This window comes from Agromyces mediolanus (assembly GCF_014648575.1).
Lineage (GTDB): Bacteria > Actinomycetota > Actinomycetes > Actinomycetales > Microbacteriaceae > Agromyces > Agromyces mediolanus.
Map to the genome: position 1 here is coordinate 1313421 of NZ_BMRJ01000001.1, position 84111 is coordinate 1397531.

General features: G+C 72.5%; 65 protein-coding genes, 2 tRNA genes and 1 pseudogene. 54 read left to right on the forward strand and 14 right to left on the reverse strand.

What is annotated here, in order from left to right; genetic code table 11:
• Positions 1-31: 31 nt before the first annotated feature.
• Positions 32-5011 (forward strand): IPT/TIG domain-containing protein, encoded by a 4980-nt coding sequence (locus IEY71_RS06285; protein ID WP_229781545.1) that lies wholly within the window; start codon positions 32-34, stop codon positions 5009-5011.
• Positions 5012-5125: 114 nt separating this feature from the next.
• Here the strand turns inward: IEY71_RS06285 and IEY71_RS06290 are convergent, their stop codons facing one another.
• The gene (locus IEY71_RS06290; protein WP_189084397.1) at positions 5126-5497 is read right to left on the reverse strand and encodes a TraR/DksA family transcriptional regulator; all 372 of its coding nucleotides are present in this window, start codon (positions 5495-5497) and stop codon (positions 5126-5128) included.
• 110 nt (positions 5498-5607) lie between these two features.
• Here IEY71_RS06290 and IEY71_RS06295 point away from each other — a divergent pair, with 110 nt between their 5' ends.
• The 9 genes from IEY71_RS06295 to IEY71_RS06335 all read left to right on the forward strand — a co-directional run bounded on the left by IEY71_RS06295 (position 5608) and on the right by IEY71_RS06335 (position 16892).
• Entirely contained in the window at positions 5608-8016 is a 2409-nt protein-coding gene (locus IEY71_RS06295) for a DNA polymerase III subunit gamma and tau (protein WP_189084398.1), read from the forward strand.
• A gap of 3 nt (positions 8017-8019) precedes the next feature.
• Positions 8020-8616, forward strand: coding sequence for a recombination mediator RecR (gene recR, locus IEY71_RS06300; RefSeq protein WP_189084399.1), 597 nt, complete (start codon positions 8020-8022; stop codon positions 8614-8616).
• A 108-nt stretch (positions 8617-8724) separates the two neighbouring features.
• Positions 8725-9117, forward strand: coding sequence for a nuclear transport factor 2 family protein (locus tag IEY71_RS06305; protein ID WP_229781546.1), 393 nt, complete (start codon positions 8725-8727; stop codon positions 9115-9117).
• Positions 9118-9255: 138 nt separating this feature from the next.
• Entirely contained in the window at positions 9256-10530 is a 1275-nt protein-coding gene (locus IEY71_RS06310) for an aspartate kinase (protein ID WP_189084400.1), read from the forward strand.
• A 166-nt stretch (positions 10531-10696) separates the two neighbouring features.
• On the forward strand, positions 10697-11752 hold the full coding sequence (locus IEY71_RS06315; protein WP_189084401.1) for an aspartate-semialdehyde dehydrogenase: 1056 nt from the start codon (positions 10697-10699) through the stop codon (positions 11750-11752).
• A gap of 200 nt (positions 11753-11952) precedes the next feature.
• Positions 11953-13218 carry an ABC transporter substrate-binding protein gene (locus IEY71_RS06320; protein ID WP_229781547.1) on the forward strand — a complete coding sequence of 422 codons (1266 nt, stop codon included), beginning with the start codon at positions 11953-11955 and terminating at the stop codon, positions 13216-13218.
• Position 13219: 1 nt separating this feature from the next.
• Entirely contained in the window at positions 13220-14188 is a 969-nt protein-coding gene (locus IEY71_RS06325) for a carbohydrate ABC transporter permease (RefSeq protein ID WP_229781548.1), read from the forward strand.
• On the forward strand, positions 14185-15126 hold the full coding sequence (locus tag IEY71_RS06330; protein WP_189084403.1) for a carbohydrate ABC transporter permease: 942 nt from the start codon (positions 14185-14187) through the stop codon (positions 15124-15126). The genes IEY71_RS06325 and IEY71_RS06330 overlap by 4 nt, the downstream gene beginning before the upstream one ends.
• Positions 15123-16892, forward strand: coding sequence for an amylo-alpha-1,6-glucosidase (locus IEY71_RS06335; protein WP_189084404.1), 1770 nt, complete (start codon positions 15123-15125; stop codon positions 16890-16892). Before IEY71_RS06330 ends, IEY71_RS06335 begins: the two co-directional genes overlap by 4 nt.
• A 48-nt stretch (positions 16893-16940) precedes the next feature.
• Here the strand turns inward: IEY71_RS06335 and IEY71_RS06340 are convergent, their stop codons facing one another.
• Positions 16941-17597: a GntR family transcriptional regulator gene (locus tag IEY71_RS06340; RefSeq protein ID WP_189084405.1), complete on the reverse strand. Its 657-nt coding sequence runs from the start codon at positions 17595-17597 to the stop codon at positions 16941-16943.
• A gap of 177 nt (positions 17598-17774) precedes the next feature.
• Between IEY71_RS06340 and IEY71_RS06345 the strand changes: the two genes are divergently transcribed.
• Genes IEY71_RS06345 through IEY71_RS06375 form a run of 7 tightly spaced genes read left to right on the forward strand, consistent with a single transcriptional unit; the run spans position 17775 to position 27661 of the window.
• On the forward strand, positions 17775-19847 hold the full coding sequence (locus tag IEY71_RS06345) for a beta-galactosidase (RefSeq protein ID WP_189084406.1): 2073 nt from the start codon (positions 17775-17777) through the stop codon (positions 19845-19847).
• An 8-nt stretch (positions 19848-19855) separates the two neighbouring features.
• Entirely contained in the window at positions 19856-21268 is a 1413-nt protein-coding gene (gene gcvPA, locus IEY71_RS06350) for an aminomethyl-transferring glycine dehydrogenase subunit GcvPA (protein WP_189084407.1), read from the forward strand.
• A complete protein-coding gene (gene gcvPB, locus IEY71_RS06355) occupies positions 21265-22893 on the forward strand; it encodes an aminomethyl-transferring glycine dehydrogenase subunit GcvPB (RefSeq protein ID WP_189084408.1) in 1629 nt (542 codons plus the stop codon). The genes gcvPA and gcvPB overlap by 4 nt, the downstream gene beginning before the upstream one ends.
• A 2-nt stretch (positions 22894-22895) precedes the next feature.
• Positions 22896-24077 carry an ATP-NAD kinase family protein gene (locus IEY71_RS06360; RefSeq protein WP_229781549.1) on the forward strand — a complete coding sequence of 394 codons (1182 nt, stop codon included), beginning with the start codon at positions 22896-22898 and terminating at the stop codon, positions 24075-24077.
• Positions 24067-24825: an SDR family NAD(P)-dependent oxidoreductase gene (locus IEY71_RS06365; RefSeq protein WP_189084409.1), complete on the forward strand. Its 759-nt coding sequence runs from the start codon at positions 24067-24069 to the stop codon at positions 24823-24825. The genes IEY71_RS06360 and IEY71_RS06365 overlap by 11 nt, the downstream gene beginning before the upstream one ends.
• 53 nt (positions 24826-24878) lie before the next feature.
• Entirely contained in the window at positions 24879-26519 is a 1641-nt protein-coding gene (locus IEY71_RS06370) for a sensor histidine kinase (protein WP_189084410.1), read from the forward strand.
• Entirely contained in the window at positions 26516-27661 is a 1146-nt protein-coding gene (locus IEY71_RS06375) for a nucleotidyl cyclase domain-containing protein (RefSeq protein WP_189084411.1), read from the forward strand. The genes IEY71_RS06370 and IEY71_RS06375 overlap by 4 nt, the downstream gene beginning before the upstream one ends.
• On the opposite strand, the gene IEY71_RS06380 is transcribed toward IEY71_RS06375, so the two are convergent.
• Complete coding sequence (locus tag IEY71_RS06380) at positions 27658-28317, reverse strand: hypothetical protein (protein ID WP_229781550.1); 660 nt, start codon at positions 28315-28317, stop codon at positions 27658-27660. The genes IEY71_RS06375 and IEY71_RS06380 overlap by 4 nt on opposite strands.
• A gap of 154 nt (positions 28318-28471) precedes the next feature.
• Between IEY71_RS06380 and IEY71_RS06385 the strand changes: the two genes are divergently transcribed.
• Positions 28472-29959 carry a glycosyltransferase family 2 protein gene (locus IEY71_RS06385; RefSeq protein ID WP_189084412.1) on the forward strand — a complete coding sequence of 496 codons (1488 nt, stop codon included), beginning with the start codon at positions 28472-28474 and terminating at the stop codon, positions 29957-29959.
• 99 nt (positions 29960-30058) lie between these two features.
• Here the strand turns inward: IEY71_RS06385 and IEY71_RS06390 are convergent, their stop codons facing one another.
• Both IEY71_RS06390 and IEY71_RS06395 read right to left on the reverse strand, forming a co-directional pair.
• Entirely contained in the window at positions 30059-31003 is a 945-nt protein-coding gene (locus tag IEY71_RS06390) for a response regulator transcription factor (protein ID WP_189084413.1), read from the reverse strand.
• 88 nt (positions 31004-31091) lie between these two features.
• A complete protein-coding gene (locus tag IEY71_RS06395) occupies positions 31092-32066 on the reverse strand; it encodes a glycoside hydrolase family 6 protein (RefSeq protein ID WP_189084414.1) in 975 nt (324 codons plus the stop codon).
• A gap of 227 nt (positions 32067-32293) precedes the next feature.
• Between IEY71_RS06395 and IEY71_RS06400 the strand changes: the two genes are divergently transcribed.
• The 16 genes from IEY71_RS06400 (at position 32294) to IEY71_RS06475 (ending at position 52001) form a co-directional block, all read left to right on the forward strand.
• A complete protein-coding gene (locus IEY71_RS06400) occupies positions 32294-33958 on the forward strand; it encodes an ABC transporter substrate-binding protein (protein ID WP_189084415.1) in 1665 nt (554 codons plus the stop codon).
• A gap of 48 nt (positions 33959-34006) precedes the next feature.
• Positions 34007-35011, forward strand: a complete 1005-nt coding sequence (locus IEY71_RS06405; RefSeq protein ID WP_189084416.1) for an ABC transporter permease — start codon at positions 34007-34009, stop codon at positions 35009-35011.
• A complete protein-coding gene (locus IEY71_RS06410; RefSeq protein ID WP_189084417.1) occupies positions 35004-36122 on the forward strand; it encodes an ABC transporter permease in 1119 nt (372 codons plus the stop codon). Before IEY71_RS06405 ends, IEY71_RS06410 begins: the two co-directional genes overlap by 8 nt.
• On the forward strand, positions 36119-37036 hold the full coding sequence (locus IEY71_RS06415; protein WP_189084418.1) for an ABC transporter ATP-binding protein: 918 nt from the start codon (positions 36119-36121) through the stop codon (positions 37034-37036). Before IEY71_RS06410 ends, IEY71_RS06415 begins: the two co-directional genes overlap by 4 nt.
• Positions 37033-37890, forward strand: a complete 858-nt coding sequence (locus IEY71_RS06420; protein ID WP_189084419.1) for an ABC transporter ATP-binding protein — start codon at positions 37033-37035, stop codon at positions 37888-37890. Before IEY71_RS06415 ends, IEY71_RS06420 begins: the two co-directional genes overlap by 4 nt.
• A gap of 62 nt (positions 37891-37952) precedes the next feature.
• Complete coding sequence (locus IEY71_RS06425; RefSeq protein WP_189084420.1) at positions 37953-39107, forward strand: ROK family transcriptional regulator; 1155 nt, start codon at positions 37953-37955, stop codon at positions 39105-39107.
• Positions 39108-39220: 113 nt separating this feature from the next.
• On the forward strand, positions 39221-40477 hold the full coding sequence (locus IEY71_RS06430) for a family 4 glycosyl hydrolase (RefSeq protein ID WP_189084421.1): 1257 nt from the start codon (positions 39221-39223) through the stop codon (positions 40475-40477).
• On the forward strand, positions 40474-41499 hold the full coding sequence (locus IEY71_RS06435) for an N-acetylglucosamine kinase (protein WP_229781551.1): 1026 nt from the start codon (positions 40474-40476) through the stop codon (positions 41497-41499). The genes IEY71_RS06430 and IEY71_RS06435 overlap by 4 nt, the downstream gene beginning before the upstream one ends.
• Positions 41500-41569: 70 nt before the next feature.
• The gene (locus IEY71_RS06440; protein WP_189084422.1) at positions 41570-43054 is read left to right on the forward strand and encodes a malate:quinone oxidoreductase; all 1485 of its coding nucleotides are present in this window, start codon (positions 41570-41572) and stop codon (positions 43052-43054) included.
• Between the two features lie 328 nt (positions 43055-43382).
• Entirely contained in the window at positions 43383-45068 is a 1686-nt protein-coding gene (locus IEY71_RS18530; RefSeq protein ID WP_268243556.1) for an ABC-F family ATP-binding cassette domain-containing protein, read from the forward strand.
• Positions 45069-45164: 96 nt separating this feature from the next.
• A complete protein-coding gene (locus tag IEY71_RS06450; RefSeq protein ID WP_189084424.1) occupies positions 45165-46319 on the forward strand; it encodes an Rv2578c family radical SAM protein in 1155 nt (384 codons plus the stop codon).
• A 97-nt stretch (positions 46320-46416) separates the two neighbouring features.
• Positions 46417-47796: a sensor histidine kinase gene (locus tag IEY71_RS06455; protein ID WP_189084425.1), complete on the forward strand. Its 1380-nt coding sequence runs from the start codon at positions 46417-46419 to the stop codon at positions 47794-47796.
• Entirely contained in the window at positions 47793-48956 is a 1164-nt protein-coding gene (locus IEY71_RS06460; protein WP_189084426.1) for a hypothetical protein, read from the forward strand. The genes IEY71_RS06455 and IEY71_RS06460 overlap by 4 nt, the downstream gene beginning before the upstream one ends.
• 57 nt (positions 48957-49013) lie before the next feature.
• A complete protein-coding gene (locus IEY71_RS06465) occupies positions 49014-49661 on the forward strand; it encodes a thymidine kinase (RefSeq protein ID WP_189084427.1) in 648 nt (215 codons plus the stop codon).
• 83 nt (positions 49662-49744) lie between these two features.
• Positions 49745-50596 (forward strand): universal stress protein, encoded by an 852-nt coding sequence (locus IEY71_RS06470; protein ID WP_189084428.1) that lies wholly within the window; start codon positions 49745-49747, stop codon positions 50594-50596.
• Between the two features lie 82 nt (positions 50597-50678).
• A complete protein-coding gene (locus IEY71_RS06475; protein ID WP_189084429.1) occupies positions 50679-52001 on the forward strand; it encodes a UDP-glucose dehydrogenase family protein in 1323 nt (440 codons plus the stop codon).
• A 55-nt stretch (positions 52002-52056) separates the two neighbouring features.
• Here the strand turns inward: IEY71_RS06475 and IEY71_RS06480 are convergent.
• From IEY71_RS06480 to IEY71_RS06490, 3 genes are all read right to left on the reverse strand, one after another.
• Positions 52057-52133: transfer RNA gene (locus IEY71_RS06480), tRNA-Pro, on the reverse strand.
• 100 nt (positions 52134-52233) lie between these two features.
• Positions 52234-53208, reverse strand: a complete 975-nt coding sequence (locus IEY71_RS06485) for a metallophosphoesterase (RefSeq protein ID WP_189084430.1) — start codon at positions 53206-53208, stop codon at positions 52234-52236.
• The gene (locus IEY71_RS06490; protein WP_189084431.1) at positions 53205-55799 is read right to left on the reverse strand and encodes a transglycosylase domain-containing protein; all 2595 of its coding nucleotides are present in this window, start codon (positions 55797-55799) and stop codon (positions 53205-53207) included. The genes IEY71_RS06485 and IEY71_RS06490 overlap by 4 nt, the downstream gene beginning before the upstream one ends.
• A gap of 159 nt (positions 55800-55958) precedes the next feature.
• Here IEY71_RS06490 and sp36 point away from each other — a divergent pair, with 159 nt between their 5' ends.
• Positions 55959-56186 carry a Sp36 family protein gene (sp36, locus tag IEY71_RS06495; RefSeq protein ID WP_189084432.1) on the forward strand — a complete coding sequence of 76 codons (228 nt, stop codon included), beginning with the start codon at positions 55959-55961 and terminating at the stop codon, positions 56184-56186.
• A gap of 2 nt (positions 56187-56188) precedes the next feature.
• The gene (locus tag IEY71_RS06500; protein WP_189084433.1) at positions 56189-56656 is read left to right on the forward strand and encodes a RidA family protein; all 468 of its coding nucleotides are present in this window, start codon (positions 56189-56191) and stop codon (positions 56654-56656) included.
• Between the two features lie 80 nt (positions 56657-56736).
• Here the strand turns inward: IEY71_RS06500 and acs are convergent, their stop codons facing one another.
• On the reverse strand, positions 56737-58692 hold the full coding sequence (acs, locus tag IEY71_RS06505) for an acetate--CoA ligase (protein ID WP_189084434.1): 1956 nt from the start codon (positions 58690-58692) through the stop codon (positions 56737-56739).
• A 496-nt stretch (positions 58693-59188) separates the two neighbouring features.
• Between acs and IEY71_RS06510 the strand changes: the two genes are divergently transcribed.
• From IEY71_RS06510 to speB, 13 genes are all read left to right on the forward strand, one after another.
• The gene (locus tag IEY71_RS06510; protein WP_189084435.1) at positions 59189-60310 is read left to right on the forward strand and encodes a TadA family conjugal transfer-associated ATPase; all 1122 of its coding nucleotides are present in this window, start codon (positions 59189-59191) and stop codon (positions 60308-60310) included.
• Positions 60307-61332, forward strand: coding sequence for a type II secretion system F family protein (locus tag IEY71_RS06515; RefSeq protein WP_229781552.1), 1026 nt, complete (start codon positions 60307-60309; stop codon positions 61330-61332). Before IEY71_RS06510 ends, IEY71_RS06515 begins: the two co-directional genes overlap by 4 nt.
• 134 nt (positions 61333-61466) lie before the next feature.
• A complete protein-coding gene (locus IEY71_RS06520) occupies positions 61467-61661 on the forward strand; it encodes a DUF4244 domain-containing protein (RefSeq protein WP_229781639.1) in 195 nt (64 codons plus the stop codon).
• 22 nt (positions 61662-61683) lie between these two features.
• Positions 61684-61995, forward strand: coding sequence for a TadE family type IV pilus minor pilin (locus IEY71_RS06525; RefSeq protein ID WP_229781553.1), 312 nt, complete (start codon positions 61684-61686; stop codon positions 61993-61995).
• On the forward strand, positions 61995-62570 hold the full coding sequence (locus tag IEY71_RS18345) for an Rv3654c family TadE-like protein (protein WP_229781554.1): 576 nt from the start codon (positions 61995-61997) through the stop codon (positions 62568-62570). The genes IEY71_RS06525 and IEY71_RS18345 overlap by 1 nt, the downstream gene beginning before the upstream one ends.
• Positions 62571-62756: 186 nt before the next feature.
• Positions 62757-65555: a type I DNA topoisomerase gene (gene topA / locus IEY71_RS06535; protein WP_189085105.1), complete on the forward strand. Its 2799-nt coding sequence runs from the start codon at positions 62757-62759 to the stop codon at positions 65553-65555.
• Entirely contained in the window at positions 65552-66172 is a 621-nt protein-coding gene (gene tmk, locus IEY71_RS06540) for a dTMP kinase (RefSeq protein ID WP_189084437.1), read from the forward strand. Before topA ends, tmk begins: the two co-directional genes overlap by 4 nt.
• Before the next feature lie 62 nt (positions 66173-66234).
• The gene (locus IEY71_RS06545) at positions 66235-67443 is read left to right on the forward strand and encodes a DNA polymerase III subunit delta' (protein ID WP_189084438.1); all 1209 of its coding nucleotides are present in this window, start codon (positions 66235-66237) and stop codon (positions 67441-67443) included.
• Positions 67440-69005 (forward strand): alpha/beta hydrolase, encoded by a 1566-nt coding sequence (locus IEY71_RS06550; protein ID WP_189084439.1) that lies wholly within the window; start codon positions 67440-67442, stop codon positions 69003-69005. The genes IEY71_RS06545 and IEY71_RS06550 overlap by 4 nt, the downstream gene beginning before the upstream one ends.
• Positions 69006-69158: 153 nt before the next feature.
• Positions 69159-69234, forward strand: a tRNA-Thr gene (locus IEY71_RS06555).
• Between the two features lie 212 nt (positions 69235-69446).
• Positions 69447-70745 (forward strand): MFS transporter, encoded by a 1299-nt coding sequence (locus tag IEY71_RS06560; RefSeq protein WP_189084440.1) that lies wholly within the window; start codon positions 69447-69449, stop codon positions 70743-70745.
• Positions 70742-72412, forward strand: coding sequence for an amidohydrolase (locus IEY71_RS06565; RefSeq protein ID WP_189084441.1), 1671 nt, complete (start codon positions 70742-70744; stop codon positions 72410-72412). The genes IEY71_RS06560 and IEY71_RS06565 overlap by 4 nt, the downstream gene beginning before the upstream one ends.
• Positions 72409-73371 carry an agmatinase gene (gene speB, locus IEY71_RS06570; RefSeq protein WP_189084442.1) on the forward strand — a complete coding sequence of 321 codons (963 nt, stop codon included), beginning with the start codon at positions 72409-72411 and terminating at the stop codon, positions 73369-73371. The genes IEY71_RS06565 and speB overlap by 4 nt, the downstream gene beginning before the upstream one ends.
• On the opposite strand, the gene IEY71_RS06575 is transcribed toward speB, so the two are convergent.
• A complete protein-coding gene (locus IEY71_RS06575; RefSeq protein WP_189084443.1) occupies positions 73358-74887 on the reverse strand; it encodes a PucR family transcriptional regulator in 1530 nt (509 codons plus the stop codon). The two genes, speB and IEY71_RS06575, sit on opposite strands and share 14 nt — an antisense overlap.
• Positions 74888-75077: 190 nt before the next feature.
• Between IEY71_RS06575 and IEY71_RS06580 the strand changes: the two genes are divergently transcribed.
• From IEY71_RS06580 to IEY71_RS06600, 5 genes are all read left to right on the forward strand, one after another.
• Positions 75078-76064, forward strand: coding sequence for a Gfo/Idh/MocA family protein (locus IEY71_RS06580; RefSeq protein WP_189084444.1), 987 nt, complete (start codon positions 75078-75080; stop codon positions 76062-76064).
• An 84-nt stretch (positions 76065-76148) separates the two neighbouring features.
• On the forward strand, positions 76149-77630 hold the full coding sequence (gene dacB, locus IEY71_RS06585) for a D-alanyl-D-alanine carboxypeptidase/D-alanyl-D-alanine endopeptidase (protein WP_229781555.1): 1482 nt from the start codon (positions 76149-76151) through the stop codon (positions 77628-77630).
• 73 nt (positions 77631-77703) lie between these two features.
• Complete coding sequence (locus IEY71_RS06590; protein ID WP_189084445.1) at positions 77704-78288, forward strand: isochorismatase family protein; 585 nt, start codon at positions 77704-77706, stop codon at positions 78286-78288.
• Between the two features lie 28 nt (positions 78289-78316).
• Complete coding sequence (locus IEY71_RS06595) at positions 78317-79153, forward strand: alpha/beta fold hydrolase (protein ID WP_229781556.1); 837 nt, start codon at positions 78317-78319, stop codon at positions 79151-79153.
• Positions 79154-79265: 112 nt separating this feature from the next.
• Positions 79266-80318 (forward strand): hypothetical protein, encoded by a 1053-nt coding sequence (locus IEY71_RS06600; RefSeq protein ID WP_189084446.1) that lies wholly within the window; start codon positions 79266-79268, stop codon positions 80316-80318.
• 103 nt (positions 80319-80421) lie between these two features.
• Here the strand turns inward: IEY71_RS06600 and hpaD are convergent, their stop codons facing one another.
• From hpaD to IEY71_RS18350, 4 genes and pseudogenes are all read right to left on the reverse strand, one after another.
• On the reverse strand, positions 80422-81564 hold the full coding sequence (gene hpaD / locus IEY71_RS06605; RefSeq protein WP_189084447.1) for a 3,4-dihydroxyphenylacetate 2,3-dioxygenase: 1143 nt from the start codon (positions 81562-81564) through the stop codon (positions 80422-80424).
• 42 nt (positions 81565-81606) lie between these two features.
• The gene (gene hpaE, locus IEY71_RS06610; protein ID WP_189084448.1) at positions 81607-83142 is read right to left on the reverse strand and encodes a 5-carboxymethyl-2-hydroxymuconate semialdehyde dehydrogenase; all 1536 of its coding nucleotides are present in this window, start codon (positions 83140-83142) and stop codon (positions 81607-81609) included.
• A gap of 58 nt (positions 83143-83200) precedes the next feature.
• Positions 83201-83869 carry a GntR family transcriptional regulator gene (locus IEY71_RS06615; protein ID WP_189084449.1) on the reverse strand — a complete coding sequence of 223 codons (669 nt, stop codon included), beginning with the start codon at positions 83867-83869 and terminating at the stop codon, positions 83201-83203.
• Positions 83866-84111, reverse strand: a pseudogene (locus tag IEY71_RS18350) (fumarylacetoacetate hydrolase family protein); the annotation flags it as partial. The pseudogene IEY71_RS18350 and the gene IEY71_RS06615, both read right to left, overlap by 4 nt.

Sequence of the window (84111 nt, forward strand, 5' to 3'; positions counted from 1 at the left end):
AGTCGATCTCATCGGGAACGGGCTGGTGCAGGTGCCGTTGCTGACCGACGGGACCGGGCCTGGCCTGTTGAACCTCGGCGAGATCGGGGTCGTCAACAGCTACGCCGGCACCGCGTCCACGACGGACTCGGTCGCCGCGAGCGGCGCGGTCGCCGACGACGGCACGATCTCCGTGTCCGAGGACGCCGACCCCGCCGACTTCGGCAACGCGACGGTGAACCTCACCGATCTGCTCGACCAGCTCGGCGTCGCCGCCGTCACCGATCAGCTCATCGACGAGGCATCCCTGGAAGTCGGCGCCCTCGCCACCCGCGCCGCGAAGAACGGCGGCACCGGGATAACGGGCGACTACCGCGTCACCGACCTGAAGCTGAACCTCTCAAGCCCCGCGGTCGCGGGCCTCGCGACCCAACTCCGGGACACGCTGAACACGGCGACCACCGAACTCACCAGCGACCTCGAAGCGCTCGCCGGGCCCGGCGGCGCCGTGCAGGGCGTGGTCGACGCGATCGCCGACATCCAACTCCTCGGCGTCGCGAACGTGAGTCTCGGCGACGCCACGATCGCCGTGACCCCACCGAACCTGAGCCAGCTCGTGGACCAGCTCCTCGGCGGACCCAACGCGATCCTCTACAGCGACGACGGCGCCATCAGCGTGAACCTCACCGACGGCACCATCTCGGTCGACCTCGCCGAACTCGTCAACCCCGGCGGGCCGAACCTGAACGGGCTGCCCCCGAACACCAGCGTGCTCACCCCCGAAGTCATCGGGATGATCACCGACGGCGTCAACCAAGCCCTCGGCAAACTCGTCGGACACCTCACCGGCGGCCTCGACGCGCTGCTCGAATCGACCCAGATCTCGCTCAACGTCGGGCTCAGCGTCGTCGCCCTGCCCGCTCTCGGCGGCCTGCAGCTCGTGAACGCGCCGATCATCATCAACGGCACGCTCACGCAGTTCCTGAACGGCACCGCCACCGCCGACCTGTCCCAGCTGCAGCTGCTGCCGGGCGTGCCCACCTGCCTCGGCGTCGAGGTCGGCGGGATCTGCACGGGCGTCGACATCAACACGCTGCTCGCCTCCGTGCTCACCACCGTGACGAACACGATCGTGCCGACCATCCTCGCCGGGGTGGTCGCCCCGATCCAGACGCTGCTCACCAGCACGAGCGGCGAGATCACGACGGCGCTCAACGGGGTCGTCGACGCGGTGCTCACGCTCCTCGAGCCCGCCCTCGACGGGCTGCTCGCCAACCTCGTGGTCATCCGCATCAACGAGCAACCCACCGAAGCGCCGCTGAACGAGGCCGGCGGCGACCTCGGACCGGGCTCGTTCACCGTCCGCGCGCTCAGCGTCACGCTCCTGCCGAATGTCGCGAACACCGATCTGGCCAAGCTCGACCTCGCCTCCTCGACCGTGCTCGCCGCGGCGCTGCCGCCGGTCATCACGACGCTCTCGCCCAACCAGGGGCCCGAGGGTGGCGGCACGCTCGTGACGATCACGGGCACCGACCTCGCCGACGCCAGTCAGGTCACCGTGGACGGCGCGTCGGTGCCGTTCACCCAGGTGAGCGGCACCCAGGTGACGTTCACCACCGCGGCGCACGCGCCCGGCCCGGTGAACGTGACGGTGACGACGCCGGGCGGCACGAGCAATGCGCTGCCGTTCACGTTCATCCCGGCACCGAAGATCACCTCCCTCGCACCCGATTCCGGTCCCACGGCCGGAGGCACGCCCGTGACGATCACGGGCACCGACCTCGGGGGCGCCACCGACGTGTCGGTGGACGGAGCATCCGTCGCCTTCAGCCAGGTGAGCGGCACCGAGGTGACGTTCACGACCGCGCCGCACCCGGCCGGGCCGGTGGACGTGACGATCACGACCCCGGGCGGTACGAGCGCCCCGATGACGTTCACCTACGTGCCGGCACCGACGATCACCTCGCTCGCGCCGAACCAGGGCCCGACCGCCGGCGGCACGCCCGTGACGATCACGGGCACCGACCTCGGGGATGCCAGTGCGGTGTCGGTGGACGGAGCATCCGTCGCCTTCACCCAGGTCAGCGGCACGCAGGTGACCTTCACGACCGCGCCGCACGCGGCCGGGCCGGTGGACGTGACGATCACGACCCCGGGCGGCACGAGCGCCCCGATGACGTTCACCTACGTCCCGGCGCCCGTGATCACGACGCTGACCCCGGACGAGGGGCCGGCTTCGGGTGGGACGCCGGTCACGATCGACGGCACGGACCTCGCCGGAGCGACCGCGGTCACGGTCGACGGCGACTCGGTGCCCTTCACACAGGTGAGCGGCACGCAGTTGAGCTTCACGACGCCGCCGCACGCGGTCGGTCCGGTCGACGTGACCGTCACCACCCCGGGCGGCACGAGCGGCCCGCTCACCTTCACCTACCTGCCCGCGCCCCTCCTCACCGAGCTCGACCCGGATGCCGGGCCGAGCGCCGGCGGCACGCCGGTCACGATCACCGGCAGTTTCCTCGGGGATGCCAGTGAAGTTACGGTCGACGGCGTCTCGGTGGCGTTCACCGGGGTGAGCTCGAGCGAGATCACGATCGTGACCCCGCCGCACGCCGCCGGTCCGGTCGAGGTCGTCGTGACGACGCCGATGGGCGTCAGCAACCCGCTCACGTTCACCTACTACGACGTGCCCGTGATCGCCTCGCTCACGCCCTCCGCCGGGCCGACGTCGGGGCTCACGCTCGTCACGGTCGACGGCACGAACCTCGCCGGTGCGACGGGACTCACGGTGGACGGGGCCTCGGTGCCGTTCACCCAGGTGAGCGGCACGCAGCTCACCTTCCTCACCCCGGCGCACGCCGCGGGCCAGGTCGACGTGATCGTGACGACACCGGGCGGCGCGAGCAATCCGATGCCGTACACCTACGTGCCGGCGCCGGTGCTCACCGCGCTCGACCCCGACGAGGGGCCGACAGCGGGCGGCACGGTGGTGACGATCACGGGCACGGACCTCGCGGGCACGACGGAGGTCACGGTCGACGGCGCATCGCTGCCCTTCACGCAGGTGAGCGGCACCGAGGTGAGCTTCACGACCGAGCCGCACGCGGCCGGAGCCGTGAACGTCGTCGTCACCACCATTGGCGGGCCGAGCAACGCGCTGCCCTTCACCTTCATCCCTGCGCCGGCGATCACCTCGCTGGCTCCGGACGAGGGGCCGACGACGGGCGGCACGCTCGTGACCATCACGGGCACCGACCTCGCCGGCGCCACCGAGGTCTCGGTCGACGGCGCCTCGGTGGCCTTCAGCCAGCTGAGCGGCACGCAGGTGACGTTCACCACGGCGGCGCACGCCGCCGGCCCAGTGGATGTGACCGTCACGACCGCGGGCGGTGAGAGCGCGCCGATGACGTTCACCTTCGTGCCGGCGCCGGTGATCACCTCGCTGGCTCCGGACGAGGGGCCGACGGCGGGCGGCACGCTCGTCACGATCACCGGCACGGACCTCGCGGGAGCGAGCGAGGTGTCGGTGGAGGGGACGTCCGTGGACTTCACCCAGGTGAGCGGTACCGAGGTGACGTTCACGACCGAGCCGCACGCGGCCGGGACGGTGAGCGTCACGATCACGACGGCGGGCGGGGAGAGCGACGGGATGCCGTTCACCTTCGTGCCCGCGCCGGCGATCACCTCGCTCGCGCCCGACCACGGCCCGACGACCGGCGGGACGCCGGTGACCATCACGGGCACCGAGCTCGCGGGGGCGACCGAGGTCGCCGTCGACGGGGCATCCCTGCCCTTCACCCAGGTGAGCGGCACCGAGGTGACCTTCACGACGGCCGCGCACGCCGCGGGGCCCGCCGACGTCACGATCACGACGGCCGGCGGCGAGAGCGCGCCGATGACGTTCACCTTCATCCCGCCGCTCGGCCTCGCGGCGCTCAGCCCCGACCACGGGCCGGAGACCGGCGGGACCACGGTGACGATCTCGGGAGCGGGCCTCGACTCCACGACCGGGGTGACGGTCGACGGCGAGTCGGTGCCGTTCACGATCGAGGACGACGGCACGGTGACCTTCGTCACCCCGCCGCACGCCCCCGGGCTGGTGGAGGTCGTGGTGACCAACCCGCTCGGCTCCGAGTCGCTGCCGTTCACCTACAACCCGGTCACGACGGTCGACGAGGTCGACCCGCCGAGCGGACCGGAGGCGGGTGGCACCGAGGTGACGATCACCGGCTCCTGCTTCACCGGCGCGACGGACGTGCAGTTCGGCGGGACCTCCGCCACGAGCTTCACCGTGGTGAGCGACACCGAGATCACGGCCGTGGTGCCCGCGGGCACCGGCGTCGTCGACGTCACCGTCCTCGGCATCGGGGACTGCGGCACCGGCACCCTGCCCGACGGCTACAGCTACCTGCCGCCGGTCAACGCCGCGGCGCTCACCCCGGACCACGGTCCGGCGAGCGGCGGCACGGCGGTGCAGGTGACGGGCACCGGCCTGGGTGGCACGACCGAGCTGCTGCTCGACGGCACGGCGGTGCCGTTCACCCAGGTGAGCGACAGCCGGGTCGACTTCGTGACCCCGCCGCACGCGGTCGGTCCCGTCGAGGTGACGGTCACCGCGGCCGGCGGCACGAGCGAGCCGCTGACGTACACCTACACGCCGGCGGGCATCGACACGGTGACGCCGCCGAGCGGACCGTCGACCGGCGGCACCGAGGTGACGATCAGCGGGCAGTGCTTCACGGGCGCGACCGCGGTGAAGTTCGGCTCCAAGAACGCGAGCTCGTTCAGGATGGTCGACGATCGCACGATCGTCGCCGTCGCCCCGGCCGGGACCGGCGTCGTCGACGTCACCGTGGTCGGCAGCGCCGACTGCGGCACGGCGACGCTCGCGAAGGCGTACACGTACCGATCGGGTGCGATGGCCTCCACCGGGTTCGACGCCGCCCCCGCGGTGCTCGGCGGGGTGGCGGCGCTGATCGCCGGATTCGGTGCGCTCCTGATGGCGCTCCGAGGCAAGCGGCGCCGCGCCTAGCAGGAGCGGGATCGGGGGTCGGTGCCGCGGCGCCGGCCCCCGCTCTCATGCGCCGGGTGCCGGGTGCCGGGTGCCGGGTGTGCCGGGTGCCGGCCGCGGTCGGCGGGTCGGCCGTCAGCCGGCGAGGCGGGCGCAGTCGATGCAGAGCGTCGCCGTGGGGCGCGCCTCGAGGCGCGCGACCGAGATCGGCTTGCCGCAGTTCGTGCACACCCCGTAGCTGCCGTCGGCCAGCCGGGCGAGCGCGCGGTCGACCTCGGCGAGCTCGAGCTCGGCGTCGGCCAGGACCGCCGTGCGCTGCGACCACTCCTGCGTCATGGTCGGGCCCTCCGGGTCGTGCTCGTCGTCGGCCGAGGCATCCGACCGGGCGCTGCGCACCTCGGCGATGCCCTCCCGATGCTCCGCGAGGCGTGCTTCGGCCTCGGCCCGTTCGGCCCGGAGCGCCTCCTCGAACTTCGCCATCCGGGAGTCGCTGAAGTGCCTGGTCATCGTCGCCCCTCTCCGCCGGTCCGGCGATGGCATCCGGCGTCCTGGCATGGTACGCCCGCCGGATGCCTCGATGCGGGAGGCGTGTCGGCGGGGGTGGCTACGATTGTGTGGTGGTCACCGCCCTCTATCGCCGCTACCGGCCCGAGACCTTCGCCGAGATGATCGGCCAATCGCAGGTCACCGAGCCGTTGATGACGGCGCTGCGCACCGACCGGGTGAACCACGCCTACCTCTTCAGCGGCCCGCGCGGCTGCGGCAAGACGACGTCGGCCCGAATCCTCGCCCGCTGCCTGAACTGCGCCGAAGGCCCGACCGACTCACCGTGCGGGGTCTGCCCGAGCTGCGTCGAGCTCGCCCGCGGCGGCGGCGGTTCCCTCGATGTGGTCGAGATCGACGCGGCCAGCCACGGCGGCGTCGACGATGCGCGCGACCTGCGCGAACGCGCCATCTTCGCCCCGGCGCGCGACCGCTTCAAGATCTTCATCATCGACGAGGCGCACATGGTGACCTCCGGCGGCTTCAACGCGCTGCTGAAGATCGTCGAAGAGCCGCCCGAGCACGTGAAGTTCGTCTTCGCGACGACCGAGCCCGAGAAGGTGCTCGGCACCATCCGCTCACGCACGCATCACTACCCGTTCCGCCTCGTGCCGCCCGCGCCCATGCTCGAGTACGTGCAGCAGCTCTGCGCCGAAGAGGGCATTCAGGTCGAGCCCGGCGTGCTCGCCCTCGTCGTGCGGGCCGGCGGCGGTTCGCCGCGCGACACCCTCTCGCTCCTCGACCAGCTCATCGCCGGCTCCGAGGGCTCGACCATCGACTACGAGCGCGCCGTCGCGCTGCTCGGCTACACGCACGGCGCGCTGCTCGACGAGGTCATCGACGCGATCGGTGCCCGCGACTCCGCCGGCGCGTTCGCCGCCGCCGACCGGGTTGTCCAGACGGGGCAAGACCCGCGGCGCTTCGTTGAAGACCTGCTCGAACGCCTGCGCGATCTCATCGTGGTCGCGGCGTCGTCGCCCGAGGCCGCCGCCGCGGTGCTCCGCGGGGTGCCCGACGACGAGCTCGCGCGCATGGCGGTGCAGGCTCGTGCCTTCGGCCCGGCCGAACTCTCGCGCGTCGCCGACCTCGTCAACCAGACGCTCACCGAGATGACCGGGGCCACTTCGCCCAGGCTGCACCTCGAGCTCATGCTCGCCCGGGTGCTCGTGCCGCCGGCGGCGAGCGGCGCCGCGCCTGCCGGGCCCGCGGCCCCCGTGCCGGCTGCCGCGGTTCGGCAGGCCGCCGCTTCTGCCACTCCGGCTCCTGCCACTCCGGCTCCTGCCACTCCTGCTCCGGCCACTCCGGCTCCTGCCACCCCGGCTCCTGCAGCCGCTTCCGCTGCAGCGCCGAAGCCCGAGCCGGTTGCGGAGCCCGTTCCGCGCGCCAGCTCCTCGCCCGCACCGGCGAGCTCCGAGCCGTCGGCCGCGGCCGAAACCCCTGCTGCCGTGCCGGCCGCGGCACCCGTGGCGTCGGCACCCGCACCGAAGCCGAGCGGCCCGATCTCGCTGCCGCAGTTCCGCGACGCGTGGCCCGAGGTGCTGTCCGTGCTGCAGAGCCGCAAACGCACCGCGTGGATGGTCGCCTTCACCGCGAAGGTGCGCGACTACCGCGACGGCGACGTGCTCGTGCTCTCGTTCCCGAGCGTGCAAGACGTCGAGGGCTTCCGCGGCGGCCCGCCCGGGCAGAGCGTCGCCGAGCTGCTCCGCGAGGCCATCGAGCACGTGCTCGGCGTCCGCGTGAAGTACATCGCGAAGCCCGAGGCCGCGTTCGCGGGCGAACCGGCGCCGGCCGAGCCCGCGGCGGCTCCGGCGGCAGGCGGCCGGACCGACCCGGCCGACGGCGCACGGCAGCCGGCCTCGTCCTCGCTGTCCGCGACGTCCACGACCGTCGCCGCTCCCGTGCCGAAGTCGGCCGCGCGTCCGGCGTCCCCGGTCGACGCCGCAGCAGCGCCAGTCGACTCGGGTCCCGTCGACTCGTGGGCGACGGTGGCGATCCCGCGTGAAGAGCCCGCGGCCGCCGAGCCCGCGCCGATCGGCGCCGTCGCCGCGTCGCTCCCGCCCGCCCCCGCCGCGCGACCGGCCGCAGCACCGGCGTCGACGCGCGACGACGAGCCCCCGGCCCCCGACGACGCCGACGCGCCGCCGGAAGACCACGAGCCGCCGTTCGATCCGGGCCCCGAGCCCGAGCTCGACGCGACGCCGGTGCGCGAGGCATCCGCACCGAGCGAGGCGGCTCCGCAGCGCGCGGCGACCCAGCCGGCGGCCGCGTCGAGCGCTCCCGCGCAGCGGGCCGCCGAAGCACCGCGCGCACCCGCCGCCCAGCGGCCGGCTGCCGCGCAGCGCGGCAGCCGTGCGGGCGGTTCATCGGGCGGCTTCCAGCGCTACGGCGAGGCCGTCGTCCGCGAGGTGCTCGGGGCGACCTTCCTCGAAGAGGTCGAGGCGCCGCCGCCCCCCGGGCGCGGCGGCTACGGGGAGCGTGGCTAGCCCGTGTACGAAGGCATCGTCCAGGAGCTGATCGACGAGCTCGGCCGCCTGCCCGGCATCGGGCCGAAGTCGGCGCAGCGCATCGCGTTCCACATCGTGCAGACCGAGCACTTCGACGTCACCCGGCTCGCCGAGGTGCTGCTCGAAGTGCGCGACAAGGTGCGCTTCTGCGACATCTGCGGCAATGTGTCCGAGCAGGCCACGTGCTCGATCTGCCGCGATCCGCGGCGCGACCCCAGCCTGATCTGCATCGTCGAAGAGGCCAAGGACGTCGTCGCGATCGAGCGCACCCGGGAGTTCCGCGGGCTGTACCACGTGCTCGGCGGCGCGATCAGCCCGATCGACGGCATCGGCCCAGATGAGCTGCGCATCCGGCAGCTCATGCAGCGGCTCGCCGACGGCACCGTGCGCGAGGTCATCATCGCGACCGACCCGAACCTCGAGGGCGAGGCGACTGCGACCTACCTCAGCCGCCTGCTCACGACGCTCGAGATCCGGGTCACGCGGCTCGCCTCCGGGCTCCCCGTCGGCGGCGACCTGGAGTACGCCGACGAGGTCACCCTGGGCCGCGCCTTCGAGGGTCGCCGCGTCGTCGGCTGACCCGCGTCGGGGCACCGCGCATCCCCGCCAAGTGGTTGACGCCGTCGCGCTTCCGGCGTAGGAACGTCCGCGGAGCGGGCGCGGCGCCCGCGCGGAGGGGGACGAGACATGAGCGGGCACGCGCCAGGAGAGCGGACGGCGCCGAGCGAGCGGCTGGCGGACTGGATGGCGGGCTACCTGCGTGCGTGGCGCGGCAACGAGGCGGCCGATATCGGCGCGCTGTTCAGCGACGACGCGGTGTACCTGACGGCGCCCGACGCGGAACCGAGGCGCGGACGCGAGGCGATCGTCGCGGGCTGGCTCGAGGACGCCGACGCGCCGGGGGAGTGGTCGTTCGACTGGTGGGTGCTGCACGAAGGGCCCGACATCGCGTTCGTGCAGGGGCGCACCGAGTACCCCGCGGAGCGCGACTACCTGAACCTCTGGATCATCCGATTCGCCGACGACGGACGGGCCGAGGCGTTCACCGAGTGGTACCTGGCGCGCCCCCACGAGGCCTGACCCCGCGCCGCGCGGCGCCGAGGGCCCGCCGTCCGGCGGCAGTGTCACATGGCGATCGGGGAATGCCGCCAGCCGTATGATGAAGACTCCGACGACGGGCCCGTCGGCCCGCGCGCGCCCAGAACCCCGGGAGGCCACGTGAGCTTGATCGTGCAGAAGTTCGGCGGATCGTCCGTCGCCGACGCCGAGAGCATCAAGCGGGTCGCGAAGCGCATCGTCGAGACGCGCAAGGCGGGCAACGACGTGGTCGTCGCCGTCTCCGCCATGGGCGACAGCACCGACGAACTGCTCGACCTCGCGAACGAGGTCACGCCGATCCAGGCGCCCCGCGAGCTCGACATGCTCCTCTCGGCGGGCGAGCGCATCTCGATGGCGCTCCTCGCGATGGCCATCAAGAGCATGGGCCACGACGCGCGCAGCTTCACCGGCAGCCAGGCCGGCATGATCACGGATGCCACGCACGGCGCGGCGCGCATCGTCGACGTGACCCCGGTGCGCCTGCGCGAGGCCCTCGACGACGGGGCGATCGTCATCGTCGCCGGCTTCCAGGGCTTCAGCCGCGAGTCGCGCGACATCACGACGCTCGGCCGCGGCGGCAGCGACACCACCGCGGTCGCCCTCGCCGCCGCGCTCGAGGCCGACGTCTGCGAGATCTACACCGACGTCGACGGCGTCTTCACGGCCGACCCCCGCGTCGTGAAGCGGGCGCACAAGCTCGGCCGGGTCACGAGCGAGGAGATGCTCGAACTCGCCGCCTCCGGCGCCAAGGTGCTGCACATCCGCGCCGTCGAGTACGCGCGCCGCCACGGCGTGACCCTGCACGTGCGCTCGTCGTTCAACAACACCGAGGGGACCGTCGTCTACGATCCCTCGCGCGCCCCCGAAGGAGCCGAAGTGGAAGAATCCGTCATCGCCGGCGTCGCCGTCGACCTCTCCGAGGCCAAGATCACGGTCGTCGGGGTTCCCGACAAGCCGGGCGTCGCCGCCAAGATCTTCAAGATCGTCGCCGCCACGAACGCGAACGTCGACGTCATCGTGCAGAACGTCTCGGCTGCCGCGACCGGCAAGACCGACATCTCCTTCACGCTGCCGAAGGCCGACGGCGAGAAGGCGCTCACCGCGCTCGCCGGTGCGCAGGAGGCGATCGGCTTCGGCTCGCTGCAGTACGACGACCAGATCGGCAAGCTCTCGATCGTCGGCAACGCCATGCGCAACGCCTCCGGCGTCTCGGCGAAGCTCTTCGAGGCCCTCTACGAGGCCGGCATCAACATCGAGATGATCTCGACCTCCGAGATCCGCATCTCCGTCGTCACCCGCGCCGACAGCGTCAACCAGGCCGCCATCGCCGTGCACACGGCGTTCGGCCTCGACGCCGCCGAGGACGCCGTCGTGCACGCCGGCACCGGTCGCTGAGCTCAGGCGACGGCTCGGATGCCGCGGCGCAGCGCCGGGGCATCCAGCCGAAGCATCCGGCCGGAATGCGTGACGTTCCTGCCAATCCCGCCGGTGATCACGGATTTCCGGCCGGCACCCGCCCCGCGTCGGGCACACTTGAAGAGCCACGAGTAAGAGGGACAACATGAGCAACGGTGTGAACATCGGCGTCGTCGGCGCCACCGGTCAGGTCGGCGCGGTCGTGCGCCGCCTGCTCGAGGAGCGGGACTTCCCGGTCGCGAGCATCCGCTTCTTCGCCTCCGCCCGCTCGGCGGGAACGACCCTGCCGTTCAAGGGCGAGCAGATCGTCGTCGAGGACGCCTCGACCGCGGACCCCACGGGCCTCGACCTCGCGATCTTCTCCGCGGGCGCCACGCTCTCGAAGGCCCAGGCGCCGCGCTTCGCCGCGGCCGGCGTCACCGTGATCGACAACTCGAGCGGCTGGCGGATGGACCCCGACGTGCCACTCGTCGTGAGCGAGGTGAACCCGCACGCCATCGACGAGGCGCGCAAGGGCATCATCGCGAACCCGAACTGCACGACGATGGCCGCGATGCCCGTGCTCAAGGTGCTGCACGAGGAGGCCGGCCTCGAGCGGCTCATGATCTCGACCTACCAGGCGGTCTCCGGCGCGGGGCTCGCCGGCGGCGAGGAGCTGCTCGAGCAGGCCCGCGCGGTCGTCACGCAGGACGCGATCGGCCTCGTGCACGGCGGCGACGCGGTGCGCTTCCCCGAGCCGGCGAAGTTCCCCCGCCCGATCGCCTTCGACGTGATCCCGCTCGCCGGCTCGATCGTCGACGACGGCGACAACGAGACCGACGAGGAGAAGAAGCTGCGCAACGAGAGCCGCAAGATCCTCGAGCTGCCGGGCCTCCGCGTCGCGGGCACCTGCGTTCGCGTGCCGGTCTTCACCGGGCACTCGCTCTCGATCCACGCGGAGTTCGCGAACGAGCTCACCCCTGAGCGGGCCACCGAGCTGCTCGCCGCCGCGCCCGGCGTCGAGCTCAGCGATGTGCCGACGCCCCTCCAGGCCGCCGGCAGCGACCCGAGCTACGTGGGCCGCATCCGCGCCGACCAGTCCGCGCCCGAGGGCAAGGGCCTCGTGCTCTTCGTCTCGAACGACAACCTGCGCAAGGGTGCGGCGCTGAACGCCGTGCAGATCGCCGAGCTCGTCGCCGCGAAGCTGCCCGCCGCCGTCTGAGCCGCGCTCTCCGAACGCCCCGAGGCCACTGGCCCCGGGGCGTTCGTGTGTCCGGGGAGCGACGACCCTTGACGCGGCTGAGTTTTGTATACAGAATACTGAGGTAGCAGTTCCCCCGACCGGCGCCCGTCGCCGGCTCCTCCTGCAATGACGAAAGAGGTAGCGGAATGGCCCGCGCGAACTCGAAGATGAGGCGGCTGTTGGCGATCGGCGCAGCGAGCGCCCTCGCCATCGGCCTGGCAGCGTGCAGCGGCGGGGGAGGTGCAAAGGACGCGAACACCGTCGTGTGGTCGACCTGGGGAACCGCCGAGGAGCTCACCCGGTACCAGGACTTCAACACGGAGTTCATGAAGCGCCACCCCGACATCACGGTCAAGCTCCAGCCGGTCGCGAGCTACGAGGAGTACCACTCGAAGCTCCTCGCCCAGCTCGCGAGCAACACGGCCCCCGACGTCTTCTACGTCGGCGACGACAAGATGGGGCAGTTCGTCGACTCCGGCCGGCTCATGCCGCTGAAGGAGCTGATGGAGTCGAAGGACAGCCAGACGAAGCCCGACGACTTCTTCCCCGGCCTCTTCGGCGCGGCCGAGCAGGACGGCGAGTACTACGGCGCCCCGAACGACTCGAACCCCGACGTGCTCTGGTACGACAAGACCGCGCTCGCCGCGGCCGGCATCACCGAGGACCCGGCGACGCTCGCCGAGCAGGGCGAGTGGACGACCGACAAGTACCTCGAGATGAACGCCAAGCTCAAGGACGCGGGCCTCACCGGCTCGATGTTCTGGAACTACTGGGCGACGCACTGGAGCTGGCTCTCCTCCCAGGGGCTGCCCGCGCCGTACGACGAGTCGGGCGCCTTCACCGCGAACAGCGACCCGGCGAGCGTGGCCGCCATCGACGAGCTCGGCGCGCAGTTCCAGGACGGCACCTTCGTCGTGGCCGACACCCTGCCCGACGGCGCCGGCGCCGACAGCGTCTTCGTGACCCACAAGGCCGGCTTCTTCGTGCAGGGCCGCTACACGATCGGCACCGTGCAGACCGCCGGCGAGCCCGACGCGTACGACATCGTGCGCTGGCCGACCCCGGACGGCGAGGCCGCGCCGACCGGCGTCGCCGTGTCGTTCCTCGCGATCAACGGCAAGACGAAGGCGAAGGACGCCGCGTTCACCTTCTGGACCGAGTTCCTCTCGGCCGAGGGGCAGACGTTCCGCCTCGAGGGCGGCGGCAACGCCGTGCCGTCGATCAAGGGCGCCGACGATGTGGTGCTCGACGGCGGCTACCCGGCGCACGCCCAGACGTTCCTCGACCTGCGCGACATCGGCTTCACCAACTACGCCGCCGAGGCGCGCGTGCCCGGCCTCTCGACGGGCATCAGCGACGAGTTCCTGAAGCTCTACCAGGGCAAGGCCGACGCGCAGCAGACGCTCGACGCGGCCGCAGCCCTCGCGGAGAAGTCGGGGAAGTAGCGTGAGCGACCTCGCCACCGGCGAGCGGATGCCGCAGGCAGCGCCTGCGGCATCCGCCCCGCCCCCGACCCCCAGGAGGGAATCGGCCTGGCGCCGCCGCGACCGGCGCTGGGGCTACCTCTTCATCGGTCCGCAGCTTCTCGGCATGACGGTCTTCGTCGTGCTGCCGTTCGCCGCGAGTCTCGTGCTCGCCTTGGCGAGCTGGGACGGCCTGAGCGAGCTCAGCTGGGTCGGCTTCGAGAACTTCACCGCCCAGTTCCAGGACGAGCTCCTCTGGCGCTCGATCGTGAACACGCTGATCATCGCGGTCGTGACGGTGCCGATCGGCCTCGGGCTCGCGGTCGTCATCGCGGTCGCGCTCGAGCGGCTGAAGACCCGCACCCTCTACCTCGTGCTGTTCTTCGCCCCGGTCGTCACCTCGACGGTCGCGGTGGCGATGATCTGGCAGCAGATGTTCCGCGCCGACGGCGTGCTCTCCACGACGATCGCGAACGTCTTCGGCATCGACCCGCCGGACTGGCTGGGCGACCCGAAGCTCGCGCTCCTCGCCGTCTGCATCGTGACGATCTGGTCCTCGCTCGGCCTGAACGTCGTCATCTTCCTCGCCGGGCTGCAGAACATCTCGCCCTCGGTGATCGAGGCGGCCCGCATCGACGGCGCCGGCGCGTGGCGGCTGTTCCGCAGCATCCGGCTCCCGCTGCTCTCGCCGATCGTGTTCTTCTCCTCGGTCGTCGCGTTCATCTCCTCGCTGCAGACCTTCGACACGGTGTACGTGCTGGTCTCGAACGCGGGACCGGACAACGCGACCCGCACGATCGTGTACCACATCTACGATCTCGGCTTCGGCAAGTTCCAGATCGGCCCGTCGAGCGCCGCGAGCGTGATCCTGCTCCTGCTGACCCTCGTCATCACGGCGATCCAGTTCGGGGCCCAGAAGAAGTTCGTGCACTACGAGGACGACGCCGCATGAGTCTCACGAACCCCAGCCTCGTCGACGGCACCCAGCTGCCGCCGACCGACTCGACCATCGCGATCAGTGCCCCGGGCTACCGGCCCCGCGCGCCCCGCACCGGCAAGGGCAAGCGGCGGCTCAGCCAGACGCTGCTGCACGCGCTGCTCGTCGTCGGCGGGCTCGCGATGGTGTTCCCGTTCCTCTGGATGCTGCTCACCTCGTTCAAGACGCTGCCGCAGCTGCTGAAGGACCCGCTGTCGGTGCTGCCGCAGCCGTGGACCCTCGACAACTATGCCGACGCGTGGAACGCGGTGCCGTTCGGTCAGGCGTACCTCAACAGCCTCTACATCGCGGCGCTCGTGGTCGCGGGGACCCTGCTCACGGCGTCGATGGCGGGCTACGCCTTCGCCCGGATCCGCTTCCGCGGGGCGAAGGTGCTCTTCATCCTGTTCCTCGCGACGCAGATGATCCCGAAGCAGGTGACGCTGATCCCGTTCTACCTGCTGATGACGCAGCTCGGCTGGGTCGATTCGCACCTGGCGCTGATCGTGCCGGGGCTCCTCGCGAACCCCTTCGCGGTGTTCCTCATGCGGCAGTTCGTGCTGTCGCTGCCGAAGGAGCTCGAGGAGGCCGCGATCGTCGACGGCGCCGGCCGCTGGCGGATCTTCTGGAGCATCATCCTGCCGAACCTGAAGCCCGGGCTCGCGGCGCTCAGCATCATCGTGGCGCTCGACGTGTGGAACGCCTTCCTGTTCCCGCTCGTACTACTGAACACGCCCGACCTCTTCACGGTGCCGCTGCTGCTCTCGGCGTTCCAGGGGCAGTTCGGCTCGATCAACTACGGCCTGGTCATGGCGGCCAGCGCGATCTCGACGATCCCGATGCTCATCGTGTTCGTGATCGGGCAGCGCCGCATCCTGAATAGTATGGCCGCTTCCGGGCTGGGGGGACGATGACCGCACGGCCGGATGCCGCGGCCCTGGCCGGCCTCGCCGGCGACCACCTCGACCTGGCGCGGGCGCCATTCACGCTGCCGCGCTCGCGGGTGCTCGTGTTCCGGGCCGACCGCGAGGACGCCGCGGAGCTGCTCGGCGAGGGCGGGGTGCCCGCGCCGGCGACCGCGCTGCGGGTGCACACCTCGGAGTACGAGCGCGGACTGGACGAGTGCCGCGTGCTCGACGAGCTGCGGGTGCTGGATGCCTCGGGCGAACCGGTGCCCGTGACCCGGGTGCTGCCGCACGCGATCGAGTTCGGCGGGGGCGCGGCCGTGCTCGGCTTCGCTGGACCGTCGGCGCTCACCGTAGGGGCCGTGGGCGGCGGGCCGTGGTCCGTCGAGTGGCTGCGGCCCGACGGCGCGCGCGAGCGGCGCGGGCTCGAGGGCCCGGGCGACGCGGTCCGACTGACGGTCGGCGCGGACCGCGGCGTGCTCGCCGAGGCATCCGTCGCGCACGCCGCCGCGCTCGCGGAGAGCGAGACGGTCTGGCTCGACTGGTTCGCGAAGTGCCCCGTCGTGCGCCCCGATCTGCAATCGATGGCGGCGTTCTGCTGGTGGGTGCTCGGCGCGAACGTGGTCGAGCTGCCCGCCCTCGGCACGGCGCGGGGCGTCGTGCCCTCGAAGATCGGCTACGTCGGCGTCTGGCAGTGGGACGCGTACTTCATCGCCCTCGGCCTCCGGCACGGCGACGCGCAGCTCGCGCGCGAGCAGCTCGAGATCGCCTTCCGCTTCCCGAGCGCCGACGGACAGCTGCCGGACGTCGTGCACGAGGAGGGCGTGCTCGCGACGAGCGACGACCTGCCGCAGGCCGATCGCGACCGGCTGCGCCGCGCGGGCTCCGACATCGCCGACCCGGCCGCGCCAGTGCCGCTCACGAAGCCGCCGCTCGCCGCCTGGGCGCTCGCGAAGGTGCTCGAGGACGAGGACCGACCGGAGTGGGCGCGCGAGCAGCTCGCCGTCATCCGCCGCTCGCAGGACTGGTGGTTCGCGGGCAGCGACCTCGACGGCGACGGTCTGCCCGAGTACGGGCACCCGTACTCCTCGGGGCTCGACGACAGCCCGATCTTCGACGGCCCGCTGCCGACGACGGCGCCCGATCTCGGCGCCTACCTCGTGCTGCAGGACCTCGAGCTCGCCCGGCTCGCCGAGCGCTACGGCGCGGATGCCGCGGGCGATCCCGCGGCGCACCGCGCCCGCGCTGCGGCGACCATGCAGCGGCTCTTGGAGCTCTGGGACGCAGAGCGCGGCCGCTTCACGGCTCGGGCGGCGGGGGAGCGGGTCGCGAGTGACGCGATCGTGGGCTTCATGCCGCTGCTCACGGGCGAGCTGCCCGCGCCGGTGCTCGAATCCCTCGAAGCGGCGCTCGCCGATCCGGCGCGTTACGCGACGCCGTGGGCGGTGCCGACCGTGTCGGCCGCCGATCCGGACTTCTCGCCGGAGCGGATGTGGCGCGGGCCGGTGTGGGTGAACACGAACCGGCTCATCGTCGAGGGGCTGCGCCGCTCCGGGCGGCCGGAGCTCGCGCGCGAGCTCGCCGAACGCACGGTCGCCCTCGTCGTGCACGGCGGCGGCCCGCACGAGTACTTCAACCCCGAGACCGGGCAGAAGGCCCGCACGGCGACGACGGCGTTCGGCTGGTCGGCGGCGCTCTTCCTCGACCTCGCCGTCGAGCTCAGCGCGGATGCGGAGGAGGATCGCGGCGCGGGAGGAGCGGATTCGGCGGAGTGACCTCCGGGCGTGCCAATCTCCTCCCGGCCGAGGGACGGTGGAGGGGGCTCAGGCGGTGAAGTACGGGCTGGACGCGTTCTCGAGGATGCGGCGCATGCCGTGCATCCAGTTCACCTTGAGCGCGACGATCGCGCCGGGGACGTCGCCCTCGACGAGACGGGCGGCGACCGCGGCGTGCTCGGCGGCGACCCGCTCGACCATGGCGTCGTTCGGCACGAGCAGCGATTCGTACCGGTGGAAGGAGCCGCGCACGCTCGCGATGACGTCGAGCAGCCGCTGGTTCGGGCAGGCCGAGAGCATGAGGCCGTGCCACTCGTCGTCCTTCGTGACGATGAAGGCGTGCTCGACGAGCTCCTGGTCGAACTCCGCCGCGAGGGCGGCGAGGCGCACGCCGATGCGTTGCAGCTCCTCGACCGGGCTGAGCTCGAGGGCGAGGCTCTCGAGCGCGGCGAGCACCGGGGCGAGGTCTTCGAACTCGCTCGCGCTCAGCGGCATGAAGCGGAAGCCCTTGCCGTTCTCGCTCGTGATCTGGCCCTCGCTCTCGAGCGCGATGAGCGCCTCGCGGAGCGGGGTGCGGCTGACGCCGAGCTCGGCCGCGAGCTGGACCTCGTTGATGCCCTCGCCGGGCTGCACGGCTCCCGCCCGCATGCGCGTGAGGAGCTCCTCGCGCACCTGTGAGCGCAGGTTCTTGCGTTCGATCGCCATCTTCGCCCTCCGGGCCGTTCGGCCGTTCGCGGGCAAGCCTAGGGGGTGGTGCGGGGCTTGACCGGTTCCGGCATCCGGTTTACGGTGTGTATACAGAATACATTCTGCAGCTGGCGGTGTACACCCATCCATGAGGTGGCCCGCGACCGGAACCGACCCACTCAGAGAGGAGCAGGTGTGGCAGGCGACGCGCCCCGCGGCATCCGACTCGATGCCCTCGCCTACGGCGGCGACTACAACCCCGACCAGTGGTCGGAGAAGGTCTGGCTCGAGGACGCCAGGCTCATGCGCGAGGCGGGCGTCAACCTGGTGAGCCTCCCGGTGTTCAGCTGGCCGCAGCTCGAGGTCGCGCCCGGCGTCTACGAGTGGGGCTGGCTCGACCGCGTGCTCGAGATCCTGAGCGACGCAGGCATCCGCATCGACCTCGCCACCGCGACCGCCACCCCGCCCGCCTGGCTCGTGCGCAGCCACCCCGAGATGCTGCCCTGGAACGAGGACGGCCAACGCCTCGAGTTCGGCTCCCGGCAGGCGTACTGCCCGAGCTCGCCGGTCTGGCGCGAGCACGTCGCCCGGATGACCCGGGCGATGGCCGAGCGCTACGGCGAGCACCCCGGCCTCGCACTCTGGCACGTGTCGAACGAGTACGGCGACCATATTTCGCGCTGCTGGTGCCCCGAGTCTGCCCGGCACTTCCGCCGCTGGCTCGAGGCCCGGTACGGCGATCTCGACGGGCTGAACGCGGCCTGGGGCGTGAACGTCTGGGGCCAGCGCTACACCGCGTGGGAGCAGATCGAGCCGCCGCGGCGCGCGACCGGACCCGTCAACCCCACCCAGCTGCTCGACTTCGAGCGCTTCTCCTCCGACGCGCTGCTCGAGCTCTTCCAGCTCGAGATCGACGTGCTGCGCGAGGTCACCCCCGAGATCGCGGTCACGACGAACTTCATGAGCCTGCTGCGCGACCTCGACTACTGGGACTTCGCCGCCGTCGAGGACCTCGTCACCGACGACGCCTACCCCGATCCCGCCGACCCGCTCGCGCATGTGCCCGCCGCGCTCAATTACGGCTCCATGCGCTCGCTGAAGGGCGGGCGGCCGTGGCTGCTCCTCGAGCAGGCGCCCAGCGGCGTCAGCTGGCGCGAGGTCAATGTGCCGAAGGCGCCGGGTCAGATGCGCGTCGGCAGCCTGCAGGCGATCGCGCACGGATCGGACGGCGCGATGTGCTTCCAGTGGCGGCAGGCGAAGTACGGCCAGGAGAAGTTCCACTCCGCGATGCTCGGCCACCGCGGCGAGGCCTCCCGCACCTTCCAGGAGGCGAAGGCCTTCGGCGCCGAGCTCCGCCGCCTCGAACCCGTGCGCGGCAGCCGGGTGCGCTCCCGGATCGCGCTCGTCGTCGACTACGACTCGTGGTGGGGCAGCTCGGCGACGGAATCGCTGCCCTCGCAGCGGCTGAACTGGCTCGCGCAGGCCCGCGCCTGGCACGCCGCGCTGCACGAGCTCGGCCACCCGGTCGACACGGTGCCCGCGAGGGGGCCGTTCGACGGCTACGAGCTCGTCGTCGCCCCGAACCTCTATGTCGCCGACGCCGAGCAGGCCACGGCGCTCGGCGCCTTCGTCGCTCGCGGCGGGCAGCTCGTCGTCGGGCCGTTCTCCGGGGTCGTCGACCCGAACGAGCACGTGCACGACGGGGGAGCCCCCGGCCCCCTGCGCGAACTCCTCGGCGTCGAGGTCGACGAGGTCTGGCCCGTCACTGACGGCCGCGCCGAGCGCGTCGCCCTCGCCGGCGGCGAAGCCTTCGACGCGCCCGTCTGGGGCGAGTGGCTCGAAGCGGCCGCCGCCGAGACGATCGCCGCCTACGACTCGGGCGAGCTCGTCGGCCGGCCGGCGATCACCCGACGCGGAGCGGATGCCTCGGCCGGCGCGGCCTGGTACGTGAGCTGCGTGCTCGAGCCCGCCGGGCTCCTCGCCCTCTTCCGGCGGGTGCTCGCGGCGGCCGGGCTGCCCGCTCGGGACCGCACCGACCCGATGCTCGAGGCCGTGACGCGAGCCGACGACGACACCGACTACACCTTCGTGCTGAACCACGGTCGCGGCGAGCTCACGGTCGATGTGCCGCACGGCGCACGCGAGCTGCTCGGCGACGGCGCCGCGCTCGGGACGACGCTCACCCTGCCCCGCTTCGGCGCCGCCGTGCTCGCCACCCCGCGGGCCGCCGAGCCGCCGTTCATCACCATCACCGCCCCCGAGGACTGAGGATCCACATGACCGAGCCATCGGCTGCCTTCGTGCACCCGTACCTGCCCAACTCCGCCCCCGAGGTGCGTCGCGCGATGCTCGACGCCGTCGGCGCGGCATCCGTCGACGAGTTCTACGCCGACGTGCCGGAGGCGCTGCGCCTCGACCGCCCCCTCGATCTGCCCGCGCCGCTCCTCGCCGAGCAGGACCTCGCGCGGCACGTCCGCGGCCTCCTCGCGAAGAACCGCTCCACCGAGGAGCGGCTGAGCTTCCTCGGCCACGGCACCTACCGGCACCACGTGCCCGCCGTCGTCGACGAGGTGATCAACCGCAGCGAGTTCCTCACCGCGTACGCGGGGGAGCCCTATGAGGACCACGGCCGCTTCCAGGCGCTGTTCCAGTACCAGTCGCTGATGGCCGAACTGCTCGCCATGGACGTCGTCAACGTGCCGACCTACGACGGCTACCAGTCGACCGCGACCGCGCTCGCCATGGCCGGCCGGCTCACGGGTCGCCGCCGGGTGCTCGTCGTGAGCGACGTGCTGCCCGAGAAGCACTCGAAGGTGCACGACTTCGTGCGCGTCCACCTCGAGCTCGAGCTCGTCCCGACGGCGGGCGGCACCGCCGACGTCGCGGCCGCCGCAGCCCGGCTCGGCGATGACGTGGCCGCGATCTGGGTCGAGACGCCGAGTGCCACGGGCGCGGTCGAGGCGGCCCTGCCCGCGCTCGCGACCGCGGCGCACGCGGCGGGCGCCCTGCTGGTCGTCGGCACCGACCCGATCGGCTACGGCGTGCTGACCCCGCCCGCGGAGCAGGGGGCCGACATCGTCTGCGGCGACATCCAGTCGCTCGGCCTGCACCAGTGGTTCGGCGGTGCGCACGGCGGCTTCATCGCCGTCGCCGACGACGAAGCCCTCGTCATGGAGCTGCCCTCGCGGCTGTTCGGGCTCGCGAGCACCGACGTGCCAGGAGAGGTCGGCTTCGGCGACGTCGCCTACGAGCGCACCTCCTTCGCCCGCCGCGAGGAGGGCAAGGAGTGGGTCGGCACCGCAGCCGCCCTCTGGGGCATCGCCGCCGGCGTCTACCTCGCCCTGATGGGCCCGGTGGGCATGGCCGAGCTCGGCGAACTGCTGCTCGCCCGCACCCGCTACGCGCAGCAGCGACTCGCCGCCGTGCCCGGCGTGCGCCTCGGCGACGACGCCCTGCACCTGCGCGAGTTCACCGTCGACGTCTCCGGCACCGGCCGCACCGCCGCCGAGCTCGTCGCCGCCCTCCGCGCCGAGGGCATCGAGCCGGGCGTCGTCGTCGGCGAGGAGCTGCTGCTCGTCTGCGTCACCGAGCTCACCGGCCAGGCCGACATCGATCGCCTCGCGACCTCCCTCGCCGCCGCCTGCGGCACCGCAACCGACCGCCAGATCCCCCAGGAGCAGCGCGCATGAGCCTCCCCCTCGCCCCGAAGCCCGCCATCCGACGCTTCCACCAGGCCCGCTGGGACGAACCCGTCATCTTCGAGCTCTCGACGCCCGGCGAGCGCGGCCTGCTCGTGCCCGCCGTCGAGCCCGGTGTCCGCGACGCCGTCGGCGACGTGCTCGCCGAGCTGCCCGCCGGCCTCCGCCGGGCGACCCCGCCCGCGCTGCCCGAGATGGCGCAGATGCGGGTGCTGAAGCACTACCTGCGGCTCTCCCAGGAGAACCTCGGCGCCGACCTGAACGTCGACATCGGCCAGGGCACCTGCACGATGAAGTACTCGCCGAAGATCAACGACCAGCTCGTCGCGACCCCGCAGCTCACCGCGATGCACCCCCTGCAGGACCCGGCCGACGCGCAGGGCGTGCTCGAGATCGTGTGGCGGCTCGAACGGATGCTGGCGGAGATCTCCGGCATGGACGAGGTCTCGCTGCAGACCCAGGGCGGCTCCGCCGCGATCTGGGCGAACATCGCCATGATCCGCGCCTACCACGAGGCGAACGGCGAGGGGGAGCAGCGCCGCGAGGTCATCACCACCATCTTCAGCCACCCCTCGAACGCCGCCGCCGCGAAGGCCGCCGGCTACGAGGTCATCACCGTCCACCCCGACGCCGACGGCTACCCGGACCTCGCCGCCCTGAAGGCGGCGCTCTCGCCGCGGACCGCGGCGATCATGGTCACGAACCCCGAGGACACCGGCATCTACAACCCGGCGATCACGGAGTGGGTGGATGCCGCGCACGCCGTGGGCGCCCTCGCCTCCTACGACCAGGCGAACGCCAACGGCATCCTCGGCATCACCCGGGCGCGCGACGCCGGCTTCGACGTCTGCCACTTCAACCTGCACAAGACGTTCTCGACGCCGCACGGCTGCGGCGGGCCCGGCTCCGGCGCGAACGCCGTGAGCGCGGCGCTGGCGCCGTTCCTGCCCGGCCCGCGGATCGTGCGGGTGGGCGAGGGCGACGACGCCCGCTTCGAGGTGCGAGACGCCGGCCCGCAGTCGATCGGCACGGTCGCGCCCTTCTTCGGCGTCGTGCCGAACCTGGTCCGCGCCTACGCCTGGATCATGGCGCTCGGCGCGGACGGGCTCCTCGCCGCCGCCGAGACCGCCGTGCTGAACAACAACTACCTGCTCGCGAAGGTGCTGGAGATCCCCGGTGCGTCCGCGCCGTACGCGCGCGGCCGCCGGCGCATCGAGCAGGTGCGCTACTCCTGGCAGGAGCTGTACGAGGAGACCGGCATCAGCTCCGAGGAGATCGGCGTGCGGATGTCGGACTTCGGCATGCACTACTGGACGAGCCACCACCCCTACGTGGTGCCCCAGCCGTTCACCCTCGAGCCGACCGAGTCGTACTCGAAGTCCGAGCTCGACGAGTACGTCGCCGCGCTCGCCGAGGTGGCCCGCGAGGCCCGGGAGACCCCGGAGATCGTGCGCACCGCGCCGCACCGGCAGAGCGTGCACCACACCCACCACGACGATCTCGACGACCCCGAGCGCTGGGCCGTGACGTGGCGCGCGTACCTGCGGAAGTACCCCGAGGTGGCGGCTCGTCTGGCGGGCGAGCCCGAACCGGCGGCCGACGCCTCAGCGGCCTGACCGTGCTCGGCCTCGTGGTGAACCCCGTCGCCGGCGTCGGCGGCCCGGCGGGGCTCGGCGGCTCCGACGGGGTCGCCGTGCAGGCCAGCGCGGCCGAGCGCGGCGCGCAGCCGCGGGCGGGGGAGCGGGCGCGGCTCGCCCTCGAGCTCGTCCGCGAGGCGACAGGCGGGCCGCTCGAGGTGCTGACGGCGGCGGGGCCCATGGGCGAGGACGCGGTGCTCGCCGCCGGGCTCGTGCCGCGGATCGTCATGCGACCGGGTGCTGCGACGGGTCCGGCCGACACCGTCTCGGCCGTGCGCGCGCTCACCGACGCGGGGGCCGGGCTCGTGCTCTTCGCCGGCGGCGACGGTACGGCCAGGGACGTCGCCACGGCCCTCGACGCGCGTCGCGACGAGGGCGGTGCCCGCGTCGCCGCCCTCGGCATCCCCGCCGGCGTCAAGATGTACTCGCCGGTCTTCGCCGTGAGTCCGCGAGCCGCCGGCGCGCTCGCCGCGGCCTGGCTCGACGGCGGGCTGCCGGTCGAGGAGCGCGAGGTGCTCGACCTCGACGAGGACGAGCTGCGTCGCGGCCGGGTCGAACCGCGCCTGCACGCGGCCATGCCCGTGCCGGTCCGGCCGGGGCGGACTCAGGCGCGCAAGGCGGCGACCCCGGTGAGCGAGGCGGCGGCCGTCGCAGCCGCAGTCGACGGCGCGCTCCGGCTGCTGCAGCCGGGCGTACGGTATCTGCTCGGCCCCGGCGGTACGACCGCGGAGCTCGCGCGTCGGCTCGGCGTGCCGAAGACGAGGCTGGGCGTCGACGTCGTGCTCGACGGGCGACTCCTCCGGGCCGCCGCGAGCGAGGCGGAGCTCGTCGAGGAGATCGCGGCGGGGCCCGCCCGGGCCGTCGTCTCGATCATCGGCGGGCAGGGCTTCCTGCTCGGCCGCGGCAACCAGCAGCTCTCCGCGCGCGTGCTCCGGGCTCTCGGCGCGGAGCCGCTGCTCGTCGTCGCCCCCGAGCAGAAGCTCGTCGAGCTCGGCGGGCGGCCGCTGCTCGTCGACACCGGCGACCCCGGCGTGGACCGCGGCCTCGCGGGCTTCGTCCGCGTCGTCACCGGCCCGGGCACGAGCAGCATCTACCCTGTCAACGCACCAGACGCCGAGGCATCCCCCGTCTCGCGAACCGAAGGAGAAGGCCATGCGCCTTGAGAACAAGCAGGCCATCGTCACGGGCGGCGCGGGCGGCATCGGCCGCGCCTCCTCGCTCGCCCTCGCGGCGGAGGGCGCGAGGGTCGCCGTCGTCGACCTCGACGGCGCAGCCGCCGAGCGCGTCGCCGAGGAGATCCGCGCCGCGGGCGGCGAGGCCATCGCGATCGCCGCCGACGTGTCGAGCGAGCCCGACATCGAGCGCGTGGTGCGCGAGACGCAGGCCGCGTTCGGCGGCATCGACGTCGTCTTCAACAACGCGGGCATCATCCGCCGCACCACCGCCGTCGAGACGACCGTCGAGGAGTGGGACCGGGTGTTCGGCGTGAACGTGCGCTCCATCTTCCTGATGTGCAAGCACGTCGTGCCCGTCATGGCCGCGGCGGGCGGCGGCTCGATCGTGAACACGGGCTCCGGCTGGGGACTGAAGGGCGGCGGGCAGGCGATCTCGTACTGCGCGTCGAAGGGCGCCGTCGTGAACATGACCCGGGCGCTCGCCATCGACCACGGGCCGCAGGGCATCCGGGTGAACTCGGTGAACCCGGGCGACGTGAACACGGGGATGCTCCGCGAGGAGGCGCGCCAGCTCGGCCAGGCCGAGGACGGCTTCCTCGCCGAGGCCGCCGACCGGCCGCTGCGCCGCATGGGCGAGCCCCGCGAGATCGCCTCCGCGGTGGTCTGGCTCGCGAGCGACGAGTCGAGCTACGTGACGGGTTCCGCGCTCGTCGTCGACGGCGGCGGCATCGCCTGAGGCGCGGCCCCGGATGCGCGTCCGCGCGCGCATCCGGGGCCTAGGCTCTGAGCATGTCGGGAGCGGGGGACTCGCGGCGCGCCGGCGCCACGTTCGACCGTTCCGTCGTCCTCTCGCAGCTGCTCTTCGGCGCGGTCCTCGTGACCGCCGTGTTCACGTTGCTGCTGTTCTCGCCGGTCGCGCTCACGAAGCCGATCGCCATCGTCGCGGTGGCGCTCGTCTTCACGGCGACCGGGGTGGCGATCATCGTCCCGTGGCACCGTTTCCCACGGGCGCTCGTGATGGCCCTGCCGATCGTCGACATCCTCGCGATCGGGCTCATCCGCATCGCCGAGCCGGCCGCGGGCGTGGGACTGCTCTGGTTCTTCCCGACGATCTGGCTCGCGAGCTATTTCGGGCTCACGGGGGCGATCATCGCGGTCGCCACCTCCTCGGCGCTCGTGTGGATCTCGGAGCTCGTGAGCGAGCGGGCGTTCACCGCCGTCAGCGTGCCCTCCGTGGTGCTCCTGCCGATCGTGCTGAGCTTCATCGCGACGAGCACCGTCCTGAGCTCCCGCCGAGCCGGCGCGCAGCGGGTGCTGCTGCGCACGCAGGCGAAGCAGCTGGAGCGGGCGCTCCGCCGCGCGAACAAGCAGGAGGAACGGCTCGCCGAGGTGCTGAACGCCGTCGACTTCGGGGTCGTGCGGCTCGATCGCGACGGCCGCGGCGGCGTCATGAACACCGCTTACGCGAAGCTCTACGGCCTCGACGTCGCCGACCCCGACGCCGCCCGCGACGGCGTCGCCTTCGCCGCGGACCGCGCGACGCCGCTCAGCCGGGCCGAACTGCCGTTCAACCGTGCCGCCGCCGGCCAGGAGTTCGACGACGAGGTCACCTGGATCCCGGGCGAGGGCAGCGAGCTGCGCGCCGTCTCCGTCACCGCCAGGCGCCTCTACGACGAGGACGGCGGCCTCGAGGGCGGCGTCATCGTCGCCCGGGACATCACCGAGGAGCGGAACGCGGTGCGCGCCCGCGACGACCTCGTCGCCTCCGTCTCGCACGAGCTGCGCACGCCGATGACCTCCGTGCTCGGCTACATCGACCTCTCCCTCGACGCCGAGGGGCTGCCGCCGAACGTCACCCGCAACCTCGAGATCATGCAGCGCAACGGCGACCGGATGCTCGAGCTCATCGCCTCCATCCTGCAGTCGGCGAAGCACGCGGAGGCGCCGGTGCCGCTCGCATTGGCCCCCGTGGACCTGCACGACGTCCTCCGCGACGCCGTCGAGGCCGCGCAGGCCCGCGCCGACGAGCGCGACATCCGCCTGACCATCACGACGAGCGAGCCGGCCGTCGTCCGCGCCGACGGCTTCCGGCTGCGCCAGGTCGTCGACAACCTCGTCTCCAACGCGGTGAAGTACAACCGCCAGGGCGGCGAGGTCATGGTCGGCGCGACGGTCGACGAGGGGATGGCGTGGGTGGTCGTCCGCGACACCGGCATCGGCATCCCCGAGGCGGAGCTGCCGAAGGTGTTCGAGCGCTTCTTCCGTTCGGGCGGGGTCCGCCAGGGCACGGTGCACGGCAGCGGCCTCGGCCTCGGCATCGCACGGGAGCTCGTCGAACGCCATGGCGGGGAGATCCACATCGACAGCGAGGAGGGCAGCGGCACGACCGTCATCGTGACCCTGCCCGTCGCGGGCCCGGAGGACGCATGACGATCGACCTGTACACCGTCCAGCTCGCGACGAGCACGGTGACGATCATCGCGGGGCTGATGTTCATCCTCGACACCGTGCTGCGCCGGCCGGACACGGCGGGCCGCCTCTGGGCGGTCTCCTTCATGGGCGGGATGCTCACCTCCATCTCGTACGCGGTGTGGATACTCGTGCCGGGCGCCTGGTGGGCCGTCGCCGTGGGCAACGGCGCGATGGTGCTGACGGCCGGACTGCTGTGGTGCGGCGCCCGCGCCTTCAACGCGCGCAACGATCTGCTCTGGGTGCCGCTCGTCGTCGCCACGGGCGCCGGGGTCGCGGTGCTCGCCGAGGGGCCCGACGGCGGCGACTGGGCGGGCGCCCCCCTGCTCTTCCTCGCGCTCGCGGCCTTCTCCGGACTGGGGGCCGCCGAATCGCTCCGGAAGCCGATGCGCAGCCACTGGGCTGCCCGCGGGCTCACCGTGTCGTTCATCGTCGTCGCGCTCTTCTACGCCTTCCGCACGGTGGCCTACTTCGTGCTCGGCCCGGACGCGCCCGTGTTCCGCACCTTCTTCGGCAGCGAGGCGGCCGCGTTCGTCATGATGACGCTCATCATCGTGATGACGGTCAGCCTCGTCATCCTCCGCTCCGACCGGGTCGGCGACAGCGGGGGAGGCGGGGTCTCGCACTGGTCCGACGACGAGGTGCTCACCTCGAGCGCCCTGCGCCGCGTGGTCGAGGACCAGCTCGAGCGGGCGAACTTCCACGACGAGCAGCTCGTCTTCCTCCGCGTCGGCCTCGACGAGGTCGAGTCGATCTACACCGCCTTCGGGCGCTCCGCCGGCTCGGCCCTGGCGGATCGCTTCACCGCGGCCGTGCGGCGCTACGCCCCGCCGACCGCGGCGATCGGCACCTTCGACGGCGGCGGCGAACTGCTCGTCGTCGCGCCGTTTCCGCGGATGGCGGACGCGCGACGGGCCGCGATCGCCCTGCAGGGCGGCATCGGCGAGCAGACCATGGTCGAGGCGGACGGACTGCGGCTCTCGGCGAGCATCGGGATGGCCGGCAGCGACGCCGTGGGCTACGACTTCGACCGCCTGCTGGCGGCGTCGGGCGAAGCGGCGCAGCGCGCCCGCGAGTCCGGCGGCGACGCGATCGCCGACTAGGGTGACGGCGTCTGCGACGGCTCGGCCGTCGCGTCGCCGCTCGAGATCGCGATGACGAGCGTGTCGACCGCGGTCTGCTTCGCGTAGTCGCTCGAGGTCGGCGTCGACTGCAGCAGCAGCTCGTAGCGCATCGAGAGCTCGACGCTCGCGGCCCGGGGATCGAGCGGCGGTAGCGTGAACGTCTGGCTGTACGTGTACGGGTCGAGCACGAGGTAGCCGGGCGCGACCGTCGACTGGTCGACGATGGGGTCGAAGCCGGGCAGCTCGCCGCCGTCGGCGGCCCGCACCACCGGCGTCGCCGTGACGCGCGACAGGTACACCTTCTGCCCGTCCGAGGGCGTCACCGTCGAGCGCAGCGAGAAGGTGAGCGGCTTCTGCGCGGCCGCCGTCCAGCGGTCCATCGAGAGCGTCGACCAGTAGTCGGCCGTGAGCGTGATCGCGCCGACCTCCATGGTGCGCGTCGCCGAGCCCGAGGCGAGGTCGTTCTGGATCGGCGCCGGCGGCGCGCTCGTCGCGGGCGGCGTCGAGGCCGGGGCATCCGTCGGGTTCAGCCAGGGCGGGGCCTGGCAGCCCGCGGTGGCGAGGGCCGCCGCCGAGATCGCGACGATGGCGGCCGCCCGCCGTGCCCGGCCGAGTTCGCGCGCGCTCGATCGCATCCGTCCCCCAGAGTCCCGAATCTTGAGCAGATCTTGAGGCGACGCTATCGCATCCCAAGGTTCCCGCTGCGGTCGGCCCGCCAGACTCGATCCTGTTGGAGCGGGGACGCTGCAGCCGATGAATACCCACGAAGTCGAAACGAAAGGCCACGTCATGACCGACACCGCACTCCACCGGCCCACCCCCGGGGCCGATGCCGCGGTGTCGGCGACCCGAGCGCGGCCGCTGCACACCGACACACCCGAAGTCGCTCCGCAGTTCGATGACTTCGCCGCCGTCGTCGACACCATCACGGTGTCACGGGCGAGCATCGGATGCATCGTCCCCGCCTACAACGAGGAGGAGTCGATCGGGCAGGTGCTCGAGTCGCTCCTCGGGCAGACCCGACTGCCCGACGTCATCCACGTCGTGGTGAACAACTCGACCGACCGCACGGTCGAGCGAGCCGCCGCCTACGCCGGCCTGCACGTCCGCGAGGACGACGGCGTGGAGCAGTTCACCGAGGTGTTCATCCACGACATCGGCGAGAACCCCGACAAGAAAGTCGGCGCGCTGAACTACGGCTACTCGCTCGTCGAGGGCATGGACTTCATGCTCGGCGTCGACGGCGACACCGTCGCCGACCCGCAGGCCGTCGAATTCCTCGAGGCCGAGATCGCCTCGGACAGCCGCATCGGCGGCATCTCGGCGATCTACTCGATCGACGACCGCCCGTTCTCCGGCGTCGTCGCGCCGTTCCTCATCGCCGGCCAGCGCGCCCAGTTCGCGGCCTTCAACATGCAGAACATGCTGCGCGGCCGCAACATGGCCGTGCTCGGCGGTCAGTACTCGATCTTCTCCACCAAGGCCCTGCGCGACGCGATGACCGCGAATCGTCAGGTCACCCCCTGGGTGAAGGACAGCGAGGTCGAGGACTCCCTGCTCTCGCTGCAGATCAAGAGCGCCGGCTACCTCACGAAGATCTCCGCCCGCGCCCGCGCCGACGTCGGCGGCATGACGACCCTGCGCTCGCTCGACGCGCAGCAGGTGAAGTGGAACTACGGCGCCATCGAGCTGATGTGGCCCGGCCAGCGCGGCGACACCAAGGGGCAGCCGTTCCACCCGAACCTGCGCCTGCGCTGGCTCGAGAACCTCTCGATGGCCACGAACGCGATCACGCGCATCCTGTTCCTCGTGCTGCTCGCCGGCTCGCTCTCGATCAACGCCTTCGTGTTCAGCCCGATCTGGCTGATCCCGCCGGTGGTCGCGATCCTGCTGAACGTGCGCATCGCGCTGTCGATGAAGCACCGCACGGCGAAGGACATCCTCTTCGCGGCGCTGCTCGTGCCCGCCGAGGTCTACATGTGGATCCGGCTCGGCCACTTCGCCCGTGCCTGGGTCAAGTTCGCCTCGCGCAAGCAGGTCGACAACTGGGCCGAGCAGGCCAAAGCCGAGCGGGGCGGCGGCCACGCCTACCTGACCCCGCTCCTCGTCGGCCTCGCGATCGTCATCGCGATGGTCGCGATCTGGACGCAGCTGAGCCCCGTGGTGCAGTCCTCGATCCTCTGGATCGGCTGGCCCGTGCTCGGCACGATCACGGTGCTGCAGACGCTCGGCATGTTCGGCAAGCTCGTGCGCCGCCAGCACGGCTACCGTGTCTGAGCTCGGCTGAATCCCCCCCCCGGGACCCGAACGTCGAGCGGCCCGCCAGGCGACTGCCCGGCGGGCCGTCCGGCGTCCGGCCGCGGTCGGCGGCGGGGGTCAGTCCTCGGCGGTCATCCGGTAGCCGACGCCGCGCACCGTCTCGATCCAGTTCGGCTGCGTGGCGCTCTCGCCGAGCTTGCGCCGCAGATTCGCGAGGTGCACCTCGATGGCCCGCTTGTCGGCGTCGCTCACGTAGTACGAGGTGACGTAGCTCTCCCCGCGGAGCGAGAGCGCGAGATCCGCCTTGCTGCGCACCCGCCGGCCGGAGTCCATCAGCAGGCGCAGCAGCTCGAACTCGCTGCGGGTGAGCTCGAGCTGTTCGCCGTCGAGGGAGGCGAGGTGCATCTCCGGCTGCAGCCGGAGGCCGCGGTGCTCGTACCAGCCGTCGTGTCCGTCGGCGGCGCCCGTGAGCGGGGCCGGCGCGGTCGTCGCGTCCGCTGCCGCGGGCTCCGCCGCGACCGGCTCCGGAGCGGGCGGCGCGGAGGTCTCCGGGGATGCCTCGGCGGCGCCGGAGGGGGATGCCGGAGCCGGAGCCGGAGGCGCAGGAGCCGGGGTCGAGGCATCCGCAGTCCTGCCGGCCGTCAGCGACTCGACGTCGGTCCGGCTGTCGCGCTCCCGTTCACGCCGGCGTAGCATCGCGTCGATGCGGGCGCGCAGCTCCCTGGGGCGGAACGGCTTCACGAGATAGTCGTCGGCGCCGGACTGCAGGCCGATCAGGGTGTCCGCCTCCTCGCCCAGCGCGGTCAGCATGATGAGGTAGGTGCCGCTGAACGCGCGGATCCGCCGGGCGGCCTCGAAGCCGTCGATGCCGGGCATGCTCACGTCGAGCGTCGTCACGATGGGGTCGTGCCGACGCACGAGCTCGATGCCGTCGAGTCCGTTGCCCGCGCTGTGCGTCTCGAAACCGCCCTGTTCGAGCACCTCCACGAGCAACTGGCGGATGTCGAGGTCGTCCTCGATGATCACCGCGATGCGTTCGCCGTTCGCCTGGTTGGCCGTCATGTTCCCCGATCTTCCTTCGTCCAGGGCGTCCCGTCGCCCGTCGTCCGCTGCAACCGCCGGCGTCCCGTCGCCGCGGTCTCCTCGCGCTTCAGCCGCCGCCGGTGAGGGCGATCGCCGCCTCCGGCCACCACTGCCCGGCCGGCGGGCCGCCGTTGCAGGTGCCGTCGCTCTCGCCGGGCGGCTTGAGCCAGAGCACCGCGTCGACGACCTCGTCGTCGAGCGGGCCCGGATCCTCGCCGACCGTGCGCCCGGGTACATTGCACCACGAGGCATCCGCCGGCGGTCCCGAGCCGTTGCGCGACACGTCGATGACGGCGTGACCGCCGCCGAGCGCTGCGGCGACGCGGTGCGCGTAGGCGCGCTCCTCGCTCGTCGTGCGGGTGTTCGAGACGTTCGTGGCGAAGCCGCGCACCCGGTCGACGCCGGCGGCCCGCAGCAGTTCGGCCATGCGCTCGGCCGGCAGCCAGGCCGAGTGGCCGCCGTCGAGGTAGACGGTGGTGGTCGCGGGCAGGCGGGCGGCCGCCTCGCGGACGAGGGCCGGGCGGGCGGCGGCGTCGGGGCAGGCCTCGGCGAGCGCGAGGGCGTCGGGTTCCAGGACGATGACGGCGGACCGTTCGCCGATGGCGGCGGCGATCTCGTCGATCCAGGCGAGGTAGGGCGTGCGGGCGAGGCCGCCGGCGCTGTGACCGCCGCAGTCGCGGTCGGGGATGCCGTAGACGACCAGCACGGGCAGCGCGGCGGCGCCGGCGGCGTCGTCGAGGAGCGCGTCGACGGCGGGGCCGACCTCGCCGGCGGGCAGGCGCTCGGGGACGAGCCAGGTGGCGGTGGGGCGTTCCGCGAGCCGGGCGGCGGCCTCCCGCTCGGCGGCGGTGCCCCCGGTGCGGGCCGCGATCGCGGCCGAGGAGTCGGGGGAGCGGTACAGCGTCCGGCCGGCGAAGGGGGAGTCGGCGGACGAGGCCGGGGCGCACGCGGCGAGCAGGGCGAGGAGGGCGATCGCGCCGCTCGCGAGCACGGCGCGGCGGGTGGCGGTGCGCGAACGCTCACCAGCTCCCGATGCCGTCATGGCCGCGTCCTTCCCCCCGTTCCGGTCAGTCTAGGGGCCTCCGGTTTCCCCGCTCGCCGCGCCGCCTGCTCGAACCCGCCCGGGCAGGGGGACGTGCGATTAATTGAATTGGTTCTTTCTGGATAGAAAGTTTTCTGTTAGCTTCATTTCCGGTAACGCTCGCCACCGAGATCCTGCGCGACGTCGCTGTTCTTCCACGCAATGAAGCCAGAGAGGAAACACGAACGATGATTCGAACCACGCGCCGACTGGCGCTCGCGCTCGCCGCGGGTGCCTCGGCCCTCGCCCTCGGGCTGTCCGGCTGCTCGCCCTCGGGCGGCTCCGCGGGCGGCGACGACGCGATCCTGCGGGTCTGGGCCGGCAGCGCCACCCCGATCAACAACAACTTCAACCCCTTCGCCGTCGACACCGCCGTGCACGCGACCTTCGGCGCCATCTACGAACCGCTGTTCTTCTTCAACCAGCTCTCCGCCGACCCGCCCACCGGCATGATCGGCGACAGCTACGAGTACAGCGAAGACGGCAAGACCCTCACCGTGAAGATCAAGCCCGATCTCAAGTGGAACGACGGCGAAGCCCTCACCGCCGAGGACGTCGCCTTCACCTTCGGCTACGGCTCGAACGTCAGCGAGCAGTTCGTCTCGGCCGAGGCCACCGACGACACCACCGTCGTGCTCACGTACACCGAGCCGCAGTTCACGAGCGCCTCGCTCACCCTCGGCTCGACCTGGATCATCCCCAAGCACGTGTGGGAGAAGATCGACGACTTCATGGCCGAGACGAACCCTGAGCCCGTCGGCTCCGGCCCCTACAAGCTCAAGAGCTTCACCGAGGCCGCCTACACCGTCGAGGCCAACGAGCTGTTCCGCGACGGCGCCCCCGAGGTGAAGCAGGTGCAGTACCTCGGCCTCGACTCGAACCAGTCCGCGCAGGACCTGCTCACCACCGGCAAGATCGACTGGGTCGGCCAGTTCATCGCGAACCCCGACGCCGTCACCGGCTCGGGCAAGATCGCCACGCTCAACCTGCAGCAGGACCCGACGACGATCACGACGTGCGCGAACGCCGAGCTCGGCTGCACCGGCCCGCAGACCGACCCCGCCGTGCGCCAGGCGATCGACGTCGCGATCAACCGCTCCACCATTCGCGAGAAGGCCTTCGCCGGGCTCGCCGGCGAGTCCTCGCCCTCCTTCATGCTGCTGCCGCGCGACGAGCAGTGGCTGAGCGACCCCGCCCTCACCACGAGCCCTCAGGACCCCGACGTCGCCGAGGCGCAGCAGATCCTCGAGGCGGCGGGCTACACGAAGCAGTCCGACGGCTTCTACGGCAAGGACGGCGCCTCCTTCGAGATCGACCTGTTCTCGCCCGACGGCTGGACCGACTACAACGACGCGGCCAAGCTCATCTCCGAGCAGGCGGCAGAGGCCGGCATCCGCATCAACGCGCGCACCGTGTCGGATGCCGAGTACTGGACGCCGATCCAGTCGGGCGACTTCCAGATGACGCTCTACGGCCTCACCCAGAGCCTCGTCGCCGATCCGTACTCGAACTACCACGAGTACTTCGCCGGCACCTCGACCGTCAAGGTCGGCGAGACCCCGCTCGTCGGGCAGAACTACTCGCGCTACTCGAACCCGACGGTCGACGCCGCCGTGCTCGCCGCGGGCGGCACGGAGGACGTGCCGACGAAGCAGGCCGCCTACGCGACCATCCAGACCGAGATCGCGCGCGACCTGCCGTACATCCCGGTCGTGCTGAACGCCTCGCAGTCGTTCTTCAACGTCGAGAAGTTCAGCGGATGGCCCTCCGAGGACGACCTCTACGCGGCGCCGCTGCCCTACCTCTCGGTGGCGAACGCGGTCGTGCTCACGCACCTGAAGCCGGCCGAGTAGGCGCGTGATCCCGATGAGACGACACCCTTCCGCACGGGCGGTGCAGGGATGAGCTTCTACCTCCGACGGGTCGCCTTCTACCTGGTGACCTTCTGGGCGGCGATCTCGCTCAACTTCCTGCTGCCCCGGCTCCTGCCGGGCGACCCCGCGGCGATCATGCTCGGCAAGCTGCGCCGGGCGAACGCCGGCCGGCCGCTCTCCGAGGAGACGGTCCAGGCGATCACCGCGATCCTCGGTGCCGAGAAGGGCACCAGTCTCTGGGACCAGTACCTGGCGTACTGGGGCCGGCTGCTTCAGGGGGACCTCGGCGTCTCCTCCACGAGGTACCCGGCCCCGGTCGCCGAGCTCATCTCCGCGGCGCTGCCGTGGACGATCGTGCTGGTCGGCACCGCGACCGTCATCTCCTTCGTGCTCGGCATCGTCGTCGGCGCGTGGGTCGGCTGGCGGCGCGGCACCTGGCTCGACCACCTCGTGCCCGTCACGACGGTGTTCCAGTCGATCCCGTACTTCTGGCTCGCGCTCGTGCTCGTCGCGGTGTTCTCCGTGCAGCTCGGCATCTTCCCGATCATCGGGGGCTACGACGTCTTCGAGTTCCCGGGCGGGCCCGAGTGGAGCTGGGCCTTCCTCGGCAGCGCCGTCTGGCACGCCGTCCTGCCCGCCACCACGATCGTGCTGTCCTCGATCGGCGGCTGGCTGCTCGGCATGCGCAACATGATGGTCTCCACGATGTCGGAGGACTTCATCGTCACCGCCGAGGCGAAGGGCCTCACCCCGCGCCGGATCCGCACGAAGTACGCCTCGCGGAACGCGGCGATCCCGAGCCTCGCGGGCTTCGGCATCGCGCTCGGCTTCGTCGTCGCGGGCTCGATCGTGATGGAGCAGGTGTTCAGCTACCCCGGCATCGGCAAGCTCATGATCCAGGCCGTGCAGGGCCTCGACTACGCGCTCATGCAGGGCGTGTTCCTCGTGATCACCCTCACGGTGCTCGCGGCGAACTTCGTCATGGACCTCATCTACGGCTTTATCGACCCGAGAGTGCGGCACAATGGCTGACCGGCAGACCCTCACCGAGTCCGGCTCCGGCGGCGAACTGCCCGGCGCCGGCGCCGAGACCGCCCCCGATCTGCCCTTCGGCGCGCCGATCGGCGCGGAGGCCGCGCGGGAGAGCGCCAGGGAGGCGACCGCCACCGCGGCCGTCGCCGCCGCGAGCGCCGCCGCCGTGCGGCGGGGCGGGCGCTTCCGCGGGCTCCTGCCGCGGCGCTCCGGCAAGCTCGTGACCGGCCTCGTCATCGTCGGGGCGATCACCCTGTTCGGTCTGCTCGGCCCGCTCATCGCGCAGCCGCCGCGGGACTCGAACAACCCCGCGCTGCTGCCGCCCGGGCCCGAGCACTGGCTCGGCACCACGAAGCTCGGCTACGACGTGTTCTCCCAGCTCGCCTACGGCACCCAGGGCTCGCTGTTCATCGGCCTCGTCGCCGGTCTCGTGGCGCTCGTGCTCGGGGGGCTGTTCGGTGTCTTCGCGGGCTACTTCGGCGGCATCGCGGACGAGGTGCTGACCCTCATCACGAACATCGTCCTCGTCATCCCGGGCCTGCCCGTCGTCATGGTGATCGCCGCCTACGTGCAGAACGCGGACGGCCTCGGGCCGCTCGCCCGCAGCTCGCTGCTCGTCGCCCTCGTGCTCGGCATCACGAGCTGGGCGGGCTCGGCGGTCGTGCTGCGCGCGCAGGCCCGCTCGCTCCGCACCCGCGAGTACGTGGCCGCCGCCCGCGTCGCAGGCGAGCGGCCGGCGCGGATCATCTTCGTCGAGATCCTGCCGAACCTCGTGCCGCTGCTCGCCGCGCAGTTCATCTTCGGCGTCATCCTCGCGGTGCTCGGCGAAGCCGGCCTCTCCTACCTGGGCCTCGGCCCGACCGGCTCGATCACGCTCGGCACCATGCTGAACGACGCGCAGACCGGGCAGGCCGTCGGCACCGGCGCCTGGTGGTGGTTCGTGCCGCCAGGGGCGATCATCGCGGCGCTCGGCGCCGGGCTCTCGCTCATCAACTTCGCGATCGACGAGGTCGTGAACCCCAAGCTCAGGCTCGCCCCGGAGAACGCCAAGCGGCAGCGCAAGGCGACGAAGGCGGGCAAGGGCGTCGCGGACACCGGAGCATTCGCATGACGGCACTCGGCCAGGCGGTCCTCACCGCCACGAACGTCTCGATCGACTACGAGGTCGACCCGCCCGTGCAGGCGGTGCGCGGCGCCTCGCTCACCCTGCACCGCGGCGAGATCCTCGGCCTCGCGGGGGAGTCGGGCTGCGGCAAGACGACCCTCGCCTACGGCCTCAACCGGCTGCTCAAGGCGCCGGCGGTGATGACGGGCGGCGAGGTCGTGTTCCACGACGCGAGCGGCCGCGACATCGACGTCGTGCAGCTCGACGGGGAGGCGCTGCGCTCCTACCGCTGGGACAAGGTGTCGATGGTGTTCCAGGGCTCGATGAACTCGCTGAACCCCGTGATGAACGTGCGGAAGCAGCTCCACGACGTCTTCACCACGCACCGGAAGGGGATGCCGAAGGCGGATCGCGAGGCGCGCAGCGCCGAGCTGCTCTCGCTCGTCGGGGTCGACCCGGCGCGGTTGTCGAGCTTCCCGCACGAGCTGTCCGGCGGGATGCGCCAGCGCGTCATGATCGCCATGGCGCTCGCGCTCGATCCGCAGGTGATGATCATGGACGAGCCGACCACGGCGCTCGACGTCGTCGTGCAGCGCGGCATCGTGCGGGAGATCATGCGGCTGCGCGAACGGCTCGGCTTCGCGGTGATCTTCATCACGCACGACCTGCCGCTGCTCATCGAGATCAGCGATCGCATCGCGATCATGCTGGAGGGCGAGATCGTCGAGCAGGGGGATGCCGCGAGCATCTTCCGCGATCCGAGGCATCCGTACACCAGGCGTCTGCTGCAGAGCTTCCCGAGCCTCCGCGGCGAGGGCGGCGCGTTCATCCGCACCGGGGTGACCGGGGCGACCGCCGCCGTCACGGGCTCCGTCGCGGGCTCCGTCGCGCTCGCCGCCGGCGAGGGAGGCGCCGCATGACCGCCCAGGTGACGCGGCCCGCCGTGGAGGCCGGCTCGCTCCGCGCCGAGGGACTGGAGAAGGACTTCCGGCTGCGCAGCGGCCTGAAGGTGCGCACGCTGCACGCGGTGCGCGGCGTCTCGCTCGAGCTCGAGCCGGGGCGCACCGTGGCCCTGGTCGGCGAGAGCGGCTCCGGCAAGTCGACGATCGCGCGGATGTTCGCGAAGCTCGAGTCGCCGACGGGCGGGCGGATCCTGCTCGACGGCGCGCCGAGCGCGAACCGGGGGCGCGGGCTCGCCGCCTACCGGCGCGACGTGCAGATGGTGTTCCAGGACCCGTTCGGCTCGCTGAACCCGTTCCACTCGATCGTGCACCACCTGGAGCGCCCGATCCGGCTGCACCACCCCGGGCTCTCGGGCGCCGAGGTGCGCGAACGGGCCGAGGAGCTGCTCGAGCGTGTGCGGCTCTCGCCCGCGGCGAAGTTCGCCGACCGCCGCCCGCACGAGCTGTCCGGCGGGCAGCGCCAGCGGGTCGCCATCGCGCGGGCGCTCGCCCCGGGGGCGCGGTTCATCATCGCCGACGAGCCGGTCTCGATGCTCGACGTCTCGATCCGCCTCGGCGTGCTGAACCTGCTCGCCGAGCTGCAGCGGCAGGAGCGGCTCGGCGTGCTGTACATCACGCACGACCTGGCGACCGCACGGCACTTCTCCGACGAGATCCTCGTGATGTACCGCGGGGAGATCGTCGAGCGCGGACCGAGCGAGCGGGTCATCCTCGATCCGCAGCACGACTACACGAAGACCCTGCTCGACGCGGCGGCCGATCCCGACCGCCTCGGACAGCTCCGCGACGAGGTACGGCGGGAGGCGGGATGAGCGTTCGAGAGCGAATCCGCTCGACTAGAGTGACCAGCGCGACACCAGGGGAGGAGGTGGAGATGAGCGCGATCGATCCCGGCACGCCGGCGTGGCTCGCGGCGCGCAACGACCGCACCGCCTTCCGGCTGCTGCTCGAGCACGGGCCGCTGACGCGCTCGCGGCTCGGCGCCCTCTCCGGCCTCTCCAAGCCCACCGCGACGCAGATGCTGCAGCGCCTCGAGCGGGTCGGGCTCATCCACCCCGTCGGCGAGGTCTCCGGCGGCCGCGGCCCGAACGCCGTGAGCTACGGGGTGCGCGTCGACCGCATCACCGGCGTCGCGATCTCGGTGCTCGCGCACTCGATCCAGGCGGTCGTCGTCGACGCGCTCGGCGGCGAGCACCCGGTGGCCGAGATCGTTCCGCCGGGAGCCCGCTCACCGGAGGGCGACGTACAGGCGGCGATCGAGGCGGCCTGCGCGGCGGCCGGGGCCGATCCGGCCTGCGTCAGCCGCGTCGTCATCGGCGTGCAGGCGGCCTTCTTCGGCGAGGAGGACGAGCTCTCCCTGACCGACACGCTCCCCGGTTGGCCCGCGGTCGGCTCGGAGGCGCGGATCACCCGCGAGCTCGGCATCGACGTCACCCTCGGCAACGACGTGAACCTCGCGGCGATGGCCGAGCGGGCGGCGGGCGTCGCCCAGGACGCCTCGAGCTTCGCGCTGTTCTGGATCGGCGACGGCCTCGGCGTCGGCATCGACCTCGGCGGTGCGGTCCACCGCGGCGCCTCGGGCGGCGCGGGCGAGATCGGCTACCTACCGGTGCCGAAGACGGCGGCGGCCTTCGCCCCGGAGGCGAACGACTTCACCGACCTCCTCGGGGGGCCGGCGGTCGTCCAGCTGCTCGGCGGTGCGCCGAGCGAGCCGCTCGCCTCGGCGCTGGAGCGGCTCGACGGCGACCCGGCCCTGCTCGAGGCGCTCGCCGAACGCATCGCGATGGCCGCGCACCCGGTACTCGCCCTGCTCGATCCGGCGATGCTCGTGCTCGGCGGGCCGAGCGGTAGCGCGGGCGGCGACGCCCTCGCCGAGCTCGTCGCCGAGCGCATCGACCGGGCGGCGCACCCGAAGCTCGTCGTGCGCTCGAGCGGCACCGGCCCGCAGCCCGTGCTGCTCGGCGCCAGGCAGCAGCTCGTGCAGCAGATCCGCGACCGGCTCGAGGCCGACATCCTGCCGCTCGTCTGAGCGCGCCACCCATCACCCTCCCGCGGACGACGCCCGGACCGGGCGACGCGCCGCGACCCCACAGACCAGCACTCCGGCCGGGGCATCCCAGCCGTGCTCGAGAGAAGGACCCCATGAAGCTCACCATCATCGGCGGCGGATCGACGTACACCCCCGAACTCATCGACGGCTTCGCCCGTCTGCGCGCGCAGCTGCCGCTCACCGAGATCCATCTCGTGGACCCGGACCCGGACCGCCTGCGCCTCGTCGCCGGGATGGCGGCCCGGATGCTCGCCCGGGCGGGCCACCCGGCCCGGGTCGTCGGCACGAGCGACCTCGTCGCCGGCGTCTCGGACGCCGACGCGGTGCTCGTGCAGCTGCGCGTCGGGGGACAGGACGCGAGGCAGGCCGACGAGACCTGGCCGCACGAGGCGGGCTGCATCGGGCAGGAGACGACCGGACCTGGCGGCCTCGCGAAGGCGCTGCGCACCGTGCCGGTCGTGCTGCGGATCGCGGAGGCCGTGCGCCGGCACGCGAAACCCGACGCCTGGATCGTCGACTTCACGAATCCCGTCGGCATCGTGACCCGGGCGCTGCTCGAGCACGGCCATCGCGCGGTCGGGCTCTGCAACGTCGCGATCGGCTTCCAGCGGCGCTTCGCGCGCCTCCTCGACGTCGGCCACGACGAGGTGCGCCTCGGTCACGTCGGCCTCAACCACCTCACCTGGGAGCGCAGCGTCAGCGTCGGCGGCCGGGACCGGCTGCCCGAGCTGATCGGCGGTCGGCTGGACGAGCTCGCCGAGGAGGTGCTCCTCGCGCCGGCGCTCGTCTCGCAGCTCGGCGCGCTGCCCTCCTACTACCTGCGCTACTACTACGCGCACGACGAGGTGCTCGCCGAGCAGCTCGCCGAGCCGACCCGCGCCGAGGCGGTGCGCGCGATCGAGCACGAGCTCCTCGAGCTCTACGCCGACCCGCACGTCGACACCAAGCCGGAGGCCCTCGAGGGGCGCGGCGGCGCGTTCTACTCGGAGGCCGCGATCGAGCTGCTCGCCGCGATGCAGGGCGGCGACGCCGTGCCGCGGGTCGTCAACCTGCGCAACGACGGCGTGCTGCCCTTCCTCCCCGACGACCACGTCATCGAGGTGCCGGCGCGCTACGTCGACGGCCGATTCGTCGCGGAGGAGGTGGCGGCGCTCCCGGACGACTTCGCCGGCCTCGTCGCCGCGGTCGCCGGCTACGAGCGGCTCGCGCTCGACGCGGCCGTGCACGGCGGGCGCGACCGGGTGCTGCGCGCGATGCGGGCGCACCCGCTCGTGCTGCAGCACGAGCGGGCCGAGCGGCTCACCGAGCTCCTGCTCGCCGAGAACGCGCGCTTCCTGGAGTGGGCGTGACCGGCGCGCGGCCGGGGCGCACCGCGATCCCGCCGGACCCCGCGTCCGCCGACGGCACCGCGGCGCCCGCGGTCGTCGTCGCGGTCGACGGCGGCGGCTCGAAGACCGATGCCATCGCCCTCTCGCTCGACGGCCGGGTCGTCGCCCGCCGTCGCGGCGGGGGGTCGAGCCCGCACTTCGACGGCCTCGCCAGCTCGGTCGAGACGATCGACGCGCTCATCGGCGAGGTGTCCGGGGGTGCCCCGGTCGCGCAGGCGAACCTGTACCTCTCGGGGCTCGACCTCGACCGCGAGCTCGACGAGTTCCGCGCCGAGCTCGCCGGGCGCCGGTGGGCGGGCCCGTCGACGGTCGTGGCGAACGACCTTTTCGCGCTGCTCCGGGCCGGCACCGACGAGCCCGACGCGGTCGTCGTCGTGTGCGGCACGGGGGTGAACGCGGCCGGGGTGCGCGCCGACGGCCGGGTCGTGCGGTTCCCGTCGTTGGGGGCGATCTCCGGCGACTGGGGCGGCGGATCGGGGCTCGGTGCCGAGGCGCTGTGGCACGCCGCCCGCGACGCCGACGGGCGGGGCCCCGCGACGTGGCTCACCGGCGCGATCCTCGAACTGCTGCAGCTCGACTCGGTGCAGGAGCTCATCGAGCAGCTGCACTTCGGCCAGCGTCAGGAGAGCTCGCTCGCCGTGCTCGCGCCGCTCGTCTTCGAGGCGGCCCGCCGGGGCGACGCGGTCGGCGCGTCGCTCGTCGCCCGGCAGGCCGAGGAGATCGTCGCGTTCGCCCGGGCGTGCCTCGTGCGCCTCGAACTCCTCGACCGGCCGGTGCCGATCGTGCTCGGCGGCGGCATCCTCGCGGCCCGCGACCCGCTGCTGCTCGAACCGATCGAGCGCGGCCTCACCGGGATCGCCCCGCTGGCGACGCTCGCGATCGTCGAGCAGCCGCCCATCGTGGGCGCCGCGCTGCTCGCACTCGCGAGCGCCGGGGCGGGGGAGGAGGCGCTCGCGCGGGCGCGGACGGCGCTGGCCGGATGACCCGGCTGGACACCGCGTATAGCCGACGCCTGGACGATGGTCAAGGAGGCCTGCTGAGCGGTCATAGACTGTGGGCGTGACTTCAGAGGAAACCGTCGACGTCGTGCTGATCGGCGGGGGCATCATGAGCGCGACGCTCGGCTCCCTCATCTCCCGGCTCCAGCCGGACTGGAGCATCCGCGTGTACGAACGCCTCGGCGAGGTCGCGCAGGAGTCCTCCAACGCGTGGAACAACGCGGGCACCGGCCACGCCGCGCTCTGCGAGCTGAACTACATGCCCGAGGCGGCCGACGGCACGGTCACGCCCGAGAAGGCCGTCTCGATCAACGAGCAGTTCCAGATCAGCCGCCAGTACTGGGCCTACCTCGTCGAGCAGGGCGAGCTGCCCGAGCCGCGCAACTTCATCAACTCGACCCCGCACATGACCTTCGTGCACGGGGCGGCGAACATCGAGTACCTGCGCAAGCGCGTCGCCGCGCTCGCCGACCAGCCGCTGTTCGCCGACCTCGAGTACACCGAGGACCTCGAGCGCATCGCCGAGTGGACCCCGCTGCTCGCGAAGAAGCGCCACCCGAAGCAGAAGGTCGCGGCGACGCGCATCGCCGCCGGCACCGACGTCGACTTCGGCGCGCTCACCCGCTACCTCTTCGACGACCTCGAGCGCCGCGGCGGCGAGGTCAACGTGAACCACCAGGTCACCCGGCTGAAGCGCCGCAAGGACGGCACCTGGCACCTGAAGCTCCGCCACCTCGTCGGCGGCACCCCGAAGACCGTCAACGCCCGCTTCGTCTTCGTCGGAGCCGGCGGCGGCGCGCTCGCGCTGCTGCAGCACTCCGGCATCCCCGAGATCAAGGGCTTCGGCGGCTTCCCGATCTCCGGCCAGTTCCTGCGCACGACCGACCCCAAGATCGTCGCGCAGCACCAGGCCAAGGTCTACGGCAAGGCCGCGGTCGGCGCTCCGCCGATGTCGGTGCCGCACCTCGACACCCGCGTCGTCGACGGTGAGACGGCCCTGCTGTTCGGCCCCTACGCGGGCTTCACGCCGAAGTTCCTGAAGACCTCGACCTGGTTCGACCTGCCGTTCTCGGTGCGGCTGCACAACCTCGGACCGATGCTGCAGGTCGCGTTCCGCAACTTCGATCTCGTGAAGTACCTCGTCGGCGAGCTGCTCGCGAACCGCGAGAAGAAGATGCAGGCGCTGCGCGAGTTCATGCCGACCGCGAAGACGGGCGACTGGGAGCTCATCACGGCCGGCCAGCGCGTGCAGGTCATGAAGAAGGACGGCGCGAAGGGCGGCGTGCTGCAGTTCGGCACCGAGGTCATCACGGGCGCCGACGGCACGATCGCCGGCCTGCTCGGCGCCTCGCCCGGCGCCTCGACCGCCGCGCCGATCATGCTCGAGCTGCTCGGACGCTGCTTCCCCGAGCGCATGGCCGAGTGGGAGCCGAAGATCCGCGAGATGGTGCCGAGCTACGGCACCCGGCTGTCCGACGACCCCGAGCTCGCGGCAGCCAGCCTCGCGGCGACGGCGAAGGCGCTGCACCTCAGCGCCTGAGCGCCGCGGCGCCCTTTCGCCGCCCCTGCCGCTCCGACGGCGCCTTGCGCCGTGCGGGTCGAGCCTGCTAGCCTCGACCCGCAATGATCTGAGCACATCCCTTCGTCCCGCGCCTGAGGCGCCGTCGACATCGGGTGTGCTCTTTTCGTTGATCGCGACAGCGTTTCGCGCACCCCCACTGTCTCGGCAGATGCCCGGCGGGAGTCATCCCTTCGTCCCGGGGTCGCCCTGTCCGCGACCGTCGATCTCCGCACCGCGCCGACGCGCGTGCGGTCTCGGCGCCGCGCCGGCGGCGGCCCCGGGGCATCCTCGCGAACGGGGGTCACCCTTGACCGTCCACCACTCCACCAACTCCTATCTCCGCGCCGAGCGACTCTCGGCCGGCTACGCGGATCGCGACGTCCTGCGCGATCTCGACTTCACCGTCTGTCCCGGGCAGCGGCTCGGCCTCATCGGCGAGAACGGCGTCGGCAAGTCCACCCTGCTGCGGGTACTCGCGGGCGAGGCTCCCGCGCAGCTGCAAGCCGACGGCCGACTCACCCGCCCGGCGCGGATCGGGCTGCTCCTGCAGGAGCTGCCCTTCGCCGACGACGAGCGCATCGACGACGTCATCGAGGCGCGCATCGCCGAGGTGCGCGGCATCGAGCGCGAGCTGGATGCCGCGGCCGCGGCACTCGTCGAGGCGTCGCCGGCGGCCGAGACCCGCTACGCCGTCGCGCTCGACGCGGCGGAGCGCGCCGAGGTCTGGTCGGTCGAGGCCCGGCGTGACGAGCTCCTCGACGGGCTCGGCGTCTCCGGCATCGGTCTCGACCGCCGCATCGGCGAGATGTCGGGCGGCCAGCGCAGCCGCTTCGCGCTCGCCGCCCTCCTGCTCGGCGCGCCCGACGCGCTGCTGCTCGACGAGCCGACGAACCATCTCGACGACGCCGCGGCCGAGTTCCTGGAGGCGCGCCTGCGCGCCTGGCGGGGTCCGGTGGTTTTCGCCAGCCACGACCGGGAGTTCCTCGACCGGGTCGCGACGGGCCTGCTCGACCTCGACCCCGCGCAGTCCGCCGCCGGCGTGCCGCTCGACGCCTCGGGCGGCACGGTCTTCGGCGGCTCGTTCAGCGAGTACCTCGAGGCCAAGGCCGACGCGCGCGCGCGGTGGCAGCGGCAGTACGAGGCGGAGCAGGGCGAGCTGCGGGCGCTCCGCGAGGCCGTGCGCGAGACCGCGCGGAACGTGTCGCACCGGCGGGGCCCCACCGACAACGACAAGTTCATCACCAAGTTCAAGCAGGGGCGCACCGATCAGGCGATCGCACGGCGGGTGCACAACGCGGAGCTCCGGCTCGAGACGCTGGAGCGCGAGCAGCTGCGCAAGCCGCCGGCCGCGCTGGAGTTCGGCGGCATCCCGACGGGGGCGCAGGCGCTCGGCGAGGAGGGGGGACCGCTCATCCAGCTCGATGGCGCGACGGTCGGCGAGCGGCTGCGGCTCGGGACGTTCCGGGTCGAGGCGCTCGACCGAGTGCTCATCACCGGGGCGAACGGCGCGGGCAAGTCGACGCTGCTGAGACTCCTGGCGGGTCGCATCGCGCCGGACGACGGTACGGTCCGTCGCCGTCGCGGACTGCGCGTCGGCCTGCTCGAGCAGGACGTCCGATTCGAGGACCCGGATGCCTCGCCGCGGGCCCTCTACGAGCGCGTGCTCGGCGAGCAGCGGGCGGCCCTCGTGCCGCTGTCGAGCCTCGGCCTCATGCTCAGGCGGGATCTCGACCGTCCGCTCGGCGGACTGTCCGTCGGGCAGCAGCGCCGGCTCGCGCTCGCCCTCGTGATCGCGAAGCCGCCGCACGTGTTCCTGCTCGACGAGCCGACCAACCACCTCTCGCTCGCGCTCGCCACGGAGCTCGAGGCGGCGCTCGGCGGGTATCCCGGGGCCGTGCTCATCGCGAGTCACGATCGCTGGATGCGCCGGCGCTGGACGGGGGAGGAGCTGCGGCTCGCCGCCGGCCGGCCGCTCGACCGCGCCGCCGCCTGATCGCGCCCGACTCAGGGTTGCCCGACTTTCATGAACGTCGGGCAACCCTGGGCTGGTGGGGTTGCGGATGTCTCGAAGATATGTTCGAATATGGGCATGCGGTGGAGCGGGCAGGAACTCGAGGTCGAGCAGGGCTCGACGCTGCCGGGGCTCGCCAAGCTGAGCAGCCTCGTGCGATCGGTGCAGACGCCCGAGTTCGCGGGGGTGACCTTCCACGAGGTGCTCGCGAAGTCCGCATTGAACAAGGTGCCCGGGTCGTCGTCGATGCCGTTCGGGTGGACGATCAATCCGTACCGCGGCTGTTCGCACGCCTGCGTGTACTGCTTCGCGAGGCCCACGCACACCTACCTCGACCTCGACGCCGGCGACGACTTCGACCGGCAGATCGTCGTCAAGGTGAACGTCGCCGAGGTGCTGCGCAAAGAGCTGGCGCGGCCCTCCTGGCGGCACGAGCCGGTCGCCCTCGGCACGAACACCGATCCCTACCAGCGCGCCGAGGGGCGCTACGAGCTCATGCCGGGCATCATCGAGGCGCTCGCCGACAGCGGCACCCCCATCAGCGTGCTGACGAAGGGCACGCTGCTCCGCCGCGACCTGCCGCTGCTCGCCCGCGCCGCCGAACGGGTCCCCGTCGACCTCGCGATGTCGATCGCCGTGTACGACCATGAGCTGCAGCAGGCCGTCGAACCCGGCACGCCCAGCACGAAGGCCAGGCTGGCCACGGTCACGGCGATCCGCGAGGCGGGCTTCGACTGCACCGTGTTCCTCATGCCGATCCTGCCCGACCTCACCGACACCCGGGCCCACCTCGACGAGGCGCTGCGCCAGATCAAGGCGGCCGGGGCCACCTCGGTGCTGCACGGGGCGCTGCACCTCCGGCCCGGGGTCAAGCCGTGGTTCATGCAGTGGCTCGAGGTGCACCATCCCCAGCTCGTGCCGAAGTACCGCTCGATGTACTACGGCACGAACAGCTACGCGCCGAAGGCGTACCGGCAGTGGCTCGGGGCGCGCATCAGGCCGATGATCCGCGCGCACGGCCTGCGCTACGGCAGCGAAGACCCGGTCACCGGGGGTGTCCGGTCCTCCGCGCTCTCCCCGGCAGGAGGGGCGCGGGCGGCGGGCGCCGGCACGTGGCCGACGGGATTCGGCAGACCCGCGGGATCGCGGCTCGCCGGAGCGAGACTCGTCGGCACCCGTTCGGCGGGAGGCCCGGCAGACCTCGCTGGCCCCGGCGGCGACACGCTGTTCTGAGCCGCCGATCCGCAGCGCTGCGCCGGCGCGCTGCGGTACTCTCGCTGCAGCCCGTCGGTTTTCCCTGCGCTCGACGGTGCGTTCGGGAGGTGCGGCGATGACCCATGGGCTGCCGGCACCGTTGACGCGCGCGGCCGAGCATCGGGCGCTCACCAACGCGGGCCACGCCGCCGCCTTCGTCTGCCTGTCCGTCGGCATCGCCATCGGCATCCTCGCCGGCCTGTACCTGGACTCGGTGAACGGGTGGATCGGCGCCGGCCTCGTCGCGGCGCAGGCGGCCGCCCTCGCCGTGCACGCGGTGCGGCCGAACCTCGTCACCGGGCTCGTCGCGCTCGCGGCCGGTGCCGCCGTGGTGTTCCTGCTCGTCCCGATGCTGAGCGGCGCCGGCACGTTCGCCACGACGAACAACAGCATCTCCGCATTGCCGCGGGTCGCCCTCGTCCTCATCGGCGGAGCCGGTGGCGGCACCTGGTCGGCGATCGGCTGGGCCGGTGCGGGCTGGCTCCTCGGCGAGCTGGCCACGGTCGTCGCCGCGGCGATGGCCGGCACGATCTGGGTGCCGAACCTCGCCGCCGCGTTCGCGCTCGCGATCGTCGTGCTCGTGCGCGGATTCGACGGTCTGAACCGACGGTACAACGGTCGGGCGCGGCCGGAGCCGACGTCGGGCGGAGAGCCCCCGGCCGCCGTGATGCGACGGGAGTTCGCGCTGCGCGCCTCCGTCCGCCTGAACGAGCTCGCCCTGGAGCACCTCACCAAGGTCGCCGCCGCCGGGTCGGGGCCCATCGACGACCGGCTGCGCCAGGAGATCGACCGCGAGCTGAGCCTCGCGATCGGCCCGGACTGGGCGGCCTCGATCGCCGAACGGGGCGGTGCACGGGCGGCCAAGTCCACTGGGGCCGCCGGGGCCGCCGGTGTCCTCGCCCCCGAACGCACGGCCGGGCAGACGGGCGGTTCGGTGCTCGACGACGCCCCGGCCGACGGGCAGCCGGCGCCGCAGCCGCCGAACCGAGCCGGCTCCGAGGTCGAGCGCCGGGGCGGCGAGCGGTCCGCGACCCCGGCCGATGAGGAGCGAGCGGAGCTCGGGCCGTTCGCGCAGGTGCTGCCGACGGCGCACGAGGCCGCGAGCAACGGCGGCCTGACCGTTCGGGTGAGCGGCGAGCTGGCGCAGCTCGCCCTGCTCGCACCCGCGCGATTGGACGCCCTCGACGCCGCGGTCGCGCAGTGCCTCGTCAACATCGTCCGCCACGCCGGCGTCTCCTCGGCCGAGGTCATGATCGGCGGCGGCAGCGACGAGCTCACCGTGGCCGTCATCGACGCGGGGGTCGGCTTCGACGAGTCGCGCGTGCCCGCCGATCGCATCGGGCTGCGCATCTCGATCCGCGCCCGGGTCGAGCACGAGGGCGGAACCGTGCGGCTCTGGTCGAAACCCGGCGTCGGAACGACGATCGTGCTCACCATGCCGAGGAGCGCGCGATGAGCGGGCGGCTCAGCCTCACGCACCAGGAGGCCGATCCGATCGGCGGTGGCACCGCGGCCCCGCTCGTCGCGGTCGGCGCGGGCACGGCGGTCGTGATCTCGATCGCGTCGACGTTCGCCCACCGGGAGGAGATCGTCTCGCCCTTCGCGGCGGCGCTCGGCATCCTGCTGCTCATCGCCGCGGCGGTGGCGCTGGTGACCGGTATCCTGCCCTCGCGGGGCGGCTTCGCCAGCGAACGGGTGTGGCTCGTCGTGACGATCGCCACGGCGGCCGCGGTGGCCGAGTACGTGAGCACCATGGGCAACGACGCCGTGCTCTACGACGACTACGGGCCGATCACCATCGGCGTCCTGCTGCTCTGCATGGCCCCGTACGCGAGCTGGGCGGCACTGCTCATCGCCGCGGGTCTCTCCTCGGGCGTCCTCGCGATCCTCGTGGCGGGCAACGCCGCGGCCGCCGGCACGTCCCAGCCCGTCGCGTCCCTGGTTCTCGTGGGCTCGGTCGCGATCGTCGCCCTCGCGGCGGCGGGGGCCTCCTATTCGTACTCGATCGTCGGATCGATCCTCCGCTGGCAGCGGGAGGTGAACCGCGAGGCGCTCGAGCAGGAGGTCGCCGACGACGCGGGAGCGAGCGGATCGCACCAGGGCGTCGGCGGCTCGCCACGCGTGGCCCTCGTGGCGCGAGAGGTGCTGCCCTTCCTCGCCTCGGTGGTCGCCGCCGAGCGGCTCTCGGTCGCCGACGTCGATCGAGCCCGCGAGCTCGCCGAGGGCGTCCAAGCGGCGATGAAGGCGGGCATCGAGGCGACCTGGCTCGACGATCTCGCCGATGCGCTCCGTTCCGGCGGCGCCGGCTCGGGCGTCGAGATGCTGATCGACGATCCCAGCGGCGCGGCGGCCCGACTCTCGAGCGATCAGCGCACGGCGCTCACCGCGATCGTCTCCTGGCTCGGCGGGAGCACCCGTTCCTCGGAGGTGCGGGTGGCGGTCGTCGAGGGCGCCGGCGACGGGCGCATCGAGGTCACCGCCGTCCCGGCGCAGGGACCGCCGCGGCACCGCGACCTCGAGCGCATCGTGGCGATCGCGCGGGCGGTCGGCTTCCGCACCGAATCGATGATCTCGCGGGAGCGTACGATCGTCGAGTTGAACTATCCCGTCGGCTGAGCGCCGATCCCCGAGTCGCCGGCGTCGCCGGCCCGTTCCCCTCCTGGAGGCAGCCCCGTGGCCAAGCTCTACTTCCGCTACGGCGCCATGAACTCGGGCAAGTCGACCGCCCTGCTGCAGGCGGCCTTCAACTACGAGGAGCGCGGCCATCGAGTGGTGCTCGCGAAGCCGGCGGTGGACACGAAGGGCGATCGCGAGATCATCTCCCGGCTCGGCGTGACCCGCGAGGTCGACTTCACGATCTCTCCCGACGCGGCGGTGCGCGAGGTCTTCGAGCAGCACCGCGTCCGCAGCGGCAAGGTGGATCGGGCGGGCCGCGACGTCAGCTGCCTGCTCATCGACGAGGCGCAGTTCCTCACCTCGGAGCAGGTCGACGACCTGCTCCGCATCGCGCTCCTCGACGGCATCCCGGTCCTCGCGTACGGCATCCGCACCGACTTCCAGACCGTCGCGTTCCCCGGCAGCCGACGTCTGCTGGAGGTGTCGCACAGCCTCGAGGAGCTGAAGACGATCTGCCGCTGCGGCCGGAAGGCGATCTTCAACGGCCGCCGGATCGGGGGGCGCTACGTCTTCGACGGCGACCAGGTCGCGATCGACACCTCGGCCGGCCCCGTCGACGGCGCCGAGGTCGAGGTCGAGTACGAGTCCCTGTGCGGGGTCTGCTACCTGCAGGAGTCCGGCGGCGTGCTGAACGGTCGCCACTGACCCGCTGGCCCGGCGGCACGGCGGGCCGTGACGTGGGCGCCGATCCGAGGCAGGATGGAAGCACGCCGAGATCGGAGGCCGCAATGAACGACATCATCGTTGGCGTCAGCGCCGCAGGAGCCGCCACGGACGCCGCGGTCACCTGGGCGGCGAATCGCGCGAGGGCCGCCGGAGCCTCGCTCCGGCTCGTGCACGTCGTCGACGAGGCGATCCCCGCCACCGGTGACGCGGAGCTGCTGCTGGCCGCGCAGACGGCCGCGCAGGGATGCCTCGACAGCGCGGCTGCGACGGTGGAGCGCGTGACGCCGGGGCTCGCCGCCACGCAGCTGCTCGAACAGGGCTCGCCCGTCGAGGTCTTCTCCAAGCTCTCGAAGGGGGCGGCGCTGCTCGTCGTCGGCAGCGACTGGCACGGCGGCAAGCGCGCCAGCCGGCGCGGCGTGCACAGCCTGCGCATCGCCGCCGGCAGCCACAGCCCGGTCGCCGTCATCCCCGACATCGACGTCTCCGCCCGGCGCGGTGTCGTGGTCGGCGTCGACGGCTCCGAGGCATCCGCTCGCGCTCTCGCCTTCGCGGCCGACGAGGCGATGCGCGCCGGCGAGCCGCTCACGGCGGTCCACTCGTGGGACGTCGCCGTCATGGTGGGCGGCGAGTACGGCTACGGGGTCGCGATGATCGCGAGCGACGATCTGCAGGCCTCGGCGGCGGAGCTGCTCGACGAGGCGCTCGCCCCGACCGAGGCGGCCCATCCCGAACTCGAGATCCGCCGGGAAGTCATCGCCGGCGATCCGGTGCAGGCGCTCGCCGACGCGGCCGACGAGGCCCGGCTCCTCGTCGTCGGCAGCCACGGCCGCGGCGCGCTCGCCCGCTTCCTGCTCGGCTCGGTGAGCCACGGGGTGCTCGCGCACCTCGAGGCCCCGACGGTGGTCGTCCGCTGAGCACGGTTCGCCATCCCGTGTTCACCGCAGGTGACGCAGGGCCGGGCGGAGCGACTGCGAGAATGGTCGCGGGAGGACCCAGATGAACGTCTCCGTGATCGGCTGCGGCTACCTCGGCGCCGTGCACGCCGCCGCGATGGCCGAGCTCGGCCACACCGTCGTCGGCATCGACATCGACGAGCGCAAGATCGCCGAGCTCTCGGCCGGGCGCCCGCCGTTCTTCGAGCCCCGCCTCGGCGAGCTGCTGAGCTCGGCGATCGCGAGCGGCCGCCTGCGCTTCAGCACCGATCCTGCGGAGGCCGCAGGCGCGGAGGTGCACTTCCTCGCGGTCGGCACGCCCCAGCAGGCGCGCTCCGACGCCGCCGACCTCCGCTACGTGGACGCCGCGTTCGACGCACTGCTGCCGCACCTCGCGCCCGGCGCGATCGTCGTCGGCAAGAGCACGGTGCCGGTCGGCACCGCGGCGGGCCTCGCCGAACGCCTCGCCCGGCGGGCGCCGCACGCGAGCCTCGCCTGGAACCCGGAGTTCCTCCGCGAGGGCTTCGCGGTGCAGGACACGCTCGAACCCGATCGCCTCGTCTACGGCGTCGCCGGCGGCGAGCACGACGAGCGCGGCCGGGCGCAGGCGGCGGTGCTCGATCGGGTCTATCGCGCCGCAGTGGAGGCCGGAACTCCGCGCATCGTGACCGACTACGCCACCGCGGAGCTCGTGAAGGTCTCGGCGAACGCCTTCCTCGCCACCAAGATCAGCTTCATCAACGCGATGAGCGAGATCGCCGACGTCACCGGGGCCGACGTCACGGCCCTCGCCGACGCCATCGGGCACGATGCGCGCATCGGCCGCCGCTTCCTGAACGCCGGGGTCGGATTCGGCGGGGGATGCCTGCCGAAGGACATCCGCGGTTTCGTGGCGCGCGCCGAGGAGCTCGGCCGGGGCGAGGCGCTCGCGTTCCTCCGCGAAGTCGATGCGGTGAACCTGCGGCAGCGGCAGCGCGTCGTCGATCTCGCGGTCGAGGCGCTCGGCGGGCAGGTGCACGAGCGCCGCATCGCGATCCTCGGCGTGACCTTCAAGCCGGACTCCGACGATGTGCGGGACTCGCCGGCGCTCGACGTCGCGGTCGCGCTCAAGGGGCTCGGCGCCGAGGTCGTGGCGACCGACCCAGAGGGCATCGCGAACGCCCGGATGCGGCATCCGCAGCTCGACTACACGAGTTCGACCGCCGAGGCGCTGCGCGGCGCGGATCTCGTGGTGCTCGTCACCGAGTGGCGCGAGTTCCGCGCCCTCGACCCGGTGACGGCCGGCGAGCTCGTCGCCGGGCGGTCGATCATCGACGGTCGCAACGTGCTCGACGCGGCGCGCTGGCGCGAGGCGGGCTGGACGTACCGGGGGATCGGACGCCCCTAGCGCGGGAGCGCCGCAGAAACGAAGAACCCCCTCCTCGCGGAGGGGGTTCTTGCCGTGGTCGGGGTGACAGGATTTGAACCTGCGACCTCTTCGTCCCGAACGAAGCGCGCTACCAAGCTGCGCCACACCCCGGTGGCCCGAGCGTTGCCGCTGAGCCTCAACAAGGATAGCCGATATTTCGGCGCCCGCTGACCACTCCCGTCGGCGCCCGGGGAGGGAGCCGACGGTGCCGCTACGCGACCGGGGTGAGCGTCAGCAGGGTGGCCTCCGGCGGGCAGGCGAAGCGAACCGGCGCGTAGATGGAGGTGCCGAGGCCGGCCGAGACGTTGAGGTAGGCCGAACGCAATCCGTGGCGCCAAACGCTGAGGCCCTTCACCTGCGCCCGCGGGATGTCGCAGTTCGTGACGAGCGCGCCGAACCCGGGGACGCAGACCTGTCCGCCGTGCGTGTGCCCGGCGAGGATGAGCTGCGCGCCGTGGTTCACGAAGGAGTTGAGCACCCGCTGGTAGGGCGCGTGCGACACTCCGATCGTCACCGTCGGCCGGGCCGGGGCGTCGTCGGCGTCGGGCCAGCTCTCGTCGCCGAGCGGGTCGTCGGCCCGCAGCTCATCGATCGCGGCCGTGATGACGTCGAGCCGGTCGTAGCCCCGATGCGGGTCGTCGACCCCGAAGAACTCGAGCCGGGTTCCGTTGATCTCGAGCGACGCGGCGGCGTTGTCGAGGTCGGTCCAGCCGAGCTCCGCGAAGTAGGCGTGCAGCGCCCCGATGTCGAGCCGTTCGGCCTGCCGCTTGTGCCGGCTCGGACCGGTGAAATAGGCGAACGGATTCTTCGCCTGGGGGCCGAAGTAGTCGTTCGACCCGTTCACGAACACCCCGGGGACACCGGCGAACGGCGCGAAGGCCGCGCGGATTCCGGCGAGGCCGTCGCGGTGGCCCAGGTTGTCGCCCGTGTCGACGATGAGGTCGGGCTGCAGCCGCGCGAGCTCGCGCACCCAGGCCTGCTTGTCGCGCTGCCACGGGGCCATGTGCAGATCGCTGAGGTGCAGCACCCGGATGGGGTCCGAGCCGGCCGGGAGCACGGGGACCGACGCCGTGCGCAGCGTGTAGTTCTTGCGTTCGACGAGCGAGCCGTAGGCGAATGCGGCCGCGCCCGCCGCGCCGACCGCGAGTGCGATCCGCGCGACGGGCGCGAGGCGGGTGGTGCTCAACCGTCGCCTTCGCCGTTTTCGGGCGGCGTGCTCGGCTGACCGCCGTTCGACATGGTCACGCTGACGTTGCCGCCCTTGCCCACGACGGTGCCCGCAGCGGGGTTCTGGCCGGTGACGACGCTGTTGCCGCCGCCGCCGCTCGCCTGGAACTTCAGCCCCGCGGCTTCGACCGCGGCCTTCGCCTGGTCTCGCGTCATGCCGGTGAGGTCGGGCACCTTGACGCCCTGGCCGTTGCTGGTCGCGACGTTCACCGTCGTCCCCTTGCCGGCGAGGCCGCTCGGGTCCTGCGTGGCGACCGTTCCAGCGGGGAGGTCGGAGTCGATGTCACCGCTGTGGGCGAAGCCGAAGCCGGCGTCCTCGAGGGCCTTCTGCGCAGCCTCGAGCGAGAGCCCCACGACGTTGGGCACCTCGCTCTGGATGGAGCGCAGGGCGCCGTCGGGGGCGTCCGGGAAGTCGTCGCCGCCGTACTTCGCATTCGCGACGGACATCACCCTGGGCCAGATCTGGTGCCGGATCTGGGCGACCTGGCCGGCGTCGAAGTACTCGTTGCGGAGGTTGGTGTGCCCGCTCGCGTTGAAGACGCCGGCGACGGTCGCGACCTTCGTCGAGGTGCCGCTCATCCACGTGGCCTCGTTGTTGTCGCTCGTGCCCGTCTTGCCGGCCATCGGCACCCACGGCTCCGTCCGGCCGTTCGAGGAGGTCGCGGTGCCCTGGCTCATCACGCGCTGCATGGCGTAGGCCATGCCGGCGGTGACATTCGGGTCGACGCGCTGGCTGCAGTTCGCCGACGGCGGGGCGACCTCTTCACCCTTGCCGTTGATGATCTTGTCGATGGCGATCGGGTCGCACACCATGCCGTTGCCGCCGACGCCGGCGAAGGCCGCGGCCATCGTCACCGGGGCGATCTCGTTCGTGCCGAGGATCGTCGCCGGGCTCTGCCCGAGCGGCTCGCCGTCGGCGCGGTGGACGCCGAACGCCTCCGCCGTCTTGCGGATGCCGCAGAGGTCGAGCTCCTTGGCCATGCCGACGAAGCCCGTGTTGGTGGAGTTGATGGTCGACTGCAGCGCGGTCATGCTGCCGCCGTTGCCGCCCTCGTCGTTCTTGGGGTTCCAGCTGGGGTCGCTCTGCGGCCCGTTGCAGCTGTCCTGGAACGTGCCCCAGTTGGACTTGCGCCGGCCGTCGACGCTCTCGTTCAGCGAGTGCCCCTCGGCGAGCCACTCGCCGACCGTGAAGATCTTGTACGTCGAGCCGGGCTGGAAGCCGGACGAGCCGCCGTAGTCGTAGTCGGTGTTGTAGTTGACCGCCGAGGCCGTGCCGCCGCTCGCGGCGATCACGTCGGGGTCGGGGGAGTAGTCCTTGTTCTGCGCCATGGCGAGCACCCGCCCGGTGCCGACCTGCACGGACACGGAGACCGCGCCGACGTCGAAGGACGAGGTGAAGGGCACCAGCTCGCGGATCGCGCCGTCGGCGGCCGCCTGCAGGTCGAGGTCGAGCGTGGTGTAGACCTGGAGGCCGCCCTGCTCGAGCATCTGCGCGCCCTCGTTGACGTCCTCGGTGGCCGGGTCGTCGTACGAGTTGATGATGATGTTCTTCACGTAATCGCAGAAGAAGCCCGAGCCGCTGGGCGCCGACTGGCAGCCCGTGCTCGACGGCGTGATCACGGGGGTCACCGGCGTGGCGATCGCCGCGTCGTGATCCTCCTGGGTGATCTTCTTGTACTCGAGCATGCGGTCGAGGATGTAGTCGCGGCGCTCCTTGTTGGCCGCGTACGGCTCGGGTTCGCCCTGGGCGTTCACCGTGGCCGCGCCGTTGTCCTCGTCGTCCGGCTGGTCGAGCCGGAACTTCTCGGGGTTGTTGGTCATCGCGATGAGGCTGGCGGCCTCGGCCAGGCTGACGTCGGCCGCGGACTTGCCGAAGTAGTACTTCGCCGCCGATTCGACGCCGTACACGCGGCCGCCGAACGCCGCGATGTTCAGGTAGCCGCGGAGGATCTCGTCCTTCGGGTACTTCTTCTCGATCGAGATCGCGTAGCGGATCTCCTTGAGCTTGCGGTCGGGAGTGGTCTTCGTGGCCTCCTCGATCGCGGCCTCGCGCTCCTCCTCGTTGGGGTGCTCGCGCACGGCGTTGTTCACCAGCACGTTCTTCACGTACTGCTGGGTGATCGAGGACCCGCCCTGCGTCGCGCCGCCGATGACGTACTCGTTGAGCGCCGCGCGCAGCGTGCCCTGCACGTCGACGCCGCCGTGCTCGTAGAAGCGCGGGTCCTCACCGGCGACCGCGGCGTCCTTCAGGTACTGGCTCATCGCCTCCCAGGGCACCTCCTCGCGGTCCTGGTCGTAGAACGAGGCGAGGTGCACGGGGGAACCGTCGGCGGCCGTGGCGTAGATGTCGGACTTCTGGGCCAGCTCGCCGATCTCGAGGTAGCCGGGGAGGCTCTCGAACATGGTGATGCTGTTGTTGGCGGCCATGCCGGTCACGGCGAGCGCCGGCGTCACGGCGGCCGTGACGAGCACACCGGCGAGCGCGCTCAGGCCGACGAGGCCCAGGAGGCCTCCGGCGGCGCCGCTCGCCGTACGATTTTTGGCAGACATATAGTGGAGCCTAACGGAGAAGGCTGGCAAAACCCCGCTACGCGGCTGCGCCGGAATTCCGCGGCTGACACGCCGGATTCGCCACGATCGGCTGCCGGAATGCCCGCGCGGAAGCCCGCTCCGTCCACCACACCCCCGCTGATCGAGCTCTGGAGCGCTATGACGACCTGGGAGTACATCACCACCCCGCTGCTGATCCACAACACGGCCGCGATCCTGAACAACTGGGGATCGGAGGGCTGGGAGCTCGTGCAGATCGTGCAGGGCCCCGAGGGCGGGCTGGTCGCCTACCTGAAGCGTCCGGTCGGCGGAGCGGCCTCGGCCGCCGCGAGCGCCGGCGCCGCAGCCGCCGCGCAGGCCGCCAAGCAGTTCGAGGGAGAGGCCTGAACATGTCTTACGAAGCACGCCTGACCGAGCTCGGCATCCAGCTGCCCGAGGTCGCGCCGCCCGTCGCGGCCTACGTCCCCGCCGTCGTCACCGGCTCCTACGTCTACACGAGCGGCCAGCTGCCGTTCGTCTCGGGCGCGCTGCCCGCGACCGGCAAGGTCGGCGACGGGCACGGCCTGGTGCCGGCCGACGATGCGAAGGCCTACGCGCGCACCGCGGTGCTGAACGCGCTCGCCGCGGTCCGCGCCGAGCTCGGCTCGCTCGACCGCGTCACCCGCATCGTGAAGCTCGTGGGCTTCGTCGCCTCGGATCCGGCCTTCTCCGGGCAGCCGGGCGTCATCAACGGCGCCTCCGAGCTGCTGGGCGAGATCTTCGGCGAGGCGGGCCGGCACGCGCGCTCGGCCGTCGGCGTCGCCGTGCTGCCGCTCGATGCGCCGGTCGAACTGGAGCTCGTGGTCGAGTTCGCCTGAGTCGTCCCGGGTACGCGGATGCCCCGGCGGGAAGCTTCCCGCCGGGGCATCCGTCGTTCTGAACCGAGCTGAGCCGAGGCTCAGCGCACCTGCTCGGTGATCGCCGTCATGACCGAGGTGTCGGCGAGGGTCGTGGTGTCGCCGACCTGGCGGCCCTCCGCGAGGTCGCGCAGCAGACGGCGCATGATCTTGCCCGAGCGGGTCTTCGGCAGTTCGTTCACGATGAAGACCTGACGCGGCCGGGCGATCGCGCCGATCTGGGTGGCGACGTGCCGTCGCAGCTCTTCCGAGGCCTCGGCCACGTCGGTCACCCGGTCGGCCTGGCTGGCCTTGAGGATGACGAACGCCACCACGGCCTGCCCGGTCGTCTCGTCGGCGGCGCCGACGACGGCGGCCTCGGCGGTCCACGGGTGCGCGACGAGCGAGGACTCGATCTCGGCCGTCGACAGCCGGTGGCCGGAGACGTTCATGACGTCGTCGACGCGGCCGAGCAGCCAGATGTCGCCGTCCTCGTCACGGCGGGCGCCGTCGCCGGCGAAGTACTTGTCCCCGAACTTCTCCCAGTAGGTCTCCCTGAACCGCTCCGGGTCGCCCCAGATGCCGCGGAGCATCGAGGGCCACGGCTCGGTGATGACGAGCAGCCCGCCGTCCTCGCCGCCGACGGGCTTGCCGTCGTCGTCGAGGATGTCGACGGAGATGCCGGGCACCGGCACCTGCGCGCTGCCGGGCTTCAGGTCGGTCACGCCGGGGAGCGCGGAGATCATGATGGCGCCCGTCTCGGTCTGCCACCAGGTGTCGACCACGGGGATCGAGCCGCCGCCGATGACGTGGCGGTACCAGATCCACGCCTCGGGGTTGATCGGCTCGCCCACCGAGCCGAGCACGCGCAGCGAGCGCAGGTTGAACTCGTGCGGGATCTGCCGGCCGAGCTTCATGAAGGAGCGGATGGCGGTCGGCGCCGTGTAGAGGATCGAGACGCGGTACTTCTCGACGATCTCCCACCAGCGGCCCGGGTGCGGGCTGTCCGGGGTGCCCTCGTAGAGCACCTGGGTGGCGCCGTTGGCGAGCGGGCCGTAGACGACGTAGGAGTGGCCGGTGATCCAGCCGACGTCGGCGGTGCACCAGTAGACGTCGGTCTCGGGGTGCAGGTCGAAGACGTTCTTGTGGGTGAACGCCGCCTGGGTGAGGTAGCCGCCCGAGGTGTGCAGGATGCCCTTGGGCTTGCCGGTCGTGCCCGAGGTGTAGAGGATGAACAGCGGATTCTCGGCGTCGAAGGCTTCGGCCGTGTGCTCCGCGGACGCCGTCGCGACCGTATCGTGCCACCACTGGTCGCGGCCCTCGGTCCAGCCGACCTCGTTGCCGCCGCGTTGGACGACGAGCACGTTCTGCACGCTGCCGCCGGTGGCGCGGTCGAGCGCGTCGTCGACGACGGGCTTCAGCGGGAACACCTTGCCCTTGCGGTAGCCGCCGTCGGCGGTGATGACGAGCTTCGCCTCCGCGTCGTCGATGCGGGAGGCCAGGCTGTCGGCGCTGAAGCCGCCGAAGACGACGGAGTGGATGGCGCCGAGGCGCGCGACGGCGAGCATCGCCACGACCGCCTCGGGGATCATCGGCAGGTAGATGGCGACGCGGTCGCCCTGGGCGATGCCGAGTCCCGCGAGCACATTGGCCGCGCGCTTGACCTCGTCGGTCAGCTGCGCGTAGGTGAGGCTGCGGCTGTCGCCGGGCTCGCCTTCCCAGTGGATGGCGACGCGGTCGCCGTAGCCGGCATCGACGTGGCGGTCGAGGCAGTTGGCGGCGACGTTGAGCCGGCCGTCCCCGAACCAGCGGGCGAACGGCGGGTTCGTCCAGTCGAGGACCTCGGTGAAGGGGGTCTCCCACTGGATGAGCTCGCGGGCCTGCTCGGCCCAGAAGCCCAGTCGGTCCTCCGCGGCGCGGCGGTACAGGCTCTCGTCGGCGACGGCCTGGGCGGCGAACTCGGGGCTCGGGCGGAAACGCCGGATCTCCTCGAGCGCGTGATCGATCTGTGCGGTCATGGTTCTCGGTCGCTCCTTCGCGATGTGCATGGATCGGATGGGTTCGCCTGCCCCACCCAGCACCCTACCGCCAGCCTGGAAGGCCGTCGTACACTGTGTCGGTCGGCGACATTCGGCCGGCAGCGCTCGGGTCATCTACAACTGTCTGGGCGTTCGCGCAGAGAATTCTGTCTGTCCGCACAAATGAGGACAAAAAGTACTTGCGCATGAATCGAGAACCCCTACACTGGGTACCGCCCGAACACTCGTTTCGAGGCCTGCAGCGTGCCGCATTCCCCCCAATCGGTACGCTGCCGAGGCGGCACCTGTTCCCCCCAATGGGTGCCGCCCCCTTCTTTTAAGCGGTGCCGGGCGTGAGCGCTCCCGGCGCCGGACGCGAATCGCCAGCTCGCTCGGAACGGCGGTCCTCCTCCACAACGGCGTGGGGGAGGGACGCTCTCCCCGAGACGGCGGCAGCCCTCCCCGGGGCGGTGTGCTGCTCCGTACGCTCGCCGGCATGCCTGTTCCCTTCGTCGCCACCCCGTCGTGGCTCCCCGACGTTCCCGCAGAGGCCGTCGCACCGCCGGAGCGATCGCGGCGCGCCGGCGGCGAGCATCCCGAGGGGGCGTCGCCCGACGGAGCGTTTCGCGCGCTGGACTCGCCGCATTCCGCGCATGCTGCCGCGCCCGACGGCATCGCGCCCGTTCCGCGGGCGCTCGAGCTCGAGCTCCTCGGCGAACTCGCGCCCTTCGCGAGCGCGCCCGACGTCACCGACCTCTTCGTGAACGGCGAGCGCGGGCTCTGGATCGACCGCGGCGCCGGTGCGGTCCACGAACCGGCGTGGGTCGCCGACGAGGCCGGGGTCCGAGCGCTCGCGATCCGGCTCGTCGCCCGCGGCGGGCGGCACCTCGACGAGGCGAGCCCGGCGGTCGACGTCCGGCTCGGCTCGGGCATCCGCGTGCACGCCGTCCTTCCGCCGATCTCGACGGCCGGCACGCTGCTGTCGGTGCGCATCCCGCGCGCCGCCGGTCACTCGCTCCGCGGCCTCGCGCGGCTCGGCATGCTCGACGACGTGCAACTGGCGCGAGTGCTGCACGCCGTCGCCGAGCGCGAGAACCTGCTCATCACCGGTGCCGGCGGCACCGGCAAGACGACGCTGCTCGCCGCGCTGCTCGGCGCCGCGCCGCCGCACGAGCGCATCGTCGTCATCGAAGACGTCGGCGAGGCGGTCATCGCGCATCCGCACGTCGTGTCGCTCGAATCTCGGCAGCCGAACCTCGAGGGGGCCGGCCGCATCGGGCTCGACGCGCTCGTCCGCGAGGCGCTGCGAATGCGGCCCGACCGGCTCGTCGTGGGCGAATGCCGAGGGGCGGAGCTGCGCGAACTCCTCTCGGCACTGAACACCGGACACGACGGCGGCGCCGGCACGATGCACGCGAATTCGCTCGCCGACGTCCCCGCCCGCCTCGAGGCGCTCGGCGCATCGGCCGGGCTCCCGGTCGACGCCCTCGCTCGGCAGGCGGTCAGCGCCTTCGACCTCGTGCTGCACCTCGAGCGGCGCGGCGGGGTGCGCAGGCTCGCCTCGATGGGACGGCTCGTGCTCGAGCACGATCGGCTCGGTGTGGAGGCGCACCGGTGAGCGCAGACGCACTGCACGAGGCACGAGCCGGCGCTCGGCGCGGATTCCGGGTGCACCGTCGCCCGCGCGGTGGGCATGAGGAGGCGACGATCGAGCAGGCCGCCGCCGTCGCGGAGCAGCTGGCGACCCTGCTCTCCGCCGGCGTCGGTGTTGCGGCGGCCTGGACGCACCTCGCGCCGGTCTCCGAGTCGGGCGCGGGTGAACAGACGAGCGCGGGCGACGAGGCTCGCGCCGCGGGGCCGGCGGATCCGGTCGCCGCCGCAGCAGCCGCCGCGCGCGAGGGGCTCCCGGTGCACGAAGCGCTACGAAGCGGCGACGAGAGCGGGGCGTGGCGAGCGCTCGCCGCAGCGTGGGAGATCGCCGCGGCGTGCGGCGCGCCGCTGGCAGCCAGCCTGCGCGAGCTCGCCGCCGCGTTGCGCGACGAGGGCCAGCTGCGGCGGGAGGTGCGCACCGCGCTCGCGGGGCCGAATGCGAGCGCGCGCCTCGTGGCCTGGCTCCCCGTCATCGCGATCGGATTCGGGCTCGTGCTCGGCTTCGACACCCTCGCCGTGCTGCTCGGCTCGCCGCTCGGCCTCGGCTGCCTGCTCGCCGGGTTGGGGCTGCTCTGGGCCGGACGCCGGTGGAATCGGGCGCTCGCCGCCCGGGCCTCGCAGGGTTCCGCGGATGCCGGACTCGAGTACGACCTACTGGCGATCGCATTGACGGGCGGGGTCTCGCTCGACCGGGGGCGGGCCCTCGTCGAGGCCGCCCTCGCCGACCCCGGCGACGTTCGCGGAACGGTCGAGATCGACCGGATCGTCGGGCTCGCCGCCGCCGCAGGCGCTCCGGTCGCCGAACTGCTGCGGGCCGAAGCGTTCCGGGTGCGTCGCGCCGCGCGCGCCGAGGGGCTTTCCCGGGCCGCGGCGCTCGGGGTGCGGCTGATGATCCCGCTCGGGGTCTGCGTCCTCCCGGCCTTCGTCCTGCTCGGCGTCGCGCCGCTCGTCATCTCGGTCGTCTCCGGCACCTTCTCGGTCACCGGATGACCGTTCTGCTCGTGCCACCGCAGGCCGCCGCAGCGGCCAGACAAGAAGAGAGGGATCACATGGATCATCGAACGCGTCCGCAGGGGAGCGCAACGACGGAGGAGGTGACCACGGCCGAGGTCGCCGCGCCGGCCGTGTCCGCCGAGCGGCATCGCCCGGGCGGGCTCCGGCGACGGCTCGCCGGCGAGCGGGGCGCCGCGACCGCGGAGTACGCGGTGGCCACGATGGCGGCGGTCGGCTTCGCCGGGCTCCTCGTCGTCATCCTGCGCGGAGACGAGGTGCGCGGCATCCTCACCGAACTCGTGCGGAATGCGCTCAGCGTCGGCTGAGGCGCGGCGCGAGCGGGGCAGCGTGACGGCGGAACTCGCGGTCGCGCTGCCCGCGGTCGCGGCCGTCCTCGCGATCTGCCTCGCCGCCGTGCTGCTCGCCGCGCAGCAGGTGCGCCTGAGCGACGGCGCCGCCGACGCCGCCCGCGCGCTCGGGCGCGGCGAATCGGAGTCGGCCGCCGCCGCGATCGCCGCCCGGGTGTCCGGGGCCGCCGTGAGGGTCGGCTCCACGAACGACGGCACCTTCGTGTGCGTCACGCTCAGCGCGCCCGCCGCAGGGCTGCTCGCCGCGATCGAACTGCGAGCGTCCTCCTGCGCGCTCGCCGGTGGCCGCTGATGTCCGGCTCCGTGCTGGCAGTCGGCGTCGTCGGCGCGTGCGCCGCCACCGCGCTCGCCGCGCTGCCGCTGCTCGGCGTGCACGTCGAACGCCAGCGCGCCGCGCATGCCGCCGATGCGGCCGCGCTCGCCGCGGCCGACGCGCTGAGCGGGGCGGTCGCCGGGGTGCCGTGCGAACTCGCCGCCGAACTCGCCCGCCGCAACGGGGCGACGCTCACGGGCTGTGACGCCGACGGCCTCGTCGCTCGGGTGCGCGTCGAGATCGGCCTGCCGCTCGGCGGGGTCGCCGCTTCGGCGCGAGCCGGCCCGCCTCCCGTTCCGTCGGAGCGCGTCGCCGACCGAGCGGCCTCAGTCGAAGACCGTCTCGATGAAACGGTAGTCGACCGCGGTCGGGCGGGCATCGCCCGGCCCGTCGAACTCGAGGCCGGCGCCGCGGGCGTAGACGTAGCGCTTGCCGGCATCCGCGTTCAGCTCGATGCGCGGGCGGGGGTCACCGCTGTCGAGGAACGCGGTCGCGACGGTCTTGCCTTCGAGTGGCCCGTCGATCAGCTTGGCGGTGTACGAGCCCGAGGATGACGTGTCCATGCGGTCATTCTCCTCCGCCCGTGTCGAACCGCAAGGGGTGGATACGCCACCGTGGCGGAGGTGCGCTCCCGGCCAGGGTGTGTATCGTGTGGCTGTCGGCGCTCGGCGTCGACGGACAGCACACCGCTCGGGGGCGCGGCGTTCCGCTGCACTCTCGTCTCGAAGCAATAGAGGAGTCTGGTGTCAGGCAAGAAGTTGGTGATCGTCGAGTCGCCGACCAAGATGAAGTCGATCGCCGCGTATCTCGGCGACGGCTACGAGGTGCTGTCGTCCGTCGGGCACATCCGCGACCTGGTCGAGCCGAAGAACCTCCCGCCGGAGCTCAAGAAGGGCCCGCTGGGCAAGTTCTCGGTCGACGTCGACAACGGCTTCGAGCCGTACTACGTCGTGTCCGACGCGAAGAAGAAGACCGTCGCCGAACTGAAGCGCGCGCTGAAGGGGGCTGACGAGCTCCTGCTCGCCACCGATGAAGACCGCGAGGGCGAGGCGATCGCCTGGCACCTGCTGCAGGAGCTGAAGCCGAAGGTGCCCGTGCGCCGCATGGTCTTCCACGAGATCACGAAGGACGCGATCCTCGCGGCGAAGGACAACACCCGCGAGCTCGACACCTCGCTCGTCGACGCGCAGGAGACGCGACGCATCCTCGACCGCCTCTACGGCTACGAGGTCTCGCCGGTGCTCTGGCGCAAGGTCGGCCCCGGCCTGTCCGCGGGCCGCGTGCAGTCGGCGGCGACCCGCCTCGTGGTCGACCGCGAGCGGGAGCGCCTCGCGTTCGTCGCCGCAGGCTACTGGGATCTCGTCGGCACCTTCGCGACCGACGCCCCGGGCAGCGCCTTCGCGGCCAAGCTCGTCCGCGTCGGCGGCAAGCGGATCGCCACCGGCCGCGACTTCAACGACGACGGCAAGCTCACCTCCTCCGCGGTGGTGCTCGACGAGCCCACCGCGACCGCGCTCGCCGCCGCCCTCCGGGACGACACCGTCGCCCGCCGCGTCGCCAAGGTCGAGTCGAAGCCGTACTCGCGCCGCCCGGCCGCGCCGTTCACCACCTCCACCCTCCAGCAGGAGGCGGCCCGCAAGCTCCGCCTCTCCGCGAAGGACACGATGCGCGTGGCGCAGTCGCTCTACGAGAACGGCTACATCACCTATATGCGCACCGACTCGAACTCGCTGTCGCAGCAGGCGATCGCCGCTGCCCGGGCGCAGGCGACGAAGCTCTACGGCGCCGACTCGCTGCCCGACAAGCCCCGCGTCTACGCCGGCAAGTCGAAGAACGCGCAGGAGGCGCACGAGGCGATCCGCCCGTCCGGCGAGGTCTTCCGCACGCCGTCCTCGCTCCAGGGTTCGCTGCGCGGCCGGGAGTTCGACCTCTACGACCTCATCTGGAAGCGCACCGTCGCCTCCCAGATGGCCGACGCCAAGGGGCACACCGCGACCGTCACCATCGAGGTCGGGCCGACCGCGGCATCCGCTGCGGCGCCCGCCGAGCCGACCGCCCCGGTCGGCGGCACGACCGCGGAGTTCACCGCGAGCGGCACCGTGATCACCTTCCGCGGCTTCCTCGCCGCCTATGAAGAGGGACGAGACGAGGAGCGCAACGCCGACGACTCCGGCGACGCCAAACTCCCGCAGCTCGCCGAAGGGCAGAGCGTCGAGCTCGCCGAGCTCGAGGCCAAGGGCCACGAGACCAGCCCGCCGCCGCGATACACGGAGGCGAGCCTCACGAAGCGCCTCGAGGAGCTCGGCATCGGCCGTCCCTCGACCTTCGTGTCGATCATCTCGACGATCCTCGACCGCGGTTACGTGACCCAGCGCGGCCAGGCGCTCGTGCCGAGCTGGACCGCCTTCTCCGTCGTGCGGCTGCTCGAAGAGCACTTCGGCGATCTCGTCGAGTACGACTTCACCGCCGAGATGGAGGACGACCTCGACCGCATCGCTGCCGGCGAGGCCGACCGCGTCGACTGGCTGAACGAGTTCTACTTCGGCAGCGAGCGGCACCGCGGGCTCCGCCAGGTCGTCGACAACCTCGGCGAGATCGACGCCCGCGAGATCAACTCGATGGCGATCGCGCCGGACGTGACGCTGCGCATCGGCAAGTACGGCCCCTACCTCGAGGTCGTCGAGGAGGGCGCCGCCCCCGACGCGACCCCGCGCCGGGTCAACCTGCCGCCCGAGCTCGCCCCCGACGAACTCACGATCGAGAAGGCGCGCGAGCTCATCGACGCGCCCGTGCAGAGCGACCGGGTGCTCGGGCAGAACCCCGCGAACGGCAAGCAGGTCGTCGTGAAGGACGGCCGATTCGGTCCGTACGTGACCGAGCTCGAGCCGGAGCCCGAGGCCGCGGAGGCGACGGTCGACCAGGCCACCGGTGAGGTCGTCGAGACGAAGCCGAAGCGCGGCGCGAAGAAGGCCGCGGCCGTCAAGCCGCGCACCGCCTCGCTGTTCAAGTCGATGGATCCGGCCGAGGTCGACCTCGACACGGCGATCCGGCTGCTCGAGCTGCCCCGCGTGGTCGGTCTCGACCCCGAGTCGGGCGAAGAGATCACGGCCCAGAACGGCCGCTACGGTCCGTACTTGAAGAAGGGCGCCGAGACGCGCACGCTGCCGAGCGAGGACGCGATCTTCGACCTCGACCTGGCCGGCGCGCTCGAGCTGCTCGCTCAGCCGAAGTACGGCGCCCGCCGGGCGTCGAGCGCGCTGAAGGAGTTCGACGCCGATCCCGTGAGCGGCAAGCCGATCAAGGTGAAGGACGGCCGCTTCGGGCCGTACGTCACGGACGGCGAGACGAACGCCACCATCCCGCGAGCCGAGTCGGTCGAGGACATCACCTTCGAGCGTGCGGTCGAGCTGCTGCAGCTGAAGCGCGAGAAGGGGCCGGCGAAGCCGAAGGCCAAGCGGGCGACGACGACGAAGAAGGCGGCTCCGAAGAAGCCGGCGGCGGCCAAGAAGACCGGCACCTCGAAGAAGAGCCAGGCGTGAGCCGGGGCCTGTTCATCACCCTCGAGGGCGGCGACGGCTCAGGCAAGACCACGCAGGCCGAGCTCCTCCGGGATTGGCTCGACGGCCTCGGTCGCGAGGTCGTCCGCACCCGTGAGCCCGGTGGCACCGAGGTGGGCGTCGAGGTGCGCGAGATCGTGCTGCACCACCGCGGCGACATCAGCCCTCGCGCGGAGGCGCTGCTCTACGCGGCCGACCGGGCCCACCACGTCGCGACCCTCGTGCGACCGGCGCTCGAGCGCGGAGCGGTGGTGCTGCAGGACCGGTACATCGACTCCTCCGTCGCGTACCAGGGCGCCGGCCGCGTGCTCGACAGCCGCGAGGTCCGCGCCCTCTCCGAGTGGGCCACCGAGGACCTGGCCCCCGACCTCACCGTGCTGCTCGATCTCGACCCCGAGACCGCCCGCGGTCGCCTCGACGCCTCGCGCACCCGCTACGACCGGCTCGAGGCCGAGGCATCCGAGTTCCACCGACGCGTGCGGGAGGCGTACCTCGCGATCGCGGCGGCCGAGCCGGAGCGGGTCGTCGTCGTCGACGCTGCGCAGCCCGCCGAGCAGATCGCCGCCGAACTGCGCGCGCGGATCGAACCGCTGCTCTAGATGGCTCGGACGGGCGAGCGGATGCCTCGGGTCGCGTCGGCGGTGGAGGGTAGCGTGGCAGGGTGAGCGTGTGGAGCGAACTGACGGGGCAGGATGCCGCGATCGCCGTGTTCCGCGCGGCCGCCTCGGCCTCGACCGTCCGCGCCGGCGCAGCCGCCGAGGGTGACGCCTCGACCGCTCCGGACGCGCGCAGCATGACGCACTCCTGGCTCATCACCGGCCCGCCGGGTTCGGGGCGTTCCAACCTCGCCTACGCCTTCGCGACGGCACTCATCGCGGGGGACGCCGACGGTGACGAGCCGACCCGCATCCAGGTCGAGGCGCGCAGCCACCCCGACCTGCACGTGCTCACCACCGAGGGCGTCATCATCAAGGTCGCCGACGTCCGCGACATCGTGAAGCGCTCGCACTACGCGCCCTCCGTCGGCCGCCACCGGGTGATCGTCGTCGAGGACGCCGATCGCATGACCGAGCAGACCTCCAACGTGCTCCTGAAGGAGCTCGAGGAGCCGCCGGAGCGCACCGTGTGGATCCTCTGCGCCCCGAGCGAGGCCGACCTCATCCCGACGATCCGATCGCGCGTGCGTTCCGTGCGCCTGCAGGTGCCGAGCATCGCCGACGTGGCCGAGCTGCTCGTGCGCCGCGACGGCGTCGAGCCGGGCCTGGCCGAGCGCGCCGCCCGTGAGGCGCAGAGCCACATCGGCATGGCGCACCGGCTCGCCACGAACGAGGAGGCCCGCAGCCGTCGCGCCGAGACGCTCCGGCTCGCCCTCGGCGTGCGCTCCGCCGCGACGGCGGTGATGACGGCGTCGCGACTCCTCGAGATCGCCGGTGACGATGCGAAGGCCATCACCGAGCTGCGCGACCAGGAGGAGCGCGAGCACGCGCTGCGCTCCCTCGGGCTCGCGCCGGGGCAGGCCATTCCGCCCGCGCTGCGCTCGCAGATCAAGGCGCTCGAGGACGAGCAGAAGCGACGGGCCACGCGAAGTCTCCGCGACGGCATCGACCGCATCCTCGTCGATCTCGCCTCGCTCTACCGCGACGTGCTGCTGCTGCAGCTCGACGCGAGAGTGCCGCTCGTGAACCGCGAGATCGAGGCCGAACTCGGTGCCGCCGCCGCGGCCGCCACGCCGGCGCGCACGCTCGCGACGCTCGACGCCATCCAGCTCGCACGCACCCGCATCGAGGGCAACGTCGCACCGGCGCTCGCGCTCGAGGCGATGCTCGTGAGCGCCATCAGACGACCAGGGACCGAACGGGGGGCCGCATGATCCGCACCGGCACGACCGGGGGCGCTCGCGCTCGCAGACGCATCGGGGCCGTCGGCCTCGTCGCCGCGGTGGCGCTGCTGCTGAGCGGCTGCTTCCCCGACCTCGGCGGCCTCTTCCCGAAGCCCGCGGCCACTTCGACGCCGACCGGCGAGCAGGTCTCGGCCGAACTGCAGCCGTTCTACTCGCAGATCCTCGAGTGGAAGGGCTGCGGCGAGAAGCTCGAGTGCTCGACCGCGAAGGCGCCGCTCGACTGGGACGACCCGGCGGCGGGCGAGGTCGAGCTCGCGCTCGTCCGGCACCGTGCCACGGGCGAGCGCATCGGCTCGCTGCTCGTGAACCCCGGCGGCCCGGGGGCGTCGGGCGTCGACCTCGTCTCTGACTCGCTCGACTTCGCCGTCGGCCAGCCGCTGCAGGAGCGCTTCGACGTCGTGGGCTTCGATCCCCGCGGCGTCGGCCAGTCGAGCTCGGTGGTCTGCTACGACGCGGCAGGCATGGACGAGGCGCTGTTCACCATCCCGCCCGGCCAACGGGGGAGCGCCGAATGGATCGCGGCGTCCGCGAAGAACTTCGAGGACTTCGGCGCCGCCTGCGCCCAGAACACGGGCGAGCTGCTGGGCTACGTCGACACGGTGAGCGCGGCCCGCGACCTCGACCTGCTGCGGGCCATCCTCGGCGACACGAAGCTGAACTACCTCGGCTACTCCTACGGCACCTTCCTCGGTGCGACGTTCGCCGGGCTCTACCCCGACAAGGTCGGCCGACTCGTGCTCGACGGCGCGATCGACCCCGCGGCCAGCGAGTTCGAGGTCTCGAAGGCGCAGGCCATCGGTTTCGAGCAGGCGCTTCGCGCGTACATGGCCGACTGCCAGAGCTCGGCCGACTGCCCGTTCTCGGGCGACGTCGACGCAGGCATGGCCGAGGTCGGCGCGCTCGCGGCATCGCTCGACGCGAGCCCGCTGCGCGGCAGCGACGGCCGGATGGTCGGGGCCGACACCTACCTCACCGCGATCATCGCGGCGCTGTACAGCCCCGATTCGTGGACGTACCTCTCGCAGATGTTCGACTCGGTCATGCTCGGCGACGCCGACATGGCGCTCACGCTCGCCGACTTCTACTACGGGCGCAACCCCGACGGCACGTACAGCGACAACTCGACCGAGGCGTTCCGGGCGATCAACTGCCTCGACTACCCGCTCCGCGACGGCGAGGGCGATCTCCAGGCCGAAGCGGCGGAGATCACCGCGGCGGCGCCCGTCATCGGTCCGTTCTGGGGCTACGACACGGGCAGCGGCTGCGAGCTGTGGCCGGTGCAGGGCGATGCGACGCGCGCGCAGATCCACGCCGAGGGGGCCGACCCGATCCTCGTCATCGGCACGACCGGCGACCCGGCGACCCCCTACGAGTGGGCCGTCTCGCTCGCCGATCAGCTCGACTCCGGTGTGCTCGTGAGCTACGAGGGCGAGGGGCACACGGCGTACAACAAGTCCAACTCCTGCGTGAACGACGCCGTCGAGCAGTACTTCATCGACGGCACGGTGCCCGCGAGCGATCCGAAGTGCTGATCGGGCGAGCCCTGCGGGACTGACGTCTCGGTGGCGGTGCGGCGGGCGGATCCGCGGCACCGCCACCGCGTCCCTGCCGTGGTCATCGAGGGCGCCCGGCATCCGCTACTATTGACTCTCGTGCCACCGCAGCGCTCGCGCCGCGGCCGTCACGCCGCCTTAGCTCAGTCGGCAGAGCGATTCACTCGTAATGAATAGGTCGTGGGTTCGATTCCCACAGGCGGCTCCACACGACATGCCTTCTCCCGTTCCGCGGGAGGAGGCATTCGTCATTTCTGGGCCCGGACGCCTTGGCGACATCTGTCACTTGAAGTGCCGTGAATTGGACATTCGTCGCATTGTCCGCGCGCTTCGGACGCGCCTAGCCTCGTCGGTACCGGTCACCGATCGAACGGCGCCCGGCTTCCCCCCGATCCGCATCGCTTCAGTGAGGAAACGATCGTGACATCCACCGCACCCCGCACCGTCGCCCGGCCCCGCCGGGCCGCGCTCGCCGCGCTCGCCGGCACGAGCATCGAATGGTACGACTTCTTCATCTACGCGACGGCCGCCGCCCTCGTGTTCCGGCACGTGTTCTTCCCGCCCGACATGAATCCGGTGCTCGGCACGATCGTCGCCTTCGGCACGACTTCCTTCGGCTACCTCGGCCGCCCCATCGGCGCGTTCCTCTTCGGTCACTTGGGCGACCGTTTCGGGCGCAAGCCCGTGCTCATCGCCACGCTGCTGCTCATGGGCGTCGGCACCTTCGGTATCGGCCTGCTGCCCTCCTACGAGGTGGTGGGCCCGCTCGCCCCGCTGCTGCTCATCACCCTGCGCCTACTGCAGGGCGTGGCCATGGGCGGCGAGTGGGGCGGCGCCGCGCTGCTCGCGATCGAGCACGCGCCCGCCGAGCGCCGCTCCTTCTACGGCTCCTTCGCGCAGCTCGGCTCCTCGGTGGGTGCGACGCTCTCCTCGGCCGTGTTCGCGATCTCGGAGCACATCGGCGACGGCCTCCTCGCGGGCTCGTGGCGCATCCCCTTCCTCTTCAGCGCCGTGCTGGTGGTCATCGGGCTCATCATCCGCTCGGTCGTCGGCGAGTCGCCCGAGTTCGTCTCGGCCCGCAGCGCGCAGGAGCTCTCGGCGGCCCCCGTGCGCGAGGTGTTCCGCACGCCGAAGCCGCTGCTCATCGGCATCGGCGCCATGCTCGTCGCCACCGGCGGCTATTACGTGACGTCGTCGTTCTTCCTCGCCTATTCCTCGGAGCAAGCCGGCGTGCCGACGGAGCTGGTGCTGAACGCGCTCATCATCGCCGGCCTCTTCGAGATGGCCTTCGTGCCGCTCGCGGGATGGCTCGGCGATCGATGGCGACCCCAGTACGTCGTCGCAGTCGGGCTCGCGGGCATCATGATCGTCGTGGTGCCGCTGTACCTGCTCGCGCACACGGGCTCGTTCCTCGTGATCACGGTCATGCTCGCCGTGACGGCGCTGTTCACCGGCTTCAACTACGGGCCGATCGCCGCCGTGCTCGCGTCGATCTTCCCGGTGCGAGTGCGATACACCGGCACCTCGCTCGCCTACCAGGGCTCCGCGCTCACGGCCGGGGCGCTCACCCCGATCGTGCTGCCGACGCTGCTCGGCATGTCCGAGGGTTCGCCGGTGCTGATCTTCGCCTACCTCGCCCTGCTCTGCCTCGTGGCGATCGGCTGCGTGCTCGCGACCCGCGGGCTGGCCGCGCGCGTCGAACGGGGGACCGTCGCATGACCGCCGTCACCGAACTCATCGTCAGCGGCCGGATCCGGCCGAGCGGCTCGGAGCGCCTCGTCGAGGCGATCCTCGTCCGCGACGGCCGGATCGCGGCGGCGGGATCACTGCACGACTGCCGCGCCCACGCCTTCACGACGCCCGAGGAGCTCGAACTCGGCGAGCTGACCGTGCTGCCCGGTTTCGTCGACGCGCACTGCCACCCGCTCATGCACGGCCAGTTCGCCTCGTGGACCGACTGCAGCTGGACCGCAGCACCGAGCATCGATGACGTCGTCGAGCGGCTCCGCGGGCGCGGCGCGGCGCAGCCGGGCGCGATCCGCGGGCGCGGCTTCCACCACGGCAATGTCGCCGACCAGCGGATGCTGAACCGGCACGACCTCGATCGGGTCAGCACCGAGCGGGAGGTGCTCGTCTTCCACTCGAGCGGGCACGGCGCCATCGCGAACTCGGCGGTGCTCCGCGCGCTCGGCATCACCGCCGAGACGGCGGACCCGGAGGGCGGGCACCTCGGCCGAGACGCCGACGGTGCGCCCGACGGGACGTTCTGGGATGCCGCCGCCGACTGGCTGACCGGCGTCGCCGGTGTGAAGATCGGCAACAACGGGCCGAACTTCCACCTCTCCGACGACGCGGCGGAACTCGGCGCGCAGCTCGCCGCCGCGCAGCGCGAGCTGCACTCGGTCGGTGTGACCTCGGTCGTGGACGCCCAGGTCACCTCGCGCGAGCTCGGCACCTATCTGCGCGCCCGCGACCGCGGCGAACTGACGCTGCGTGCCGAACTCCTCGTGATCTCGAGCCTGATCGAGCAGCTCGAGCAGCTCGGCGTGGCGGGGCGGCTCGGCGACGAGCAGCTCGCGATCGCCGGGGTGAAGCTGTACTCCGACGGGGCGCTGACCGCCGCGACCGCGCGGTTCAGCTCCCCGTACTGCTGCGACCCGTCCGACTTCGGCTACCTCTACCATCCCGACGGGGAGCTCGAGGACATGATCGAGCGGGTCACGGCGCTCGGGCTGCCATCCGCGACCCACGCGCAGGGCGACGCCGCGATCGGGCTCGTCCTCGACATCCACGAGCGCCTGCAGGCGGGAGGCCGGCGGCTGCGGCACCGGATCGAGCATTTCGGCGGGCCGAGCGAGGCGCAGGTGCGTCGCGCGGCGGAACTCGAGCTCTGGCCGATCACCCAGCCGCAGTACCTCACCCGCTACGGCGACGAGCTGCTGGAGGCGCTCGGCGACCGCGCCGAACGGCTGACCCCGCTGGGCGAGATCCGCGATGCCGGGGCGCCCGTCGTGCTCTCCTCGGACGCCCCGGTCTGCCCGCCCGGGCCGCTCGAGGCGGTTCACGCGGCGGTGACCCGACGCACGGCCGGCGGCCGGGTGCTCGGCGGACCGGAACTGCAGCTCGCCCTCGCCGAGGCGATCCTCGGCCACACGGCGACCGCGGCGGCCTCGATCAGCCGGGAGCACGCGGTCGGCTCCCTCGAACCGGGCCGCTTCGCGGACTTCGTCGTGCTCGACCGCGACCCGTACCTTGTCGGGATCGACGAGGTGCCCGCGATCCGTGTGCTCCAGACCTGGGTCGGCGGAACGCAGGTGTACGAGGCCGAGCCGCGGCCCGACGAGACGACGGACGAGCGGTTGCCGCTCGCGGAGGGAGCACGATGATCATTGGACCGGTGGACGGGCAGCGCTCGCCGCGCTATGCGGGCTTCAGCACCTTCGCGCGGCTGCCGCGGCTCGAGGACGTGGCGGATGCCGCGCTCGCGGTGGTGGGCGTGCCCTTCGACGCCGGCGTGACCTTCCGACCCGGAGCCCGCTTCGGCCCCTCGGCGATCCGTGAGGCGTCCCGCCTGCTGCGACCCTTCAATCCGGCGCTCGGCGTCGCGGCGTTCGACCTCGTGCAGGTCGCCGACGCCGGGGACCTCGACGCGAACCCCTTCGACATCGCGACCGCGTTGGATGAGATGGAGCGGGGATTCCGGGCGCTCAGCGGGCCCGGGCGGCGCTTCGTGGCGCTCGGCGGCGATCACACCGTGGCGCTGCCGGCGCTCCGGGCCGTGGCGGAGGCGCACGGGCCGGTCGCGCTCGTGCACTTCGACGCCCATCTCGACACCTGGGACGCCTACTTCGGGGAGGCGTACACACACGGCTCGCCGTTCCGTCGGGCGAGCGAGGAGGGGCTGCTGCGGCGCGATCGCTCCGCCCACGTCGGCCTGCGCGGTTCGCTCTACAGCGGCGACGACCTCCTCGACGACGAGCGGCTCGGCTTCACGGCCGTGCACAGCCGCGAGCTCGACGCGATCGGCGCGCCCGGCGTGCTGCGGCGGATCCTCGATCGCGTCGGCGACGCGCCCGTGTACGTGTCGATCGACATCGACGTGCTCGACCCGTCGATGGCACCGGGCACCGGCACGCCGGAGGCCGGCGGTATGACGAGCCGCGAGCTGCTCGAGATCCTCCGGGGGATGCGGGCGCTGAACCTCGTCGGCGCGGACATCGTCGAGGTGTCGCCGCCGTTCGACCACGCGGCGATCACCGCCGTCGCCGCGGCGAACCTCGCCTACGAGCTGCTCGGCATCATGGCCGAGCAGCTCGCGGCCGAACCGTCCGTCAGCCCCGGCTGAGCTGCACGGCCGCCCAGAGCTCGAGCCGACCGCGGAGTCCGGAGGGATCGAGGCCGAGCAGCTCGCCCGCGGCGTCGATGCGGTGGCGGAGCGTGTGCCGGTGCACGCCGAGCCGCCGTGCGGCCGGCTCCCAGGCGCAGTCGTGCTCGATCCACGCTTCGACCGCGTCCCAGAGCTCGCCGCCGGTGCGTTCGTCGTGCTCCCGCAGGGTGCGCAGCGTGGCGCGCGCAAGTTCGCCCGCCCCCTCTGCGGCGAGTGCACCGAGGACCCCGGTGGCGGCGAGGTCGCGGTACTCGGCGACGTGCGGCGCGGTGCCGCCCCGCGCGCGGCGCAGGGCCACGCTCGCGTCGTCGAGCGCGGCGGGCAGTCCCGCGAGGCTCGTCGCGGTCGTGCGCCCGGCCCGCAGCGCATGCTGTGCGATCAAGCGGCGGACCGTCGCCTCGGCGGCCTCGGCCGCCTCCTCGACGAGCACGACGATGCGGCCGTCGTGGCGGCCGAAGAACAGCCCGCCCGTGTTCGCGTTCGCCGCGAGTTCGAGGGCGTCGAGCACGAGATCGGTCTCGGGCGCAGCGTCGAGCACGAAGACGCCGAGCGGCGGGTCGGGCAGCTCGCCCCACGCGTCGCGGGCGGTGCGCCCGGCGAGTTCCACGGCCCCGCCGAGGAGCTGCTGCAGCACCCCGTCCCGAAGGTGCAGACGTGCGGCGGCGAGGGCGCGGTGCTGGGCGAGCGCGAGGCTCGCGAAGGCGATGACGCTGTTCACGAGGTCGGTGGCCGAAGGGTCGCGGTCGCGCAACCCGGCCAGCACGATCGCGCCGTCCAGGTGCTCGACTCCGATCGTCTGCAGGGCGTACTCGAGCCCGTCCACCTCGAGCCTGGAGGCGCCCCGCACGCCGCGGCCGAGGGCGTCGGCGACCGCGGCCCGCAGCCCGGGCGCGGCCGGTCGGGAACGATCGGAGGCGAGCTGGGAACCCGCCGCGTCGAACAGCAGCACGCGGCAGTCGAGTTGCCGCTCGAGCTCCGCGACGATCGAGGCCAGTCCGTCCGGGCGGAGCGCGGCCTTCGTGAGCGCGCGCTGCGCCGCGACCGACCAGCGGATCCGCTCGGTGCGCTGCGCGTCGAGCGCCTCCGCCACGAACTGGATGTACGCGAGGTAGGGCGTGAGGTCGGTCATCTCGATGAGCGGCAGTCCGTGCGCTCGGCAGGCCGCGATGAGCGCCGCCGGTGTCTCGCCGTGGTGCAGCCGCGCGCCGAAGCCGAGCCCGACGATGCCGTGCCGCTGCAGTCGCACGACGTAGTCCTCGTAGCGCTCGGCCGGCGTCGCGCGAGGCGGGAACTGCGCGCCGTCGGTGAGCAGCAGGTGGCCGGCGGCGAGGAACGGGGTCGGATCCGGCAGGTCCGAGCCGTGCACCCAGGCGATCGGCCGTTCGATCGCGTCGGCGGTCTCGCCCGGCACGAGCAGCTGCAGGCGGTCGCCCCCGAACTCGAGGAGGCTGCGGATCGTCGGCGGCGCGGACATCCCGGAAGTATATGAGGGCCCAAGACGAAAGGCCCGGGATCGCCGGGCCGTTCGCATGTTCCCGCGGAGGACGGGAATGCCCTGCACGCTAGGCGAGGCCGCAAGAATCCGCAGCCTCCCCGATCTGGGGGCAGGGGCGGGGTCGATCGTCGAGGGGTCGGCCCGGGTCGTGCGGCCCTAGGCTTGCCCCATGACCGATCGACTCCGCTGGGGCATCCTCGCGACGGGCGGCATCGCCCGCCTCTTCACCGCCGACCTGAAGCTCGCCGGCTTCGACGTGCGCGCCGTCGGCTCGCGCAGCGCGGCGTCGGCCGCCGCCTTCGCGGCGGAGTTCGGCATCCCCACAGCGCACGCGAGCTACGAGGCGCTGCTCGCCGATCCCGAGGTCGACGTCGTCTACGTCTCGACGCCGCATCCGCTGCACGCCGAGAACGCCGTCGCGGCGCTCGAAGCGGGCAAGCACGTGCTCGTCGAGAAGCCGTTCGCCCTGAACCGTGCCGAGGCCGAGCGCATCCGCGACGCCGCCCTGGCGAACGGCCGGCTGGCGCTCGAGGCGATGTGGACGCGGTACCTGCCGCACATGGTGCGCATCCGCGAGCTGATCGCGGCCGGGGCGCTCGGCGAGGTGCGCTCGCTCATCGCCGACCACACCCAGCTGCTGAGCGACGACCCCGCCCACCGCATCAACGCGCTCGAGCTCGGCGGCGGCGCTCTCCTCGACCTCGGCATCTACCCGATCTCGTTCGCGTGGGACCTCTTCGGCGAACCCGCCGCCATCCGCTCCTCCGCCGTGTTCAAGGAGACGGGCGCCGACGCGCAGATCGCGACGATCTTCCAGTACCCGGGCGGCCGCACCGCCACCACGTACTCCGCGAGCGACACCCAGGGCCCGAACCGCGCCGCGGTCATCGGCACGGCCGCGCGCATCGAGATCGACGAGGTCTGGTACTCGCCGACGACCTTCCGGCTCATCGCGGCCGACGGCGGCGTGCTCGAGACGTACGAATCACGGGTCGAGGGGCGCGGGATGCAGTTCCAGGCCGCGGCGTTCGAGGCGCTCGTCGCCGCCGGTCGCCTCGACGGCGGCGAGCTGCTGTCGACCGCCGAGACGGTGGGGATCATGGGCACGCTCGACGCGATCCGCGCCGAGATCGGCCTGCGCTACCCGGGGGAGTGACGCCGTCGTCGCGCGTCGTCACCGCACCCTGGTGCTGAGCCGCGCTCAGGAAGCGTGGAGGCATCCCCTCCGTAGAATGCCCTGGTGAACGAGCGGATGGATGAGGCGAGCGCACCCGAGGGTGCGAGCGCCTCGACCGACCCCGCATCCAGCGGCCTGCTCGGCCGAGTGCGCGCCGTCCTCGGTGCGCACCGCCTCGCGACCGCGATCGGCGCCGGGGTGCTCGGCTTGCTCATCCTGGGCGGCGGGGCACTCGCCGTCGGGGCTGCCGTCCGAACCCCGCCGGCCCCCGCTCGCGTCGCCGCGGCGGCGGCGTCGACCCCGACGGCCGAGCCGCGACCCAGCCCCGACGCCGTCGCGGCGGCCGTCGCGCTCCGCACCTGCTCGGTCGCCGACCTCGCGGCCGACCCGCGCCTCGCTGCGCTGCAGGCCCAGGTCGTGAACGCCGGCACCGGCGAGGTGCTGTTCGACCGGGGCGGCTCGACGCCGTCGCGCACGGCGAGCGTCATGAAGGTCCTGACCTCGGCGGCCGCCCTCGCCGTGCTCGGTCCCGACTACCGAGCCACCACGACCGTCGTGAAGGGCGCAGAGCCCGGCACCGCCGTGCTCGTCGGCGGCGGAGACGTCACCCTCTCGCGCACGCCGAGCGGCGACGAGGGCGTCTACCCGGGGGCCGCGCATCTCGACGATCTCGCCGCGCAGGTGCGCGCCGCCTGGGACGCGGACCCGTCGAACCCGCCGCTCACCCGTCTCGTGCTCGACGCGAGCTACTTCGGCGGCGAGGAGTGGCAGCCGAGCTGGAACCTCAAGGAGCGCGACGACGGCTACATGTCGAACATCGCGGCGCTCATGGTCGACGGCGACCGCGACGATCCGTTCTCGAACACCTCGTTCCGCAGCGACGACCCGGTCGGGCGCGCCGGGCAGGCCTTCGCCGACGAGCTCGGCGGCATCGGGACGATCGAGCGGGGAACGGCGCCGGCGGGCGCCGCGCAGCTCGGCGCCGTGTCTTCCCCGACGGTCGCGCAGCTCGTCGACAAGGCGCTCGTCGTCTCCGACAACACGGTGGCCGAGATGCTCGCCCGTCTCGTGGCGATCGAGACCGGTGCGGGCAACAGCTTCGACGCCATCAACGCGGGGGTGCTGCAGGGCCTCGCGGGCTACGGCGTCGACACCTCGGGCATCGTGATCGTCGACGGCTCCGGGCTGTCCGACGACAATGCCGTGCCGCCTGCGTATCTCACGCGGCTGTTCCAGAAGATCGCGGCGCGCGAAGGACAGCTCGGCGTGCTGCTCGACGGGCTGCCGATCGCGGGGGAGCGCGGCTCCCTCTCCTACGACGACCGCTTCACGGGCGACAACGCGGTCGCCGACGGCCAGGTCATCGCGAAGACCGGATGGATCGACACCGGCTACACGCTCGCGGGCGTCATCCACGCCACGGACGGCACGACCCTGACGTTCGCGATCTACGCCCTCGGCGACGTCTCCGACGACGCGAAGCAGGCGATCGACACGCTCGCGACCGGCTTCTACCGCTGCGGCGCGCAGCTGTCGAATCGCTGATCCGTCCGGCCGCGTCGGGCCGGCGGTGCTGCGGCGGGGTGCCGAGCGCGCCCGGCGAGGGCACAATGGAGGCATGACGAAGGCGCTGTTCATCATCGACGTGCAGAACGACTTCACCGAGGGCGGGGCGCTCGGGGTCGACGGCGGGGCCGCCGTCGCGGCGGGCGTCACCGACTACCTCGCCGAGCACCGGGACGAGTACGAGCTCGTCGTCGCCTCGCGCGACTGGCACGACGGCGACAGCGACAACGGCGGCCACTTCGCCCGCGATGCGGCACCCGACTTCGTCGACACCTGGCCGGTGCACTGCGTCGCCGGAACGCCCGGCGCCGAGTACCACCCCGCGCTCGACGTCACCGGCGTCGACGTGCACATCCGCAAGGGCCAGGGCGAGCCCGCCTACTCGATCTTCGAGGGCACCGACGACGCCGGTCGCGGCATCGCCGACCTCCTGGCCGAACGCGGCATCACCGAGGTCGACGTCGTCGGCATCGCGACCGACTACTGCGTGCGGCAGAGCGCCCTCGACGCACTCGAGCACGGGCAGCGCGTGCGCGTGCTCACCGGGCTCGTCGCCGGCGTCGCGCCGGAATCGTCCGAGGCGGCGCTCGCCGAGCTCGGCCACGCCGGCGCCGAGATCGTCGCGGCCGACGCATGAGCCGAGCGCACACAACACGGGCCGAGGCGTGAGCCCGACCCTGCCCGGGGCGGCGGGCCCCGTCCTGCACGCCGAGGCGGAGGACGGCTCGCTCATCGCGTACCGACGCACTCCGGCGGCGGAGACGACCCCCGATCACGCCGCGGCGCTGCCGCCCGTGCTCCTCGTGCACGGCTTCGGCGCCGACGGCGCGATCACCTGGCAGGGCACCGGCTGGGTCGAGGCGCTCGGCCGGGCCGGGCGCGAGGCCGTGACGGTCGACCTCCGCGGCCACGGCGACAGCGACGCGCCGCTCGAGCCGTCCGCCTACCGTGCCGAGGTGCAGGGGGCGGATCTCGCGGCCGTGCTGGACTCGATCGGCGCCCGGCGGGCCGACGTCGTCGGCTACTCCCTCGGCAGCCGCATCGCGGCCGCCCTCGCCCGGCGCGAGCCCGCGCGGGTGCGGCGCATCGTGATCGGCGGGGCGGGACCGGAGGAGCTCTTCGCGAGCTGGGACCTCCGGCGCGCGCGGCAGCTGCTCCGCACGGCGGACACGTCGGCGCCACGAGCGGACGACGCTCCGGATGCCGCAGCACTCGGGCCGGAGGACGCCGTCATGCGTGCGGTGCTCGGCACGGCGCTCCGCTCCGGCGCCGATCCCGAGGCGCTGCTCGCCTGCATCGAAGGGGTCGCCGGCGCGCCCCTGGAGCTGCCGCCGGGCTTGCCGGCGCTGCTCGTCGCGGGGGCGCTCGACCCGGTGCCGCGCGGTGCCGCCGAGCTCGCCCGCGAGTGGGGCGCCGACTTTCTCGAGATCCCCGGCCGGGACCACGTCTCGACGCTGACCTCGCGCACGTTCAAGGACGCCGCCATCCGCTTCCTGGGCTGAACGGGCAGCGCTCCCGAACTGGGGGTGGGCCGGGCGTCGCGCCGGGGATTCGGGGCGCTAGAGTCGTCCTCGCCCGGGTCCGATGCGCGTGCCCGCGAGAGGAGCCTCCCCCGTGACCTCGACCCCAGCCCGGATCGTCCCGGCCGCGCTCGCCGCCGGCCTGCTGTTCGCCGCGGTCTCGGCAGCCGCTCCCGCTGCCGCCGATTCGGCGCCCGCCGCCGAGTGCCGCACGAACTGCACCACGGTGTTCGACACCGCGGGCCTGCACACGATCAGCATCCCGGCCGGCGTCGTCTCGCTGCAGGCGACCGTGTCGGGCGCGGCGGGCTCGCCCGCGGCGGCGGCGCTCGGCCTCTTCCCCGACGCCGTCGGCGGCGCGGGCGGCGTCAGCACCGTGACCCTCGGGACGAGCCTCGGCGGCAGCGCGCTCACGGTCCTCGTCGGCGGGGCCGGCCAGGGCAGCGCGCTCGCGGACGCCGCAGGCGCACTCCTCGTCGTGGCCGGCGGCGGAGGCGACGGCGGCTACGCCGGGCGCTTCGAACTCCCCGACCAGCTCTTCGCCGCCTATCCGGGCGGGGCCGGCGGTGCGCCGAACGGGCCGGGCGTCGCACCCGGCGGCGAGGGGACGACGTTCGGCACCGGCGCGTTCAACGGGGCGGGCGGCGGCCTCTCGGGCGGCGCCGGCGGCACCGGCGGCGCGAGCGGCGATGCAGGCGAGGCCGGCACGTCGAGCGCGCCCGGCACGATCACGCTCTCCGCGGGCGGTGCCGGCGGGACCCTCGCGGTGCAAGACGACCGCTTCCAGGCGGGTGCCGGTGGTGGTGGATACACGGGCGGCGGCGGTGGCGCGGTCGCGCTCGACGCCGTCGACGGCGGGGACGAGATCATGATCGACGTCGTGGGCGCCGGCGGCGGCGGCTCGGGCTTCCTCGCGGACGGGCTCGCCGCGGTGGCCGGGGAGCCGAACCCCGGCGCAGCGTCCGTGACGCTCGTCTGGTCGCTCCCGCCCCTGCCCGCGCCCGAGCCGGTCACGCCGGCGGCCGAACCCGCAGGGCCGCCGCTCGCCGAGACCGGCGCGGAGCCGCTGCCGTTCGCGCTCGGCGCGCTGCTCGTCGTCGGGGCCGGTGCCGGGCTCCTCGCCGCGCGTCGTCGCCGCACCGCCTGAGCGCCCCGCGACGCGGGACGCTCCTGAGACGCTGAACGCCGCCCGGCGATCCCCGGAAGACGGGGCCGTCGGGCGGCGTTCGTGCGTGGCGTGAGGCGGCGGCTCAGAGGGTGTTGCCGAGCTTGAAGCCCTGCTCCTCGTCGCCCTTCCGCGTGTACGAGAAGCCGTCGGCCCCGATCGTGACCTCCATCTCGCTGTCGTCGGTACGGGCGACGACGGGCTTCGGGTTGCCGTCGAGGTCGAGCACCAGCGAGGCATCCGTGTACCAGCTCGGCACGACCGGGTTGCCCCACCAGTCGCGGCGCTGGTTGTCGTGCACGTCCCAGGTGACCACGGGGTTGTCGGGGTCACCGGTGTAGTAGTCCTGCGTGTAGATCTCGACGCGGTGGCCGTCGGGGTCGCGCAGGTACAGGTAGAACGCGTTCGAGACGCCGTGACGGCCCGGTCCGCGCTCGATCGCGTCGGAGCGGCGCAGCGAGCCGAGCTTGTCGCAGATCGCGAGGATGTTGTGCTTCTCGTGCGTGGCGAAGGCGACATGGTGCATGCGCGGCCCGTCGCCCCCCGTCATCGCCGTGTCGTGCACCGTGGGCTTGCGACGCATCCACGCCGCGTAGACCGTGCCCTCCTCGTCCTGGATGTCCTCCGTGACGCGGAAGCCGAGCGACTGCATGAAGTTCACGGCGCGCGGCACGTCGGGGGTGACCTGGTTGAAGTGGTCGAGGCGCACGAGCTCGCCCGGCGTGTGCAGGTCGTAGCGCCACGACAGCCGCTCGACGTGCTCGGTCTGGAAGAAGAACTCGTAGGGGAAGCCCAGCGGGTCCTCGACGCGCACCGAGTCGCCGATGCCCTTCGTGAAGCCCTCCGCCCGGCGCTCGACGCGGCAGCCGAGCTCCGAGTAGAACGCCACCGCCTTGTCGAGGTCCTCCGGGGTGCGCACCCGGTACGAGAAGGCCGCGACGGCGGCGACGGGGCCCTGGCGCAGCACGAGGTTGTGGTGGATGAACTCCTCGGTCGAACGGAGGTAGATCGCCTCCTCGTCCTCCTCGGTGACGTACAGCCCGAGCACGTCGACGTAGAACACGCGGGAGGCCGCGAGGTCGGTCACGATGAGCTCCATGTACGCGCAGCGCAGGATGTCGGGGGCGGGCGCCGAGGGCGTCGGCACCGGGTTGTCGCTGTGGATCGGGGCCTCCTGGCTCACGTAGAAGCCGGAGGAGGTGAGGGTCATTTCGTCGCGGTGGGTCATGTCAGCGTCCTTGCCTGGGGTGGAGTCTGGGGCGTGGGCCGGTCACCGGGGGTCCGGGTCGTCGAGGTCCGATTCGTGGACCTCCTGCTTGCCGAACGTCGGGTTGTGCGGGGCGCCGAGCGTGATGTGCACGCTCTGCTGGTCGGTGTAGAAGTCGATCGAGCGGTAGCCGCCCTCGTGACCGAGGCCGGAAGCCTTGACGCCGCCGAACGGAGTGCGCAGGTCGCGCACGTTGTTCGAGTTCAGCCACACCATGCCGGCCTCGACCGACTGCGCGAAGTTGTGGGCGCGCTTCAGGTCGTTCGTCCAGATGTAGGCGGCGAGCCCGTACTTCGTGTTGTTCGCGAGGGCGAGCGCCTCCTCCTCGGTGTCGAACGGGGTGATCGCGACGACCGGGCCGAAGATCTCCTCCTGGAAGATACGCGCATCGGGCGAGACGTCGGCGAAGACCGTCGGGGCGACGTAGTTGCCCTCGGGGAAGCCCTCGGGGCGTCCGCCGCCCGCGACGAGGCGGCCCTCGCTCTTGCCGAGCTCGACGTAGCTCATCACCTTGTCGTAGTGCTCGGGGTGCACGAGGGCGCCGACCTCGGTGGCCGGGTCGTGCGGGTGGCCGACCTTCACGCGCTTCGCCTGCGCCGCGTAGCGCTCGACGAACTCGTCGTAGACGTCGCGCTGCACGAGGATGCGGCTGCCCGCGGTGCAGCGCTCGCCGTTCAGGGAGAAGACGCCGAAGATGCAGGCGTCGATCGCGACGTCGAGGTCGGCGTCGGCGAACACGACCGCCGGGCTCTTGCCGCCGAGCTCCATCGAGAGGCCCTTCAGGTAGGGCGCGGCGTTGCCGAAGATGAGCTGTCCGGTGCTGCTCTCGCCGGTGAAGGAGATGAGCGGCACGTCGGGGTGCTTCACGAGCGCGTCGCCGGCGTCCTCGCCGAGGCCGTTCACGAGGTTGAAGACGCCCTTCGGCAGCCCGGCCTCCTCGAAGATGCCGGCCCAGAGCGAGGCGGAGAGCGGCGTGAACTCGGCCGGCTTCAGCACGACCGTGTTGCCGGTCGCGAGCGCGGGGCCGAGCTTCCACGACTCGAGCATGAACGGGGTGTTCCACGGCGTGATGAGGCCCGCGACGCCTATCGGCTTGCGGTTCACGTAGTTCATCTGCCGGCCGGGGACCTTGAAGGCGTCGTCGGCCTGGGCCACGATCAGGTCGGCGAAGAAGCGGAAGTTCTCGGCGGCGCGGCGGGCCTGGCCGAGCGCCTGCGTGATCGGCAGGCCCGAGTCGAAGGACTCGAGCTCGGCGAGCCGGGCGTCGCGCGACTCGACGAGGTCGGCGATCTTGTGCAGCACGCGCGAGCGCTCGCGGGGGAGCATCCGCGGCCAGGGGCCTTCCTCGAAGGCGCGCTTCGCGGCGGCGACGGCGCGTTCGACGTCGGCCTTCTTGCCTGCGGCGGCGTGCACGTAGGTCTCGTTCGTGACGGGGTTCAGCACCTCGAACGTGTCGCCGTCGAGCGAGTCGACGAACTCGCCGTCGATGTAGTGCTGGATCTTCTCCGGCAGCTCGGCCGGGCGGTATGCGTCGGTCATGCGGTTCTCACCTTCATCGTGTCGTGGCGCCGAACCGTGGCGGCGGCGCCGGCGGGGCTCAGGGGGTCGGGGTGTGCGCGTGCTGCTCGGCCTGGTAGGCGAGCACGGCGTCGAGCGTCGCGGTGCGGTGACCGCGGGCGGCCAGCTCGATCTCGATCGCGGCGGCGCCGTCCTCGATGAGCCGGAGGATGGCCTCGTGCTCCTCGACGGAGGACTGCGCGCGGCCCGGCACGAAGCTGAACGAGGAGTCGCGCAGCACCTTCATGCGGTTCCAGCCGCGGTGCACGAGGTCGAGGATGTGCGGGTTCGGGCACTCCTCGAAGAGCACGGCGTGGAACTCGAGGTTCAGCGCCGTGAAGCGGTGCGGGTCGAAGGCGTCGAGGCTCTCGCGCATCCGCTCGTTCACGGCGCGCGCGCGGGCGACGTGCTCGGCCGTCAGCGTGGGGGCCGCGAGCGCGGTCGCGGCGCCCTCGACGAGGGCCAGGGTCTGCATGGTGTGCAGGTACTCGGTCTCCTGGATGAGCGCGACCTGCGCGCCCACGTTGCGCTCGAAGGTGACGAGCCCCTCGGCCTCGAGCAGGCGGATCGCCTCGCGGACGGGCACGACCGACACGCCGAGCTCGCGCGCGATGGTGCCGAGCACGAGCCGGAAGCCCGGCACGTAGCGCCCGTCGTCGATGCGCTCGCGGATGAACCGGTACGCCTGCTGCGCCTTGCTCTCGTTCATCGGGCGTCCGCCTCGGTGGTCGGCTGCGCGGAGCGGCTGGCCTCGTACTTCGCCCGCCACTCCGCGTTCATGGGGAAGAGGCCGTCGACGGATGCCCCGGCGGCCACCTGCTCGGCGACCCAGGCGTCCTCGCGCTCCTGCGCGGCGGCCTCGGCGGCGACCTCGGCGGCGATGGCGGCGGGGATGACCAGCACGCCGTCGCCGTCGCCGACGATCACGTCGCCGGGCTGCACGGCGGCGCC

Bases quoted from the DNA above. Each gene is read 5' to 3' on its own strand.
- IEY71_RS06455 (WP_189084425.1), top strand. From the start codon at position 46,417: ATGACCCATGGGCTGCCGGCACCGTTGACGCGCGCGGCCGAGCATCGG.
- IEY71_RS06500 (WP_189084433.1), top strand. From the start codon at position 56,189: ATGTCTTACGAAGCACGCCTGACCGAGCTCGGCATCCAGCTGCCCGAG.
- acs (WP_189084434.1), bottom strand. From the start codon at position 58,692: ATGACCGCACAGATCGATCACGCGCTCGAGGAGATCCGGCGTTTCCGC.
- IEY71_RS06315 (WP_189084401.1), top strand. From the start codon at position 10,697: ATGAGCAACGGTGTGAACATCGGCGTCGTCGGCGCCACCGGTCAGGTC.
- IEY71_RS06290 (WP_189084397.1), bottom strand. From the start codon at position 5,497: ATGACCAGGCACTTCAGCGACTCCCGGATGGCGAAGTTCGAGGAGGCG.
- IEY71_RS06335 (WP_189084404.1), top strand. From the start codon at position 15,123: ATGACCGCACGGCCGGATGCCGCGGCCCTGGCCGGCCTCGCCGGCGAC.
- sp36 (WP_189084432.1), top strand. From the start codon at position 55,959: ATGACGACCTGGGAGTACATCACCACCCCGCTGCTGATCCACAACACG.
- IEY71_RS06370 (WP_189084410.1), top strand. From the start codon at position 24,879: ATGTCGGGAGCGGGGGACTCGCGGCGCGCCGGCGCCACGTTCGACCGT.
- IEY71_RS06430 (WP_189084421.1), top strand. From the start codon at position 39,221: ATGAAGCTCACCATCATCGGCGGCGGATCGACGTACACCCCCGAACTC.
- IEY71_RS06340 (WP_189084405.1), bottom strand. From the start codon at position 17,597: ATGGCGATCGAACGCAAGAACCTGCGCTCACAGGTGCGCGAGGAGCTC.
- hpaD (WP_189084447.1), bottom strand. From the start codon at position 81,564: ATGACCCACCGCGACGAAATGACCCTCACCTCCTCCGGCTTCTACGTG.
- IEY71_RS06390 (WP_189084413.1), bottom strand. From the start codon at position 31,003: ATGACGGCCAACCAGGCGAACGGCGAACGCATCGCGGTGATCATCGAG.
- speB (WP_189084442.1), top strand. From the start codon at position 72,409: ATGATCATTGGACCGGTGGACGGGCAGCGCTCGCCGCGCTATGCGGGC.
- IEY71_RS06385 (WP_189084412.1), top strand. From the start codon at position 28,472: ATGACCGACACCGCACTCCACCGGCCCACCCCCGGGGCCGATGCCGCG.
- IEY71_RS06415 (WP_189084418.1), top strand. From the start codon at position 36,119: ATGACGGCACTCGGCCAGGCGGTCCTCACCGCCACGAACGTCTCGATC.
- IEY71_RS06410 (WP_189084417.1), top strand. From the start codon at position 35,004: ATGGCTGACCGGCAGACCCTCACCGAGTCCGGCTCCGGCGGCGAACTG.
- IEY71_RS06510 (WP_189084435.1), top strand. From the start codon at position 59,189: ATGCCTGTTCCCTTCGTCGCCACCCCGTCGTGGCTCCCCGACGTTCCC.
- IEY71_RS06395 (WP_189084414.1), bottom strand. From the start codon at position 32,066: ATGACGGCATCGGGAGCTGGTGAGCGTTCGCGCACCGCCACCCGCCGC.
- IEY71_RS06420 (WP_189084419.1), top strand. From the start codon at position 37,033: ATGACCGCCCAGGTGACGCGGCCCGCCGTGGAGGCCGGCTCGCTCCGC.
- IEY71_RS06565 (WP_189084441.1), top strand. From the start codon at position 70,742: ATGACCGCCGTCACCGAACTCATCGTCAGCGGCCGGATCCGGCCGAGC.
- IEY71_RS06400 (WP_189084415.1), top strand. From the start codon at position 32,294: ATGATTCGAACCACGCGCCGACTGGCGCTCGCGCTCGCCGCGGGTGCC.
- IEY71_RS18345 (WP_229781554.1), top strand. From the start codon at position 61,995: ATGTCCGGCTCCGTGCTGGCAGTCGGCGTCGTCGGCGCGTGCGCCGCC.
- IEY71_RS06365 (WP_189084409.1), top strand. From the start codon at position 24,067: ATGCGCCTTGAGAACAAGCAGGCCATCGTCACGGGCGGCGCGGGCGGC.
- IEY71_RS06305 (WP_229781546.1), top strand. From the start codon at position 8,725: ATGAGCGGGCACGCGCCAGGAGAGCGGACGGCGCCGAGCGAGCGGCTG.
- IEY71_RS06425 (WP_189084420.1), top strand. From the start codon at position 37,953: ATGAGCGCGATCGATCCCGGCACGCCGGCGTGGCTCGCGGCGCGCAAC.
- IEY71_RS06580 (WP_189084444.1), top strand. From the start codon at position 75,078: ATGACCGATCGACTCCGCTGGGGCATCCTCGCGACGGGCGGCATCGCC.
- IEY71_RS06380 (WP_229781550.1), bottom strand. From the start codon at position 28,317: ATGCGATCGAGCGCGCGCGAACTCGGCCGGGCACGGCGGGCGGCCGCC.
- hpaE (WP_189084448.1), bottom strand. From the start codon at position 83,142: ATGACCGACGCATACCGCCCGGCCGAGCTGCCGGAGAAGATCCAGCAC.
- IEY71_RS06460 (WP_189084426.1), top strand. From the start codon at position 47,793: ATGAGCGGGCGGCTCAGCCTCACGCACCAGGAGGCCGATCCGATCGGC.
- IEY71_RS06470 (WP_189084428.1), top strand. From the start codon at position 49,745: ATGAACGACATCATCGTTGGCGTCAGCGCCGCAGGAGCCGCCACGGAC.
- IEY71_RS06375 (WP_189084411.1), top strand. From the start codon at position 26,516: ATGACGATCGACCTGTACACCGTCCAGCTCGCGACGAGCACGGTGACG.
- gcvPB (WP_189084408.1), top strand. From the start codon at position 21,265: ATGAGCCTCCCCCTCGCCCCGAAGCCCGCCATCCGACGCTTCCACCAG.
- IEY71_RS06330 (WP_189084403.1), top strand. From the start codon at position 14,185: ATGAGTCTCACGAACCCCAGCCTCGTCGACGGCACCCAGCTGCCGCCG.
- IEY71_RS06590 (WP_189084445.1), top strand. From the start codon at position 77,704: ATGACGAAGGCGCTGTTCATCATCGACGTGCAGAACGACTTCACCGAG.
- IEY71_RS06475 (WP_189084429.1), top strand. From the start codon at position 50,679: ATGAACGTCTCCGTGATCGGCTGCGGCTACCTCGGCGCCGTGCACGCC.
- IEY71_RS06550 (WP_189084439.1), top strand. From the start codon at position 67,440: ATGATCCGCACCGGCACGACCGGGGGCGCTCGCGCTCGCAGACGCATC.
- gcvPA (WP_189084407.1), top strand. From the start codon at position 19,856: ATGACCGAGCCATCGGCTGCCTTCGTGCACCCGTACCTGCCCAACTCC.
- IEY71_RS06405 (WP_189084416.1), top strand. From the start codon at position 34,007: ATGAGCTTCTACCTCCGACGGGTCGCCTTCTACCTGGTGACCTTCTGG.
- IEY71_RS06450 (WP_189084424.1), top strand. From the start codon at position 45,165: ATGCGGTGGAGCGGGCAGGAACTCGAGGTCGAGCAGGGCTCGACGCTG.
- IEY71_RS06575 (WP_189084443.1), bottom strand. From the start codon at position 74,887: ATGTCCGCGCCGCCGACGATCCGCAGCCTCCTCGAGTTCGGGGGCGAC.
- IEY71_RS06490 (WP_189084431.1), bottom strand. From the start codon at position 55,799: ATGTCTGCCAAAAATCGTACGGCGAGCGGCGCCGCCGGAGGCCTCCTG.
- IEY71_RS06615 (WP_189084449.1), bottom strand. From the start codon at position 83,869: ATGAACGAGAGCAAGGCGCAGCAGGCGTACCGGTTCATCCGCGAGCGC.